This window comes from Actinomycetospora termitidis (assembly GCF_030286555.1).
GTDB lineage: Bacteria > Actinomycetota > Actinomycetes > Mycobacteriales > Pseudonocardiaceae > Actinomycetospora > Actinomycetospora termitidis.
Window position 1 is genome coordinate 56793 of record NZ_JASVWF010000002.1, and the last position, 115343, is coordinate 172135.

Below are 115343 nucleotides of genomic sequence, written 5' to 3' on the forward strand. Positions count from 1 at the left end.
CCAGCGGGGCGCCGTCGGGGTCGACCAGTCCCAGGTGACACACCAGTGCCTCGTCGAGGATCGCGTGCAGGCTCGTCGGGTCGGTCTGCTGCCGGTCGCGCTTGCGCCGCAGCTCTGTCCGCGGGGTCGGGGAGAGCATGCGCCCAGCATCGCCGCCCGCAGTGGCATCCTGCGAGGGCCACTTCTCGGCCGTTCCAGGAGGCCACTCGTGTTCGTCGCGCTCGACCGGGCGTCGTCCACCCCGCTGGCGGTCCAGGTCGCGGCCGGGATGCGGGCGGCGGCCCTGGACGGTCGCCTCCGTGCCGGCGACCGGGTCCCCGCGACCCGGACGCTCGCCCGCGACCTGGGCGTGAGCCGGACCGTCGCCGCGGCCGCCTACGACCAGCTCGTCGCCGAGGGCTGGCTGGGCGCCCGCCACGGGTCGGGGACGTTCGTGCTGGCCGCACCCCCGTCCCCACCTGTCAGCACTGCGGCCATGCTGACGCCGGGCGGCACAGATGCCCCCACGACGACCGACCTGCGCCCCGGCGCGCCCTGCCTGGAGGTCCTCGATCCGGCCTCCTGGCGTCGGGCGTGGCGCCGGGTCGGCGACCTGGTGCCGTCGGAGCGCCCCGAGTACGCCGGGGTGCCGGCGTTCCGGGAGGCGATCGCCGAGCACCTGCTGCGCCACCGCGGGCTGGTCGGCGCGGACGTCCTCGCCACGGCGGGTACGACGACCGGGTTCGCCGAGATCGTCGCGGTCCTCACGCGGCGCCTCGGACGGCCGGTGCGCGCCGGGATCGAGGACCCGGGCTACCGGCGCGCCGCCGGCGTGCTGCGCGCGGCGGGCGCCGAGGTGACCGGCCTCGCGGTGGACGCGGACGGACTCGTCGTCGGGAACGCGCCGTCCGGCCTGGACCTGGTCTACGTGACGCCCGCGCACCAGTACCCCCTGGGCGGGCGGCTGCCGATGACGCGGCGGGCGGCGCTGGTCGAGCGGGCCCGGTCCGAGGGGTTCCTGGTGGTCGAGGACGACTACGACGGCGAGCTGCGCTACGACGTCGCGCCCCTGCCGGTGCTCGCCGCGCTGGCCCCCGACGTCGTCGTCCACCTCGGCACCGCGGGCAAGATCGCGACGCCGACCCTCGGCGTCGGCTGGCTCGTGGCCCCGCCCGCGCTCACCGCCGACCTGCTCGCCCTCCGCGCCGCCACGGGCACCCGCCCGGCCCCGGCGGGCCAGCTCGTGTTCGCCGCGTGGGTGCACGACGGCGGGTTGGGTCGGCACCTCACGCGGCTGCGCCGCGAGCTCGCCGTGCGGCGCTCGCTGGTGGTGGACGCAGTGCGCGCGGCGGGGCACGAGGTCCTCGGAGACCGGGCCGGCGCGCACCTGGTGGTGCCGCTGGGATCGGCGGCGGCCGAGCGGGCGGCGGTGGACGCGGCGGCCGAGGTGGGGGTGCGGGTCGACGGGCTGGCGCAGCACCGTCTCGACGATGTGGAGTCACTGCCACTGGATTTGACAGCAGATTCGACCGAGCACGCCGATAGGGCTTTGCTGTCACGACCACAGGTGCACGGGATCCTCGTCGGCTGGGCCGCCCCCACGCGCGCGGAGCTGGAGCACGCGCTGACCCGGCTCGGGGGCGTGCTGGCCGGGACGGGCGTCACCCCCGCGTAGGCTCCGGCCGCATGGGAACCGCACGCCCGACGTTGCTGGTCCTGTTCGGCGGGCGGTCGGGGGAGCACTCCGTGTCGTGCGTCTCCGCCGGCGGCATCCTGGACAACCTGGACCGCGAGCGCTTCGACGTCGTCGCGGTCGGGATCACCGAGGACGGCCAGTGGCTCGCCGTCGGCGACGACACCACACCCTGGCGCCTGCACGGCCGTGAGCTGCCCCGGGTGACGGAGGCCGCGGGCGACCCGGTCGCGCTGCTGCCCGACCCGACCCGGCGCGAGCTGATCAGTCTCGCCGACGGCCGTCGCGGCGAGACCCTCGCCCGGATCGACGCCGTCTTCCCGGTCCTGCACGGCCCGGCGGGCGAGGACGGCGAGATCCAGGGGCTGCTGGAGACGGCCGGGATCCCCTATGTCGGCGCCGGGGTGTGTGCGAGCGCGGCGTCCATGGACAAGGTCGTCACGAAGCGGATCCTGCGCGACGCCGGGCTCGCGACGGGCGACGCCGTCGCCCTCGACCGCAGCGCGACCGACCTCGAGCCCGCCGACCGCGAGCGCCTGGGCCTGCCGGTGTTCGTGAAGCCCTCACGCGCCGGGTCGTCGGTGGGAATCTCGCGGGTCACGGCGTGGGAGGACGTGCCGGCGGCGATCGCGTTCGCGCGGCGGAGCGACCCGAAGGTGCTGGTGGAGGCCGGCATCGCGGGGCGCGAGGTGGAGTGCGGGGTGCTCCAGTTCCCCGACGGCCGCGTCGAGGCGAGCGTGCCCGCCGAGATCCGGCTGACCGGCGACGCCGACTGGTACGACTTCGACACCAAGTACCTCGACGACGCCTGCGAGCTGGACGTCCCGGCCAAGCTCGACGACGCCGTGGCGGAGGCGGTCCGCGAGCAGGCGGTCCGGGTGTTCCGGACGATGGACTGCGCCGGGCTCGCCCGGGTGGACTTCTTCGTCACCGACGACGGCCGGGTGCTGGTCAACGAGCTCAACACCATGCCGGGCTTCACGGCGACGTCGCTCTACCCGCGGATGTGGGCGACGACGGGCGTCGACTACCCGGCGCTGCTCACCACGCTGGTCGAGACCGCGCTGGCCGGCGGCACCGGGGTCCGCTGATCAGCGGGTGGGGGTCGGGGCCGGCGTCGTGTCCCGGCTGACCAGCGTGATCTTGACGCCCCGGGACACGTCCTGGATCGCGCCGCTGCCGATGCCGTCGGGCAGCGTCAGTCCGACGAAGACCGCGCGGTCCGCCGTCACCCACGTCGTCGCGCCGGCGCCCGGGATGCGGAGCCAGTCGACGCCGTCCACGTCGAGCAGCGGCGCCGTCGGGCCCAGCTCGACCGGAGCCGCCAGGCCGCAGCGCAGCACGACCGCCTGGTCCTCCGCCCGCCCCGACGCGGCCTTCTCGCCGCCCCAGGCGACGGTGCCGGGCGGTGCCGGGTTCGCGAGCACCCGGCGCGGCAGCAGCCCGTCCCCGGTGTTGATCTCCTGCGGGAGTCCCGAGAGCAGCCGCGCGCAGTCCGCCGACGCGGCCGCCGGCACGGGGACGGCCGCGACGGCGAGCGGGCCGGTGTCCGGGTCGGGGTCGGTCTGCCGACCCAGGATCTGGGACGCGACCAGCACCCCGACCACGAGCAGCACCGGCAACGCCAGGGCGACGCCCAGCAGGATGCGGGGGAGACGGCGGTCGAGCTCCGGTGCTCGGGAGGGGGCCACCAGTGGGTCAGGCGGGCGAGCCGACGACCGGGCAGGTCAGCGTGCGGGTGATCCCGGGGACCTTCCGGACCGCGGTGACCGCGTCCGAGAGGTCGGCGTCGTCGTTGCGGTCCACGTGGACGATCACGTCGTAGGGCCCCGTCACGTCCTCCGCACGCGTGACGCCGTCGATCCCGGCCACGTCCGATGCGACCGCGGCGGCGCGGCCCACCTCGGTCTGGATCAGGATGTAGGCCTGGACCACGAACGGGCCTCCTCGGGGAGCGGGTGCACCCGCTCGGCGGACGAGGGGACGCACACGGGTGACACGACGGCTGGGAACGTACCGCAGGGAGCAGACGGGTGAGGCGGTCGGGAGACGCAGCGAACGGCGCCGCGACGCGCGGCCCGGCGGCCGGCGGACGGGTGTCCGACCTCGGCGAGTTCGGCGTCATCGACCGCATCACGTCCGGTCGGCCGCAGCCCGAGGGAACGCTGCTCGGCCCGGGTGACGACGCGGCCGTCCTCGCCGCCCCGGACGGCCGGGTCGTGGCGACGGTGGACACCCTCGTGCAGGGCGTGCACTTCCGCCTGGACTGGTCGGGCCCCGAACAGGTCGGCCGCAAGGCGGTCGCGGCGAACCTCGCGGACATCGCCGCGATGGGGGCGGTCCCGACGGGGCTGCTGCTCTCCCTGGCCTGCCCGGCCTCGACGCCGACCGACGTGGTCGACGGGCTCGCCGCCGGGATCTGGGACGCGGCGGCCGAGGCGGGCGTCGGCGTGGTGGGCGGCGACACGGTCTCGGCCGACCAGATCGTGGTCTCGATCACCGCGCTGGGCGACCTCGAGGGCCGCGACCCGGTCCGGCGCTCGGGGGCGAAGGTGGGGGACGTCGTCGCGGTGTGCGGGGTGCTCGGCTGGTCGGCCGCGGGCATGGAGGTCCTGCGGCGGGGCTTCCGCTCGCCGGTCGCGATGGTCGCCGCGCACCGGACCCCGCGGCCCCCGGTGGCGCAGGGACCGGTCGCGGCCCGCGCCGGCGCGACCGCGATGGTCGACACCTCCGACGGCCTGCTCGCCGACCTCGGCCACGTCGCCGAGGCCTCGCGGGTGCGCATCGACATCCGCTCGGCGCTGGTCCCGGTGGCCGACAAGTTGCGCGACGTGGCCTCCGCCCTCGGCGGCGACGCCCTGCGCTGGGCCCTCACCGGGGGCGAGGACCACTCCCTCGTCGCCTGCTTCCCCGACGAGTCCGTGGTCCCGGAGGGCTGGACGGTGTTCGCCGACTGCCGCCTGGGCACCGGGGTCAGCGTCGACGCCGACCGGTGGGGCGGCGCCGGCGATCCCGGCTGGCGGCACTGGGCCTCCGGCAGGTGAGCACCTGTTGTCGCCATGGCGACAACAGGTGCTCACCTGCCGACGGGCACACCCCGGATGGACGCGTCCAGCACCTGCACGGGGTGGAACATCGGCAGCTCGCCCTCCAGGTACTTGCGGATCTGGAGCAGGCATCCCGGATTCGCCGTGACCAGCAGGTCGGCGCCGGTGCCGCGGATGTTGTCGGCCTTGCGGCGCCCGAGATCGCCGGCGGCCTCGGGCTGGAGCATGTTGTAGATCCCGGCCGAGCCGCAGCAGATCTCCGCCTCCGGCAGCTCGGCGAGTTCGAGGCCCGGGATCGACCGCAGCACGTCCCGCGGCTGCGCCCGGATCTTCTGGGCGTGCCCGAGGTGGCAGGCGTCGTGGTAGACGACCGTCGCGTCGATCCGGTGCCGCGGCGCCCGGGACTCCTCCAGCGCGTCCGCGAGCACCTCGGAGACGTCCCGGACCTTCGCGGAGAACGCCGCGGCCCGCTCGGACCACTGCGGGTCGTCCGCGAGGAGCTCGCCGTACTCCTTCATCGACGACCCGCACCCGGCGACGTTCACGGCGATCACGTCGACGTCGGCCCGCTCGAAGACGGCGATCAGCGCCTTCGCCCGCTCGGCCGACTCCTCCTCGCGCCCTGCGTGCAGCCCGAGCGCACCGCAGCACGCCTGTTCCCGCGGCGCGATCACGTCGTAGCCCTCGGCGGCGAGCACCCGCGTCGTCGCGAGGTTGACCTGGTGGAAGAAGACGTCCTGCACGCAGCCGGTGAGCATGCCGACGCGACCGCGCGGCGTCCCGGCGGCCGACGTGATCGCCGGCGTGCTCGCGAACGCGTCGCGGACGCTGACCGGCGGGAGCAGCGACTCCATCGCGACGAGGCGCTCGAGGCGCTTCGGGAGCCTGGCGAGCAGCCGGTCCATCGAGCGCGGGCGCAGCTTCTGGTAGAGCGCGCCGCCCAGCGAGGCCGCCCGCAGCCGTCGTCGGTACGGGAAGAGCGTGAAGACCGCCTCGCGGAACAGCCGGTCGGCCCGGCTGCGCGGGACGTGGCGCTCGATCTGCGGCCGGGTGGCCTCGAGCAGCCGGTCGTACTGCACGCCGGACGGGCAGGCCGTCACGCACGCCATGCACCCGAGGCAGCGGTCGATGTGCGTGGTGAAGGCGCCCTCGAGCGGGATCTCGCCCTTCTCGGCCATCTCCATGAGGTAGATGCGCCCGCGCGGGGAGTCCATCTCCTCGCCCCACAGCGCGTACGTGGGGCAGGTGGGCAGGCAGAAGCCGCAGTGCACGCAGTCGTCGAGCAGCTCGCGGGCGGGCGGGTGGTGGTCGTCGAAGCTGCCGTGGGCGGCGGCGGCCAGGGCGTCGGTCCGCTCCGGGGGAGCCTCCTCCCCGCGCTGCGAGGTGAAGTCGGGTCCGGGGCCGGTGGGGCCCGTGGTGGGCGTACTGGTCACGCGGGGACTCCTGTGGTGGTGGGCAGCCAGGGGGCGAGCCGTCCGCGCCCGAGGCGGTGGTCGGGGTCCAGGGAGGCGGCGACGGCCCGGAGCAGGACGGCGCTCGACGGGGTCGGGCCGAACGCGGGCAGCTCGACGCCGGCGGGACGCGCGCGCAGCGTCGACGTGCCGCCCGCCGCCGCGACCCGGGTGTGCGCGGTGTCGACCGCGGCGGGCTCGGCCGGGACGGTCAGGGTCGCGACGCCGGTGGCGGGCGCGGCCGTCACGCCCGTGGCGCCCACCTCGGCGGCGAGGTCGGCCAGCACCCCGCCCAGCCGGGTCGGTGCCACCCCGATCCGCAGGACCGCACGGTCGGTGGGCCGGGTGTCGACGGCGGCGCGGTGCGCGGCCCAGGCGGCCTGGGCGTCGTCGGGGGAGAGGACCGTGGCCCCGCGCCCGACCAGCTCGACCAGGCGGTCGGCGCGTCCGGCGACCCCCGCCTCGGTGCCCTCGAGCAGGGCCAGCAGCCGCCCGTCGTGCCACTCCAGCGCGGTCGCCTCCACCGGGGTGTCGGTCACCGCCCGCCCGGCCGTCTCCAGCTCTGCCGCGTCGGCCACCGGGACCGACACCGTCCGCGCGCCCGGCGGCACGGGGTGCAGCCGCAGCACGATCTCGGCGAGCACACCGAACGTGCCGTGGGCACCGTGCAGCAGCTTCGCGAGGTCGTAGCCCGCGACGTTCTTGATGACGTGGCCGCCGGCGCGCGCGACCGTGCCGTCGGCCAGCACCACCGTGACCCCGATGACGAGGTCGCGCAGCGAGCCGTACCCGAGCGCGAGCGGGCCCGCGTCCGCCGTCGCGAACAGGCCGCCGACGGTCGCGCCGCGCGACGCGCGGGCGGCGTCGAAGGCGACGCGCTGGCCGGTGGCGCCGACCGCGTCCTGCAGGTCCGTCAGGGGCGTCCCCGCCCCGACGGCGACGGTCATGTCGCCCGGGTTGTGGGTGATCACGCCGGAGAGTCCGGCCACCGAGACGGGCGTGGCGTCGGCGGCGACGGTCCCGGCCCAGTCGGCCGCGGTGCCGGCCCCGGTCGCGACGACGGGTCCGGGCAGGTCCCGGATTGCGTCGCGGAGCTCGACGAGGGTGGTGGGTGCGGTGTTCACGGACGCGGTGCTCACAGTCGGCTGATCACTCCGGCCTCCTCCAGGGGGTGCGGGCGGAAGGGGCCCGGCCGCTCGCCGCACAGCCGCGGCGTCGGGAAGACCTTGCCGGGGTTGCAGAGCCCGTCCGGGTCGAAGCCGGCGCGGACACGCTGCATCACCGCGAGGTCGTCGTCGGTGAACATGCGGCCCATCGAGCACGCCTTGTCCGCGCCGATGCCGTGCTCACCGGAGAGCGACCCGCCGAGCTCGACGCACAGCTCCGCGATCCGGCTCGAGAGGTCCTCCGCCTTCTCGTGCTCCCCGGCGGACTCCGAGTAGAGCACCAGCGGGTGCAGGTTCCCGTCGCCGGCGTGGAACACGTTCGCCACGCGCAGCCCGACCTCGGAGCCCATCGCCGCGATCTGCGAGAGGACCTCGGCGAGCCGGGTCCGCGGGACCACGCCGTCCTGGACGATGTAGTCCGGGCTGATCCGCCCGACGGCGGCGAAGGCGGCCTTGCGGCCCTTCCACACCCGGGCCCGCTCGTCGGTGCTGTCGGCGACGTGGATGCGGGTGGCCCCACGGTCCTCGCAGATCCGCGTGATCTCGGCGAACTGCTCGTCGCACTCCTCGGCGGGGCCGTCCAGCTCGATGATCAGGGCCGACGGGGACTCGACGGTGTAGCCCGCACCCACCGCGGCCTCCGCGGCCTCCATCGCCAGCGAGTCCATCATCTCGACGGCGGCCGGCACGATGGACGCCTCCACGATCGCGCCCACGGTCTCGCCGGCGGCCTCGATCGACGGGAAGTCGGCGAGCACGGTCCGCACGGCCTCCGGCTTGCGCAGCAGCCGCACCGTCACCTTCGTGCAGATGCCCAGCGTCCCCTCGGAGCCCAGGAACAGTCCGCGCAGGTCCGGCCCCGCCTGCTCCGTCGTCGGCCCGCCCAGGGTGACGACGCTGCCGTCGGCGAGCACGACCTCCATCTCCAGCACGTGGTTCGTGGTGAAGCCGTACTTCAGGCAGTGCGCGCCGCCGGAGTTCTCCGCGACGTTGCCGCCGATGGTGCACACCTGCTGGCTCGACGGGTCCGGCGCGTAGTAGAGCCCGTGCGGGCCGGCGGCCCGGGAGATGTCGAGGTTGAACACGCCGGGCTCGAGGACCGCGCGCCGGTTCTCGACGTCGATCTCCAGGATGCGCCGCAGCTTCTGCAGCGAGATGACGACGCCGTCGGCGACCGGGAGCGCGCCCCCGGACAGCCCGGTGCCGGCGCCGCGCGCGACGAACGGGACGCCGTGCCGGGCGCAGACCCGCACGCAGGCCGCGACCTCCTCGGAGTCCCGCGGCAGCACGACGACGGCGGGGACCTGGCGGAAGCCGGTCAGCCCGTCGCACTCGTAGCTGCGCAGGCCCACCTCGTCGGTGATCACGCAGTTCTCCGGCAGCACGGCGGTGAACTCCCGCGCCAGTCCGGGCGCGGCGGTGGTGGTGGCAGTGGTCATGGCGTCACTCGCTCCCTGGAGGTGGCGGCGGACGGATCCTCACCCGCCGCCCGCACGACCGCCACCAGAGCGGCCGGGTCGGACAGGTCGGCGACGACGTGGTCGGCGCCCGCGGCGGCGAGGTCGTCCACCGACGACGAGCCGGTGGCGACCCCGACGGCGACCGCCCCGGCGGCGTGTGCGGCCTCGACGTCCCGCGGGGTGTCCCCGACGACGACAAGGCCCACCTCGCGGCCGTGGCGGCGCTCGAGCGCGGTGCGGGCGGCGTGTACGAGCGTGGCCCGCGGGCCGGGGAGGCTCCCGTAGACGCCGTCGTCGAGATCGAACGCGCCGGGGTGCAGGCCCGCCGCGGTCAGCTTCAGCTCGGCGCCCTCGCGGACGTTGCCGGTGAGCACGATCTGGTCGACGCCGGGCTCCGCGGCGAGCAGGGACACCGCCTCGCGCACCCCGGGCAGCACGGTGAGCGTGGCGGCGAGGGCGTCGGCGCGGCCGCGCCACTGGTCCGCGATCGCCGCGACCATCGCCTCGGTGTACTCCGTGCCGCGGGCGAGGAGGGCCTCCGCCTCCGGGCCGGGCAGCCCGTCGCGGAACGCCTCGGCGACCAGGTGGTCGGTCATCCCGCCCATCGGGACCTGCGGCGGCTCGTGGCCCGCGACCGCGACGAACGCGTCGCGCAGCACGTCGCCGCCCACGCGTCCGCCCCGCAGCAGGGTGCCGTCGATGTCCCAGCACACCCCGACCGGCCGCCTCATGCCCGCCACCGTAGACGAGCGATGCCCGTGATCTTCCACATCGCGGAAGACGGGTTCCATTTGCTGGGGAAGGGGCCGGTCCTGGAGGGCGCCGGCCGCGCGGCTAGCGTGGCCCGGGTGCCGATCCCCGCCGCCGTCACCGCCGGGTCCCGCTGATGGCCCGCCCGCTGTCCGAGTCCGTCGAGGCGGGATGGGCCGAGGCGCTCGAGCCGGTCGCCGACACGATCGCCACGATGGGCGACTTCCTGCGCACCGAGGTCGCCGAGGGCCGCACGTACCTCCCGGCCGGGAAGAACGTGCTGCGGGCGTTCCAGCAGCCGTTCGAGCAGGTCCGGGTCCTCGTCGTCGGGCAGGACCCCTACCCGACGCCGGGACACGCGGTCGGCCTGTCGTTCTCGGTCGCCCCGGACGTCCGCCCGCTCCCGAAGAGCCTGCTGAACATCTTCCGCGAGTACGGCGAGGACCTCGGCCACCCGCCGCCCACCAGCGGCGACCTGACCCCGTGGGCCGACCAGGGCGTGCTGCTGCTCAACCGGGTCCTCACCGTGGCCCCGGGGGCGCCGGGCTCGCACCGCAACAAGGGCTGGGAGAAGGTCACCGAGCAGGCCATCACGGCCCTCGTCGAGCGGATCGACCAGCCGCTCGTGGCCCTGCTGTGGGGCCGCGACGCGCGGTCGCTGACGCCGCTGCTGGGCGAGGACGTCCCGACGGTCGAGTCGGCCCACCCCAGCCCGATGTCGGCCGCGGGCGGCTTCTTCGGCTCGCGGCCCTTCAGCCGCGTGAATGCCTACCTCGAGGAGCTCGGGGACGAGCCCGTCGACTGGCGCCTGCCCTGAGCGTCGGGACCGGTCGCGGCTGAACGAACGGGCCGTTCGCGCGCGTAGACGCTGCGAGAGTGCCGTTCGCTCCGATCCCGGTGGGCGGGGCAGGTCAGCGACGGCCGCCGAAGCGCCGCCGGGACCGGCGGTGCGGGGCGAACATGCTCCACCCCTGACTCGGGATGGTGTCGGGACGGTGCCGACCCGCCTCGGCGCGGCGCCGGCCGCGCACCAGGGCGAGCAGGCGCGCGAAGGGCCGCCGGGGGCGCCGGCGGTCGACCACCGGCAGTGGGCGCTCGGCCCGGGCGGGGAGGCCGACGACCTCGGGGGAGGGCAGCGGGGCGTCCTGGAGCACGGCGACCGCGCCCGTCGCGGGCCGGGCGGGCCGCGCTGGTCCGGCCGGCGTGGGGATCGGACCGGAGGCCGGGGACGCGGGGCGCGGCGGGGGGACCTCGGCGGCGACCTCGTCCGCGGAGAGCCGACGGGACACGACCCGGATGGCCACGGGGGCCGAGCGGCGGTGCACCGTGCGTGGTGTCCGCGGCAGTCGCGGCTCCCCGGCCGAGGGATCGGCGGCGTCGGTGGGGGCACCCGGTCGGCTCACCGTGACCCCCGCTCGTCGCACATCGCCGTCCGATGATTCCGTTCGATCTTCACCTACGTACGGTGCAGACGCAAGGACGGACGCATGTGCGTGAGGCGGATCGCTCGACCCGTCACCACCCCGAGAGGGGCTCTCCCATGATCGAATCGCACGACGGCGGGTGGACCGCGTCCGCGGCCGGCCTCGAGACGGCGCGGCATCCGGACGGCGGGCTCCTGGTGCGGGCCCTCGGTGACCGGGAGGGGCCGGTCCTGCACTACACGCGGGCCGAGATCGACGCGTTCGTGCGGGGCGTGCGGGACGGCGAGTTCGACGACCTCGCGAGCTGACGCCCGCACCCGCCGTCGGGAACGGGGCCGGGGAAAGCGACGGGCCCGGCACGCCGAGGGCGTACCGGGCCCGGAGACCTCGCGGGGGCGCGTCAGGCGCGGCTGACCTTGCCCGCCTTCAGGCAGGAGGTGCAGACGTTCAGGCGCTGCCGGTTGCCGCCGCCGATCCGGGCGTGCACGGTCTGCACGTTCGGGTTCCACCGGCGGTTGGTCCGGCGGTGGGAGTGCGAGACCGACTTCCCGAACCCGGGGCCCTTCGCGCACACGTCGCACACCGCAGCCACTTCAGACACCTCTCGACCTCGGGACACCAGAGCACGCGGGAATCGACTCACCGCGTGGCAGGAGTCCAGGGTAGCCGAGCCCGCAGGGCACTGTCGGACCCGGGTGGCAGGCTGAGGCCGTGGTGCACATGGACTCCCCCCTCGCCGAGGCCATCGGGGGGCGCTCGGCCGCCGTGCTGCGCAAGCACCTGGAGATGGAGACGGTCGGCGACCTGCTGCGTCACCTGCCCCGCCGCTACGAGACGGTGAACGACCTCGACAAGATGGATCCCCGCGACCTGTCGGTGGGCGACCAGGTCAACATGATCGCCGAGGTGCGCAGCGCCCGGGGCGAGCGCAAGTTCCGCCGCGGGGGCGGCAAGCAGATCCACATCACGACGATGTCGGTGGCTGCGGGGGACCTCGAGCTGTCGGTGACGTTCTTCAACCAGCCGTGGCGCGTGCGCACGATGCCCGTCGGGAGCCGCGCCTTCTTCGCGGGCAAGCTCGAGAAGTTCCGCGACCGCTGGCAGCTCGGCTCGCCGCGCGCCATGCGGATCAGCACCGGGGACGACGAGACCGACCCCGACGGCGACGACACGGAGTCGATCAAGCTCCCGCCGGTCACGCCGATCTACCCGGCCACCAAGGACGTGCAGACCTGGGAGCTGCTCGCCGCGGTCCGGCAGACCCTCGACGTGTTCGACGACCCGATCGACCCAGTGCCCGCGGAGGTCCGCGAGCGGCACGGCCTCATCGACCTCGGGCGGGCCCTGCGCGACATCCACCTCCCGGCCACGCTCGAGGCCGCCCGCCCGGCGATGCGCCGGTTGACCTGGGACGAGGCGCTCGGCCTCCAGCTGGCCCTGCAGGGGGAGCGGCTGAACGCGGTGACCCGGCCGGCGCCCGCCTGCCCCCGCACCGACGACGGGCTGGCGGCGGCCTTCGACGCCCGCCTGCCGTTCGAGCTCACCGCGGGGCAGCGCCGCGTCGGGGACGAGCTCGCCGACGCCCTGGCCACCACCACGCCGCTCAACCGGCTGCTGCAGGGCGACGTCGGGTCGGGCAAGACCGTCGTGGCGCTGCGGGCGATGCTGCAGGTCGTCGACGCCGGGCGGCAGGCCGTGCTGCTCGCGCCGACCGAGGTGCTCGCCGCGCAGCACGCACGGTCGCTGCGCGCGATGCTCGGCCCGCTCGGACGGGCGGGGGAGCCGGCCGGGCTGTTCGGAGACGACCCTGACGACGACGGCGACGAGCCCGTCGAGCTCGACACCAGCGAACAGGCGACGAAGGTCGTCCTGCTGACCGGGTCGCTGGGGGCGAAGGAGCGCAAGCAGGCGCTGCTCGCCGTGCAGTCCGGCGAGGCCGGGATCGTCGTCGGCACGCACGCCGTGATCCAGGAGAAGGTCGGCTTCGCCGACCTCGGGCTGCTCGTGGTCGACGAGCAGCACCGGTTCGGGGTCCGCCAGCGCGACGAGCTGCGCTCCCGCCCGGGCCCCACCGCGCCGCACCTGCTCGTCATGACGGCGACGCCGATCCCGCGGACGGTCGCGCTCACGGTGTACGGCGACCTCGAGAACTCCGTGCTCGACGAGCTGCCCGCCGGGCGGAAGCCGATCGAGACCCACGCGGTGCCCGGCAACCGGCCGAAGTGGCTCGCGCGCGTGTGGGAGCGGGTGCGCGAGGACGTGGACGCCGGGCACCAGGCCTACGTCGTCTGCCCCCGCATCGGCGACGACGGACCGCCCGACGACGAGGAGCCCGACGCCGGTCCCACCGGCGAGGAGCGCCGCCCGCCGCTCGCGGCGCTCGAGGTCGCCGAGCTGCTCGCGACGGGGCCGCTCGCCGGCCTGCGCCTCGAGGTGCTCCACGGACGGCTCCCCGCGGAGGAGAAGGACGACGTCATGCGGCGCTTCTCCGCGGGCGCGGTCGACGTGCTCGTGTCGACCACCGTGATCGAGGTCGGCGTGGACGTCCCGAACGCCACCGTCATCGTCGTGCTCGACGCCGAGCGCTTCGGGGTCTCGCAGCTGCACCAGCTGCGGGGGCGGGTCGGGCGCGGGGACACGGCCTCGTCCTGCTTCCTGGTCAGCGAGTACGAGGGCCCGCCGATGGAGCGGCTCCGGCGGATCGCCGAGATCCACGACGGCTTCGCGATGGCCGACCTCGACCTCGAGCTGCGCAGCGAGGGCGACGTCCTGGGCACCGAGCAGGCCGGACGCCGGAAGACGCTCCGCTTCCTCTCGGTGCGTCGGCACCTCGAGGAGATCACCGAGGCGCGCGAGGTGGCCCGCTCGGTGCTCGCCGGGGACCCGACGCTGCACCACCACCCGCGGCTGGCCGGACTGGTCCGGGCCGTGGTCGGGGACGAGGGTGCAGGTTTCCTGGACAAGCTCTGACGGCCGCTCGTCGTGGCCCACGGCTGGTGACCGGCCGGATACCGTGAGGTAACCGATCGGCGCGCGGTGTCGACCTCCGGGCGCGACACGCAGCTCCCGGGTGGCCGGGGACGGTCACGGTTCGGTTACGGTCTGGCGGTCGGTTCGCAACAGCGTCCCGATGCGCTCGGCCGCTTCGCCCGGTTCCCGTCCGGCGGCCTCCCCGGAGCGCACGACGTCCAGGACGGGACGGAGATCGTCGGTCCGTCGCACTCCCCAGCGGCAGGTCGACCAGGTGAGCGTCACGACGCTCCGGAGAAGATCACCGGCGGGCGTGGAGACGACGCATGACCGCAGTTCTCCCGCCGGTCAGGACCGTCGACGCTGTCCGGGACGGGCGCCACCGCGCCCCGCATGCGGCGACGACCGGCTCGCTCGGTCCGATCCCGCAGGACATGGCCGGCCGCGGCGCGCACGGCGCGCCCGAGCGCCGCCGTGCCACGGACCAGCACCACGGTCGTCGCGTCGCCCCGCAGGCCCCGCTCGGCCGTGCCGCCACGACGGCCGGCCTCTCGCTCGCCGCCCTCGGTGCCCTCGCCGGCGCCGGCGGTGCCGCGGCGCACGGGCTGCTCCCGTCGGCCGACGAGCCCGCCACCACCGGCGACGTCGCGATCCCGACGAACCTCGCCGCGAGCAACATGAGCCTGCCGGCCGTCCACCAGGCGACCGCGGCGATCACGCAGGTGATGCCGGTCGTCGCGCCCGCCGCCGCCCCGGCGCAGGCCCCGCAGTACAAGACGGTCGCCGCGAGCGCCCGCCAGGCCGCCGCCCCGGCGCCGGCGAAGCCGCAGCTCTCGGCCGGGCAGCAGATGGCGCAGGACGCCATCTCCGCCGCCAAGTCCCGGCTCGGCAAGCCCTACGTCTGGGGCGCGACCGGGCCGAACTCCTTCGACTGCTCCGGGCTCATGCAGTACGCGTTCGAGAAGGCCGGGAAGGACCTGCCGCGTACCTCGGCGGCGCAGTCCAAGGTCGGCGAGAAGGTCTCGATGGACGACCTGCAGCCCGGCGACCTGATCTTCCTCTACAGCCCGGTCAGCCACGTCGTCATGTACGTCGGCAACGGCAAGGTGATCGAGGCGCCGACCAGCGGCCAGGACGTCAAGTTCACGCCGCTGTCGAAGATCGAGAAGAACGCGGTCGGCGCGCGCCGGGTGGTCTGACCCCGGAAGACCCCGGAACGAGAAGTGGCCCGGGGTCCCCTCCCCGAAAGGGAACCCCGGGCCGTGTTCGGTGGACGGACGCTCCCCAGCTCCCGAGCACCGAAGGTCTGGCGCGACGCCTCGCGCCGCTGGTCCCAGGGTGTCCCGCCGGTCGGCTCCTCATTCGGGTCCTATCGAGTGATGTTCCGCGCATCACATGGTCACGGCACGCAGTCGTAGATCCGTCAACGGACGGCGGGCGTCGACCGGCGGTCGAGCGGACACCCCGGAGCCGTGGTCCTCGTCGCCCGCTGCGTCCTCGCGGTGGTGCTCGCGACCGTCCTGCTCCCGGTGCCGTCGGCGGCCTCGTCCCGCTGCGGTGCCGACGTGCCCGGACTCGAGCGCCGGTGGGTCGACGTCGGCGCGGTGCGCCTGCACGTCGCGACCGGCGGCCCGCCCGGGGCGCCCGCGGTGGTCCTGCTGCACGGCGTCCCGGAGACGTGGCGGACGTGGCGGACCGTGGCCCTCGACCTGGCCGCCGACCACCGCGTCGTCGTCCCCGACCTGCGGGGCGCCGGGTGTTCGGACCCCGGCGCGGTCCGCGATCCGGACGCCACCACCCTGGCGGCGGACCTCGCCGGCCTGACGACCGCACTCGGACTCCCGCCGGCGGTCGTCGTCGGGCACGACATGGGCGCGATGCCGGCGTACGCCTGGGCGCGGGACCGGCCGGACCAGGTGCGCCGGCTGGTGCTCTCCGGCGGCGGCGTGCCCGGGCGCGGCCTCGAGGAGCTCGCCCCGCCCCACGTCGCGGCCTTCGCCGCCGCCCCGCCCGGCGCGTTGGCCGCGGCCGTCGCCGGCCGGGAGCGCGAGGTGCTCCGGGCGTTCGTGGGCGACCCCGCCGTCGAGGCGTCGGGCTCCCTCGACGACGCCGTCCGGGCCTACTCCGCCCCGGGCCGCTACGACGCCGCCATAGGTCGGTACCGCGCGCTCGCCCGGGACGCCGCCCGCAACCGCGCCGACCCCCGTCCGCTCGCGGTCCCGGCCACCGCTCTCGAGGGCGGGGCACCGGGCATCAGCGCCGCGACCCTGCCGGGCGCCGACGTCGTCGTGGTCCCGGGAGCAGGGCACTACCTCCAGGAGGACCGGCCGCGCGCGACCGCGGCGGCGATCCGGGCGCTCGCGGCACTCAGGCCGATGAGGCTCAGGCCTTGAGCCGACCCCGCAGGTCGCGCATCCCGCGCGCGGCGGCCTGCTTCACCGCGTCCGCGACCGCGGCGTACTCGTCCGCGGGCGCGCCGCTGCGGGGCGCCCGGGTGGTGCCGGGGCCGGGCATCGGGCGCCCCGGCTCGACGGCCGGCTGCGGGCGCTCCCCGGCGAGCGCGTCGGCCTCGCGCCGCGCGTCGTCCCACGCCGCGACCGCGTGGTCCACCGCGGCCACGAACTCCTCGCGCCGGGGGCTGCCCGGCTCGGTCGGGGTGGCGAGGACCTGGGCGTCGCCGAGCGCCTCGACGAACCGCGCGGTGGCCGGCACCGACACGTCGGCGAGGGCGGGCCGCGCCGCCACCGCGCCGCGGTCGGACTCGAAGGCGGCGTAGTCGCGCTGCAGCGCGGCGAACCGGTCGCGCGCGAGGCTCCACCGCGCCGAGCGGTGCTCGTCGAGCCGGCCCGGCCGGCCGTCGGGATGACCGAGGACGACCGAGCGCACCCGACGCACGCCGCGCCGGGCGGCCAGCACGGTGGCGACGATCGCCGCGATCGCGGCGGCCACGAGGTCGGCGATCGCGAGCACCACGGCCTGCCCGAGGCCCTCGATCGTCCCGTCGCCGACCCAGGCGCCGAGGAGGACCAGCGGCGAGATCACCGTCAGCAGCACCGCGAGGGCGTAGAGCCAGGGCACGGCCGATCGGCGCAACGGCGAGCTGGTCCGTGCCATCCCGGGGCCTCCCGCCACGTCGAACGCCGAGTCTCTCTCCTCCTTGGTACCGGAGGGCGGGCCCGAGTTCCACGCGCGCCCATGATCGGCCGCGGTACCGTGCGCCGGCTCGTGCCCGACCTCCGGAGGTGTCGCCGGGGGCGTGCACCCGTCAGGCTGGCACGCCGGACGACCCCGGACGGAGGACGGTCGATGTTCCGCAAGGTGCTCGTGGCCAACCGCGGCGAGATCGCGATCCGGGGGTTCCGCGCCGCGTACGAGCTGGGGGCGGCGACGGTGGCGGTGTTCCCGGTGGAGGACCGCCAGTCCGAGCACCGGTTGAAGGCCGACGAGGCGTACCAGATCGGCGAGGAGGGCCATCCGGTCCGGGCGTACCTCTCGATCGAGGAGATGATCCGCGCGGCCCAGAAGGCGGGCGCCGACGCGATCTACCCCGGGTACGGCTTCCTCTCGGAGAACCCGAAGCTGGCGACGGCGTGCGCCGAGGCCGGGATCACCTTCATCGGCCCGCCCGCCCGCGTGCTGGCGATGGCGGGCAACAAGCACCGTGCGGTCGCGGCGGCGCGGGAGGCCGGGGTGCCGGTGCTGGACTCGTCGGACCCGTCCGACGACGTCGAGACGCTGCTCGCCGCGGCGGCGGAGATGACGTTCCCGCTGTTCGTCAAGGCAGTGGCGGGCGGCGGCGGGCGCGGGATGCGGCTGGTGCGCGAGGAGCGCGCGTTGCGGGACGCGCTGACCGCGGCGATGAACGAGGCGTCGTCGGCATTCGGGGACGCGACGGTGATCCTCGAGCAGGCGGTGATCGACCCGCGGCACATCGAGGTGCAGATTCTGGCGGACGCCGAGGGCCACGTCATGCACCTGTTCGAGCGCGACTGCTCCGTGCAGCGGCGGCACCAGAAGGTCGTCGAGATCGCGCCGGCGCCGAACCTGTCGCCGGAGCTGCGCGAGCGGATCTGCGCGGACGCCGTGAAGTTCGCGACCGCGATCGGCTACGTGAACGCCGGGACGGTCGAGTTCCTGCTCGACGCCGACGGCCACCACCACTTCATCGAGATGAACCCGCGGATCCAGGTGGAGCACACGGTCACCGAGGAGGTCGCCGACGTCGACCTCGTCGCGGCCCAGATGCGCATCGCCTCGGGGGAGACGCTGGCCGACCTCGGGCTCTCGCAGGACGCGGTCGCGCTGCACGGCTTCGCGCTGCAGTGCCGCATCACCACCGAGGACCCGGCGAACGAGTTCCGTCCCGACATCGGGATGATCTCGGCGTACCGCTCGGCGTCGGGGTCGGGCGTGCGTCTCGATGGCGGCACCGCCTTCGCCGGCGCGCAGATCAGCGCGCACTTCGACTCGCTGCTGGTCAAGGTGACCTGTCGCGGGCGGGACTTCACGACGGCGGTCCGGCGGTCCCGTCGGGCCCTGGCCGAGTTCCGGGTGCGCGGGGTCGCGACCAACATCCCGTTCCTCATGGCGCTGCTCGACGAGCCGGACTTCCGCGAGGGCCGCGTCACCACGAGCTTCATCGCCGAGCACCCGGAGCTGCTCGCGGCCCGCGCCCCGGCCGACCGTGGCACGCGCCTGATGACCTATCTCGCCGACGTCACCGTCAACAAGCCGCACGGGACCCCGCCCGACCTGGTCGACCCGCGCGAGAAGCTGCCGGCGGTCGACCTCGGGCAGGCGCCGCCGGACGGGTCGCGCCAGCGCCTCGGGGAGCTCGGGCCGGAGGGGTTCGCGGCGTGGCTGCGCGAGCAGACCACGGTGCCGGTCACCGACACCACCTTCCGCGACGCCCACCAGTCGCTGCTGGCCACCCGGGTGCGGACGCGGGACCTGCTGGAGATCGCGCCGCACGTGGCCCGGTCCACGCCGGAACTGCTGTCGCTGGAGTGCTGGGGCGGAGCCACCTACGACGTCGCGCTGCGCTTCCTGGCCGAGGATCCGTGGGAGCGGCTCGCCCGGCTGCGCGAGGCCGTGCCGAACCTGTGCCTGCAGATGCTGCTGCGCGGCCGGAACACCGTGGGCTACACGCCGTACCCGACCGAGGTGACCGACGCCTTCGTCGCCGAGGCCGCCCGCACCGGGATCGACATCTTCCGGATCTTCGACGCGCTCAACGACGTCTCGCAGATGCGGCCGGCGATCGAGGCGGTGCGCCAGTCCGGCGGAGCGGTCGCGGAGGTCGCGCTCTGCTACACGAGCGACCTGATGAACCCGGCCGAGGACCTCTACACCCTCGACTACTACCTGCGCCTGGCCGAGCAGATCGTCGACGCGGGCGCGCACGTGCTGGCGATCAAGGACATGGCGGGGCTGCTGCGCCCGCCCGCGGCGCGGACGCTCGTGACCGCGTTGCGGGAGCGGTTCGACCTGCCCGTCCACCTGCACACCCACGACACCGCGGGCGGGCAGCTCGCCACCCTGGTCGCGGCGATCGACGCCGGGGTGGACGCGGTGGACGCCGCGGTCGCCTCGATGGCCGGGACCACCTCGCAGCCCTCGCTGTCGGCCCTGGTCGCCGCGACGGATCACAGCGAGCGGGAGACCGGTCTGTCCCTCGACGCGGTGAACGCCCTGGAGCCGTACTGGGAGCTGGTCCGCAAGGTCTACGCGCCGTTCGAGTCCGGGCTGGCGTCGCCGACCGGCCGGGTCTACACCCACGAGATCCCGGGTGGTCAGCTGTCGAACCTGCGCACCCAGGCCGTCGCGCTCGGCCTCGGTGACCGGTTCGAGCAGGTCGAGGACGCCTACGCGGCGGCCGACCGGATGCTCGGGCACCTGGTGAAGGTCACCCCGAGTTCGAAGGTGGTCGGTGACCTCGCGCTGCACTTCGTCGGGGCCGGGGTGGACCCGGCCGACTTCGAGGCGGAGCCGTCCCGGTTCGACATCCCGGACTCGGTGATCGGCTTCCTGCGCGGCGAGCTCGGCGACCCGCCCGGCGGGTGGCCCGAGCCGCTGCGCACCCGCGCGCTGGAGGGCCGGTCCGAGCGGCCGGGGCTCGCCGAGCTCACCGACGACCAGCGCAAGGGCCTGGAGGCCGAGCGCGCGGGCACGCTGAACGAGCTGCTCTTCCCCGGCCCGACGACGGAGTTCCGCGAGCACCGGACCGCCTACGGCGACACCTCGGTGCTGCGCAGCCAGGAGTTCTTCTACGGCCTGCGCAGCGAGACCGAGTACGCCGTCGACCTCGAACCCGGCGTCCAGCTGCTCATCGAGCTGGAGGCGATCTCGGAGCCGGACGCGCGCGGGATGCGGACCGTGCTGATGTCCCTCAACGGGCAGCTGCGCCCGGTCCAGGTCCGCGACCGCGCCGTCGACACCGACGTGAAGGTCGCGGAGAAGGCCGACCGCTCCGACCCGTCGCACGTGGCCGCGCCGTTCGCCGGCGTCGTCACGCTGCAGGTCGGCGAGGGCGACTCCGTCTCCGCCGGCGACACCCTGGCCACCATCGAGGCGATGAAGATGGAGGCCGCCATCACCGCCCCGTCGTCGGGAACGGTGCAACGCCTCGCGATCGGGTCGGTCCAGCAGGTGGAGGGCGGCGACCTGGTCGTGGTGCTTGCGTAGGGCCACGGCGCTGGTCCTGACGGCGGGGGTGGTCGCGCTGGCGCTCACGGTCGGCGCCGCGGTCCTCGCTGGCCGCTGGGTGGCACGGGACGTGGAACTCGACCGCGGGGTCACCGCGGTGCCGACGGCCGCCGAGATCGCGTCCGCCGTCGCGTTCTGCGCGTTGCCCGGGGTGCCGCCCGGGGTCTCGGTGGGGCCGTTGCGACGCGAGCAGGGGATCGACGGGCTCGTGGTGTTCCGGGCGTCCGGCGGCGGTGCCGCCGTGGCGTGGCTCGCCGCCGGCGGGATGCCCGGCCCGACCCCGTCGTCGGGACCGGCCGGGCTCGAGTTCGGACCGGACCTGCCGTCGGGAACGCCGGTGGTGGAGCAGCAGCGGGTGGGGCGCCCGGGCGGCGGCATCGTGTTCCGGTCCGCGGTCCTCGGGCCCGACGCGGTCGAGGTGCGGTGCTTCGAGACCTAGAGTGATCCACCGATGAGTCGCATCGTGGCGGGAACGGCCGGCGGGCAGCGGATCGCGGTGCCGCCGAACGGCGTGCGGCCTACCTCGGACCGGGTGCGGGAGGCCCTGTTCTCGCTGCTCGAGGCGCGCGGGGTGCTCGAGGACGCGACGGTGCTCGACCTCTACGCCGGGTCGGGGGCGCTGGGCCTGGAGGCGCTCTCGCGCGGTGCGCTGACCGCGACGCTGGTCGAGCGCGACCCCCGGGCCTGCGGCTTCGTCCAGACGAACGCCCGCACGACGGGGCTGACGGGTGCCCTCGTCCGTCGCGCGTCGGTGACCACGTTCCTCAAGCGGCCCACCGACGTCGTCGACCTCGTGTTCGTCGACCCGCCCTACGCCGGCACCGAGGACGAGGTGGACGTCGTGCTGGGCCTGCTGGTGCCGTGGCTGTCGCCGGACGGGCTCGTCGTGCTGGAGCGGGACTCGCGGACCCGGGTCCCGGCGTGGCCCGAGGGACTCGTCGCCGAGGAGCCGCGTGTGTACGGGGAGACGACGCTGCACCTGGGTACGCCCACCGGGTGAGCCTGGAGGAGCGGTACCTGGAGCTGGTGCGCTCCGAGCTGCCCGCAGCGGCCCGGCGCGACGGCTGGGTGATCAGCAACGACCACTGCTTCGGCCGGGTCCTGCTCGACGACGCCGTGGGCGGGTGCTGGTACGACGTCCTGGGCCGCGGCCGGGGCGGGGCGTTCCGCAAGCTCGACCCCGACCAGCTCGCCCACGCCGTCGCCCAGGGGGAGCGGATGCTGCGTGAGGGCGGGGAGACGGTCCGCGCCCTCGACGCGCAGTCCCTGGCGTGGCGGGGGAAGGCGCCGAAGCACTGACGCATTGCTTGCACGGGAGCCCTGCACCGATGATCGGGACCGTGGACCTCGCCGACGCGACGCAGGGATGGGCCCCGGAGCCGGTCACGACGACGGGTGGCACGTCCGCCTGGACCGTGGCCGCCGTGAGCGGGATGTTCGACCTCGATCCGGTGGCCGGCGAGGGGGACCCGCTGCCGCCGATGTGGCACTGGTTCGGCTTCCTGGAGCACCCGCGCTCCGACGAGCTCGGCGACGACGGGCACCCGTTGCACGGCCACTTCCTCCCGCCGATCCCGGACCGGCGTCGCATGATCGCGGGCGGCCGGCTGCGGATCGGTGAGCCGATGCGGGTGGGGCAGACCTACACGCGGCGGTCGTCGCTGGCGAGCTCGCAGGTCAAGCACGGCCGGTCGGGCGACATGCTGCTGGTGACGGTGCGCTCGGAGTTCTTCGAGGGCGACGACCTGCTGGCCACGGAGGAGTCCGACGTCGTCTACCGGTCGCAGCCGCCCGGGCAGGCGCGGGGGATCCCGGCCGGCGACGCCGAGGACGGCCAGGCGCCGCCCCCGTCCGACGAGGCCGTCGAGCTCACCCCCGACGAGCGCCTGCTGTTCCGGTTCTCCGCGCTGACCTACAACACCCACCGCATCCACTACGACCAGCCCTACGTCACGGGGGTCGAGGGCTATCCCGGGCTCGTCGTGCACGGGCCGCTGCTCGCCCTGATGTGCCTGGAGGTCCCACGCCGGCACGGACAGCCGGTGCGGTCGGTGGACTACCGGCTCTCCCGGCCCGCGTTCGCCGGGACCCGGATCGTCGCCGACCGCACCGACGACCACGGCGGCGTCGCCGCGGGCGTCCCGGGCCGACCCCCGTCGATCACCGCGACGCTGGGCTGACCGCCGCCAGGAACGGCTCCACCCCCTCGACCACCACCCCGTCGAGCCGTCGCCGCCGCCACGCGCCCGGGGTGACGGCGAGGTGGATCTCCGGGGTGCCGTCGGCGTGCGGGGCCCGGTGCGTCTCGCGGTACCCGCAGCGGTGCGAGACCCGCAGCGACGCCGCGTTGTCCTCGGCGGCCGAGGTCACCGCGCGGGTCGCGTTGAGGTGGACGAAGGCGAGGTCGAGCAGCATCAGGCGGACCCGTCGTCCGAGCCCGCGGCCCTGCTCCGCCCGGGCGATCCACGACGAGGTCCACACCTCCCCGGGACTCCTGCTCCGCGCGAGCGTCGCGTGGCCCACCACCCGTCCGCCCTCGACCAGGGCGAACGGGACGAACCACGAGCCGCCGGGCGCGACCCGCAGCTGCCAGGACCGCTCGAGGAAGGCGCGGGCCGCGTCCGCGTCGCCGGAGCGCCACGTGACGTAGTGCGCCTCCTCCGGCGCGACGACGCCCCCGGGCTCGGCCACGATCGCGGCGAGCTCGAGTAGCTCGACGTCGGTGGGCGGTGCGAGCTCGAGGCCGGCGTGGGCGATCCGCAGGCCGAACTGCGGGTAGAGCGCGGCCAGGTCGTCCCGCACGTAGTCCACGCCCGGATCCTGCTATAACGGCTGATCATGAGGCAGGAGACGGAGCGAAGCGGAGCTCGACCATGAAGGCGGTCTGCCCCGGCTCGTTCGACCCCGTCACCCTCGGCCACGTGGACGTCGTGCGGCGCGCCGCGGCGATGTTCGACGAGGTGGTGGTCGCGGTCGCGATCAACCCGAACAAGCAGGGCCTGTTCTCGGTCGACGAGCGCCGGGAGCTGCTCGCGGAGTCGTTCGCCGACCTGCCGAACGTGACGACGGCGGCCTTCTCCGGGCTGCTCGTCGACTGGTGCGCGGAGCAGGGCGTCGGCGTCATCGCCAAGGGGCTGCGCTCGGACACCGACTACGCCTACGAGCTGCCGATGGCGCAGATGAACCGGCACCTCACCGGCGTCGACACCGTCTTCCTCACCGCCGACCCCGCCCACACCTTCGTCTCCAGCTCGCTGGTCAAGGAGGTCGCCCGTGGCGGCGGGGACGTCTCGGCCTTCCTGACGGCGGGTGTGCACCGGGCCCTGCTCGAGCGGCTCAGCTCTCGCTGAAGATCTCCTCGATCGGCAGGCCGAACGTCCGGGCGATCGCGAAGGCGAGCGGCAGGCTGGGGTCGTACTTCTCGTTCTCGATGGCGTTCACGGTCTGGCGCGAGACGCCGAGCTCGCCGGCGAGGTGCGCCTGGGACCAGCGCCGTTCCGCGCGCAGCACGCGCAGCCGGTTGTTCACCGGTACCGCCGACGCGCCACGGCCTGGCCCACGCCCCAGAGGGCGACCAGCATCGGCAGTACCCACACCAGCGGCATCGCGGGCGCTCCGGCGAGCTCGACGAAGCCCCAGGTGAAGGTGGCCAGGCCCGTCAGGAGGGCCGCGAAGGCCAGCGCCTCGAGCTGGATGCGGCGCTCGAGTTCGTCCAGGCGCCCGACGTGGCGCAGGACCACCACCGTCGCCAGCACCGCCGGGACCAGTGGCGTGACGGCCACGACGTAGCGCCACCCGGCGTCGGGATGGGCCCGGACCACCGCGCCGGAGATGACCACCACGACGACGTAGGCCGCCATGGCGGTGCCGAACTCGGTCAGGTACCGCCGTGTGCTCATGCGCTCCTCCGTCGTCGTGGTCATGGCGAGAGTGTCGTGCTTGCGCGACGAAATGACAAGTAAGCTTGACACAACCCATGCCGGACACGCCGCGACACGCCGCAATGCGCCGGGCGGCGCAGCGGGCGCCGCACACTGGCGGGCGGTCTTCGACGCGGGAGGTGGATCGGCGTGTACCGGGTGTTCGAGGCGCTCGACGAGCTCGTGACGATCTGCGAGGAGGCGCGCGGGCTCCCGATGACGACGAGCTGCGTCGTGCCGCGGGGCGACGTCCTCGAGCTCCTCGACGACATCCGCGAGGCCATCCCGGGTGAGCTCGACGACGCCCAGGACGTCCTCGACCACCGCGACAAGCTCGTCGACGACGCGACCGAGGAGGCCTCCCGGGCGACCGAGGAGGCGCGGACCGAGGCCGACCGCCTCCTCGCCGAGGCACGCGAGCAGGCCCAGCAGATGATCGCCGAGGCCGAGCACGAGGCCGAGCGGGTCGTCTCCCGGGGTCGCCGCGAGTACGCCGACCTCACCGACCGGGCCGCCGCCGAGGCCGACCGGATGGCCGAGGCGGGGCGCCAGAGCTACGACCGCGCGGTCGCCGACGGCCGGACCGAGCAGCAGCGCCTGGTCTCGGAACACGAGGTGACCCTCGCGGCCCGCGACGAGGCCGGTCGCATCCTCGACCGGGCCGCCGAGGACGCCCACGAGGCGCGCACCGACTGCGACCACTACGTCGACACCGCGCTCGCCGAGTTCACCGAGACCCTGGAGTCGGTGCTCGACACCGTCGGGCGGCACCGCCACCAGCTGCGCACCGGCCAGGTCGGCGCGGCGGCGCGCGAGGAGGCCGAACGGGCCAGCGCGTAGGGCCGCACGCCTTCGCCCCGCAGGGAACGACCGGCACTCTCGCGTGCATAGATGCTGCGAGGGTGCCGTTCGCTCGGCGGGGGGAGGGCCCGGGGACGGCCGACGCGTAGGCTGAACGGTCGGACCAGACCCGTCGTCGGGAACACGTCCCGACGCGCAGCACGTTGGTCCGGGTGAGATGACTGAGAAGCACACTGCCGCCCCCGACGCGACCAGTCCGTGGGTCGTCGACGTCCTGCGCGAGCTCTCGCGCCGGCCCGGCACCATGAAGCCCTGGGTCCGCGACGTGCCCGCCCCGGCCGACTTCGGCCTGGAGGTGATCGGCGTCCCCGCGGGCGATCCGATCCACCTCGACCTGCGCCTGGAGTCCGTGGTCGAGGGCGTCCTCGCCAGCGGCACGGTGAGCGCGCACGTCGTCGGCGAGTGCTCGCGCTGCCTGGGCGAGGTCACCGACGACGTCGAGGTCGACGTCACCGAGCTCTATGCCTACCCCGACTCGGTCACCGAGGAGACGACGGACGAGGAGGACGTCGCGCGGATCGTCGACGAGAAGATCGACCTCGAGCCCGCCGTCCGGGACGCCGTGCTGCTGGAGCTGCCGAACGCCCCGCTGTGCAGCGACGACTGCGCCGGCGTGCCCTCGCCCGACGAGGAGGCATGGGCCTTCGTGCCCGCCGGGAGTGCCCGTGAGAGGATTGACCCTCGCTGGGCCGCCCTGCAGGAACGCTTCGCCGGCGGCAGCAACACAGAGAACATGCAGTAGAGGGAGATCGAGTACCGTGGCCGTCCCGAAGCGCCGGATGTCGCGCGCCAACACCCACGCCCGCCGCTCGCAGTGGAAGGCGTCCGTGCCGACCCTCGTGGCGTGCCAGAACAAGGCCTGCGGCCAGCCCAAGCCGCCGCACGTCGCCTGCCCCACCTGCGGCCAGTACGCCGGCCGCCGGGCCGTCACCCCGGCCTGACCGGCGTGGCCGCCAGCGCGGCCGGCGCCACGGAGCAGGACGGGTCGCCGGCCGAGCGGCTCAGCCGACTGCTCGGGATCGAGGTCGATCCCGAGCTGCTGCGGCTCGCCCTGACGCACCGCTCGTACGCCTACGAGAAGGGCGGGCTGCCGACGAACGAGCGCCTGGAGTTCCTCGGGGACTCGGTGCTCGGGATCGCGGTGACCGAACGCCTGTACCGCGAGCACCCCGACCTGCCCGAGGGCCAGCTCGCGAAGCTGCGCGCGAGCGTGGTGAACATGCACGCGCTCGCGAGCGTCGCGCGTGCCCTCGGTCTCGGCGAGCTGATGTACCTCGGCCGCGGCGAGGAGATGACCGGCGGTCGCGACAAGGACTCGATCCTCGGCGACGCCGTGGAGGCGATCCTCGGCGCGGTGCACCTGGAGCACGGCATCGACGTCGCCCGCGAGCTCGTCGCGCGGCTCTTCGGCGACCTGCTCCACCAGGCCCCTCGCCTCGGCGCCGGCCTGGACTGGAAGACCAGCCTCCAGGAGCTCACGGCCGCCGCGGGTCGCGGTGTGCCGGAGTACCGGATCACCGAGGAGGGTCCGGACCACGCCAAGGAGTTCACCGCGACCGCCGTGGTCACCGGTGAGGGCCTCGGGACGGGCACCGGGCGGACCAAGAAGGACGCCGAGCAGAAGGCGGCGCAGGCGGCGTACGAGTCGCTGAACGGCCCCGTCGGGACCTCGTAGACCACGCACGTGCCCGAGCTGCCCGAGGTCGAGGTCGTCCGGCGCGGGATCGCCGACCACGCCGTGGGGCGCACCGTCACGTCGGTCGAGGTGCTGCACCCGCGGTCGGTGCGCCGTCAGCCCGGGGGAGGCACCGAGCTCGCGGCGCGGCTGGCCGGGCGCACGCTCGTCGCCGCCCGCCGGCGCGGCAAGTTCCTGTGGATCGACCTCGACGACGACACCGCGCTGCTCGCCCACCTCGGCATGAGCGGCCAGCTGCTCGTCCAGCCCGGCGACCGGCAGGACGAGAAGCACCTGCGCGTGCGTCTGCGCTTTTCCGAGGAAGGGGAGCACGCCGATAGGGGAGCCGAGCTGCGGTTCGTCGATCAGCGCACCTTCGGCGGGCTCACCGCCGTGGACACAGTGGAGTCCGACGGGGAGCGCGTCCCCGTGCCGGTCGCCCACATCGGCCGCGACCCGCTCGACCCGCGCTTCGACCTCGAGGCCGCGGTGGGCGCCTACCGCCGGCGGCGCACCGAGCTCAAGCGCGCGCTGCTCGACCAGACCGTCGTGTCCGGGATCGGCAACATCTACGCCGACGAGGCGCTGTGGCGGGCGCGGCTGCACTCGCTGCGCCCGACCGCCCGGTTGACCCGACCCGACGTCCGGAACGTGCTCGGGGCCGCGACCGAGGTGATGACGGAGGCGCTGGCGCAGGGCGGGACGTCGTTCGACGCGCTCTACGTCGACGTGCACGGGGAGTCGGGCTACTTCGAGCGGTCCCTCGCGGTCTACGGCCGGGAGGACGAGCCGTGCTACCGGTGCGGGACCGCGATCCGGCGCTCGGCGTTCATGAACCGGTCGTCGTACTGGTGCCCGCGCTGCCAACGGGTGCCCCGACACACGTGAGCCCGCCGGGGACCGGACGGTCCCGAGCGGGCTAGGCGTGTGTGGCGACCTCAGTGCGAGGGGGCCTCCATGAGGCGCTTGAACTCCTCGAGGGCCTTCTCGATCTTCTTCTGCGGGTCGGCGAAGAGCTTGGCGCCGAGGTCACCGACCGCGCCAGCAGGCGTCTCCACGTGCAGGCTCACCTCGACGCCGGTCGTGTCGCCGTGCGGGTCGAAGCGGACCGCGCCGCCGGTCTCGACGTGGTTGTTGCTCTCCTCGAGCGACTTCCACGCGATCTTGCGGTCGGTCTCCTCGTCGATGATCTTCGCGTCCCACTCGATCTGCTTGCCGAGCGGGCCGTCGACCTTCCAGTGCGTCACGTCGGCGTTGCCAGACTTCGGCTCGACCGAGGTGACGTCGTCCATGATCTCGGGCAGGTGGGTCAGCGGACGCCACCACTGGTAGCACTTCGCGGCGGGTGCGTTGACCTCGAGGTAGTGCGTTGCCGTAGCCATGGGGGCGGATGGGCGATTCTCCCGTCCCTCGAAACGGGAGAAGTGCGCCCGCTCACGGCGTCTCAGCGCGTCGGGGCGTGCCCGACGAAGGCACCGATGCCGGTGATCGAGCGGCCGACGACGAGCGTGTTGATCTCACGGGTGCCCTCGTAGGAGTAGAGCGCCTCGGCGTCGTTGAAGAACCGGGTCACCTTGTTCTCCAGCAGCACGCCGTTGCCGCCGAGCACCTCCCGCGCCCGGGCCACCGCCTCGCGCAGGGCGATCGTGGCCTCCCGCTTGGCCAGCGCCGCCTGGTCGTCGCGGAAGTGGTCGGCGTCCTGGAGCTGGGTCACCCGCACCGCCAGCGCGAGCGACGTCGAGAGCCGCCCGAGGATCGTCACCAGGTGGTCCTGGACCAGCTGGAAGGACGCGATCGGCTGCCCGAACTGCACCCGCTCCAGGGCGTAGTCCCGGGCCAACTCGTACACGCCCATCATGACGCCGACCGCGTTCCACGCGACGCCGCCGCGGGTCACGCGCAGGACCCGGTTGGTGTCCTTGAAGCTCCCCGCGCCGGGGAGCCGGTTCGCCTCCGGGACGCGGGCGCCCTCGAAGGTCAGGTCGGCGTTCTGGACGGTGCGCAGCGCGAGCTTGCCCTCCATCTTCGTCGCGGTGAACCCGGGCGTGCCCTTCTCGACGACGAAGCCCTTCACCTCGTCGTCCTCGGTGTCCCGCGCCCAGACGACGACGAGGTCGGCGAACGTGCCGTTGCCGATCCAGCGCTTGGCGCCGTCGAGGACCCACTCGTCGCCCTCCCGGCGGGCCGTCGTCTCGAGCCCGCCCGCGACGTCCGACCCGCCGTGCGGCTCGGAGAGCGCGAACGCCCCGATCTTCTCCATCCGCCGCATCGCCGGCAGCCAGCGCTCCTTCTGCTCGTCGGAGCCGCAGAGGTCGATGGAGGAGAGCGCGAGCCCGCCGTGCACGCCGAAGAAGGTGGCCATCGACGGGTCGATGCGCGAGAGCTCCATGCTGACCATCGAGGTGAGGAGCTTGGAGTGCGCGGGCCGGTCCGGCCACGCCCGGCCGAGCCCGACGACGTCGAGCTCGGCGAAGCCGGGGAGCAGGTCGAACGGGAACTCGGTGCTCGCCCACTGCCGGTCGGCGATCGGCGCGATGCGTTCCTCGGCGAAGCGGCGGACCCGCGCGAGGATCGCCTGGTCCTCCGCGGTGAGCAGGTCGGCGTAGCCGTAGAAGTCACCGGGCAGCGGGGGCAGGACGTCCTCGGGGGTCGCCGGGGTCGGCGCACCGGTGGTGATGTCGGTGGTGGTGCTCATCGGGACTCCTCGATCGGTCGGTCGGTCATGGCGGCGATCTGGTCCTCGGTCCGGCCCAGCTCGCGCAGCACGTCCGCGGTGTCGTCGCCCTGGCGCGGCGTCGGGGTGCGCATCCCGGCGGGGGTCTCCGAGAAACGCACGGGGAACCCGATCGAGCGGTAGCCGCCCTCGCTGGGGTGCTCCTGCTCGGTCAGGAGACCGCCGCCGACGACGTACGGGTCCTCGTGGGCGGTCTCGAGGTCGAGCACCGGGGCGAACGGGATCGAGTGCTCGGCGCACAGGTCCGCCCACTCCTCGGTGGTGCGGGTCGGCGCGATGGCGGCGATCTCGGCGTAGAGCTCCTCGTGGTGGCGGGAGAGCTGCGTGCGGTCGACGAAGCGCTCGTCGGCGGCGAGGTCGTCGCGGCCGGCGGCGGTGAAGAAGTCGGCGATGTTCCGCGGGCTGTACGGGAGGATGCACGCCCACCCGTCCCGCGTCCCGACGGCGGCGTGCCCGGCCGCCATCGAGCGGTGGAAGCCGGTCGAGGCCTCGTCGGGAACGAAGGTGTGGCCGGAGAGGTGCTCGACGAGGGTGAAGGCGAGCATCGTGTCCGCCATCGGCACCTCGATCTCCTGTCCGCGCCCGGTCGCGCGCTGGTGGACGAGCGCGGCGAGCACGGAGTAGGTGATCGTCAGCGCGCACACCTTGTCGGCGAGCACCGTCGGGACGTAGCTGGGGGTCCCGGTCGCGCGGCGCACGATGTCGGTCATGCCCGACGCGGCCTGCACGATCTCGTCGTAGGCGGCGCGGTCGGCGAGGTCGGAGTCGCTGCGGAAGCCCTGCGCGCGGCAGGTGATCAGGCGCGGGTTGAGCTCGGCGAGCTCGGCGTGCGAGACACCGAGCCGGTCCAGGGCGCCGGGGCGCATGTTCGTGATGAGGATGTCGGCGCCCGCGACCAGGTCGCGGAACGCGGCCTTCCCGTCGGCGGACTTCAGGTCCAGGGTCACCGAGCGCTTGTTGCGGTTCACGTTCAGGGCGAGGTGGCCCATCCCGGGGTGCCGGGCGGGCGGGGCCAGGCGGGCGCTGTCGCCGCCCGGGGCCTCGACCTTGATGACGTCGGCCCCGAGGTCACCGAGGATCTGGGCCGCGTACGGGCCCATCACCACGGTCGCGAGGTCGATCACCCGGACACCCTCGAGCGCGGTCGTCGTCATGCTCTTGACGTTAGGCGTGCTAAGTAATTCTCCGCAATGTGAGATATGGTTACGCATATGGGTAATCGGCACCACCGGACGGTCGACCGGGTGGCGGAGCTGCTCGAGGCCGCCGTGGCCCGGCCCGGGGCCTCCCTGACGGAGCTGGCGCGGGCGGTCGACGCGCCCGTGTCCTCGGTGCAGAAGCTCGTCGACGGGCTCGTCGCCGTCGGCTACCTCGACGAGGACGGTCGGCACTACAGCCTGGGGCCCGCCCCGTCGGTGCTCTCGGTGCGCGCCGGGCGGCCGGTGGTGCCGGTGCGGCACGGGGTGCTGGCCGGGCTCGCCGAGCGCCTCGGGCTGCCGGTGCAGCTGGCGGTGCGGGTGGGCGACGACGCGGTGTGGGTGGACTGGGCGGGCGCCGACGAGGCGTTCGACTACGCCCTGTCCTCCCGGATCCGACGCCCGCTGGTCGAGACGGCGGCGGGGCGCGTGCTCGTGGCGCACCTGTCGGCGGCCGCCCGGCAGGCGGTGGTGCGGGCCGCCCGACCGGATGACCCGGCGTCCGGACTGGCGCTGCTGGCGGACCTGGAGCGGGTCCGGGAGACGGGGCGCGAGACCGGGCGCAGCGGACGGCTGGTGCCCGACGCCGTCGCGGTGGCGGTGCCGGTGTGGTCCGAGGGGCAGGTGGTGGCCGCGGTGTCGGTGATCGGCCGCTCGGGCGCGCTCGGAGACGGCGCCGACGAGGTCGCGACGGTGCTGCGGGAGGCTGTCGGGGAGGTCGCGTAGCTTGCCGGGCAGGTCGAGGAGGGGGTCGGCGCGTGCACCTGAAGAGCCTGACGCTCAAGGGCTTCAAGTCCTTCGCGTCCTCGACCACCCTGCGATTCGAACCCGGCATCACGTGCGTGGTGGGGCCGAACGGCTCCGGCAAGTCCAACGTCGTCGACGCGATCAGCTGGGTCCTCGGCGAGCAGGGCGCGAAGGCGCTGCGCGGCGGGAAGATGGAGGACGTCATCTTCGCCGGCACGTCCGGGCGGGCGCCGCTGGGGCGCGCCGAGGTGACGCTCACGATCGACAACACCGACGGCGCCCTGCCGATCTCCTACACCGAGGTGTCGATCACGCGGCGGGTCTTCCGGTCGGGCGCCGGCGAGTACGAGATCAACGGCAGCTCCTGCCGCCTGCTCGACGTCCAGGAGCTGCTCTCCGACTCCGGGATCGGGCGCGAACTGCACGTGCTCGTCGGGCAGGGTCAGCTCGACACGATCCTGCAGTCGCGCCCCGAGGAGCGGCGCGCCTTCATCGAGGAGGCGGCCGGGGTCCTCAAGCACCGCAAGCGCAAGGAGAAGGCGCTGCGCAAGCTCGAGGCGATGGAGGCCAACCTGGCCCGCCTGGGCGACCTCACCTCCGAGCTGCGCCGCCAGCTCAAGCCCCTGGGCCGGCAGGCCGAGATCGCGCGGCGGGCCCAGACCATCCAGGCCGACCTGCGCGACGCCCGGTTGCGGCTCGCCGCGGACGACCTGGTGACGCTGCGCGGCACGATCGCCCGCGACGCCGCCGACGAGGACCAGGCCCGGCGGCGGCGTGACGAGACCGAGCGGGCGCTCGCGGCGGAGTCGGAGACCACCGCGGAGCTCGAGGCCGCGCTGGACGCCGACGCCCCCGCCTACGAGGGCGCGCGCGATGCGCACCACCGGCTGTCCTCGCTGGCCGAGCGCCTGCGCGGCACGGTCGCGCTCGCCGCCGAGCGGCACCGACACGTCACCGCCGCCGAGGAGCACGTCGCGGGGCCGGACCCGGACGAGCTGGAGCGCCAGGCGGACGCGGCCGCGGAGAACGAGGCCACGCTGACCGAGGAGGTCGCCCTCGCGCGGGAGACCCTGGAGGACGCCGCGGTCCGCCGGGAGGACGCCGAGGAGGCGCTGGAGTCGGCCGACCGCAGGGTCGCGGCGGCCTCCCGGGCGGCGGCCGACCGGCGCGAGGGGCTCGCCCGGCTCGCCGGCCAGGTGGAGACGCAGCGCGGGCGGGTCGCGGCGGCGGTGGAGGAGCTGGAGACCCTCGCCGGCTCCGTCGGGGAGACCACGGCGCGCGCCGCCGCCGCCCGGGCCGAGCTGGCGGAGGAGGAGGCGGCCGCCCCCGACCGGGAGCCGGCCGCGGAGGCCCCGGAGGGCCCGGACGGGGCGGTGCCCGAGGACGCCCCCGACCCGGAGGCCGCCTTCGACGCCGCGACCGAGCGCCACGAGCAGGTCCGGGCGGAGGTCGACCGCGCGGCGGCGGCCCACCGGGACGCCGAACGGGACCGCGCGCACTGGAAGGCCCGGGTGGAGGCCCTCGAGCTGACGCTCACGCGCCGCGACGGCGCCGGCGAGCTGCTGGCCGGGGGGCGCGACGGGGTGCTGGGGTCGGTCGCGGCGCTGCTGCGGGTCGGGGCGGGCGACGAGGCCGCGGTCACCGCGGCGTTGGGGCCGGCGGCGGACGCCGTCGTGGTTACAGGGATCGGGGCGGCGGCCGACGCGCTCGAGCACCTGCACGCGAGCGACGCGGGGCGGGCCGGGCTGGTGGTGGCCGGCTCCGGCGGCGACGCGCCCGCGGGGCCGGCGCCCGACGGCGCCGTGTGGGCCGCCGACCTGGTGCAGGCGCCCGACACGGTGGCCGCGGCGGTGGGGCGCCTGCTCGCCGGGGTCGTGGTGGTGGACGACCTCGCCGCGGCGCGGGCAGTGCTCGCGGCCCACCCGGAGCTGCAGGCGGCGACCCGGGGCGGCGACGTCCTCGGCGGCGCCTGGGCGGCCGGCGGGCCCTCGGGCAACCGCTCGATCCTGGAGATGCAGTCCGCGGCCGACGAGGCGGGGGACCGGCTGGCCGGGGCCGAGCGCGCCGAGCGCAGCACGGCAGCGGCCCACGACGCCGCGAAGCAGGCCGAGTCGGCCGCACGGGCCGAGGTCGGGGTCGCCCGGCAGGTCCGCGACGACGCCCGCCGGGCCGACTCCGAGCGCCGCAGGGACGCCGACGCCCGGCGCGCGCAGGACGAGGCCCGGCGCGCCGAGCACGCCCGTCGCCTCGGGCGGCTCGCCGAGACGGTGCGCGGCGCGGAGGCGGAGCTCACGCGGCTCACCGAGCGACGGGCGACCGTGGAGGCCGCGCGGGACGACCGTCGCGCGGAGCTGGACGACCTCACCGAGCGCCTGGCGATGGCGACCGACCAGGCCGAGTCGGACGCCACGGACGACTCCGACGGCGGGGACGCCGCCGCCCGCGACGCGGCCGCCGCGGCCCTGAACGCGGCGCGGGCCGCGGAGGTCGAGGGGCGGCTGACCCTGCGGACCGCCGAGGAGCGCGCCCGGGCGGTGACCGGCCGCGCCGACGCCCTGCGGCACCGGGCGCGGGCCGAACGCGAGCAGCGCGAACGCGCCGCCACCCGCCGTCGGGAACGGGAACGGCAGGCCGGGCTGCTGGTGGAGATCCTCGAGCACGGCCGGGACGGACTGGAGCGGATCGCCGCGTCCGTCGCGGCGGCGGCCGAGGCGCGGGACCGGCTCGCCGCGGCGCGGCAGGCGCGGTCGGCCGAGCTGGACGGTGCGCGGGAACGCATGCGCTCCCTGCAGCAGACCCTGGAGCGGCTCACCGACGCGGTGCACCGCGACGAGGTGCTGCGCGCCGAGCAGCGGACCCGGCTGGCGCAGCTCGAGGAGTCGATCGCGGAACGGTTCGGCATGGGCCTCGAGGACCTCGTGCGCGAGTACGGCCCCGAGGCGGGCATCCCCCCGAGCGAGGCCGAGGTCGCGGAGGTGACGGCGGCCCGGGAACGCGGCGAGCAGGTGTCGATGCCGCCGCCGATGCCCTACGACCGCGCCGAGCAGCAGCGGCGGGCCGCCCGGGCCGAGAAGGAGCTGGGCACGCTCGGGAAGGTCAACCCGCTCGCCCTCGAGGAGTACGCGGCCCTCGAGGAGCGCTACCGGTTCCTGTCGACCCAGCTCGAGGACGTGAAGGCGTCCAAGCGCGACCTGCTCTCCGTGGTCGCCGACGTCGACCAGCGGATCCTCGACGTGTTCGCCGAGGCGTTCGCCGACGTCGCGCGGGAGTTCGAGGTCGTCTTCCCGGTGCTCTTCCCGGGCGGCGACGGGCGCCTCGTGCTCACCGAGCCCGACGACCTGCTCAACACCGGGGTGGAGGTCGAGGCCCGCCCGCCCGGGAAGAAGGTGAAGCGGCTCTCGCTGCTCTCCGGCGGGGAGAAGTCGCTGACGGCGGTCGCCATGCTGGTGGCGATCTTCAGGGCCCGCCCGTCGCCGTTCTACGTCATGGACGAGGTCGAGGCGGCCCTCGACGACGCGAACCTCCGCCGGTTGATCTCGTTGCTCGACGACCTGCGGCGCTCCTCGCAGTTGGTGATCATCACCCACCAGAAGCCGACCATGGAGATCGCCGACGCGCTGTACGGCGTGAGCATGCGCGGGGACGGCATCACGGCGGTCGTCTCCCAGCGGCTCCGGGGCGCCGATGCGCCAGGTCCACTCGCCGGTGCGGACCCCTCGCCCGTGTCGTGACGCTGTGTCGCGATATGATCGCAGTGTGTGATCGTTTCGTCACACGTCGGTGACCGACGAACGACGCGCCCGGGGAATGCCGCGAAGCGATCACCGGGCTTACGGTCAGGTCGTCGGGCAGGGGACGTCGGTTCCCCGGGGGAGGGTGGATCATGACGGTGCTCCAGCCCGGGCGCTACGTGCACCTCGAGCGCTCGGCCCCCGCACGCTGCCCGCGACGGCCGTCCTCCGCGCCGGTTCCGGTCGTCGGCCACCTGGTCGTCGACGCCTCGCACAGCTCGCTCGCGCCGTACCTCGCGCAGAGCACGGTGCAGGTGCTCGTCGACGACCTGCCGCTCAGCCTGCCCTGGGGCCGCACCGACATCGCCCTGCCACCGGGCCGCCACCGCCTCGAGATCGCCGTCGACCGCGGGGACGGGTGGGGACGGGTCGTGGAGGCCGTGCCGGTGGCCGCCGGACACACCGTCGACGTGTACTACCGGGCCCCCGTCCTGCCCGGCCCCGGCACGCTCGGTCCGGTGCCGCAGGCGACGCGCGGGGTCGTCGCGCTCCTCGCGGGCCTGGTGCTGCTGCTGGCGCTGCTCGGTGTCGGGGTCGTCGCGCTCCTCGCGCTCCTGGGCTGACACCCGTCGTCCGCGCCCGGTGGCGCCTTCGGCCGGACCGCGTGGCTGACAGGATGGAGCCGTGAGTTCGCCGCTGACCTCCCTCGACTCCTCGACCCGGGACCTGCTCGCCCAGGCCCCCGCCGCCGGGCTCTCCCCGGGGGTGCTGACGGGGATCATCGTCGCGGTCGTCGTGGTGGTGCTCCTGCTCGTCCTGATCGTGGGGCTGCTGATCGCCCGACGACGCCGCATCTCGCTGCGCGAGGAGGCCGAGCAGGAGGCCGAGGCCCCGAAGCCGTCCAAGGGCACCTACGCCGCCGGTGGGGGGTTCTCGTTCTCCGCGGGCAGCGGTGCGGCGACGAAGGACCGGCCCGAGGTCGGGCCGACCTCGCCGACGATCGAGACTCGGTCCGCCGAGCCCGCCCCGGCCGAGCCGTCGACCACCGAGGCCCCGTCCGCATCCGCGCCGACGACCGAGCCGCCGGCCACGACCGCGCCGGCCACGGAGCGGCCGCCCGCCGAGCCGACGCCCACCACCGACCGCCCGTCGGCGCCGACGGCCGAGCCGTCCGTCGAGCCGTCCGTCGAGGCCCCCGCCGCCGAGCCGGCCCCCGCCGAGCCGTCGAGCACCGAGGCCCCGCCGGCGCCGACCACCCAGCCGACCGCCGAGCCGTCGACGACCGAGGCCCCGGCCGCATCGGCGCCGACCACCGAGCCGACCATCGAGCGGCCGCCGGCCGCGCCGGTGGAAGCCCCGGCCGCGGAGCCCGCCCCGGCCGAGCCGTCGACCGTCGACGCCGCGCCCGCCGCGACGGCCCCCGCCGGGCCGACCGAGCCGATCGCGCCGCCCGAGGGCCGGCTGGAGCGGCTGCGCGGGCGGCTCGGGCGCAGCCGGTCGACGCTCGGCACGGGACTCCTCGGCCTGCTCGGTGCGGGCGACCTCGACGAGGACTCGTGGGAGGAGGTCGAGGACCAGCTGCTCATGGCGGACCTGGGCTCGGCGACCACCCAGGAGGTCGTCGGGAAGCTGAGGGAGCGGATCGCGTCGCGGGGGGTGCGCACCTCGGAGCAGGTCCGCGAGCTGCTCCACGAGGTCCTCGTCGAGGCGCTGGGCCCGGACATGGAGCGCTCGGTGCGGGCGCTCTCCCACGACGGACGCCCGGCCGTCGTCCTCGTCGTCGGGGTCAACGGCACCGGCAAGACCACGACGACGGGCAAGCTCGCGCGCGTGCTGGTCGGCGGCGGGCACGACATCGTGCTGGGCGCCGCCGACACGTTCCGCGCGGCCGCCGCCGAGCAGCTGCAGACCTGGGGCGAGCGGGCGGGCGCGCGGGTCGTGCGCGGTCCGGAGGGTGCCGACCCGGCCAGCGTCGCCTTCGACGCGGTCAAGCGCGGCGCCGAGTCGGGGGTCGACGCGGTCCTGCTCGACACCGCCGGCCGCCTGCACACCAAGACCGGCCTGATGGACGAGCTCGGCAAGGTCAAGCGCGTCGTCGCCCGGCAGGCCGAGGTGGACGAGGTGCTGCTCGTCCTGGACGCGACGACCGGGCAGAACGGGCTGACGCAGGCCCGCGTGTTCGGCGAGGTCGTCGACGTGACGGGCGTCGTGCTGACGAAGCTCGACGGCACCGCGAAGGGCGGCATCGTGTTCCAGGTGCAGCGCGAGCTCGGGGTGCCGGTCAAGCTCGTCGGCCTCGGGGAGGGCCCGGACGACCTCGCGCCCTTCGAGCCCGGCGCGTTCGTGGACGCCCTGCTGCGCTGACACCGTCGCCGAGAGGTACGTGAGGCACCGTCCGCGGCCTGTCGAGGTGCCTGGTGTCCCTCTCGGCGGAGAGTCGACCCGCACGACCATCCGGGTGACACGCACCGTCACGAACGAGCGTCACCGTGTGGCCGAGAGTCACCACGAGAAGGTGATCGAGGCCACGCAGAGCGCCGATGTCCGGTTCGGCAACGTGATGGTCACATGATTCGGTGGGCTGTTAACTGCCGAGAAACACCGGCAGACGCTGCTTGAAACACGTTCTCAGCATCCTTCTCCCCCAGTGACCGCCTCGAAGACGGTGGACCGCAGGAGGGACGAACGACCGTGTTGAATGCCGGAAGTACCGCGTGGGTGCTCGTCAGCGCCGCGCTGGTGATGCTCATGACCCCAGGGCTCGCGTTCTTCTACGGCGGCATGGTCCGCTCGAAGAGCGTCCTGAACATGCTCATGATGAACTTCATGTGCCTGGCGATCGTGTCGGTGCTGTGGTGCCTGTACGGCTTCTCGCTGGCGTTCGGCAACGACCTCGGCGGCGGCCTGCTCGGCGGCTTCGAGTACGTGGGCCTGGGCGGCCTGCCGACCGACCCGATCGGCACCGACCCCGACAAGATCCCGATCCTCGCGTTCGCGATGTTCCAGCTGATGTTCGCGATCATCACGCCCGCCCTGATCTCGGGCGCCGTGCCGGAGCGGACCAAGTTCTGGAGCTGGGGCATCTTCGTCGTCCTCTGGTCGACGATCGTGTACTTCCCCGTCGCGCACTGGGTGTTCGCCTTTGACGGCACCACCGCCGAGACCGGTGGCTGGATCGCCAACACGCTCGGCGCCCTGGACTTCGCCGGTGGGACCGCGGTCCACATCAACGCCGGTGCGGCGGGCCTCGCCCTCGCGATCGTGCTCGGCAAGCGCCGCGGCTGGCCCCGTGACCCGGGCCGCCCGCACTCGCTGCCCTTCGTGCTCCTCGGCGCCAGCCTGCTGTGGTTCGGCTGGTACGGCTTCAACGCCGGCTCCGCGCTGGGCGCCAACCAGAACGCCGCGATCGCCTTCACGACGACGACGCTGGCGACCGCCGCCGCCGTCATCGGCTGGTTGGTCGTCGAGCAGCTCCGCGACGGCAAGCCGACCACGCTCGGTGCCGCCTCGGGTGCCGTCGCCGGCCTCGTCGCGATCACCCCGGCCTGTGCCTTCGTCAACCCGATCGGCGGTCTCGCGATCGGCGTCATCGCCGGTGCGGTCTGCGCGCTCTGCGTCTCGCTGAAGTTCCGCCTCGGCTTCGACGACTCGCTCGACGTCGTCGCGGTCCACCTCGTCGGTGGTCTGATCGGCACGATCCTGATCGGCTTCTTCGGCACCACCTCGCTGAACGAGGCCAGCGCGGACGGCCTGTTCTACGGCGGCGGGTTCGGGCAGCTGGGCATCCAGGTCGTCGCCGCCCTCGCCGTCCTCGTCTACTCCTTCGTCGTCACGGCCATCATCGCCCTGGTCATCAAGGTGACGATCGGGTTCCGTGTGAGCGACGAGGACGAATCGACGGGCATCGACGAGTCGCAGCACGCGGAGAGCAGCTACGACTACTCCGGGCTGCGCAGCAGCGGTGGCCACAGTTCGATTCTCGACGCCGCGACGTCGAAGGTGCCGGCCTCGGCCGGTCAGGAGGGCTGACCCGTGAAGATGGTGACGGCGATCATCAAGCCGTTCGTCCTGGAGGACGTGAAGGGCGCGCTCGAGCAGCTGGGCGTGCTGGGCATGACCGTCAGTGAGGTCCAGGGCTACGGCCGGCAGAAGGGCCACACCGAGGTCTACCGCGGCGCGGAGTACTCGGTGGACTTCGTCCCCAAGGTCCGCATCGAGGTCGTGACCGACGACTCGACCGCGGAGAAGGTCCTCGACGCGATCGCCGAGACCGCCCGTACCGGCAAGATCGGTGACGGCAAGGTCTGGGTGACCCCGATCGAGACCGTGGTGCGCGTGCGCACCGGCGAGCGCGGGGCCGACGCCCTCTAGCTCGCCGACCCGACGTCCGGCACCGGGTCCGCCTCGTCCCCTCCCGGGGACGGGCCGGGCCCGGTGTCGCCGCGTCGACGATCCGGGTGGCAGACGGCCACCGGACGACCGTTCACCGTGGGGTGGAGAGGACGGGCATGGTCGCAGTCGGGTCGGGCCGGACCGGGGACGGCGCCGAGGGCGCGGACCCGTCCCTCCGGGTCTCCGGGGAGTCCGACGAGGGCGCGGCGGTCGACCTGGTCCGCGCCCGGACCGCGCTGCTCTCGCCGCCGCCGGGCGCCCGCCGACTCGGACCGGCCGCCCTGCGCGAGGCGCTCGTCGAACTGCACGACTTCTGGCTCGCCTCCCGCGCCGCCGCGATCGGCATCGGGAACGGCACCGCGCTCGTGGCCGTCGGGGCGCTCGGGCGCCGCGAACTCGCCCCGTGGTCCGACCTCGACCTGGTCCTGGTCCACGACGGCACCGGCCGCGGCCGCGGTCAGACCCCCGCCGAGGTCGCCCGCCTCGCGGACGCCCTCTGGTACCCGCTCTGGGACGCCGGGATCGGGCTGGACCACTCCGTGCGGACCGTCGGCGAGGCCGTCGGCGTCGCGACCGAGGACCTGCGGGTCGCGCTCGGGCTGCTCGAGGTCCGGCTGATCGCCGGCGACGCCGAGCTCGCCGAACGGCTGTCGTCCTCGGCCCGCCAGGCCTGGCGGGCCGGCATCCGCGGTCGCTTCGACGAGCTCGTCGACACCACCCGGGCCCGGTGGCAGCGCTCCGGCGAGGTCGCCCACCGCGTCGAGCCCGACCTGAAGAACGGCCGTGGCGGGCTGCGTGACATCCAGCTCCTGGACGCCCTCGCCGCCGCCCAGCTGGTCGACCGTCCCGCGGTCGACGTCCGTGCGGCCCGCAGTCTCATGCTCGACCTGCGCACCGAGCTCCACCGTCGGGCCGGCCGGGCCCGCGACGTCCTCCAGGCCGAGGACGCCCACGAGCTCGCCGGGGTCCCCGACCTCGGCGTCACCGACCGCTACGACCTCGCCCGCTCGCTCTCCGGAGCCGCACGCACCGTCGTCTACGCGACCGACGTCGCGCTCCGCTCGGCGTGGGCGGCCCTCCCACGCCGCGGGCTCGCGGCCCTGCGGCGGACCCCTGCTCGCCGCCCGCTCGACGAGGGCGTCGTCGAGCAGGCCGGCGAGGTCGTGCTCGCCCGCGAGGCCCAGGTCAGCCGCGACCCGGCCCTGGTCCTGCGCCTGGCCGCCACCGCCGCCCGGACCGGCCTGCCGATCGCCGCGGGCACCCTGCGCCGCCTCGCCGACGCCGCGCCCGAGCTGCGCGAGCCCTGGCCCCGGACCGCCCGCGAGGAGCTGCTCGCCCTGCTCGGCGCCGGCGACGGCATGGTCGACGTCATCGAGGCGCTGGACCGCACCGGCCTGTGGGGACGGCTGTTCCCGGAGTGGGGCGCGGTCCGGGACCTCCCGCCGCGCGACCGCCAGCACGTCTGGACCGTCGACCGCCACCTCGTCGAAGTCACCCGCCGGGCCTCCGAGCTGACCACCCGCGTCTCGCGCCCGGACCTGCTGCTGATCGGCGCCCTGGTCCACGACATCGGCAAGGGCCGCGACGAGGACCACTCGGTGGTCGGGGCGGAGCTCGCTCGCCACCTCGGGCGCCGGCTGGGCCTCTGGCCCGCCGACGTCGAGCTCCTCGCGGCGATGGTCCGCCACCACCTGCTCCTGCCGCACACCGCACAGCGCCGCGACCCCGAGGACCCGGCCACCGTCCAGCGCGTGGTCGACACGCTCGACGGCGACCCCGTGCTGCTCGAGCTGCTCCACGCGCTGGCCGAGGCCGACGCGCTCGGCACCGGCCCCGGGGTCTGGACGTCCTGGCGCGCGACCCTGCTCGGCGACCTGGTCCGCCGCTGCCGCCAGGTGATGGCCGGCGGCGGGATGCCGGGGCCCGAGCCGCTGTCCGACGACCGCCTCGCGCTCGCCCGGTCGGTCGCCGCGAGCGGGCGGCCGGAGGTGTCGGTGGACGCGTCCGAGGAGCTCACGACCGTCACGATGACGGTGGCCGCACCCGACCGGCCGGGCCTGCTCAGCCGCGCGGCCGGCGTGCTGGCCCTGCACTCGCTGCAGGTCCACGCGGCGGTCCTGGTCGAGCACGACGGCGTGGCGGTCGACAGCTTCACCGTCTCGCCGCGGTTCGGCCGGTTGCCCGAGGCGTCGCTGCTGCGCGAGGACCTCGTGCGCGTCCTCAACGGCTCGCTCGACCTGCCCGGGCGCCTCGCGGCCAAGGAGCGCGACTACTCGCCGAGGTCCGGACCCGTCGGGGCCGCCGCCACGCGCGTGCTGTGGTTCGACGACGAGGCGACCGGGGCGGTCGTGCTCGAGCTCCGCACCGCGGACCGGATCGGCCTGCTGCACCGGGTCGCCGCGGCGCTCGAGGCCCAGGCGGTCGACGTGCGGTGGGCCCGGGTGTCGACGCTCGGCTCGTCCGTGATCGACGCGTTCTGCCTGGAGGCCTCGCCGGAGGGCGAGGAGGGCGAGCACGACAGCCCGGGCACCGGACAGGTCGTCCCGCTCGACCCGACCCGTCGTCGGGCCATCGAGGCAGTGGTCCTCGCGGCGACCGCCCCGGAGCCGTCCCCGGCCTGACGGCGCGTGCGCCGGACCGTGTTGTCGCGGGGAGCCGCGGTCGCTTGGTCGCCCTGTCGCGGGGATTCACAGCGACAAGTGGTGGGCGGGGGCGCGGGAGACCGCGACAAGGTGACGACCAGGGTCGAGACCTGGACTGCGGGCCCCCGTGCGTGTACACGTCGGTGTACGCTGGCGGTATGGAGCGAGCCGAGGTCCTGAGCGTGCGGGAGTTCCGGGCCGGCCTGGCGGAGGCCATCCGGGCCGCGCGCGAGGAGGGGCCGGTCTTCGTCGGCTCGCATCGTCGGGCGGAGGCGGTGCTGATGTCGATCGAGCAGTACGACGAGCTGCGGGGGGTCCCGCGCCGGCCGCAGGTCCCGCGATGGCTGGCGGTGGAGGAGGCGGTCGCCTCGGTGCGGGCGGAGGGCCTGGAGCCGAGCGAGGAGGGCATGCGGGTCCTGGAGGCGTTCGCCGCGGACGACATCTCCGAGGAGGAAGCCATCGCCGCACTCGTCCGCCGCCACCGTCGGTGAGTCACGACCCCTACGGCGACCCCACGAGCGGATTCCTGCGCAATCGTCCTGGCTTCACTGACGTCGACGAGCTCTCGCAGGTGGAGGCCGAGGTCACGACGCTGCGCCTGGCGCAGCTGCGCACGATGCTGGACGGCCTGCTCCACGTCGGCTGACCCGCGAGTGCGACGTCATGCAGCTCCGGCCGCCCCGGACCCTGCGCCATGTCGCACTCGACGGGGCCGGCGAAAACCGGTCGAACCGGGCGGCCCGGGCTGGCACGGTCGCTCGCCGTGCACATCGTCATGGTCGGGGCCGGCGCGCACGGCCACATCAACCCGAACCTGCCCGTCATCGCCGAACTCGTCGCACGCGGCCATCGCGTGCGGTACGCGGTGTCGGGGCCGTTTGCCGAGCTCGTCGCGTCCTCCGGGGCGACCCCCCTGCTGCACACGTCCGTGCTGCCCGACGAGACCCGCGACGAGGCCTGGCCGGAGGACCCCGTCGTCGGGATGCAGCTCTTCCTCGACGAGGGGCGGCACGTGACCCCGCAGCTGGAGGCCGCTCTCGAGAACGACCGGCCGGACGTGTTCCTGGCCGACATCGGCGGCTACGCCGCGCGGGTGCTGGGCCGGCGCTGGGGCGTGCCGTGCGTGCAGCTCTCGCCCGCGATGGTGGCGTGGGAGGGCTTCGAGCACGCCACCGGCATGGCCGGCCTCCTCGAGACCCCGGAGGGCGCGGCGTTCCGCGCGGACTTCGCGGACTGGCTCGCCGCGGAGGGCGTCGACCTCGCCCCGGAGACCTTCATGGGGATCCCGGACTCCTCGATCGTGCTGATCCCACGCCAGCTCCAACCGCACGCGGACAAGGTCGACCCGGACCGCTACACGTTCGTCGGACCGTGTCTGGACGCCCGCGAGCACCAGGGCGACTGGGACGACGACGTCGACGTGCTGGTGTCGCTCGGGTCGGCCTACACCGCCGATCCGGCCTTCTGGCGCACCGTCGCCGAGGCGTTCGCGGGCCGGCGGACCGTGCTCGCGATCGGCCGGCGCATCGACCCGGCGGACCTGGGGGAGCTGCCCGACGGCGTGACCGCGCACGCGTGGATCCCGCAGCTGGCGGTGTTGCGGCGCACGTCGCTGTTCGTCACGCACGCCGGCATGGGCGGCTGCTCGGAGGGCCTCGCGACGGCCACGCCGATGATCGCGATCCCGCAGGCGGTCGACCAGTTCGGGAACGCGGAGATGCTGGAGGCCGCCGGGATCGGGGTCACGGTCGACCGGGCGGCGGTGACGGTGGAGGCGCTGCGCGGGGCCGCCGCGACGCTCGACACCGACGCCGTCCGCACGCGGAGCCGGGCTGCGGCGGACGAGCTGGCCGCAGCCGGCGGGGCGCGGCGCGCGGCCGACCTCGTCGAGCAGGTCCGTTCCTGAGCGTCGGTCGGCTCCCGGTTAGGCTGGAGGTTCGTCGGGGGCCGTCCGAGCACGTCCGTCGGGCCGGTCCGACCAGCCAGACCCCGGGAGTACGCCCGCCGTGTTCGACAGCCTCTCCGATCGCCTGACAACGGTCCTGCAGGACCTCCGCGGCAAGGGCCGGCTCTCCGAGACCGACATCGACACCACGTGCCGCGAGATCCGCATCGCGCTGCTCGAGGCCGATGTCGCGCTCCCGGTGGTCCGCGGCTTCGTCAAGCAGGTCAAGGAGCGCGCCAAGGGCGCGGAGGTCTCCGAGGCGCTCAACCCGGCCCAGCAGGTCGTCAAGATCGTCAACGAGGAGCTCGTCGGCATCCTCGGCGGCGAGACGCGACGCCTGCGCCTGGCGAAGAACCCGCCGACGGTCATCATGCTCGCCGGCCTGCAGGGGTCCGGGAAGACGACCCTCGCGGGCAAGCTCGCCCGCTGGCTCAAGGGGCAGGGCCACACCCCGCTGCTCGCGGCCTGCGACCTGCAGCGTCCGAACGCGGTGAACCAGCTGCAGATCGTCGGTGGGCGCGCCGGCGTCGAGGTCTTCGCCCCGGAGCCCGGCAACGGCGTCGGCGACCCGGTCGACGTGGCCCGCCGCGCCGTCGCCGACGCGAAGGCCCGCCAGTACGACGTCCTCGTCGTCGACACCGCCGGCCGGCTCGGCGTCGACGAGGAGCTGATGCGTCAGGCCGCGGACATCCGCGACGCGGTCACGCCCGACGAGACCCTCTTCGTGCTCGACGCGATGGTCGGCCAGGACGCCGTGAACACCGCCGAGGCCTTCCGCGACGGGGTCGGGTTCTCCGGGGTGGTCCTGACGAAGCTCGACGGCGACGCCCGCGGTGGTGCCGCGCTGTCGGTCCGCGAGGTCACCGGCCAGCCGATCCTCTTCGCCTCCAACGGCGAGGGGCTCGACGAGTTCGACGTCTTCCACCCCGACCGGATGGCCTCGCGCATCCTCGGCATGGGCGACGTCCTCTCGCTCATCGAGCAGGCGGAGTCGGCGTTCGAGGCGGGGCAGGCCGAGAAGGCCGCCCAGAAGATGTCCGAGGGCGAGTTCACCCTCGAGGACTTCCTGGAGCAGATGCAGGCCGTCCGCAAGATGGGCCCGATCGCCAACATCCTCGGCATGCTGCCGGGCGCGGCGAACATGAAGGAGCAGCTCGGACAGGTCGACGAGAAGCAGCTCGACCGCATCCAGGCGATCATCCGCGGCATGACCCCCGCGGAGCGGGCCGACCCGAAGATGATCAACGGGTCGCGCCGGCTGCGGATCGCGAACGGCTCCGGGGTGGGCGTCACCGACGTCAACCAGCTGGTCGACCGCTTCTTCGACGCCAAGAAGATGATGACGAAGATGGCGGGCCAGTTCGGGCTGCCCGGCTCGGCGGGTCGGGGTGCCACCCGCAAGGCGCGCCGCGGCGGCGGAGGCAAGCCCCAGCGCGGTCCGAAGCAGATGCCGGCGATCGCGGGCATCGCGGCCGAGAGCGGCGGCCAGCGGGCGGTCGGCTCCTACGAGACCCCGGGGCTCAACCAGCTCCCGCCCGGTCTCGCCGGGATGAGCGACCTGCCGGCCGACTTCGACCCCTCGGCCCTCACCTTCCCGGGCACCAAGTCCGGCGGGGGCGGCGGGCCGAAGGGCAACAAGAAGAAGCGCCGCAAGTAGGGCGTCAGGCCCCGTCCTGCTCGGCCAGCCACCGTTCCCGACGCCGGGTGGAGGCGCGGGCGAGCCACGCGTCCTGGACGATCTCGGTGAGCTCGTCCAGCCCGACCTCGCCGAGGCGACTGCCCCGCAGCAGCACGCTGGGGTGCCCGTCGAAGCGGGGCGTGGTGAAGAACGGTTCCGTGGCCAGCAGCGCGAGCTTGTCCTCCTCCGAGGGCACCCAGAACATGATCACGTCGTCGAACCGGGCGTCCGGCTGCGGTGTGCGGAAGAAGACGAACGACTTCCCGCCGACCTGGTAGATCGTGTTGCCCTTCGGGCCGGTCAGCGCGGTCACGTGCGGCATCGCGCGAGCGAGCCGGTGGACGTCGTCGGGGGTGCTCATCGCGACGTCACGTCGACCGTCAACCGGAACGGGGCGTGCGCGATGACGTGCGCGGAGGCCGCGACCTGCTGGTGGACGCCGTCGCGGAGCGCGAACACCCGGATCGTCGGCGGCTCCGCGGTGACGCGCCAGACGTGCGGGACGCCGTGCCGGCCGTAGACCGCGGGGGAGCTCGCGCGGTCGTCGGCGGTCGGTTCGACCTCGACGGCGAGGAGGACGTCGCCCGGTGCGTAGGACTCCCGGGCTGCCCGGGCGACCAGCACGTCGGGCGTGCGGACGAAGCCGCCCGGGAAGTGGACCGGCACCGCCCGCGCGACGGCGAGGTCGGGCGGCGCCTGCGCCTCGAGCGCCGTCGCGATCACCCCGGCCACCGGATGCACCGCGCGACGGTAGCGCGCATCCCGGTGTTCGAGGGTGGCGTCTCCTAGGCTCGCGCGCGTGCCCCTCCACCTCCACGGACCGGTCCTCGACGGCAGCGGCGACGACGAGCCGCGCGACCTGTACGTCACCGCGGACGGCCTGGTCAGCACCGAGCCGGTCGCGGACGCCGACCGCGTCGACGGCTGGATCCTGCCCGGACTGGTCGACGCGCACTGCCACGTCGGGATCGGCCCGGACGGCCCGGTGGAGCTCGAGGAGGCGCGGACCCAGGGCCACACCGACGCGGCCTCCGGCGCGCTGCTCCTGCGCGACTGCGGGGCGCCGATCGACACCCGGCCGCTCGACGACGACCCGGCGATGCCCGAGATCGTCCGCGCCGGCCGTCACCTCGCCCGGCCGAAGCGCTACATCCGCGGGCTGCCGATCGACGCCGACGAGCCCGAGGACCTGCCCCGCCTGGTCGCCGAGCAGGCCGCGCGGAACCCGTGGGTGAAGCTCGTCGGGGACTGGATCGACCGGGACGCGGGCGACCTGACGCCGCTGTGGCCCGACGACGTGCTGCGCGCGGCGATGGACGCCGCGCACGCGCACGGCGCCCGGGTCACCGCCCACGTCTTCGGTGAGCACGCCCTGCCCGGCCTCATCGGTGCGGGCATCGACTGCATCGAGCACGGCACCGGGCTGACCGACGACACCATCGCGCTGATGGTCGAGCACGGCACCGCGCTCGTGCCGACGCTGATCAACGTGGAGAACTTCCCGTCGTTCGCCGACGCGGCGGGCGAGAAGTTCCCGGCCTACGGAGCCCACATGCGGGAGCTGTACGCGCGGTCGCGGCAGACGGTCGCGGCGGCGATCGACGCGGGCATCCCGGTCTACGCGGGGACCGACGCCGGCGGCGGCATCCGGCACGGGCGCATCGTCGACGAGATCGCGGCCCTCGGCGAGGTGGGGCTGGGGACGGAGCGGGCGCTGGCCGCCGCGTCGAGTGCCGCCCGGGCGTGGCTGGGGCGACCGGGCCTCGAGGCCGGGGCACCCGCCGACGTCGTCGTCGTGCCGGAGGACCCGCGCACCGACACGAGCGCGCTGCGCCGGCCCGTCGCGGTGCTGCGCCGGGGGAGGGCCCTCTAGTGCTGGACCTCAACGCCGACCTGGCCGAGGGCTTCGGCCAGTGGCCGCTCACCGACGACGACGCGCTGCTGGAGGTCGTGACCTCGGCGAACGTCGCCTGCGGGTTCCACGCGGGCGACGCACCGACGATGCGGCGGGTGTGCGCGCGGGCGACCGAGCGCGGGGTGCGGATCGGCGCGCAGGTCTCGTACCGGGACCTCGCCGGCTTCGGGCGACGGTTCCTCGACGTCGACCCGGAGACCCTGACGGCGGAGATCCTCTACCAGATCGGTGCGCTGCGGGCGTTCGGGACCGTCGAGTACGTGAAGCCGCACGGCGCGCTCTACAACACCGTCGTCCACCACGAGACGCAGGCGCGGGCGGTCGTCGACGCCGCCCGGGCGGCCGGCGACCTGCCGGTCATGGCGCTGCCGGGCGGGAAGCTGCTCGAGTTCGCGGCCGACGCCGGGCTGGCGACCATCGCGGAGGCCTTCGCCGACCGCGGCTACACCCCCGAGGGCACCCTGGTCCCGCGGTCCGAGCCCGGCGCGCTGCTGCCGGACACCGACGCCGTCGTCGAGCGGGCGCTCCGCCTCGCCCGCGACGGCGTGATCGTCGCCGTCGACGGGACCGAGCTCGACGTCCGGGCGGACTCGCTGTGTCTGCACGGGGACACCCCGGAGGCGGTGGAGAACGCCCGGGCGGTGCGCGCGGCGCTGGACGCCTGAGGTCTCCCGAGGCCGCCGAGCCCACCGACCCGCCGTCATGAAGGGGTCTGGCACAATCGGGGAGTTGCGTCACGGCCACCCTCTCCCTGGGCCGTGACCGTCGGACCTCCGGCGCACGCGCGGCACCCCACGCCGCGCGGGGACGTCGAGCACTCGAGCAGTACCGCGAACGAGGAGTACACCGGACCCGTGGCCGTCAAGATCAAGCTCGCCCGCATGGGCAAGATCCGCGAGCCCCACTACCGCGTGGTCATCGCCGACGCCCGTAACCGTCGTGACGGGCGTGTCATCGAGACGATCGGCGAGTACCACCCGAAGGACAACCCGAGCACGATCAAGATCGACTCGGAGCGCGCGCAGTACTGGCTGGGTGTCGGCGCGCAGCCGACCGAGCCGGTGCACACGCTGCTGAAGGTGACCGGCGACTGGCAGAAGTTCAAGGGGCTCCCGCACACCGAGAGCCGCCTGAAGACGCGGCCGGAGAAGGTCGACAAGCAGGCCCGCTTCAACGAGGAGCTGGCCAAGGTCAGCAACAACGCGGCCGAGTGAGTGCCCGGTGAGTGATCTCGCCGAGGCTCTCGAGCACCTGGTGCGGGGCATCGTCACGCACCCCGACGAGGTCTCGGTCGACCTCGTCACCAACCGCCGCGGCCGCACTCTCGAGGTGCGCGTACACCCCGACGACCTGGGCAAGGTCATCGGCCGTGGCGGCCGTACGGCCACCTCTCTGCGCACCGTCATCAGCGGGGTCGGCGGACGCGGCGTCCGCGTCGACGTCGTCGACACCGACCGCTGACGTGAGCCCGGGGCCCGACCCGTCCGACCTGCGCGTGGTCGGACGGGTCGTCAAGGTGCACGGCCTGCGCGGCGAGCTCGTCGTCGAGCCCTCCACCGACGAGGTCGAGGCGCGGTTCGCAGCCGGGTCGGTCCTGCGTCTTCCCGACGGCGGGTCGCTCACGATCCGGGCCGCGCGCTGGCACTCCGGACGGCTGCTGGTGGCGGCCGAGGAGGTCGGCGACCGGGACGCCGCCGAGGCGCTGCGGCGGGCCACGCTGTCCGCCCCGCCGTCCGAGGCCGCCCCGGACGACCCCGACGAGTTCCACGACCACCAGCTCGAGGGCCTGCGCGTCGAGCTGGCGGACGGCACCGTCGTCGGGACCGTGACCGCCGTCGACCACGGCGCCGGGGGCGACCTGCTCGTGGTCGACCGTCCTGGGTCCGAGCTGCTGGTCCCCTTCGTCCGCGCGATCGTCCCGACGGTGGACGTCGCCGGCGGCCGGGTCGTCCTCGACCCGCCGGAGGGCCTGCTCGACCCGGAGTGATCCTCGGGCCTCGCCCTCCGCGATCCGCCGGATCAGTCCGCGGGTTCCTCCTCCTCGGGGAGCCGGACGCCGCGGACCCCGGGGATCTCCGCGAGCTCGCTGGTCAGCGGGTGCAGCGGGATGCGCCCGAGGAGGGAGAGGGTCACCGCGGCGGTCCCGTCGTCCGTGCCCTCGCGATCCACCGTCATGCCCGCGACCGCGAAGCCGCGCTCCGTGGCGCTGGTCAGGACCTGGCGCAGGACGCCCTGCTTGTCGGCGTAGATGACGTGCACGGGGCGGGGCGCGGACGACGAGCGGGCCAGGACCCGGGCCAGCGGCCGGAACCCCCGGGTGACGAGGTAGTGGGCGGCCACGCCCGCGAGGCCGAGCAGGGGGAGGCCGGCGCCGCACGCCATCCCGACGGCCGCCACGCCCCACACCGTCGCCGCCGTGGTCAGCCCGCGCACCGCGTCGCGGCGCACGAAGATCAGGCCGCCGCCGATGAACCCGATGCCGGAGACGATCTGTGCCGCCACGCGCGAGGGGTCCAGGGAGATGTGCTCCAGGCCGAGCAGGTCGTCGAACCCGTACTTCGAGACGAGCATGAAGGCCGCGGAGCCGACGCCGACCAGGGCGTGCGTGCGCAGGCCGGCGCTCTTGGCGGCCAGCTCCCGCTCGATCCCGACGGCCGTGGAGAGCACGAGCGCGATCGCCAGGGGCACCACCACCCCGAGCTGCCCGGCCAGACCCGTCGTCCAGAACACCGCCGTCCACCCCCTCGCGCACCGACCGGCAGGATCGGCGTCCGTGCGCATCGACGTCGTCACGATCTTCCCGGACTATCTCGCGCCGCTCGACGACGCGATCGTGGGGCGGGCCCGGCGCGCGGGGCTGATCGACCTGCGCGTGCACGACCTGCGGGCCTGGGCCACCGGGGTGCACCAGGCCGTGGACGACTCCCCGTACGGCGGCGGGCCGGGGATGGTCATGACGCCGACGGTGTGGGGGGAGGCGCTCGACGCGGTGCGGGCCGAGGTCCCCGACGAGCCCGGGGTGCTGCTGGTCCCGACGCCCGCCGGGGCCCCGCTGACCCAGCGTCGGGTCGCCGACTGGGCGGGTCGGGCCCGCCTCACGATCGCCTGCGGCCGCTACGAGGGCATCGACGGGCGGGTGGCGGTGGACGCGGCGCGTCACGGCCCCGTCGAGGAGTTCTCGCTCGGCGACTACGTGCTGGCGGGGGGCGAGGTCGCTGCGCTGGTGGCCGTGGAGGCGGTGTCGCGGCTCGTCCCCGGGGTGCTGGGCAACCCGGCGTCGGCCGAGCTCGACTCGTTCTCCGACGGGCTGCTCGAGGCGCCCGCCTACACGCGGCCGGAGTCGTGGCGGGACCTGGACGTGCCGGCCGTGCTGCGCTCGGGGGACCACGGGGCGGTCGCGCGGTGGCGGCGGGACCGTTCGCTGGAGCGCACCGCCGCGGTGCGGCCGGACCTGCTGGACCGCCTGGGCGCGGACGCCTTCGACCGCCGCGACCGCGAGGTGCTGGCGGCCGCCGGGTACGAGGTCCCCGGGACGTAGGCCCGGCTCCCGGTCGTCGGGGGAGCATCTGGCAGACTGGGGGAGTTGCCACGGGCCGCGGGCCGCTCCCCGGAGCGGTCCCCCGTGACAGGGACGACACCCATCCGGTCGCCCCGGGCCGCCCGCCGTTCTCCGTGACGGTGGCGCGCGTGCCCGGAGCCGGCCCGAGACAGGCGAGGACGACCTACCATGAACGCCCTGGACGAGCTCGACGCGCGCTCGCTGCGCTCCGACATCCCGGACTTCCGCCCGGGTGACACCGTCAAGGTGCACGTCAAGGTCATCGAGGGTTCACGCTCTCGTGTACAGGTCTTCCAGGGCGTCGTGATCCGGCGGCACGGTGGTGGTCTCCGCGAGACGTTCACCGTCCGTAAGGTTTCCTTCGGCGTCGGGGTCGAGCGCACCTTCCCGGTGCACACCCCGAACATCGACCACATCGAGGTCGTCACCCGCGGTGACGTCCGCCGCGCGAAGCTCTACTACCTCCGGGAGCTGCGCGGGAAGGCCGCCAAGATCCGCGAGAAGCGCGAGACGACGTCGGCGTCCTGAGCCGGGCCGCCGTCTCCTAACCTGACGTCGTGCCTCCTTCCGACGAGCCCGGTCGCCGCTACCGCGCACCCCGCCACGGCGGGGTCGATCCGCGGTGGGGCGGTCCGTCCGAGGCCGACCCCGGGGACGATCCGTACGGCGAGGTGACCGGCGAGCGGGTCCGCTCCGGCGGGCGGCACGGCGCCGGGTCGGACCGGGACGGCGACGGCCGCCACTCGGGTCCCTCGGAGGGTCGGCGTCCGACCGCCGAGTGGCCACCGCCGACCGCCCTGCCGTCGGGTCCCTCGCGGGACCACCAGCCGGGTCCGTACGGGCAGGCGCCGGCCTCGCCGCCCTACGGGCAGAGCCGGCCGCCCCACCCGCCGTCGCCGCCGTACGGGCAGTACCCGCCGTCGTACGGGCAGGCGTCGTCGTGGCGCCAGGCCCCGCCGTCGCCGCCCGGCGGGCAGGCCCGGCCGAACGGCCACGGTCCCGCCGACGGTCACGCTGCGGGTAACGGCCACGCCCCGGGCAACGGCCACGCCCCGTCCACCGGATACGGCCCGGGCCACGGGCAGGCCCCCGCGAACGGGTACGGCCCCACCGACGCCCACCCGCGTCCCGCCGGACCGGGCACGGACGGGCACGGCACCCCGTCGTCGGGCACCGGTCAGGGCCGGCCGACGCCGACCGCGGTGCAGCCGCCGGTCCCGGCCGACGAGCCCTCCGCCGCCGCGCCGCTGCTCGCCGGCGGCATCCCGCCGCCCGGGCGGACCGGGGACACCCCCACCACGGACGCCTCCGACGACGGAGCGGCCGTCACCGAGACCACCGGGCTCGGACCCAACACCGGCAAGCACCGGCGCGGGGGCGTGACGGCCGCGTCGGGTCCCGGCCGGGACGAGGACGCGGCGGACCGGTCGGGTCCGGGCCGTCGGTCGCGCGGCAAGGACGGCGACGAGAAGGGCTCGGGGAAGAAGAAGCGCAAGGGCTCCTTCTGGCGCGAGCTGCCGCTGCTCGTCGTGGTCGCGATCGTGCTGACGTTCGTGATCCAGACCTTCATCGCCCGGATCTACGTGATCCCGTCGGCGTCGATGGAGCAGACGCTGCACGGGTGCACCGGCTGCGCGAACGACCGCGTGGCCGTCGACAAGGTGAGCTACCGGTTCACCGACCCGGCGCCCGGCGACGTCGTCGTGTTCCGCGGACCGCCCGCGTGGCTGGACAACGACGAGGTCGGCGAGACCGAGCCGTCGGGGAACCCGATCGTCCGCGGGTTCCAGTCGGCACTCTCGCTCGTCGGGCTCGCGGCGCCGAACGAGAAGGACTTCGTCAAGCGCGTGATCGCCGTCGGCGGCCAGACCGTGGCGTGCTGCGATCCGCAGAACCGCGTCCTGGTCGACGGGAAGCCGCTGACCGAGCCGTACCTGTACTACCAGGACGGGCTCGGCTCCCAGCAGGCCACGTTCGACCCGGTGCAGGTGCCGCAGGGCCAGCTCTGGGTGATGGGGGACAACCGCAACAACTCCGCGGACGCCCGGTTCCACGGCCCCGTGCCGGAGAGCGACATCATCGGCAAGGCCCGCGTCGTGGTGCTGCCGATCACCCGCTGGCGCACGGTGCCCGCGATCGACCCGCAGACGACGACCACGGCCCTCGGTCCGTCGACCGGCCTGCCCGAGGGCGGGGCCGCCGTGGCCGGCGCGCTGCTGGCCGTGCCGCTGGCCCGCAGCGGGCGACGGCTGCGCCGGGCCGCTGCCGGGACCACGACGGCGGCTCCGCCGCGACCGGACCCGGATCACCGTCCGCGGAACGGGGCGACACCGCAGTGACGACCGCCCGTCCCCGTCAGGGCGGGGACGGGCGCTCCCGGAGCACGGGTCAGCCCTCCGGGGGACGTCCGCCCCGTCGTGCCCGCAAGCCCCTCCCGCCGCGCACCGGAATCCAGCCGCCGCGGGCGATCGTGCGCCGGTCCAGCGAGGCCTGGGCGCTGCAGTCCGCGCTCGAGCGACACGGGCTCGGACCCGTCGTCGGGGTCGACGAGGCCGGCCGCGGGGCGTGCGCCGGGCCGCTCGCGGTGGCGGCGTGCATCCTGCGGCCGAACGACGCCAAGCGGTTCGAGGGCCTCACGGACTCCAAGCTGCTCCCGCCGGCCGAGCGCGAGCGGCTCGCCGCGGTCATCCGGCGGCGCGCGGTGGACTTCCACGTCGTGCTCGTCGACCCGGTCGAGGTCGACCGGCGCGGGGTGCACGCGGCGAACATCGACGGGATGCGCCGCGCGGTGGCCCACCTCGGGGTCCGGCCCGGCTACGTCCTCACCGACGGCTTCCCGGTGACCGGCTTCGGCGTCCCGAGCCTCGCGGTGCCCAAGGGGGACCTCGCCGCAGCGTGCGTGGCGGCCGCGTCGATCCTCGCGAAGACGACCCGGGACCGGTTGATGGCCGAGCTGCACGAGCGACGTCCGGAGTACGGGTTCGACGTCCACAAGGGCTACTGCACGCCGACGCACACCGCCGCCCTGTGCGAGCACGGCCCGAGCCCCGATCACCGCTACAGCTTCGTGAACGTCGCCGGGGCGGCTCGCCTCGCGGGCGTGCCGGACGGCAGACTCAGCGCCGCAGCGACGGTGGGCCACAATGAGGTGCTCGAGGAGTACCCGGAGGCGGAGGGGGGAGAGGCACCGTGAGCGCGGAGGATCTCGAGAAGTACGAGACCGACATGGAGCTGTCGCTCTACCGCGAGTACCGCGACATCGTGAGCCAGTTCTCCTACGTCGTGGAGACCGAGCGCCGCTTCTACCTGGCGAACTCGGTCGACGTCGCCGTCCGCAACGCCGACGGCGAGGTCTACTTCGAGGTGCGGATGTCCGACGCGTGGGTCTGGGACATGTACCGGCCCGCGCGGTTCGTGAAGAACGTCCGCGTCGTGACGTTCAAGGACGTCAACGTCGAGGAGCTCGACAAGCCCGACCTGCGCCTCGAGGACGGTCCGTTCGGAGGCTGATGCTCCGCCACCCGTCCCGTTCCTGACGGCGGGTGGCGTAGCCGGTTGTCCCCAGCCCCCGAGTTGTCCCCAGAGCACCGCTCGCCGTTCGCGCGGATCCACCCGTCGTCGCCACCGTGGTCGCAGGCAGGCGGCGCGGCGGGAGGACGGACGTGGTGGCGGCGAAGGACGAGCTCGGGCGGGCGGGGGAGGACCTCGCGGTCGAGCACCTGACGGCCCGGGGGCTGGTGGTGCTCGCGCGGAACTGGCGGCGGCGCGAGGGTGAGATCGACGTCGTCGCGACCGACGGCGAGCGGTTGGTCGTCTGCGAGGTGAAGACCCGGTCGGGCACCGGGTTCGGGCGGCCGGTCGAGGCGGTCACGCGGGCGAAGGCGGCCCGGATCCGGCGCCTGGCCCACCAGTGGCTGGCCGAGTCGCGTGCCCGGTGGTGCGAGGTGCGCTTCGACGTGGTGTCGGTGCTGCTCGTCGGGGACGACGAGCCGTGCATCGAGCACTACGAGGGAGCCTTCTGATGGGGCTGGCCCGGGCGTGGTCGATCGGCCTGCACGGCATCGACGGCGACCTCGTGGAGATCGAGGCGGACCTGGGGCCGGGCCTGCCGGGTCTGTCGCTGGTCGGCCTGCCCGACGCCGCGCTGGCCGAGGCGCGGGACCGGGTGCGGGCCGCGGTGGTGAACAGCGGCGAGCAGTGGCCCGCCCGCAAGATCACCCTGGCGCTGTCGCCGGCCACCCTGCCCAAGCAGGGCTCCAGCTACGACGTCGCCCTGGCCTGCGGCGTCCTCGCGGCCGACGGCCGGCTGCGGCCCACCGCGCTCGAGGACGTGGTGCTGCTCGGCGAGCTCGCCCTGGACGGGCGCATCCGGGACGTGCGCGGGGTGCTGCCCTGCGTCCTGGCCGCCCGGCGGGCCGGGGTGGCGCGGGCGGTGGTCCCGGAGGACTGCCTGGACGAGGCGTCGCTGGTGGAGGGCATCGAGCTGTTCGGCGCCGCCCACCTCGCCGAGGTGCTCGCGTGGCTGCGGGGCGAGCGGATGCTCCGCAGCCCCTCGGGGCGGCCCACGCTGCAGCGTCCGCGCGCCCACGAGGACCTCGGGGACGTGGTCGGGCAGGCCGGCGCGCGGTGGGCCGCCGAGGTCGCCGCGGCCGGCGGGCACCACCTGCTGTTCGTCGGCCCGCCGGGATCGGGCAAGACGATGCTCGCGCGGCGGCTGATCGGGCTGCTGCCCGACCTCTCGGTGCCCGAGGCGATGGAGGTGGCGGCGGTCCGCTCGCTGGCCGGGGCGTTGCCGCCGGACGGCGAGCTCGCCGTGCTCCCACCGTTCGTCGCGCCGCACCACGGGGTGTCGGCGGCGGCGCTGGTGGGCGGTGGTTCGGGCCTGGCGCGGCCCGGGGCGGTGTCGCTGGCCCACCGTGGCGTGCTCTTCCTGGACGAGGTGCTCGAGTTCGGCCCGCACCTGCTCGACGGTCTGCGCACGCCGCTCGAGGAGGGCGAGGTGCGGCTGGCCCGCAAGGACGGCGTGGTCCGCTACCCCTCCCGGTTCCAGCTGGTGATGGCGAGCAACCCGTGTCCGTGCGCGCCGCCCCGCTCCGAGCAGTGCACGTGCCCGTCCACGGTGGTCAACCGCTACAAGTCCCGGCTCTCCGGCCCGATGCTCGACCGGACGGATCTGCAGATCACCCTCGAGCCGGTGTCCTCCCTGCACCGGGACGACGACGAGCGGCCCGAGGACACCGCGACCGTGCGGGCCCGGGTGCTGGCGGCACGGGAGCGGGCCCGGGCCCGGTGGGCGGGCACGGGGTGGCGGAGCAACGCCGAGGTCCCCGGGCCGGCCCTGCGCCGGATCGCGCCCCTGCCGGTCGGGGCGACCCTGGAGCTGGACAACCTCCTGCGCATCGGGCGGCTCACCGCGCGTGGCCTCGACCGGGCGCTGCGCGTGGCGTGGACGCTGTGCGACCTGCGTGGGGGCGAGCGGCCCGACGACGCCGACGTGCACGCCGCGATCGAGCTCAAGCACCTGGGGGCGGCGGCATGACGGTCCCCGAGGAGGTGTTGCACGCCCGCGCGTACCTGCTGCGGGTGGCGGAGCCGCCGGCACCCGCCGTCGCGCACCTGGCCGAGCTGCTCGGACCGGTCGAGGCCGCCGCGCGCATCCGCGGCGGCGCCGACCTGGGGCCGCACGTCGGGGCCGAGGTCGCCGCCCGGCGCGACGACGACCGCGCCGCCGAGGACCTCGCGGCCGCCGCGGCCCTCGGCGGGCGGCTGCTCGTCCCGGAGGACGAGGCCTGGCCCGCGGCGGCGATGGCCGGGTTCGCCGCGCAGCCCGGCCACGCGGAGTGGGCCGTACCGCTGGCCCTGTGGGTGCGCGGACCCGCGGCGGTGGACGAGCTCGTGGGCCCCGGCCGGCGCAGCGTCGCCGTCGTGGGCTCCCGGGCGGCGAGCGGGTACGGCAAGTGGATCGCGCGGGACTGGGCCGCGTCGTTCGCCGACGCCGGGCTCCCGGTCGTCTCCGGAGCCGCCCTCGGCATCGACGGCGAGGCCCACCGGGGCGCGCTCGCGGCGAACGGCACCACGGTCGCCGTGCTGGCCTGCGGGATCGAGCGGGCCTACCCGGCCGCGCACGCCCGGCTGCTCGAGGCGATCGCGGAACGCGGACTCGTGGTCAGCGAGTACCCGGTCGGTGCGGTCCCGGCCCGGCACCGCTTCCTCGTGCGCAACCGCCTCATCGCAGCTCTCGCCACGGGCACGCTGCTCGTGGAGTCCGGGGTGCGCAGCGGGGCCTCCCGCACCGCGTGGGCCGCCCGCGAGCTGGGGCGGCCGGTGTTGGTGGTGCCCGGACCGGTCACGTCGGCCCTGTCGGTGGGCAACCACACGCTGGCCCGCGACGGCTACTCCACGCTGGTCGGCTCGGTGGGCCACGCGCTGGCCGACCTGGGGCCGATCGACCCGGAGGCGGACCGTCCGGCGGCGGAACCCCCGCGGCGGCGTAGTCCGGTCGACGGCCTCTCGGGGGCCGCGGTCCGGGTGCACGGAGCGCTGCGCGGCCACGCCCCGTCGAGCACCGCGGCCCTGGTGCGCGAATCCGGGGTCACGCCGCGGACGGTCCCGGCGGCGCTGGACGAGCTGCTCGCCGCGGGTCTCGTCGTGCGGGACGGGGATCGGGGGTGGAGCCGGTCCGTCTGACGCTGCGAAGTGTGCGACGAACGGTTGCACAGCGCGACGAGTGTGACCGTTGCCCGCTCGGCCCGCGCGGTCACCGACAGGGGCGCGGCGGTGCTTGACGGTCCCCCTGTCACAGCGGAGTCTCGACGCGATGACCGGCAGATTCTCGTCCCAGGGCGCGGGCCAGGGGACCGGTGGGGCGCAGGCCGACGAGGCCGTCGACGCCCTCGCCGCGCCGGGTCGGGCGACGGAAAACCCGTCACGCAGCGCGACGAATCCTGAGATCTCCGCTGGTGGCGGCACGGACGAGCTGCCCGCCGCGCTCGCTCGGGCCGTCGAGGAGTTCACCGCCCACCTGCGCTACGAGCGGGGGCTTTCCGAGCACACCGTGCGGGCCTACACCGGCGACGTGACCGCGGCCCTGCGGCACTTGGTCACGCGGACCGCCGCCCGCCGCCCGGCCGCGGACGACCGGCGGGCGGTCACGCTCGTCGACCTGGATCTGTCCGCGCTGCGGTCGTGGCTCGCCACGGGCGGCTCGGCGGGCGGGGCCGCAGGTGGTCGGTCAAGCGGAGTCGCGGGTGGCCGGTCGGGCTCGGGGACCGGTGCCGAGGACGCCGGCCGGGGCGACGCGGGCCGTCGACCGGCACGGCGCACCACGGTCGCGCGGCGAGCCGCGTCGGTCCGCGCCTTCACCGCCTGGGCCGCGCGCACCGGGCACGCGCCCACCGACGCCGGGGCCCGGCTCGCCTCGCCGCGGGCCCACCGCACGCTGCCCGCGGTGCTCCGGGCCGACCAGGCCGCGGCCGCCCTCGACAACGCGGCGCGGGGCGCGGCCGAGCGGGATCCGATCGCGCTGCGCGACCACGTCCTGCTCGAGCTGCTCTACGCCACCGGCATCCGGGTCTCCGAGCTGTGCGGCCTCGACGTGGACGACGTCGACGACGCGCGCCGGACGCTGCGCGTGCTCGGCAAGGGCGCCAAGGAGCGGACCGTCGTCTACGGGGCCCCCGCGGCCGCCGCGCTCGACGCGTGGCGCACGGACGGGCGGCCCCACCTTGCCGTCGCGGGCTCGCCGCCCGCCCTGCTGCTCGGTGCCCGAGGGGGGCGCCTCGACCCGCGCATCGCGCGCGCCGTCGTCCACGACGCGGCCGGCTCGGTGCCGGGTGCGCCCGACATCGCACCGCACGGGTTGCGCCACTCGGCGGCGACCCACCTGCTCGAAGGGGGAGCGGACCTGAGAAGCGTCCAGGAACTGCTGGGCCACGCCTCACCGGCCACCACGCAGCTGTACACCCACGTGACCGCCGACCGTCTGAGGGCCGTTCATGACGCCGCGCATCCCCGAGCCTGAGCCGGTGCGGCCGGCCGCCGCCACCGTCGGCGCCGCCGCACGGGCCGTCCCGGCGACCTCGCCCGGGACCGTGTTCTCCGCTCCCCGCCCCACCCGTGACGTGGCCGTGCGCGCGCGCCCGACCACGATCCACCCCGGCGCGGCCCCCGACGGGACGGTCCGCGACGAGGAGGCGCTGGTCGAGGCCGGCATCGCCGAGATGTGGGCTGACTACGCCGCCACCCCGGACGACCGCGAGGTCCGCGACCGGCTGCTGCTGCACTACGCGCCGCTGGTGAAGTACGTGGCCGGCCGGGTCGGCACCGGGCTCCCCAGCCACGTCGACGTCGCCGACCTGGTGCAGTGCGGCATCTTCGGGCTCGTCGACGCCATCGAGCGTTTCGAGCCCGACCGCGGCCGCAAGTTCGAGGTCTACGCGATGCAGCGCATCCGCGGCGCGATCCTCGACGAGCTGCGCTCCCAGGACTGGGTGCCCCGCTCGGTCCGCTCCCGGGCCCGGGAGATCGAGCGTGCCATCGAGCGCCGCGAGACCCGGGAGCAGCGCAGCTGCAGCGACTCCGAGATCGCCGACGAGCTCGGGATGGAGACCACCGAGCTGCGGGCCACCTACGGCCAGATCGCGATGACCAGCGTCGCCGCGCTCGACGAGCTCGTCGCGGCGGGGCGCTCGCACGCGTCGGGTGCGGGGTCGGGGGCGGGCGCGCCGTCGTTGGCGGACTCCCTGCCCGACGCCGGCGCCGAGGACCCGGTCGCGGCCATGGAGTCGCGGGAGACCCGCCGGCTGCTCGCCGACGCCATCGGCGGCCTCGGCGAGCGCGACCGGAAGATCGTCGCGCTCTACTACTTCGAGAACCTGACGCTGAACGAGATCGGCAAGGTCCTCGGGGTCACCGAGTCGAGGGTGTGCCAGCTCCACACCCGCGCGGTCCTGCGGCTGCGGGGTCGTCTGGCGGAGGCACACGCCGAGTAGGCGGGCCGGGTGCGCCCTGTCGCGGTGATCCGCCACGACAGGGCGCCGGCAGTGCCTCGAGTGCGACGTGGCGCAGGTTCCGGGACGGCCGTTCCTGCGTGGTGTCGCACTCGCCCCGCCGCGCGGCGCCCGCATGCAGCTTGTCGCGGGTTCTCACTCGTTCCGACGCACCTTGTCGCGGTGATTCACAGCGACAAGGTGCGCGGTCGGCGTCGGGAGACCGCGACAAGGTGGCCAGCGGCGCCCGGCGCCTGGCGAGGATGAGCCGCCGCTGGTCCTCTCGCGAGTGCGACGTGGCGCAGGTTCCGGGGCGGCCGTTCCTGCGTGGTGTCGCACTCGCCCCGCCGCACAGCCCCCGCGATCACCCCGCCGGCCACAGGCGCGTGCGGCCGAGGCCCACGAGGAGCAGGGGGTCGAGGTACTGCTCCCGCGGAGCCCCGGGCGGGTGCGCCCACCGCAGACCCCAGTGCAGGCACGCCGACGCGGGACAGCCCGGGTGGCCCGGGTCGAGCGTGCCCACGACCGTCCCCCGCGCCACGGACGCTCCGACCACCACGGAGGCCGCCACCGGCTCGTAGGTCGTCCGCAACCCGCCCGCGTGCTGCACCGACACCACACCCCGCCCGGCGAGCAGGCCCGCGTACACCACCGTGCCCGGGCCGGCGGCGACCACCGGCGTGCCCGGAGCAGCGGCCAGGTCGACCCCGCGGTGACCCCGCCCGTAGGGCGTCGGCGGCGCGAGGAACCGTCGGGCCACCCCGCCCGCCACCGGGGCGCCGGCCGACAACCCCGCGACGGGCCACCCGTAGGCCCCCACCGGGATGGCCGGCAGCTCGGGCGGCTCGGCACGGGCGACGGCCGGGACCGTCAGCAGGAGCAGGGCCGCCGTCAGGAAGAGGACTCTCACACGGGAACCGACGCACGGCGGGTCCGATCGGCTCCCGTCGACTCCGTACCGGGCGCGATTGTGACGTCCAGTGTCAGCATGGCCGCAGTGCTGACACCCGGGGGTGGCGCCCCGCGACACCGGTGAACAGCGGATCCGGGGCTCGGCGTAGACTCGCCCCCAGCGGCCCGTCGACGACGGGTCGACTTCGCGTGCCCCGACGAGCCCGCCCTCGAGCGAGCCATCACCCCGTGCACCGAGCGGTCCCCTCCGGGGGAATCGGTCGCCGGCCGGGGCACCAGGGCACCGATCCACCCCGGACCGGTGCGGCAACCGCAACGAGGACAGAGGTAGTACCGCCACCATGGCCGTCGTCACCATGCGACAGCTGCTGGACTCCGGCGTCCACTTCGGACACCAGACCCGGCGCTGGAACCCCAAGATGCGTCGCTTCATCTTCACCGAGCGCAACGGCATCTACATCATCGACCTGCAGCAGACGCTGTCCTACGTGGACCGCGCCTACGACTTCGTGAAGCAGACGGTCGCCCACGGCGGCACCGTCCTCTTCGTCGGGACGAAGAAGCAGGCCCAGGAGGCCATCTCCGAGCAGGCCGACCGGGTCGGGATGCCGTACGTCAACCAGCGCTGGCTGGGCGGCATGCTCACGAACTTCCAGACGGTGCACAAGCGTCTGACCCGCCTCAAGGAGCTCGAGGCGATGGAGCAGAGCGGGGGGTTCGAGGGTCGCACCAAGAAGGAGATCCTCATGCTCACCCGTGAGCACGAGAAGCTCGAGAAGACCCTCGGCGGTATCCGCGACATGGCCCGCGTCCCGAGCGCGGTGTGGATCGTGGACACCAAGAAGGAGCACATCGCCGTCGGCGAGGCGCGGAAGCTGAACATCCCGGTCGTCGCGATCCTCGACACGAACTGCGACCCGGACGAGGTCGACTACCCGATCCCGGGCAACGACGACGCGATCCGCTCGGCCGCCCTGCTCACCAAGGTCGTCGCCGAGGCCTGCGCCGAGGGCTTCCGGGCCCGTGGCCAGCGCCAGAACGGCACCGAGGAGGAGCCGGCCGCGGACGCCGCGGTGGAGCGCGAGTTCACCGCCGTCGGCGGCGACGGTGCCTCGGCGCCGGAGAGCCTGCCGACCAACTCCGCCGCGGACGCTCCCGGCGACGCGCCGGTCGCCGGCCCGGCGGCCGAGGCGACCGCCGACGCCGCGCAGGACGAGGTCCAGCCGACCGGCGAGGCCGCCCGGCCGGAGCGCACCCGGGGCGTCGCCGAGACCCCCGGCGGCGAGGACGACAACGCGATCGACGCCGCCCCGTCCGCCGGCACGCCCGAGAACGGCCAGGCGAGCCGCTGACTCCCTTCCCGACGGCAGGTGGGGCCACCCCACCCGCCGTCGGGAACCACCCACCCACGTCTGAGGAACAGGAACACGATGGCGAACTACACCGCCGCCGACGTGAAGAAGCTCCGAGAGGCCACCGGCTCCGGGATGATGGACTGCAAGAAGGCGCTCGAGGAGAACGAGGGCGACTTCGACAAGGCCATCGAGGCGCTGCGGATCAAGGGCGCCAAGGACGTCGGCAAGCGCGCCGGCCGCGCGACCGCCAACGGCATCGTCGCGGCCCGCGACGGCTCGATGATCGAGCTGAACTCCGAGACCGACTTCGTCGCCAAGAACGCGGACTTCGTCCAGCTCGGTGACGACGTCCTCGCGGTCGCGATCGACGGCAAGATCAACGACATCGACGCCCTCAAGGCGGCGAAGCTCGGCGACGGCACCGTCGAGGACGCCGTGCAGGCGCTCTCGGCGCGGATCGGCGAGAAGCTCGAGCTCCGCCGCGTGGTCACCCTCGAGGGCCCGACCGCGACCTACCTGCACCGCCGCAGCTCCGACCTGCCGCCGGCGATCGGCGTCGTGGTGGCCTACACCGGGTCCGACGAGGACGCGGCCCGCGGCGCGGCCATGCAGGTCGCGGCCGCCCGTCCGCTCTACACCACGCGCGAGGAGGTGCCGGCGGACGTCCTCGACGGGGAGCGTCGCGTCGCCGAGGCCACCGCGCGCGAGGAGGGCAAGCCGGAGAAGATCATCGACAAGATCGTCGAGGGTCGCCTCAACAGCTACTACAAGGACACCGTCCTGCTCGAGCAGGACTCGGTGTCGGTCGACAAGAAGTCGGTCGGCGCGGTGCTGAAGGACGCGGGCGTCGAGGTCCGCACCTTCGCCCGCTTCGAGGTCGGCCAGCCCTAGGGAGTTCCCGACGACGGGTCGGTGCGGGTGCGCGGCGGGGTCGCCCGCCGCGCCCCCGCCCACCCGGCGTCGGGCCCGGTCCACCGCCGTTGCACGAGGGGAGCTCCGCCGTGACCGACACCGTCGAGGCCGACACCGGGACCGAGAGCGAGGCCGAGCGCGCCGACCGGACCGCCGTGCCCACGCGCCGCGTCCTGCTCAAGCTCGGCGGTGAGATGTTCGGCGGCGGGGGCGTCGGGGTCGACCCGACCGTCGTCCGCACGGTCGCCCGGCAGATCGCCGAGGTCGTCCGCAGCGGCGTCGAGATCGCGGTCGTGATCGGCGGCGGCAACTTCTTCCGCGGCGAGGAGCTCTCCCAGGCCGGGATGCAGCGCCAGCGCAGCGACTACATGGGCATGCTCGGCACCGTCATGAACTGCCTCGCGCTGCAGGACTTCCTCGAGCGCGAGCACCACATCGACACCCGCGTGCAGACCGCCATCACGATGGGCCAGGTCGCCGAGGCGTACATCCCGCGGCGCGCGATGCGCCACCTCGAGAAGGGCCGTGTCGTCATCTTCGGCGCCGGCGTCGGGATGCCGTACTTCTCCACCGACACGACCGCCGCGCAGCGCGCCCTCGAGATCGAGTGCGAGATGGTGCTGCTGGCCAAGGGCGTCGACGGGGTCTTCACCGCCGACCCCAAGATCGACCCGACGGCGACGATGTACACCGAGATCACCCACCGCGAGGTCCTGGAGAAGGGCCTCAAGGTCGCCGACGCGACGGCGTTCAGCCTGTGCATGGACAACCAGATGCCGATCATGGTGTTCAACCTGCTGGTCGAGGGGAACATCGCGCGGGCGGTCCGGGGTGAGAGGATCGGCACGCTGGTCCACACGCCCGCCTGATCTCCCCCGACGCAGCAGAGGAGCCCGGAGATGATCGACGAGACCCTCCTCGACGCCGAGGAGAAGATGGAGAAGTCCGTCCACGCGGCGCGCGAGGACCTGCAGGGCGTCCGCACCGGGCGGGCCAGCCCGGCGATGTTCAACCGCATCCAGGTCGAGTACTACGGCGCCTACACCCCGCTGCCGCAGCTCGCGTCGGTCGCCGTGCCGGAGGCCCGCATGGCCGTCATCAAGCCCTACGACGCCAGTTCGCTCGGCGTCATGGAGCGCGCGATCCGCGACTCCGACCTCGGGGTCAACCCGTCGAACGACGGCACGATCATCCGCGTGGTGTTCCCGGAGCTCTCCGAGGAGCGCCGCCGCGAGATGGTGAAGGTGGCCCGCGGCAAGGGCGAGGACGCCCGCGTCTCCATCCGCAGCATCCGACGCACCGCGATGACCGAGCTGCAGCGCATCGCGAAGGACGGCGAGGCGGGCGAGGACGAGGTGTCCCGGGCCGAGAAGGAGCTCGAGAGCACGACCGCGACCTACGTCGCGAAGATCGAGGACATGGTCAAGGCCAAGGAAGCCGAGCTGCTCGAGGTCTGAGCACCCGGCACCCGAGGAGGCGGACGACGATGGCGGAGGACGTGGCGGTGCCGTCGTCCGGATCGTCGTCGGGCGCCTCCGGGAAGACCTCACGGGCGGGGCGCAACCTCCCGCTGGCCATCGGGGTCGGCCTCGCGATGGGCGCGGTCATCCTGCTGGCGCTGCTGACGGTCCGGCAGACCTGGATCGTCATCGTCGCGGTGTGCGCGGCGGTCGGGATCTGGGAGGTGTTCGGCGCGCTCAACCGCGCGGCCGGGATCCGGTTCTCCCGCGTGCCGGTGCTGGTCGGCGGCCTGGCGATGATCGGGCTGTCGTGGCCGTTCGGCACCGAGGGCATCCTCGGCGCGCTCGTCGTGACGGTGCTCGGGTGCTTCGTCTGGCGGATGCGTCTGGGCGCGGCCGGCTTCGTGCGCGACGTCGGCGCCTCGATGCTGGTGCTGGTCTGGATCCCGATGTGCATGGCGTTCGGCGCGATGCTCGTCGTGCCCGAGGACGGCACGGCGCGGGTGCTGACCTTCCTGATCATCGTCATCTGCTCGGACACCGGCGGCTACGCGGCCGGGGTGCTGTTCGGCCGGCACCCGATGGCGCCCAAGGTCAGCCCGAAGAAGTCCTGGGAGGGCCTCGCCGGCTCGATGGTCGCGGGCTCGACGGGCGCCTGCCTGTGCGTGGCGTTCCTCCTGGGCGCCACCTGGTGGTACGGCCTGGTCCTCGGTCCGCTGCTGGTGTGCACCGCGGTGATCGGTGACCTCGTCGAATCGCTGGTCAAGCGCGACCTCGGCATCAAGGACATGGGGCAGACGATCCCCGGGCACGGCGGTCTGATGGAGCGCCTGGACTCGTTGGTGACGTCGGCCCCGGTCGCCTGGCTGCTGCTGTTCGTGTTCCTGCCCTACCCCACATGACGTTCCCCGGGGTCGCGGAGAGCCCGAACATCTGGCGCTGGCCCGACGTCTACGAGGCGGAGAACGCCGCGCAGGACGCGACCGGCGCGCTGTGGGAGGCCCTGGAGGAGCTGGTCGACCTCTCCGGGGACGTTCTCGACGTCGGGTGCGGCGACGGTTACCACCTCCCGCGGTTCGCGACGACGGCCCGCTCGGTGACCGGGGTCGAACCCCACCCGCCGCTGGTGGCGCGCGCCCGGGCCCGGTGCGCCGACCTCCCGTCGGTGTCCGTGCTGCCGGGCAGTGCTGCGGCCCTGCCGCTGTCGGACGCCTCCGCGGACGTGGTGCACGCGCGCACCGCGTACTTCTTCGGGCCGGGCTGCGAGCCGGGCCTGGCCGAGGCCGAGCGGGTGCTGCGGCCGGGCGGCACTCTGGTGATCGTCGACCTGGACGCCACGCGCCACTCCTACGGCAGCTGGATGCGCGCGTCCGCCCCCGGCTACGACCCGCGCGCCGCCGAGCGGTTCTTCACCGCGCAGGGGTTCTCGACGCGCCGGGTCGACACGCTGTGGCGCTTCACCGACCGCGCGACGATGGGCGCCGTCCTGCGGATCGAGTTCACGCCGGCCGTCGCGGACAAGGCCGTCGACGGCACGCCGGGCCTGGCGCTGCCGGTCGCGTACCGGATCCACGTCCGTCGTCGTCCGGCCGGGCTGGTCGCCGGGCGCTGAGCGGTACCCCTCCCACGCCGACGACACACCGGGCGCGGCTACCGTGGAGGGCGTGTCGTACCCGAATCCCGGTTTCCGGCCCGGTGACCCGTACCGCGGCGGGGGCCCTTCCCGGCGCGGCCCCGCCGGCCCGTCCCGCGGGAGCTTCGGCCCGCCGCCGGGATCGTCGCGCGGCCGCCCGCCGTCGAGCGGCCGGGCCCCGGGCGGCCGGTCGGTCCGGCTGGACCCGGTGCTCGCGGAGAGCCTGATCGGGGTGGCGTGGCTGACCGTCGGCACCCTCGGGATCGGCGCGGACGGGGCCGGCACGCTCCTGCTCGCCGTCGGGATCGCGGTCGTCGTCGTGATCCTCGTGGAGAACCGCCGCCGCGGGTCGCACCCGTTCGACGGCGCCCGGTCGTCGGACCTGCTGCGCTTCGCCGGGATCGCCGTCGGCGCGATCATCGTGGAGTCGGTGCTGCTCGGCCTGATCTCGTGGTCGGAGGCGGCGCCGGGGGTCGCGGCCGTGATCACCGGCGCGGCGTTCCTCGCGCTGTCCCGGTCCACCGGGCAGCGGCCGACGCAGTGGCTCGGGGTGGCCCTCGCGGTCCTCGGGGTGCTCGCCGCGGTGATCGCGACGCAGGAGGCGTCCGGCTTCGTCTCGCAGGGCCTGCTCGGGCTGGTGTGCGGGGTGCTCGTGCTGCTCAGCGCCGCGGACCGGATCGGCCTGCTGGAGTCGCTGCGGGACCGGGTGCGATGAGTCGGGAACTGCCCGTCCTGTCCCTCTCCGGGACCGGGACCCGCCGGACGCGCCCGCCGCGGCACTTCGCCGACCTCGCGCCCGACGAGCGCAAGGCCGCCGTCACCGAGATCGGTCTGCCCGGGTTCCGGGCCGACCAGATCGCCCGCCAGTACTTCGCGCGCCTCGAGGCCGACCCGGCGGCGATGACCGACCTGCCCGCGGCGGCCCGGGAGAGCGCGGCGAGCCTGTTCCCGCCCCTGTTCGAGCCGGCCTCGGTGGTGGACTGCGACGGCGGGGCCACCCGCAAGACCCTGTGGCGGGCCGCGGACGGCGCCCTGGTCGAGAGCGTCCTCATGGGCTACTCCGACCGTGCCACGGTGTGCATCTCCAGCCAGGCCGGCTGCGGGATGGCGTGCCCGTTCTGCGCCACCGGGCAGGGCGGGCTGCAGCGGAACATGTCGACCGCGGAGATCGTCGAGCAGGTCCGCTCGGCCGCCGCCTCGGCCCGGGACGGTGCGCTGGGCGACGGCATCCCCGCCCGGCTCTCGAACGTCGTGTTCATGGGCATGGGCGAGCCGCTCGCGAACTACCGCCGTGTGGTGGACGCCGTGCACCGCATCTGCGACGCCCCGCCCGCGGGGCTCGGGATCAGCCAGCGCTCGGTGACCGTGTCGACGGTGGGGCTCGTCCCGGCGATCCACCGGCTCGCCGACGAGGGCCTCCAGGTGACGCTGGCGGTCAGCCTGCACACCCCCGACGACGAGCTGCGCGACACGCTCGTGCCGGTCAACACCCGGTGGCCGGTGCGCGAGGTGTTCGAGGCCGCGCGGCACTACGCGGACGTGACCGGGCGCCGCGTGTCCATCGAGTACGCGCTGATCCGCGACGTGAACGACCAGCCGTGGCGGGCGGACCTGCTGGCGAAGCTCGCTTCGAAGCACCTCGGCCGGCTCGTCCACGTCAACCTGATCCCGCTCAACCCGACGCCGGGCTCGAAGTGGGACGCGAGCCCCGCGCCGGTGCAGGCCGAGTTCGTCCGGCGGGTTCGTGACGGCGGAGTGGCGTGCACCGTGCGCGACACGCGCGGCCGCGAGATCGCCGCCGCGTGTGGGCAGTTGGCCGCGACCGGGGGATGATCGTCCGGTGGCGACACCGGAGGTGCGGACGTCCACCCCGCGGGTCACCGAGGGGTCGACCGATGCGGGCACCGTGGCGTGGACGCGGGCCCAGACGGCCGCGTTCCTCGGCCCGCGGCTCGAGCCCGAGCAGCTCGCCCGGGTCGGCGCCGCGTTCGAGGGCAACCGGCTGCGCGGGGCGTACGCCGACCCCGACCCCACCCCGGTCGCCACGCTGCGCTCCTGGGACGCGGAGCTGACCGTGCCGGGCGGCACGGTCACGGCCGACACGATCACCGGGATCGGGGTGCGCTCGACCCACCGCCGCCGGGGGCTCACCGACCGCCTGCTCACCGAGGACCTCGGGGCGGCCGCCCGCGCCGGGGCCGCGGCCGCCGTCCTCACCTCGACCCAGGGCGCGCTCTACGAGCGGTGGGGCTTCGGTCTGGCCACCCGCACCCGATCGCTGACCGTCGACACCGCCCGCGCCCGCTTCCGCGACCCGGTCGCCCGCGGCACCGTCGAGACCGTCGACCGTCCCGACGCGGCCCTCGCCCTCGCCCGCCCGGTGTTCGAGCGGGCCCGGCGCCGGCACCCCGGGGCGCTCGAGCGCCTGGCGTCGCAGTGGGACCAGATCCTGGTCGGCGCGGGGCCCTGGAACGGCTTCGAGCCCGACCGGACGCGCCAGGTCGTCGTGTGGCGCGACGACGACGGGCGGCCCGCGGGCTACGTCGTGCACCGGGTCGAGGAGGGCTGGTTCGCGAGCGGCGCGGCGACGCTCGGCGTGGTGGACCTGCAGGTGCTGACCCCGACCGCCTACGTCGAGCTGTGGCGGCACCTGTGCTCCCAGGACCTGGTCGGCACCGTGACCTGGTCCTCGGCGTCCGCGGACGAGGCGCTGCCCTGGCTGCTCACGGACCCCCGCGCGGCCGTGGTGGGGGAGGACCACGCCATGCTCTGGCTGCGGGTGCTCGACGTCCCGGGCCTGCTCTCGGCGCGTCGCTACCCGACCGAGGACGCGCTCGTCCTCGAGATCGACGACCCCCTGGGCCACGCCCGCGGGACGTGGCGCCTCGACACCCACGACCGGATCGCGCCCGCCGTGGCCCGGACGGGAGGCGACGCGGACGTCGCGCTGTCCGTGACGTCGCTCGGGGCGGTCGTCCTGGGCGGGGTGGACCCGCGGACGCTCGCGCGGGCGGACCGGCTCGCGGAGCGCTCGCCGGGGGCGGCGGGCCGGCTGGCGCGGATGCTGGCCGCGCCGTCGGTGCCGTGGAACGGCACCCGGTTCTGAGCCTGCTTGTCGTCTGCGATTCCGTCGCTGTCCGATTGTTGCCGGATCGTCATGTCACTCGTTTGTTGCACGCGACTTCGCCCGTTCGCGTCACCCACTCGGTTCGTCCCGTTCGCAACGGGATGCATGGTTAGGCCGATCGGGGATTAGCTCTGCGTCACGAAGCGACTGCGGGGAGTCGCAACGCCAGCGATCCAAGGAGTCGATTCCATGAACGCCGCACGCCGCGCAGTGGCGGCCGCCGCGATCGTCGTCACCGGCCTGGGCACCACGACCGGACTCGCCTCCGCCGATGCGCAGAACCGCATCTCGGCGAGCAACACGACCGTGGGCAACGGGCTGGGGGACACCACCGGCGGGGACATCACGATCAGGGCGACGAACACGTCCGACATCGGCAACGGTAACCGCATCCTGAGCGGGAACAACGTCGCTCTCGGCGGGACGATCGTCAACGGCGACACCACGACGATCACGAACACGTCGACCAGCACCTCGACCAGCACCTCGACGACCGACTCGGCGGTCGCGGAGGACCTCGCGAGCACCGTCACGATCCCGTCCTCGGGCTTCTCGGCGGCGGACTTCGCGGCCCAGGTGCAGGACGCGATCGACGAGGCCCGGGCCCGGGCCGCGGACCAGGCGGACGCCGCCCGGGTCTACGCCGACGCGCTCCGCGACTTCTACGCGAACGGCGGGGTCGGGGCCTTCCCGAGCTTCCCGGGGACCGGCTCCGGCTCCGGTGGCGGTGGCGGTTCCGACATCGGGGACGTCTTCGGTGACGACTTCCCGTTCGGGCCGGGTGGCTCGCCGTTCGGCGAGGACTTCCCGTTCGGGCCGGGCGGTTCCCCGTTCGGACCCGGCTTCCCCTTCGGTGACGGGGGCTTCCCGGGCACCGGCGGGGGCGGCACCGGCACCGGCACCGACGACGGGACCGGCACCGACGACGGGACCGGCACCGACGACGGGACCGGCACCGACGACGGCACCGACACCGGCACCGATGACGGGACCGGCACCGACGACGGCACCGACGGTGGCGGCATCGACCTGGGCGACGAACTCGGGGACGGCGCCGGCGACGGCGGCGTGACCGACGGCGACGGCGTGGACGTCGACCTGCCGATCGGCGGGGACTCCGACTCCGACACCGGCGGCGGGGACGACGGCGACCTGGTCGATGCCGACGTCCCGGTGCTGGGTGACGATGACGCCACCACGGGCGGGGGCGACGACGGCGACCTGGTCGACGCCGACGTCCCGGTGCTGGGTGACGACGACGCCACCACCGACGGCGGGGACGACAACGACGTCGCCGACGTCGACCTCCCGATCGGCGGCGACAACGACGCCACCAGTGGCGACGGGGACGACAACGACGTCGCCGACGTCGACCTGGACGCCCTGAACGGCGACGACGAGGACAGCACCTCGTCGTCCGGCGACGACAACGACCTCGTGGACGCCGACATCGACGCGCTGGACGGGGACGACTCCGACAGCTCGTCCGGGTCGGACGACGACCTGGTCGACGCCGACGTGGACGTCCTGAACGGCGACGACGAGGGCAGCGACTCGTCGTCCGACTCCGACCTGGTGGACGTGGACGCCGACGTGCTGAGCGGCGACTCGGACTCGGGTGACTCCGGGGACTCGGGCAGCGACAACGACCTCGTCGACGTGGGCGTCGGCCTGCTCTGACGCGATCGCACGACCCTCTCCACGGGCCTCGTCCCGCACCTCCACGGTGCGGGGCGGGGCCGTCGTGCGTCCGCAGTCCGAACCGAGGTTCCTCACTCGATCAGACCACGCGGGCGCGCGACCCGTACCAGCGCCGTGATCTCCCCGTTAGACGCTGCGTCATGCTCGGTTGCGCTACGTAGCCGGGATTTGTAGCGCAAGGGGGAAGAACCGCATGTCGATGATCCGCCGTGCCGTCGTCGGTGCCGCTGTCCTGGGTGCCGGCCTCGCGTCCACCGCCGGCGTCGCGTCCGCCGCGCCGTCCGTGCCCGGCGTGAACGGGGCGATCGCCGCCGCCGACGCCGCCGCGCAGGCCGGGACGCAGGCCGGGCTCGCCGGGGCCCAGGCCGGGCTGAGCGCCGCCAACGCCGCCGCGACCGTCGCCAAGAACGTCGCGGGCGTGGACATCCCGGGTCTCGACGCCGTCCCGCCGTTCACCAACGTCAGCGACATCCCGGGCCTCTCGCAGGGCCTCGGAGCGATCCCGTCGGCGAGCGACCTGACCGACCTGTCGTCGCTCACCGACCTGTCCGACCCCGAGGCGTTCTCCGGGCTCCTCACGGACGGCCTCCCGACCGCCGAGGACCTCACCGAGGGCCTCAGCCCCGAGGACCTCACCCCGGACCTCTCGGCCCTGGACGCGCTCTCCGGCAGCTGATCTCCCGTCCTGACGCCGGGTCCGGGCGCGCGCGGGGGGCGCGCCGGGACCCGTCGTCGGGACGGTCAGACCTCCGGAGCCTCGGGTTCGTCCGCCTCGTCGCGGTCGGCCCAGTCCAGCAGCGGCGCCAGGTCGAACACGGTGTCGTCGATGCCCGCGTGCAGGTCGCCGATCTCGGCGTAGCGCGCGGGCATCGTCGCGATCGTGAAGTCGGCCGGCTCGACCCGGTCGATCTCGTCCCACGTCACGGGCGCGGACACGATACCCAGCGGGGTGCCGCGCACCGAGTAGGCGCTGGCGATCGTGTGGTCGCGGGTGTTCTGGTTGTAGTCGACGAACACCGTGCCGGGCTCGCGGTCCTTGCGCCACCACGCCGTCGTCACCAGCTGCGGGGCGCGCCGCTCCACCTCGCGGGCGAACGCCCACGCGGCCCGCCGGACTTCGCCGAACGAGTGCTCGGGGCGGATGCGCACGTAGACGTGCAGGCCCTTGCCACCCGAGGTCTTCGGGTAGCCGACCGCGCCCAGCTCGTCGAGCACCTCGTGGACCACCGTCGCGACCCGCCGGACCGTGTCGAACCCGACGCCCTCCATCGGGTCCAGGTCGATGCGCCACTCGTCGGGCGACTCGACGTCGGCCGCCCGGGAGTTCCAGGGGTGGAACTCCACGGTGGACATCTGCACCGCCCAGACGACGTCGGCGAGCGAGGAGACGCACAGCTCGTCGGCGGTGCGGTTGTAGCGCGGGAAGCGCACCCGCACCGTCGGGACCCAGTCCGGCGCGCCCTTGGGCAGGCGCTTCTGGTGGACCTTGTCGCCGTCCACGCCGGTGGGGAAGCGGTGCATCATGCACGGCCGGTTCCGCAGCGCGGTGACGATGCCCTCGCCGACGGCCAGGTAGTAATGCGCGAGATCGAGTTTCGTCTCCCCGCGCGCCGAGAAATACACCCTGTCCGGGTTGGTGAGCCGCACCGTGCGGCCGGCGACCTCGAGCTCGGCAGCTTCTGCCACGAGAGCACGTTAGCGGAGGGGACGCACATGACGCGCCGGATCGTCGTGATCGGCGGCGACGCCACCGGGATGAGCGCGGCCAACACCGTGCTGCGGCACAGCGCCGCCGACGGCGTCGAGACCCCCGAGGTGGTCGTCCTCGAGCGGGGGCACTACACGTCCTACTCCGCCTGCGGCATCCCGTACTGGATCGCGGGGGACGTGCCCGAGCGCGACGACCTGATCGCCCGCACCCCCGAGCAGCACCGCGAGGCCGGCATCGACGTGCGGATGCGCACGGAGGCCACGTCGGTCGACGTGGAGAAGCAGGTCGTGCGGTTCCGCGCGCTGGACGGCGACGGGTCCGAGGGCGAGCTCGCGTACGACGACCTCGTCTTCGCCACCGGGGCCTCGCCGGTCCGCCCGCCGCTGGACGGGATCGACGCCGAGGGCATCCACGGCGTGCAGTCGCTCGAGCAGGGCGAGCAGATCGTCAAGGACCTGGACGCGTCGCAGGCCCGGCAGGCCGTCGTCGTCGGGGCGGGTTACATCGGCGTCGAGATGGCCGAGGCGATGCTGACGCGCGGCCTCGAGGTGACGATCGTCGACCAGGCACCCGAGCCGTTCACCCAGATCGACCCGGACATGGGCTCGATCGTGCGGACCGCCATGGAGGACATGGGCATCACGGTGCTCACCGGCACCGCGGTCGAGGGCTTCGACACGCGCGAGGACGGGCGGGTCGCCGCGGTGCGGACCGCCGACGGCGCGGTCGCCGCGGACATCGTCGTCATGGGTCTCGGGGTGGCGCCGAACGTGGCGCTCGCGCGGGAGGCCGGGCTGACGGTCGGGGAGTCCGGCGGGATCGCGGTCGACGTGCGGCAGCGCTGCGTCGGCCACGAGAACATCTGGGCGGGCGGGGACTGCTGCGAGGTGCACCACCGGCTCTCCGGGAAGGGTGTCGCGATCGCGCTCGGCACGCACGCGAACAAGCACGGCCGGATCATCGGCACCAACCTCGCCGGTGGCTACGGCGCGTTCCCGGGCGTGATCGGGACGGCGATCTCCAAGGTCTGCTCGCTGGAGATCGGCCGGACGGGGCTGGGGGAGAACGAGGCGACGGCGGCCGGCTTCGGGTTCGTGACGACGACGATCGAGTCCTCGAACGTCGCCGGCTACTTCCCGGGCGCCGAGATGATGACGGTGAAGGTGATCGCGGAGGAGCGCTCCGGGCGGCTGCTCGGCGCGCAGATCGTCGGGCGGGCGAACTCGGCGAAGCGCATCGACGTGTTCGCCACCGCGATCTGGAACGGGATGGGCGTCGAGGAGATGACGTTCATGGACCTCTCCTACGCCCCGCCGTTCTCCCCGACCTGGGACGCCGTCCTGGTGGCAGCCCGCAAGGGCGCGAAGGCGGTGCAGGCGGACATCCCGCGAGGTGCGGCGTAGCCGCAGGTGAGCAGACATTGTCGCCATAGCGACAATGTCTGCTCACCTGGGCGTCAGCCCACATGCACCGCCGGACGCCGCGCCGGGTCCGGCTCGGCCTCGCGGAGCACCTCGCGGGCGACCGGCGCCACCTCGCCGACGCCGAAGAGCAGGTAGCGCAGCAGGTTGAGCGCCGGGTTGCCCTCGGTCCACTCGAAGTAGACGTGCGGCACGCGCCCGGTCTCGTCGCGGAGTTCCAGCAGCAGCGCCGCGATCGCGTTCGGCACCGTCGCGGAGCGGGCGCGCAGGATCCGGTAGCCGTGCCGGTACTCGCCCTGCACGTCGAGCTCCTCCTCGAAGTCCGAGGGGTCGCCCACCGTGATCTCGACGAAGATCAGCGCGTCGCCGGACGGGATGTGGTGGTCGTAGCGCTCCTCGAGCTCCTTGTCGTGGTACTCGGCCCGGTCGCGGCGGTCCGGCTCGTTCGCGATCAGGCGGATCGTCGACTCCGGGTCCGCGGTGTGCGCCTCGCGCAGGATCTCCCGCGCCGTGTCGTCGAGGTGCACACCGGTGATGCGCAGCTCGAACGAGCGCGCCGCCCGGGACGCGAAGGACACCACGAAGATCGCGACGACGAAGATCAGGCCGATCTTGAGACCCTCGGGCCGCTCGATCATGTTGGCCACCGTCGTGTAGACGAACACGACGCTGACCACGGCGAACCCGACGAACGCGGCGCGCTGGCCGTGCTTGCGGGCCGAGAGCGTCACCGCCACCGACGCCGACGTGATCAGCACCAGCACGCCCGTGGCGTAGGCGCCGGACTGGGCGTCCACGGACGCGTCGAAGATGATCGTCACGAGGATCCCGACGAGCGTGAACACGATGACCATCGGGCGCACCGCCCGGGCCCACGCCGGGGCCATCCCGTAGCGCGGCAGGTAGCGCGGGACGAGGTTGAGCAGGCCGGCCATCGCCGAGGCGCCGGCGAACCACAGGATGACGATCGTGGAGACGTCGTAGACCGACCCGACGACGTCGCCGAACTGCTCGTGCGCGAGGTAGGCCAGCGCCCGCCCGTTGGCCGGTCCGCCCGGCGCGAACTCGGAGAGCGGGATCAGCACGGTGCAGGCGAAGCTCGACGTGATGAGGAAGCAGCTCATGATCACCGCGGCGGTGGTCAGGAGCTTGCGGGCACCGGCGATGCGCCCCTCGGGGTTCGCCTCGGTGTCGCCCTCGCCGCCCTTGATCAGCGGCATCACCGTCACGCCGGTCTCGAAGCCGGACAGCCCGAGCGCGAGCTTCGGGAAGACGATCAGCGCGATCCCGACGATCAGCAGCGGGTTCCCGTTCTGCTGGGTCAGGGCCGCGCCCCAGTCGACGACGACGTCCGGTGCCGTCGCGATCCGCCACAGCGCCCCGACGACGACGAGCAGGTTCATCGCGAGGAAGACCCCGACGATGACGACGGCGATCCCGATCGCCTCGTGGAACCCCGCGAGGAACACCGCGCCGAGCAGCAGGATCAGGCCGATCGTCAGCGGCACCTCCCACCCGTCGAGCGCGCCGCCGACGAATGGGTTCTCGATCGCGTGCGCGGAGGCGTCGGCCGCGGACAGGGTGATGGTGATGACGAAGTCGGTGGCCGCGAACCCGAGCAGGACCAGCACGAGCAGCTTGGACCACCAGTAGGACAGCAGCCGTTCGAGCATCGCGACCGAGCCCTCGCCGTGCGAGGACTCCCGCGCCACCCGCCGGTAGATGGGCAGCGCGCCGAGCAGGGTCAGCGCGACGAGCACCAGCGTCGCGAGCGGGGACACCAGCCCGGCGGCGGCGATCGCGACGGCGGGCTGGTAGCCCAGGGTGGAGAAGTAGTCGACGCCGGTGAGGCACATGACGCGCCACCATGGCTTGCCCTCGGTCGGCTCGTCGCCCCGGGCGCCGGGGCCGCTGTGCCGGGCGGACCGGTCGACGAGGCCCTCGAGCAGCCAGCGGCGGACCGGGCCCGTCGCACGCGTCGGTGTGAGCGTCACGCGCGCATGCTGGCAGGCGCGGGGGCCGCCCGCGCCGTGGACGTCAGCGGCGCCAGGAGGTTCGTGCCCGGATGATCGATCCGAGCGACAGTGCGAAGAACGCGACGGCGATGACGACCAGCCAGATGTTCTCCTGCTGGCCGACGTGGTTGCCCCAGATCATGACCAGGCAGATCGCGGCGACGAGGAAGCCCGCGAAGTTCGCGACCTTCGGGTAGTGGCCGTGCCAGCCCCACTCGACCGAGGGCTCGTCGTCGGAGGACACGCCGTTGACGACGACGGCCTGGTGCTCGTGGCCGTGGTGCGCCGCGTCGGACGCGGCCCGACGGGCGGGGCTCGTGCTGGCCACGGGGTCCTCCTGATCGACGAGCGTGCAGACCGGCCCAACCTATCGGTCGCGGTCGGTCGCGGCGATCCGTGGGGCGTGTGACCGCGCCGATGTGGGTGCAGCGGGCCAGGATGGGCGCCGATGAGCACCGCAGCCCGGCGCCGGGTGGTGCTGCTCGGTTCCACGGGATCGATCGGCACCCAGGCGCTCGACCTCGTCCGCGCCCACCCCGACCGCTTCGTCGTCACCGGGCTGGCCGCGGGTGGCGGGCGGGTCGAGGAGCTGGCCGCCCAGGTCGCCGAGTTCGGGGTCCCGACGGTGGCCGTGGCCGATCCGGCGGCCGCGACGCCGCTGACCGAGGCGCTGCGCGCGAAGGGCGTGTCCGCGGAGGTGCTCGCCGGACCACTCGCGATGACCGACCTCGCCGGCGACGGCGGGGCGGACCGGGTCGTGCTCAACGCGGTCGACGGCTCGCGGGGCCTGGCGCCGACGCTGGCCGCGCTGCGCTCCGGGGCGACGCTCGCGCTGGCCAACAAGGAGTCCCTGGTGGCGGGCGGGCCGCTGGTGACCCGCGCCGCGACGCCGGGCCAGATCCTCCCGGTCGACTCCGAGCACTCCGCGATCGCCCAATGCCTGCGCTCGGGGGCCGCCGGGGAGGTCGACCGCATCGTCCTGACGGCGAGCGGGGGCCCGTTCCGGGGCCGGACCCGGGAGGACCTCGCGTCGGTGTCGCTCGACGACGCGCTCGCGCACCCGACGTGGGCGATGGGCCCGGTGATCACGCTGAACTCGTCGACGCTGGTCAACAAGGGGCTCGAGCTGATCGAGGCGCACCTGCTGTTCGCGGTGCCCTACGAGCGCATCGACGTGGTGGTGCACCCGCAGTCGATGATCCACTCGATGGTCACCTTCTCCGACGGCGCCACCATCGCCCAGGCCAGCCCGCCGGACATGCACCTGCCGATCGGGCTCGCGCTCGCCTTCCCCGACCGCCTGCCCGGCGCCTCGCCGCGCGAGACCTTCGCGGCCGCGCAGGCCTGGACCTTCGAGCCGCTGGACGCCGCCGCCTTCCCCGCGGTCGACCTCGCCCGGGCCGCCGGCTCCGCGGGCGGGTGCCTGCCGGCGGTGTTCAACGCCGCCAACGAGGAGGCCGTGCGCGGCTTCCTCGCGGGGCGCGGGACCTGGCTGGGCATCGTGGACACCGTCGCCGAGGTGCTGTCGTCGGCGTCGGACTGGGCCGGCGACCCGCGCGACGTCGCGGACGTGTACGCCGCGGAGGAGTGGGCGCGGTCCCGGGCGGGGGAACTGCTCGCCCGAGCGTGACGCCCCACGCGGGGATCACCGGGGCGCCCGATACCGTGGCTCTCCGTGATGCTCGTCCTCGGGATCGTGCTCTTCGCGCTCGGGCTGATGCTCTCCATCGCCTGGCACGAGCTCGGCCACTTCCTCACCGCACGGCGCTTCGGCGTGCGCGTCCCGGAGTTCATGGTCGGTTTCGGTCCGACCGTGTTCGCCCGCCAGCGCGGCGAGACGTCGTTCGGGATCAAGGCGGTCCCGCTGGGCGGCTACATCCGCATGATCGGGATGATCCCGCCGGCGCCCGGCGAGCGGATCGGCCGCAGCCGCCGGTCCGGGCCGTTCCAGGGGCTGATCGACGACGTCCGCGCCGACTCGGTCAAGGACATCCGCCCCGGCGACGAGGACCGCCAGTTCTGGACGCGCAAGCCCTGGCAGCGCATCGTCGTGATGTTCGCCGGGCCGTTCATGAACCTGATCCTGGCCGCGGCCCTGTTCGTCGTCGTGCTGATGGGCTTCGGCATCCCGACCGCCCAACCGGTGGTGGCTGCCGTCAGCAAGTGCGTGGTCCCGGCCTCCCAGGCCACGACGACGAACGAGTGCCCGCCGGGTGCCCCGCTGACCCCGGCCGCGCAGGCGGGCTTCCAGGCCGGCGACCGCATCGTCAGCTTCGACGGCCGCACCTACGGCTCGTGGGAGGACATGCAGCAGGCGATCCGCGGCGCCTCGGGGACCGTCCCGGTCGTCGTCGAGCGCACCGGGCCGGACGGGTCCACGCAGACCCTGACGCTCTCCCCGCAGCTCATCCAGACCCAGCTGCTCGACCTGGACTCCGCCCGCTCCACGGGCGAGCCGCAGTACGTCACCGGGTCCTTCCTCGGGCTGAGCCCGATCCAGCCGACCACCCGGCAGACCCCCGCGCAGGTCGTCGACTACGTCGGGGACATGGGCGTCCGCGCCGTGAACAGCATCCTCGCGCTGCCCACCAAGGTCCCGGCGCTGTTCGGGGCGGTGTTCCTCGGCGAGCAGCGCGACGTGAACGGCCCGGTCAGCGTGGTCGGGGTGTCGGTGCTCGGCGGCGAGGTGCTGGCGTCGAACAACGCCGTCGCGGACGAGATCGCGATGATGCTGCAGCTGCTCGCCGCGGTGAACGTGTCGCTGTTCCTGCTGAACCTGCTGCCGATCCTGCCGCTCGACGGCGGGCACATCCTCCCGGCCCTGTGGGAGGCGGCGAAGAAGCGGATCGCGCGGCTGCGCGGCCGGCCCGACCCCGGGCCGGTGGACATGGCGCGGCTGATGCCGATCGCCTACGGGTTCGCGGTGGTGATCATGCTCTACGGCGGGCTGGTGATCCTGGCCGACATCGTGAACCCGATCAAACTCAACCTGTAGGTGAACAGATGCCGGGGTCACGTCGCTGACCCCGGCATCGTCGGGAACGCTCGGGCAGACTGGTGGCATGCAGATCGACCTGGGCATGCCCGAGGCGCCCCCGGTGCTCGCGCCGCGGCGCACGACCCGTCAGCTCGACGTCGGCGGCGTCGGCGTGGGCAGCGACCACCCGGTCTCGGTGCAGTCCATGACGACGACGCTCACCGCCGACATCAACGCGACCCTGCAGCAGATCGCCGAGCTCACGGCGGCGGGCTGCGACATCGTGCGCGTCGCCGTGCCCAGCGCCGACGACGCCGAGGCGCTCCCGGCCATCGCGAAGAAGTCCGGCATCCCGGTGATCGCCGACATCCACTTCCAGCCGAAGTACGTGTTCGCCGCGATCGACGCCGGGTGTGCCGCGGTGCGCGTGAATCCGGGCAACATCAAGAAGTTCGACGACAAGGTCGGCGAGATCGCGAAGGCCGCGAAGGACGCGGGCACGCCGATCCGCATCGGGGTCAACGCCGGGTCGCTCGAGCCCGGGATCATGGCCAAGCACGGCAAGGCGACGCCGGAGGCGCTCGTCGAGTCGGCCCTGTGGGAGGCCTCGCTCTTCGCCGAGCACGACTTCCACGACATCAAGATCTCGGTCAAGCACCACGACCCGGTGACGATGGTCCGGGCCTACGAGCTCCTGGCCGAGCAGTGCGACTACCCGCTGCACCTCGGAGTCACCGAGGCCGGCCCGACGTTCCAGGGGACGATCAAGTCCGCGACGGCGTTCGGCGCCCTGCTCTCGCGCGGCATCGGCGACACCATCCGCGTCTCGCTCTCGGCCCCGCCGATCGAGGAGGTCCGGGTGGGCCTGTCGATCCTGGAGTCGCTGAACCTGCGGCCGCGCAAGCTGGAGATCGTCTCCTGCCCGTCCTGCGGCCGCGCCCAGGTCGACGTCTACAAGCTCGCCGACGAGGTGACCGCCGGCCTCGAGGGCATGGAGGTCCCGCTGCGCGTCGCCGTCATGGGCTGCGTGGTGAACGGCCCGGGCGAGGCGCGCGACGCCGACCTCGGGGTGGCCTCTGGCAACGGCAAGGGCCAGATCTTCGTCAAGGGCGAGGTCATCAAGACGGTGCCCGAGGCGCAGATCGTCGAGACCCTGATCGAGGAGGCCCTGCGCCTCGCCGAGGAGGCCGGCGAGGACGAGCTGGCCGGCGGCACCGCCGGCGGGGCGCCGACGGTCACGGTCGGCTAGGCGGGAGACGGAGCGCAGCGGAGCTCGACCCGGACAAGGGCCCGCCGCCGTGGTGTGATCGGCGGCGATGAGCACCTTCGACGACCTCGACACCTTCGTCGCCACCCGCCGTCAGGCCGGGCTCGCGCTCTCCCCGGACGGGTCCCGGCTCGTCACCACGGTCGCGGAGCTCTCGTCGGACGCGACCCGCTACGTCACGTCGATCTGGCAGGTCGACCCGCGGGGCGAGGAGGCGGCACGGCGGCTGACGCGGTCGTCGAAGGGGGAGTCGTCGGCGGCGTTCGCGCCCGACGGCGACCTGTTCTTCACCTCCGGCCGTCCGGATCCGTCGACCGAGGCGGGCGACGACGAACCGGCGGCGCTGTGGGTCCTGCCCGCGCACGGCGGGGAGTCCCGGCAGGTCCTGACGGCGGGTGACGGCGTCGCCGGGTTCCAGGTCGCCCGGGACTCGGGCCACGTCGTCGTCGCGACCACCGTGCCGGTGGGCGACGTCCCACCGACCGACGAGGACGAGGACCCGGCCGCGGCGTTGCGGGCGGCGCGGAAGAAGGCCGGGGTGAGCGCCCGCCTGCACATCCGCTACCCGGTGCGGTTCTGGGACCACGACCTCGGTCCGGGCCGTCCGCAGATCCGCATCCACGAGCCGCTCGCGGCCGACCGACTCGCGCCGGCCGCCGTCGTGATCGATCCCCTGGAGCCCGGGCACCGGCTGCGGGAGCACGCGATCAGCCCGGACGGCCGGACGCTCGCGGTGGCGGTCGACGTCCGGGACCCGGAGGACCCGGCCGCGGTGCGCGTGCGGCTGGAGCTGCGGCGGGGCCCGGAGTCCGAGGTGGTCGCCGACGAGCCCGGCGTCGACCACGAGCAGCCGTCGATCACTCCCGACGGGCGCTGGCTGCTGTGGATCCGGGAGCGCCACGCACAGCCGGGCCGTGCGCCGGCACACACGCTGCTGGCCCGTCGTCTCGACGGCGGGGACACCACGACCGTGCTGCCCGAGGGCCGGCTGACTCTGCAGTCGGTCGTCGGCTCGGCCGACCCGGACGTCGTCCACGTGACGGCCGACGAGCAGGGGCACGCGCCGGTGTTCCGGGTCGCGATCACGACCGGCGAGATCACGCGGCTCACGCGCTCGGGGGCCTGCACCGACGTCGTCGTGACCCCCGAGGGCGGAGCCCTGTACGCGCTGCGCTCGGCGCCCGACGCCCCGCCGACCCCGGTGCGGCTCGACCCGTACGCGGCCGACCAGGACCCGACGTCCCTGCGGGGAGCGACCGAGATCGACCCGCTCCCGGGCACGTTGACCGAGGTCACGACCACGGGCGAGGACGGGGCACCGTTGCGCGCCTGGCTGGCCCTGCCGGAGGGGGACGGGCCGCACCCGCTGCTGGTCTGGATCCACGGCGGGCCGTTCGGGTCGTGGAACGCGTGGACCTGGCGGTGGAACCCGTGGACCGCGACCGCCCGGGGCTATGCCGTGCTGCTGCCCGATCCGCGGCTGTCGACGGGCTACGGGCAGGAGTTCATGGACGTCTCGACGGGGGCCTGGGGCGGGCTGCCGTACACGGACCTCATGGCGCTGACGGACGCCTGCGTCGCATTGCCGGAGATCGACGAGGGGCGGACCGCCGCGATGGGCGGCTCCTTCGGCGGGTACATGGCCAACTGGGTCGCCGGCCACACCGACCGCTTCGACGCGATCGTCACGCACGCCTCGATCTGGCACCTCGACGGCTTCGTCGGGACCACCGACGGCTCGTACCACTGGACCCGCCAGTGGGGCGACCCGATCGCCGACCGCGAGCGCTACGACGAGCACTCGCCCCACCGGTTCGCGTCGGCGATCACCACGCCGATGCTGGTGATCCACGGGGACAAGGACTACCGCGTGCCAATCGGGGAGGGGCTGCGGCTCTGGTACGACCTGCAGCGGCACGGGGTCGAGTCGCAGTTCCTCTACTTCCCGGACGAGAACCACTGGGTGCTCAGGCCCGGCGACGTCACGGTCTGGTACTCGACGGTGTTCGCGTTCCTGGCCCACCACGTGCTCGGCGAGGACTGGACGCGCCCGGATCTCGTCTAGAGATGCGAACGCCCGCCGCGTCGTTGCGGCGGGCGTGGAGGGGGAGCTTCCGGGGGCTAGCGACGGGTGCGTCGCGGGTTCGCGACGCTGCCCTGCTGCGCGAGGGCCTCGAGGGCGGCCGCGGCGTCGTGCTCGTCGGGGGTCGTGTCGTTCTCGTTCATGGGTCCAGGGTCCACGCCGGAGCTGTGCGGGTCATGTCCTGACGCTGTGGCGATCATGACGGTGCGGTGAAGCAACCTCTCGCGGGTGTACGCCCCGTGCACGGTTCGTGGCGCCCGCGGTGTGGCACTCTGGCGGTGTGCTCCGTACGGCCGGTGCGCGGCTCCTCGATGACCGTGACCGGTCGAGGGTGCGCGGTGTTCTCGACGCAGACCCGGTCGCGACCTGCATGGTCGCGTCGCGGGTCGAGACCGTGGGCGTGGAGCCCTGGCGCCTCGGCGGTGAGCTGTGGGGCGTCGGCGGCCGCCTCGACGGGCTGTGCTTCTCCGGCGCGAACCTCGTCCCGTTGCGCGGCGAGCGGGCCGCGGTGCGCGCCTTCGCCGAGCGTGCCCGCCGGGGCCGGCGCACGTGCTCCTCGCTCGTGGGCCGCCGCGAGCTGGTCCTGCCGCTGTGGGAGGAGCTCTCCGAGCACTGGGGCGCGGCCCGCGAGGTGCGGGCCGACCAGCCGCTCATGGCGACCGACTCGAACCCGGACGTCGTCCCCGACCGCGCCGTCCGCCAGGCCCGCCCCGACGACCTCGAGCGCTACCTGCCGGCCGCGATCGCGATGTTCCTCGAGGAGGTCGGGGTCGACCCGCGGGTCGGTGACGGCGGCGCGGGCTACCGGGCGCGCGTGTCGGAGCTGATCGCCTCGGGCCGGGCGTTCGTGCGCTTCGAGCAGGGCGAGGTCGTGTTCAAGGCCGAGGTCGGGGCGCTCTCCACGCGGGTCGGGCAGATCCAGGGCGTGTGGGTGCACCCGGACTGGCGCGGCCGCGGCCTGGGCCAGGCGGGCACCGCGGCCGTCGTCGACCACCTCGTGCGCGCCGGGCGGATCGCCTCGCTCTACGTCAACGCGTTCAACACCCCCGCCCGGGCGGCCTACACCCGCGTCGGGTTCCAGCAGGTGGCGAGCTTCGCGACGGTGCTGTTCTAGGGCCCCGGTGTGTCAGCAGTGCGGCCATGCTGACGCTGGACGTCACAGAAGCCCCCACCACGGCGCGCTCGACCCGGCCCGACCCGCCGTCGGGAACGAAGATCTCGACGAGCCGCGCGGACCGCTCGGTCCCCGCCCCACTTCGCGCGGCGGAACGAGATCTTGCGGGCCGCGCCTACCCTCGACGTCGTGAAGCACCGCGCGCTGGCCCTCGTCGACGCCCTGGCCGTGCTCGTGTTCGCCGCGATCGGCCGGCGATCGCACGACGAGAGCGGCGCCCTGCTCGGCGTGCTGACCACCGCGGCCCCGTTCCTCGTCGGCGCGCTCGTCGGTGCGCTCCTGTCGAGGTCCTGGCGCGACCCACTGTCGTGGCGTTCCGGGATCGCCGTCTGGCTCGGCGCCGTCGTCATCGGCCTGGCCCTGCGCGCCGTGCTGTTCGAGCGCCTCCCGCTGAGCTTCGCGGTCGTCGCCACGGTCTCGCTCGCCGTGCTGGTCCTGGGCTGGCGCGCGGCGGTGCGCGGGATCATGGCGCTGCGTGACAGGCGCGTCCGCCAGGAAGCCTAGGGTGGAGGGCATGCCGGTGCGTGCCCCTCTGCGCCCCGGGCAGCAGACGCCTCTGCGCCCGGTGCCGTCGTCCATCGTCAGGCCCGAGTACGTCGGGAAGCCTGCCCCCGCCCGCTCGACCGACCCGTGGGTCCAGGAGCCCGAGGTCATCGAGAAGATGCGCCACGCGAGCCGGATCGCGGCGCAGTCGCTGCAGGCCGGCGGCGAGGCCGTGAAGCCGGGCGTCACGACCGACGAGGTCGACCGGGTCGTCCACGAGTTCCTCGTCGAGCACGGCGCCTACCCGTCGACGCTGGGCTACCGGGGCTTCCCGAAGTCGTGCTGCACCTCGATCAACGAGGTCATCTGCCACGGCATCCCGGACTCGACGGTCATCGAGGACGGCGACATCGTCAACATCGACGTCACCGCCTACATCGACGGCGTGCACGGCGACACCAACGCGACCTTCCTCGCCGGGGACGTCTCCGAGGAGGACCGCCTCCTGGTCGAGCGCACCCACGAGGCGACGATGCGCGCGATCAAGGCCGTGAAGCCGGGTCGTGAGCTCAACGTCGTCGGGAGGGTCATCGAGTCCTACGCGAACCGGTTCGGCTACGGGGTCGTCCGCGACTTCACCGGCCACGGCATCGGGCGGACCTTCCACTCGGGCCTCGTCGTCGTGCACTACGACGACCCCTCCCGCCACGAGCCGCTCGAGCCCGGCATGACGTTCACGATCGAGCCGATGATCACCCTCGGCGCGATCGACTACGACGTCTGGGACGACGGGTGGACGGTGACGACGAAGGACAAGTCGCGCACCGCCCAGTTCGAGCACACGATCCTGGTCACCGACACGGGCAGCGAGATCCTGACGCTGCCGTGAGGCCGCACGTCCTCGCGAGCTGCGCGGTGTCGCTCGACGGGTTCCTCGACGACGCGACCCCGCAGCGCCGGATCCTCTCCGGCCCGGCCGACCTGGACCGGGTCGACGAGGAGCGCGCGAAGGTGGACGCGATCCTCGTCGGGGCGGGCACGGTCCGCGCCGACGACCCGCGGCTGCTGGTCCGCGCCCCCGAGCGCCGGGCCGCCCGCACCGCCCGCGGCCTGCCGGAGAGCCCGCTGCGGGTCGTCCTGACGACGAGGGCCCTGCCCGACGGCGCCCGGATCCGGTCCGGTCCGGCCGAGACGATCACGCTCGCCGGGACGCCCGGCGAGGTCCTGGACGAGCTCGGGTGCCGGGGCGTCGTCCGGTTGATGGTCGAGGGCGGCGCGTCCGTGCTCCGTGAGTTCCTGTCGGCGGGTGCGGTCGACGAGCTGCAGCTGGTCCTGGCGCCCCAGCTGGTCGGCGAGGGGCCCCGCTTCACCGGCGGCGGGCGGGCGCCGCACCTGGTCGGGACCCGCACGATCGGCGAGGACGTCCTGCTCCGGTACCGCTTCGGGGACGCCGACGACCGGCACCTCGCGGAGGCCTGCGTGCTCGCCGAGAACTGCCCGCCCTCCGCGACGGCGTTCAGCGTCGGCTGCGTGGTGGTGGCCGACGACGGGACCGTGCTCGGCTCCGGGTGGTCACGCCGCGACCACCCGCTCGACCACGCCGAGGAGGGGGTGCTGCGCGCCCTCGGCAACGACCCGCGCCTGCGCCGCGCGACCCTCTACAGCTCGCTCGAACCGTGCGGCGCCCGGGCGTCGCGCCCCGACCCGTGCGCGGCGCTCATCGCCCGCGCCGGCATCCCGCGCGTGGTCCACGCCTGGCGCGAGCCGCCGGAGTTCGTCGCGGCCCCGAGCGGCACGGAGCAGCTGGAAGCCGCGGGCACCGAGGTCCGCCACGTGCCCCGGTGGGAGCCGCTGGCCCGTATGTGCGCTGCGCGCAGGTGAGCACTTGTTGTCGCCATGGCGACAACAAGTGCTCACCTGCGCGAAGCGCACACCTCGAAGTGCACCGTCGAGTACGGGTCCGGGCGGGCGTCGAACACCTCGACGAGGCCCGGGAACGCCCGCCAGAACGCCAGGGCGCCCGGGACCGAGGCGTTCGTGTGCAGGCAGACGACGTCGAAGCGCGACCGTGCCCACGTGACCGCCGCCCGCGCCAGCCCCTGACCGACCCCGCGACGACGGGCCGTCGGTGCCACCCACACCCGGCAGACCTGGCCGACCGACCGGGCGGCGTAGCGCTCCGTCAGCCACGCCGGCACGTACGCCGGGTTCGGCCCGCCCGGGCGCACCGACGCCGTCCCGAGCACCGTGCCGTCGGGGTCGGTGGAGACCAGGAGCACCCGGTCGGGCCGCGCGAGATAGGTCCCGACGACGTCGTCGACGTCCGCGTGCAGCCGCGGGTCGTAGCCCCCGACCTCGGGCAGCATCGCGCGCATGTGGGCCTCGACGGGGCCCAGGTCCGCCACCGTGAACTCCCGGACCGGAGGGGCCGTGGTCGGACGCTCGAGGGCTACCGTCATGCCCGGCACTCTTGCACACCCGAGGCATCAAGCGAACCTGTGCGACTGGCAGGGATCTGCTGCGGGCAGGATCACCCGGAAAGGACAACGACGATCATTGTCACCTAGGGTCCCGCCGATGCCAGCCCTGGAACTCCTCGACCTGCGCGTCGTCGTCGACGGCCACCCCGCCGTCGACGGGGTCGACATGGTCGTCGGCGCGGGGGAGCGCTGGGGCCTGATCGGCGCCTCGGGCGCGGGCAAGTCCCTGACGGCGGCCGCGGTCGCCGGGCTCCTCCCACCCGCCGCGCACGCCACCGGCAGCGTCCGGGTCGGTGACACGGAGCTCGTCGGCGCCGCCGGGAGCACGCTGCAGCGCACGAGGGGACGCGCCGTCACCCTCGTCGCCCAGGACTCCGCGACCGCGCTCCACCCGCTGGTCCCGGTCGGTCGCCAGGTCGCGGCGCCGCTGCGCCACCTCCACGGCCTGACCCGCCGCGCCGCGGCGACGAGGGCCGACGACCTGCTCGCCGAGGTCGGCCTCCCCGACGGCACCGCCCGCGCGCGCCCGGCCCAGCTCTCCGGCGGACAGCGCCAGCGCGTCGCCCTCGCCGCCGCCCTGGCCTGCGACGCCGACCTGCTCGTCGCCGACGAACCCACCGCCGCCCTGGACCCGACCGTCGCCCGCGACCTCCTCGCCCAGCTCGACCGCTCCATCCACAGCGCCCTCCTCCTCGTCACCCACGACCTCACCGCCCTCACGGCCGTCTGCGAGCACGTCGCGGTCCTCGACCACGGCCGCATCGTCGAGCGCGGCCCCGTCGCGACCGTGCTCACCGACCCGCAGCACGAACGCACCCGCGCCCTGGTCGACGCCGCCCGCTCCCTCGTCCCGCGGACCCGTCCCGCATGACGCCGGTTCTCGAGGCGGCCGGACTCCGCCGCACCTACCCCGTCCCCGGCCCGCGTCCCTGGCGCCGCAGCACGCGCGAGGCCGTCGTCGACGTCGACCTCGCGCTGGAACCTGAACGCTCGCTCGCCCTCGTCGGCGAGTCCGGGGCCGGCAAGTCCACGCTGCTGCGGCTGCTCCTCGCCCTCGAGGTTCCCGACGGCGGGTCGGTGCGGTTCCGCGGCGCGGCCGTCACCCCGCGGGACCCGGGGCGCCTGCGCCACGACGTCGGGGTCGTCGTCCAGGACGCCGGCAGCTCCCTCGACCCGCGCGCCACGGTCCGGACGAGCCTGCGTGAACCGCTGGAGTGCCTGGACGGCTGGGCCGACGTCGACCACGACGCCCGCGTCGACGAGCTGCTCGCCGCCGTCGGCCTGGACCCGGAGCAGGCCGACCGGCGCCCGCACCAGTTCTCCGGCGGCCAGCGCCAGCGCATCGCCCTCGCCCGCGCCCTGATCGCGAACCCGTCCGTCCTCGTCGTCGACGAGCCGTTCTCCGCCGTCGACCCCGCGACCCGCGCCCACCTGGTGGACCTGCTCGGCACCCTCGCGCGCCGGTCGCGGCTCCAGCTGCTGCTCGTCACGCACGACCTCGGCGTCGCGGACCGGCTCTGCGACGACGTCGTCGTCCTCGCGCACGGCCGCGTGGCCGAGGCCGGGCCGATCGCGGACGTGTTCGCGCGGCCCCGCTCGACCGCCGCGCAGGACCTGCTCGGCGCCGTCGGCCGGCTCCCCGAGGTGCGCGCATGACCACCACGGAGAAAGGCGTCCTGCGCCGCTGGTCGATCGTGTCCCGGCTCGGCGAGCTCCCCGCCCCGATGCGCCTGATCGTGCTGGGCCAGCTCGCGTTCAACCTCGGCTTCTACCTCGTCCTGCCGTTCTTCGCGGTGCACCTGGGGCGCGACCTGGGCCTGTCCGGAGCCGCGATCGGGCTCCTGCTCGGGCTGCGGACGTTCAGCCAGCAGGGGCTGTTCGCCGTCGGCGGCGCGCTCGCCGACCGGTACGGCACCAAGCAGGTCGCGGTCATCGGCTTCGTCATCCGGATCGCCGGGTTCGTGCTGCTCGCGCTCGCGGACGGCCTGCCGCTGCTGGTCCTGGGCACGGTCGCGGTCGGGTTCGCCGCGGCCCTGTTCTCCCCGGCCGTCGAGGCGGAGCTCGCCCGGCAGGCCGCCGACTCGACGATCCCGCGCGCCGACGTCTTCGCGATGTTCGCGGTGTGCGGGCAGATCGGGATCGTGGTCGGCCCGGTGCTCGGGTCGGCCCTGCTCGCGGTGGACTTCGCGGTCACCACCCTGACGGCGGCGGCCGTGTTCGTCGTCGTGCTGATCACCTTCGTCGTCGTCATGCCGCGCGAGCCCGGCGCGCACGCGGCCGACCCGGTGTTCGCGGGCTGGCGCGAGGTCGTGCGCGATCGGACCTTCCTCGCGTTCGCCGCCGCGTACTCGACGTGGTTGCTGTCCTACAACCAGCTCTACCTGCTGCTCCCGGTCGAGCTCGGCCGCGTCGACGCCGTCGGCGCGCTGGGTGCGATGTTCGTGCTCTCCGCCGTGCTCGTGATCCTCGCGCAGCTCCCGTTCGCCGCCCTGGCCCGGCGCCTCGGTCCGCGCCGCGCGCTCCCCGGCGGCTTCGCGGTGCTCGCGATGGCCTTCGGGCTCACGGCCGTCCTCACGGCGTTCCCCGGGATAACACAGCACGCCGATAGGGGCTGGTGGCGGCTGCTCCCGGCCGCGCTGTTCGTCGTGCTGCTGACGCTCGGCCAGATGACCGTCGTCCCGCTCGCCCAGGACGCCGTCGGCCGGCTCGCGGGGGAGCGCCGGCTCGGGAGCTACTTCGGCGTGCTCGCGACCGCGGGCGGGGTCGTCGTGCTGCTCGGCGGGATCGCCCTGGGCGCCCTGGTCGACCCGGCGCTGCCCCCGGCCCTCCCGTGGGCGGCGACCGCCGTGCTCCCCGCCCTGAGCGCCCTCGCGCTGTTCGTCCTCACCCGACGCACTCCCGCCCTCACCACCGAAGGGACATCCGCGTGAAGCGCCTGGTACCCGTCCTCCTCGCCGCGGCCCTGCTGCTCGCCGGCTGCTTCAGCGGCGGCGGGGGTGGCGACGACGGCTCCGGGCGCCTGCGCGTCGGGCTGTCGTTCCCCCCGACGGCGGGCCTGTCGCCCTACGGCAACGAGGCCACGCTCGCGACCCGGCTCGGCGTCACCGAGTCGCTGACCACCCTGGTCGCGGGGGAGCCGCAGCCGGTCCTCGCGACCGCGTGGACGCAGACCGCGCCCACCACGTGGCGGTTCACGATCCGGCCCGGCGTGACGTTCCACGACGGCTCCCCGGTGACCCCGGCCGCCGTCGCGAACTCCCTCACCCGGGCCGCCGCCGCGACGCCGGTGCCGCGTGCCCTGTCCGCGCTGAAGAAGGCGGGGACGCCGCTGACGGTGGCGCCCGACCAGGACGCCGTCGTCGTCACCACCCCCGTCCCGGACCCGGTGCTGCCCGCCCGGCTCGCCTCGCCGGAGCTGGTCGTCCTCGCCGGCGGCGCCTACGCGGACCCGACCCGGCCGAGCCCCGTCCGGGCCGGCACCGGCCCGTTCGTGCTGACCGCGGTGCAGGGCTCCACCGGCGCGACGCTCGACCGCAACCCGAGCTACTGGCGCAGCCCGGTCACCGCACCCGGCATCGACGCCCGCTTCCTCGCCGACGGCGCCGCCCGCGCCAACGGCATCCGGGCGGGCGAGCTGGACGTCGCCGAGGCGATCCCGGTGTCCCAGGCGGCGTCGATCGCCGCGCCCGCGCAGGTCGTGGGCGTGCCGCTGCCGCGCAGCGTGTCGCTCTACCTCGACCAGCAGGCGCCCGTGTTCGCCGACCCGGGCGTGCGGGCCGCGGTGCGTCAGGCGGTGCGGCCGCTCGACGTCGCCGGCACGATCTTCGAGGGCCGCGCCGACCCGGCGTCCGGACTCTTCGGCCCCGCGTCGCCGTGGGCCGCGTCCCGGCCACCGCGGACCGAGACCCCGGCCGGCGCCGTCCCGCCCGGCACCCGCATCCGGCTTGCGACCTACTCCGACCGCGCCGAGCTCCCCGAGGTGGCGACCGCCGACGCGGACGCGCTGCGTCGCGCCGGGTTCACCGTCGACGTCACCGTGCTGGACAGCTCCGCCCTGGAGGCCCAGCTGGGGACCGGCGCGTACGACGCGGTGATCATCAGCCGGTCGCAACAGCTCGACACCGGCGACCCGGTCAGCTACCTGGCCAGCGACTTCGGGTGCGCCGGCAGCTACAACTGGGCCCGGTACTGCGATCCCGCCACCGACGCGCTCCTCGCGCAGGGCGGCGCGATGACCGACGTGAACGCCCGCCGGCAGGCCGCGCTGCAGGCGGAGGCGCGGGTGCTCGCCGCCGACGCCGTGGTCCCGCAGGTCACCGAGCGCGCCCGGATCGGCGTCGCGGGCGGCGTCACCGGCGTCGCCGAGGACCCGAACGAGCAGGCGCTGATCACGGCGACGACCGCCCGGTCGTGACGCGGACACTCCTCCGGCCCGTTGCCGGAGCGGTGGGGACCGTCGTGGTCCTCGCCGTGCTGGTGGCGGCCCTGCCGTGGCTGTGGGACGCCGACCCGGCGGCGACCGTGCTGCGGGCTCGCTACCCGGAACGCGGCACCGACCCGGCCACCCTGGACGCGCTGCGCGCCGAGCTGGACCTGCCGTCGAACCCCGTCGTCGGGGCCGCGGAGTGGCTGGGCGGGCTCGTGCGCGGGGACCTCGGCACGTCGTGGGTCACCCGCGCCCCGGTCGCGCCGGAGGTGCTCGGCGGCCTCGGGATCTCGCTGACCCTCGCCGTCGCCGCCACCGTGGTCGCCGCGGTCGTGGCGGCGCTGCTGCTCCTGCCCGGCCTGCTCGCCGGGGTGCGCGGGCAGGACCCGGGCCGCGGGGCCGCGGTCGTGGCGGCGGTGCTCGCCGCGCTGCCGGAGATCGTGCTGGGCAGCGTCCTGGTGCTCCTCGTCGCCGTGACGTGGCGGCTGCTGCCCAGCTCCGGGTTCAGCGGCCCGCAGAACCTGGTGCTGCCGGCGCTGGCCCTCGGCGCGCCGGCCGGGGGCCTGCTCGCCCGGATGCTCGCGGCGTCGGTCGAGGCCACGCTCGGGGAGGGGTGGGTGCGGACCTGGCGCTCGCTCGGCGTGCCCCCGTCCTCTCTCGCGCTCGGGATCGCGCGGCGGGCGGTGGCCGTCGCCGTCCCGCAGATCGCGCTGCTCGTCGTCGGTCTGCTCGGGTCGGCGGTGGCGGTGGAACAGCTGTTCACCATCCCGGGCATCGGGTCGGTCGCGCGGAGCGCCGTGCTCGCCCAGGACCTCCCGACCGTCCAGGCCGCGGTCACCGTGCTCGTGCTGCTCGGCCTCGCCCTCGGCGGGCTCGGGGTGCTGCTGCACCGGGCGCTGCTCGGGCCGGCGCTGAGCGGCCGGGAGCTGACCGGGACCGCGGCCGACGACCGTCGCGCGACCCGCACCTCCGTCGTCGTCGCCGCCCTCCTGCTCGTCGCCGTCGCCGTCGGGCTGCCCCGCGACCCGGCCTCGGGCGACGAGAGCCGGAGACTCGCCCCGCCGTCGTGGACCCTCCCGTTCGGCGCGGACGCCAACGGCCGCGACCTCTACGCCCGGTTCGCCCACGGGGCCCTCCTCACGGTGGGCAGCGCGGTGGCGATCGTGGCGGTGTGCCTGGTCGTTGGGCTCGCCATCGGGGTCGGCGCCCGGTCCCCGCGGGCCGGGGCGGCCGACGTCCTGAACGCGCTCCCGCCGGTGTTCCTCGGCCTGCTGGTCGCCGCGGTCGCCGGGCCCGGGCTGGTCGGCGCCGCGGTCGCGGTCGCGCTCGTCGGGTGGGTGCCGCTCGCCGTGCACGCGCGGACCCTGGCTGCCGAGGCCCGCGCGTCCGGGTACGTGCGGGCCGCGGAGCTGGTCAACGCGTCGCGGTGGCGGGTCGCGCGCCGGCACGTGCTCCCCGCCGTCGTCGGCCCCGTGACCCGCCACGCGCTCGCCCGCGTCCCGCACGCCGCGCTCGCCCTGGCCGCACTCTCCTTCCTCGGGCTCGGCGCCGCGCCCGACTCCCCGGAGTGGGGCGCGATGCTCGCCGCCGCCCAAGGCTACCTCGAACGCGCGCCCTGGACCGTCCTCGCCCCCGTCGCCGGGCTGGTGGCGCTCGCCGTCGTGCTCGCGTCCGCCCGCGAGAGGTAGGCCGGCCGCACCCCGCGGTACAGCACCCCGAGGCGCTGCGTGGCGCGGGTGAGCGCGACGTAGAGGTCGGCCGGGCTCTCGGCGAGCACGCGGTCCGGGTCGACGACGAGCACGGCGTCGAACTCGAGCCCCTTGGTCTCCGACGCCGGGACCGTCCCCGGCACCCCCGGCGGGCCGATCACGACGCTCGTGCCCTCGCGGTCGGCCTCGTCGGTGCGGAACGCGGCGACCTGCTCCGCGAGGTCCCCGATCGGCCGCGCCCACGGCTCGACCCCGGATGCGCGCACCGACTCCGGCGGCACCACCTCCGGCGCGAACCCCGCCAGCACCTCGGCCGCGACCGCCATGATCTCGGCGGGGGTGCGGTAGTTGACCGTCAGCGCCCGGTAGACCCAGCGGCCGGGCACGTAGGGGTCCAGCATCGCCCCCCACGACCGTGCTCCCGCCGGCGCACGGCGCTGCGCCAGGTCCCCGACCACCGTGAACGACCGGCTCGGGCACCGCCGCATCAGCACCCGCCAGTCCATCGCCGAGAGCTCCTGCGCCTCGTCGACCACGACGTGCCGGTAGGTCCAGTCCCGGTCCGCGGCCGCGCGCTCCGCGAGCTCCCGGGTGTCCCGCTCGACGAACCGGTCGGCCAGCGCGTCCGCGTGGATGAGGTCCTGCACCGTCACGCCGAGGTCCTCGTCGAGCTCCTCGCGGTCGAGCGTCATCACCTCCATCACCCCCGCCGCGTACTCGGCCTGCTCCTGATCTTCCCGACGGCGGGTCGTGGCGGCGGCCGCCTCGGCCTCCGGGTCGCGGCCGAGCAGGTCGACGAGCTCGTCGAGCAGCGGGACGTCGGCGACGGTCCAGGCCCCGCCGTCGGCCCGGTGCAGCGTCGGGTCGTCCGTCGTCTCGTAGAACCCCGCCAGGAGCTGCTGCGGGGTGAGCACCGGCCACAGGTCGTCGATCACCCGTGCCAGTTCCTCGTGCGACGCGACCTCGTCGGCGACGTCGACCCGCAGCGGCTCCCGGTCCGCCGCCGTGAGCGTGCCGCGCCCGATCCGGCTGACCGCCCGCTCGGTGAGGGCCCACCGCACGACGTCGACGAACACCGCCCGTGCCTCGTTGTGCGGCAGCCCGCTCGCGCGGGCCTCGTCGCGCGCCCACCCGGCGACGTCCGCGCCGAGGTGCACGGTGGCGTCGGTGAGCTCGATCGGGAGCGGCTCCTCCGGCAGCCGCTGGCGGTCCGCGATCGCGGCGGTGAGCACGGCCAGGATCGACAGCGACCCCTTCGCGACGGCGGCCGCGGCCGGGTCCTCGCGGGTGACGTGCAGCCCCGGGACGAGATCGCCCGGCGTCATGAACACGACGTCGGTCTCGCCGAGCGAGGGCAGGACGGTCTCGACGTGGCGCACGAAGGCCCGGTTCGGGCCGACGACGAGCACGCCGTGCCGCGCGATGCGCTCGCGGTGGGTGTAGAGCAGGTACGCGACGCGGTGCAGGGCGACCACGGTTTTGCCCGTCCCCGGACCGCCCTCGATCACGACGACGCCGCCGTGGTCGAGCCGGATGATCTCGTCCTGCTCGCCCTGGATCGTCGCGACGATGTCCCGCATCCCCTCGCCGCGCGGGGCGTTGACCGCCGCGAGCAGGGCCGCGTCCGAGCCGGGCTCGCCGGCCCCGTCGAGGACCTCGTCGGTGAAGCCCTCGAGCCGCCGCCCGCGGGTGTGGAACTGCCGCCGCCGGTGCACGCCCTCCGGGTGCGCGCCGGTCGCGACGTAGAACGGGCGGGCGGCGGGCGCACGCCAGTCGATCAGGACCGGCTCGTCGGTGTCCCGGTCACGCAGCCCGATCCGCCCGACGTAGGACCGCCCGCCGTCGGTGTCGTCGAGGCGCCCGAAGCACAGCCCGTGGTCGGCGACGTCGAGCCGACGCTTGCGCGCGGCCGTCTCGCGGACCCGCACGTCGCGGTCCATCGGGGCCTCGCCGTCCTCGCCGCGCAGCGCGGCCGCGTACTCGTCGTGGACCCTCCCGCGTTCGGTGTCGAGCCGGTCGTACAAGCCGGCCAGGTGCTCCCGCTCGGCGTGCAGCTCGTGCTCTCTGCTCACGGTCCCCCTCGTCGTTCCCGCTGGTCAGCGGAGGTGCGAGACGAGAGTGTGGAGGTGGTGACGGGGCTTGTGGCAAGCCCCGGGGTGCGCTATACGTTGGATACGGCGGAGGACGCGGAGCGTCACGCTCGCCCCCGCCCCCTCCTGAACGAACGGCACCCTCGCAGCTTCTATGCGCGCGAGAGTGCCGTTCGCTCGCTACGGCTGGGCCCACTGTCGGTCGTGCGCAATGTGACCGGGCACAGCCGAAAACTGCTGGTCAGAACGACGCAACGTCACCGGAAAGCGCTTTCCAGCGCCGGCCAGACCCGCTAGCGTTCCTCCGCGGAGGTGGCGCCGTGGGCAACCAGTCGCGCGGACCCACGCTGAGTGACGTCGCCCGCGCCGCCCAGGTCTCGCTCGCCACGGCCTCGCGCGCCCTCAACGGCGGGCAGCGGGTGGTCGGTCCCGAACTCCGCGGACGGATCGAGGAGGCGGCCCGCCGCCTGGGTTACGTCCCGAACGCCCACGCGCAGGCCCTCGCCGGCGGGACCACGTCCACGGTGGGCCTCGTCCTGCACGACATCACCGACCCCTACTTCGCGGCGATCGCCCGCGGCGCCATCGCGGCGGCGTCCGACCAGGGCTCCCTGGTCATGGTGGGGAGCACCTTCCGCTCGACGGCCCGTGAACTCGACTTCGTGCGGACGTTCCGCGCCCAGCGCGTCGACGCGATCGTCCTGGCGGGCAGCGGGTTCGACGACGACGGGTACCGCGCGGCGATGACTGAGGAACTCGACGGCCAGCGACGCGCGGGCGGCGGGTACGCCTTCGTGAGCGAGCACCACATCCCCGGACACGTCGTGCTGCCGGACAACCACGGCGGCGCCGCGGCCCTCGGGCGGGCGCTGGCCGATCTGGGCCACCGGCGTCTGGCGGTGGCCGGCGGCCCCTCGCACCTGACCACGGTGCAGCACCGGATCGACGGGTTCGTCCGCGGCGCCGAGGCGGGCGGGGTCCCGGCCTCGTGCATCGATCGGATCGACCACCCGTTCAGCGAGGACGGCGGGCGTGCCGCGGCCCGCGAGCTGCTCGACGGCGGGTGCCGGGCCACCGCCCTGTTCTGTGTCAGCGACGTCATGGCCATGGGGGCGCTCGACGAGCTCACCGCGGCGGGGGTCGCGGTCCCCAAAGACCTCTCCCTGGTCGGGTTCAACGACGTCCCGACGATGCGGCGGCTCACGCCGCCCGTGTCCACCGTCCGGCTCGACCTGGAGACCATGGGTCGGACCGCGATGGAGCTCGCGCTGGATCGGAGCGCGAGCGGGTTCCGCACGGTGCACGTGCCGGCAGAGCTCGTCCTGCGGTCCAGCACGGCGCCCGTAGGCGTCGACGTGCCTTCCCGGGAGAACGCGTGAACGCACCGAGCCCTCATCCGGGCGACCTGCCCGGCCGGTCCGACGAGCTGGCGGTCCTGACCGAGCTGGTCACCGACGTCGGCGCCGGACCCGCCGGAGCGCGGGCCGCGGCCGGTTCCGTGCTCGTCGTGGTCGGCGACGTCGGTGTCGGCAAGACGGCTCTGCTCGACACCACGGCCCGCCTCGCCGAGCGCTCCGGTGTCCGGGTGCTGCGCGCCGACGGCTGCAGCGGCGAGTCGGACATCCCGTGGGCCGCGCTGTCGCAGCTCCTCGCGCCCCTGCTCGACGAGGGGCCCGACGACGCGACCACGGACGTCGAGCGCCAGGTCCTCGCCGCCGTCCACGACCCGGACACCGCCGCGTCCGTGCGCCCGTCCGCGTTCTCGTTCGGCGTCCTGCGGCTCCTGGTCCGGGTCGCCCGGGAGCGTCCGACGCTCCTCGTGGTCGACGACACCGACCGTCTGGACCGGGAGTCGCTGCGGGTCCTCGTGTTCGCCGCCCGTCGGGTCCGACGCCGCGACCGGCTCGCGATCGTGCTCGCCGGTCGCGGCGCGCGGCGGGCGCTGCCGGCCGACACCGCGCTGCCGACCCTCGAGCTGCGGGCCCTCGACGCCGAGGCGTCCGCGACGCTCGTCGACACCGTGAGCCCGGGCCTCGATCCCGGGGTACGCCGGGACATCGTGGCGGCGGCCGAGGGCAACCCGCTCGCGGTGCGGGAGCTCGCCGCCGCGGGATCGGCGCGGCCCACCACGCTGTCCGCGCAGGTCCTCGGGACGTTCGGGGCGTCGCCGTACGACCTGGGGGAGGCGACCGCCCGGCTCCTGCTCCTCGCCGCCGTCGCGGACGGCGAGAGCCCGGCCGTGATCGCCCGCGCCGCCCTCGGATCCGTCGCGCTCGCGCCGTGGACTCCCGCCGAGCAGGCCGGGCTGGTCGTCGTCGACGCGGCGGGCGTGCGGTTCCGGCACCCGCTCGCCCGCGCCGCGGTGCACGCCTCGGCCACTGCGGACGAACGGCGGCGTGCCCATCTCGCCCTCGCCGCCGAGGGGACCGATCCCGACCGGGCGGCCTGGCACCGCGCGCACGCCTCCTCGGGGAACGACGAGGCCGTGGCGAGCGCTCTTGCGGCCACCGCGACCCGCGCCGAGGCCGCCGGCGAGTTCGGTGCGGCCGAGCGGGCCTGGGAGCGGGCGTCCGAGTGCTCCCCGGACGACACCCGACGCATCACCCGTCGTCATCGGGCCCTGCAGGCGGCGTACGCGGGCGGCGACGTCGACGCGGTCGCCGAGCAGCACCGCAAGCTCGTCGAGCTCACGGCGGACCCGACCGTCCGCACGGAGGCGACCCTGCTGCACGCCGCGGCCGCCATGCTGCGGGGGCGCCAGCGCCAGGCCATGCGGGCCCTGCTCGACGTGGTCCCGCTCGTGGGGGTCGTCGACGACGCGGGCGCCGTCCTCCTGGCCGCCTTCCTGGGGGTCACCGCGGACTTCTCGGGGCTGCCGGAGCACCACGACGAGGCGGCACGGATCCTGCGTCATCCCGCCCTGCCCACCGCCCTGCGTCGGGTGCAGGACGAGGCGGACGCACCGGCGGACCTGATGTGGGCGCGCGCGTCGACCGGCGCCGACCGCAGCCGCGCGGCGTCGGCCCTGCGCCGCGCACTGGAATCGGGCCGCGCCGGCCCGGGCGCGCCCGCGAACGACCTGCAGAACCTCGGCCTGATCGCCGACCGTGCCGACGACGTCCGGCAGGCCGTCGAGCTGCTCTCCCGCGCCCACGCGCAGTGGCACCACGAGGGTCCGGGTGCCTTCGGGGCGGCCGTGCTGGCGAACCTGCTGGTCGACCACGGCCGCTGGACCGAGGCCGACGGGGTGATCGCCCGCTGGGGCGCGCTGGCCGACGCCCGGGGCCTGCACCGGGTCGCGGTCGAGCTGGCGTCGCCCCGGGCGATCCTGCTGGCCCTGCGCGGTGACGGCGACGGCGCCCGCGAGGTGCTCGACGCCGCCCGGTCCCGCGTGGACCTGGCGGACAACCTGGTCCTCGACCTCCGACTGCGCCTCGCCGGGGCGGTCACCGCCTCCTCCGGGGGCGACCCGTCGCGCGCGTACCGGCTGCTGCGCGGTTCCTTCACCGCGGACGGCGAGCCCCGGCACCCCGTCCTGTCGGCGCGCGTCGTCGCCCTGCTCGCGGGCGTCGCGACCGACGCGGACGAACGGGCCGGCGCGACGCTCATCGTCGGGAAGGTCCGGGCCCTGGTGGAGGGGCGGAGCTCGGCCCGGATGCGCATGCTGCTCCACCACGCGGACGCGCTGCTCGGCCCCGAGCACGAGAGTGAACGCCACTTCCGGCTCGCGCTCGCCGACCCCACCGGGGAGGACTGGCCCGTCGAGCGGGCGATGGCGAGGCTGCACTACGGGGAGTGGCTGCGGCGACGACGGCGGGGGCTCGAGGCGCGCGAGATGCTCGCCGCGGCGTCGGAGTCGTTCGAGGTGCTCGGCGCCCGCGCCCTCGTCGCCCGGGTCCGGACCGAGCTGCGCGCCGCCGGCGGTGCCGACCACCGTGACGTTCCGTCCACCCAGGACCTCCTCGCCGAGCTCACCCCGCAGCAGCGCGAGGTGGTGCTGCTCGCGGCCGAGGGCCTGCGCAACCGCGAGATCGGGCAGCGGCTGTTCCTCTCGCCGCGCACCGTGGGGTCGCACCTGCACCACGCCTACCCGAAGCTGGGGGTCTCCGGCCGCCACCAGCTCGCGGCACTGTTCAGAGCCGTGTGAGGCGGCCATCGGTCGTTCGACCGTTCCACCGCCCGAACCCTTGAGCCGGCACCGCGGCCGGGGGATAGCGTGACCCGTGTGCGTCGGGAGCCGTCGGCGCTCGTCGGGAAGCTCGGAGGAGTGGTGTGACCTCGTCGGGAGGGTCTGCGGCAGGCGGGGAGTCCGCGCCGCTGCTCGACCCTGCCTGCGCGCGGCTGGTGCACGCCCTCCAGGGCCCACCGCGGCTGCACGAGCTGGGCGCGCAGGACGGGCGCGAGGCGCTCCGGGAGCTCCAGGACGACCTGGTCTCCGGGCCGGGGGTGACGGTCGACTTCCACACCGCCCCGGTCGGACCGCACGGCCTGGTGGGGTTCCTCGTGGTGCGCCCCGACGACCTCGACGGGCCGGCCCCGGCCGTGGTCCACCTGCACGGCGGCCGCTGGGTCACCGGCGACGCGGACACCCACGGCCGCCTGATCCGTGCCCTGGCCGTCGGGGCGCGGAGCGCGATCGTGGTCCCCGAGTTCACCCGGGTCCCCGAGGCCCGGTACCCGGTGGCGGTGGAGGAGGTGTACGCGACCCTGCTGTGGGTCGTCGAGCACGCCGCGGACCTGGACCTCGACGCGGACCGGGTGGCGGTCTCCGGGGACTGCACCGGGGCGACCCTGGCCGCGGTCGTCGCGATGCTCGCCGGACGCCGGGCCGGCCCGCGGATCGCGGCCCAGCTGCTGCTCTACCCGTGGCTCGAGCCCCGGTGCGACACGGCGTCGCACCACCAGTTCGCCGACATCTCGGTGCTGCCCACCCGCGCCGCGCGCTGGTACTGGGACCAGTACGCCGACCGGCCCCAGGACCGGGAGGACCCGGCCTTCGCCCCGGCCCGGGCCGGGCGCTCCGACCTGGTCGGGCTCCCGCCGACGCTCGTGATCACCGCCGAGGCCGACGTGGTGCGCGACGAGGGTGAGGCCTACGCCCGGGCGCTCGGCGCCGCGGGGGTGCTGGTGACGTGCACGCGCTATCTCGGCGTGGTGCACGACTTCGTGACGCTGCGCCCGCTCGAGGGGATTCCGGCCGCCCGGCTCGCCGTGCGTCAGGCGGTCGCGTTCCTCGCGGACGCCCTGGGAACGTGACGGTGCCCCGCGGCCGGACCGGCCGCGGGGCACCGTGACGGGTCGGGTCAGCGCTCGGTCGCCCGGGCCGCCTCGCGGATGACGTCCGCGCTCTCCTTGGGGTGCGAGAGCATGACCAGGTGGGACGAGTCGATCTCGACCACCGTCGCGCCGGCGCGCTGGTAGCCGAAGCGCTCGACGTCGGGGTTGATGGTCCGGTCGGAGGACGAGACCACACCCCAGGAGGGCTTCGACGTCCACGCCGCGGCCTCGGCGGGCTCCCCGAACGCCGCGGCGGCCAGTGGGCGCTGGCTGACCGCGAGGATCCGCGTGATCTCGGGGTCGACGTCCTGGGCGAACACGTCGTGCACCTTCGCCGGGTCCACGGCGACATCGGTGCCCTGCGTGCCGTCGGGCTGCGGGTAGGTCGTCTGGACCAGCGCCGTCGCGAGGTCCGAGTCGGGGAAGCCGCCCTGCAGCTCGCCGAGGCTCTCGCCCTGCTGGAGGGCGTATCCGGCGAGGTAGACCAGGGCGCGGACGTTCTCCTCGACCCCGGCGACGGTGATCACCGCGCCCCCGTAGGAGTGCCCGACGAGGACCACGTCGCCCTCGATCTGGCGGACGACCGAGGCGATGTAGGCGGCGTCGCCGTTCAGCGAGCGGTTCGGGACGGCGGGTGCGACCACCGGGAAGCCGCTGTCGAGCAGCTCGGGGATCAGCGCCCGGAAGCTCGACGCGTCGGCGAAGGCGCCGTGGACGAGGACGACGGTGGGGTTGGCGGCCATGGTCAGTTCTCCTCGGTGGTCAGTGCGTCGAACAGGAACTCCCCGCCCATGCGGACCGCGCCGCGGGCGGCGTGGGTGTCGCGCATCGCGTCGACCATCACGAAGTCGTGGATGATCCCGCCGAAGCGCACGGCGGTGGTCGGGACGCCGGCGGCGCGCAGCTTCGCGGCGTACGCCTCGCCCTCGTCCCGCAGCACGTCCGCCTCGGCGACGATCACCAGCGCCTGCGGTAGTCCCGCGAGGTCGTCGAGCGTGGCCCGCAGGGGTGAGGCGGTGATCTCGGCGCGCTGCGCCGGGTCGGTCGTGTACTGGTCCCAGAACCAGTGCATGCCCTCGCGGGAGAGGAAGTAGCCGGTGGCGAACTGCTCGTAGGAGGCGGTGTCGAAGCCGGCGTCGGTGACGGGGTAGTAGAGCAGCTGGGCGGCGATCCGCGGGCCGCCGCGCTGCTTGGCCAGCAGCGTGATCGCCGCGGTCATGTTGCCGCCGACCGAGTCGCCGGCCACCGCGATGCGGCTGCCGTCGATGCCCTGCTCGGAGCCGCTCGCGGCGATCCACTGCAGCGCGACGTAGACCTGCTCGATCGCGGTCGGGTACCGGGCCTCGGGGGAGAGGTCGTAGTTCGTGAAGACCACGGCGGCGTTCGCCCGGACGGCGAGCTCGCGAACCAGGCGGTCGTGGGTGTGGGCGTTGCCGAAGACCCAGCCCGCCCCGTGGGTGTAGAGCAGGGCGGGCAGGGTGCCGGTGACGCCTGCGGGCCGGACGATGCGGATCGAGACCTCGCCGGTGGGGCCGCCGGGGATCGTCAGGTCGGTGATGTCGGCGTCCGGGCGCTCGACGCCCTGGCCGTTCTGGACGTCGTCGACGGCCTTGCGGCCCTCGACCGGACCGAGGTCGTAGAGGAAGGGCGGCTTCGCGGTGGCGTCCGCGAAGTCCTGGGCAGCCTGTTCGAGGACGGGCGTGGGCTGGTCGGCCATGGGGAGGTCTCCGGGAGGGGGTTGCTGACGGGGCGCGTCCAGCCTGCGGCGGTCCCCGGGGTGACCGGTATCGGTCGGTTGACCGTTGCATCGGGTCGTCGGGCCCGACGACGCTGTGCCCATGACCGAGCTGTTCCCCGAGCTCCGCTACGCCGACTGGCGTCCGACCCGCGACACCCTGCACCGCTTCCTGCAGGTCGTCGGGAAGATCCGCCTCGCCGCCAGCCCGCGGCGCAACCACTGGTGGAACGTGCCGCTGCACCTGTCCGGGCGAGGGTTGACGACGCGGCCGATGAGCCTGGACGGGGTGCGGTCGTTCTGCATCGACCTCGACCTGCTCGACCACCGGCTGGACCTGACGACGGCCGACGGCGGGCGCTGGTCGTTCCCGCTCACCGGCCGGTCGGTGGCGGCCTTCCACGCCGACCTGACGGCGGGTCTGGTCGCGCTGGACCTGCCCGTCGTCATCGCCGACCCCCGGCCGTTCGACCTGCCCGACCGCACGCGCCCGTTCGCGCAGGACACCGAGCACGCCTCGTACGACCCGGACGCCGTGACCCGCTACTGGCGCATCCTCGGGCAGGTCAACCTGCTGCTCGAGGAGTTCGCCGGGCGCTACAGCGGCAAGACCAGCCCGGTGCACCACTTCTGGCACACCTTCGACATCGCGCTCACCCGGTTCTCCGACCGCGTGATCCCGCACGGCGAGGACACCGACCCCGTCACGCGGGAGGCGTACTCGCGGGAGGTGGTCAGCTCCGGCTTCTGGTTCGGTGACCCGGCGATGCCGGAGCCGGCGTTCTACTCCTACACCGCGCCGGAGCCCGCCGGGCTGGCCGACGAGCCGCTGCACCCGTCGGCGGCGCGCTGGGTGGAGCAGCGCGGGTCGCACCTGGCGGTGCTGACCTACGAGGCGGCCCGGGCGACGGTGGATCCGCGGGCGACGGTCCTCCGCTTCTACGAGAGCGCCTACCGGGCGGGCGCGTCCCGGGCGGGCTGGTCGACCGACGACCTGACCTGCCACGGCGGGGTCACCGACCCGGTCCTCGCCGCCACGCGGGCGCACGCCGAGCACGACCGGGTCGCCCGGGCCGAGCACGACCTGGGTGTCGCCTCGGACTGGATCGCCCGCGACCGGGCATGACGGTCCTGGTCACCGGGGCGGCGGGCCTCGTCGGGCACGCGGTGCGGCAGCGGCTCGAGGGCGCGGGGACGACGGTCGTGCCGCTCGACGTCGTGGCCCGCAGCGAGGACGGCGTCGAGCAGCTCGCCTGCGACCTGCTCGACGAGCGGCGCCTCGACGAGGTGTTCGCGACGACCCGCCCGGACGTGGTCGTGCACGCCGGCGGGGTGTCCGGGCCGATGGTGCGCACCGACGACCCGGTCGGGATCGTGCGCGTCAACGTGGACGGCACCGCGAACCTCCTGGACGCGGCGCGCCGCCACGGCGCCGGACGGGTCGTGTACTGCTCCTCCATCGCCGCCTACGGGGCCACCGCGATCGCCGGGCGCGTCGGCGAGGAGACCCCGCTGCACCCCACCCAGGTGTACGGGGCGACCAAGGCGGCGGGCGAGCAGCTGCTCGAGGCCTATCGGCACCAGTTCGGGCTCTCGACGGCGGCCCTGCGCCTGGTCGCGGTATTCGGCCCACGACGGCGCACGGACTGCCTGATCCGTCGATTGCTGGTCGACGCCCGGGCCGGCCGCACCACCCGGATCGAGATGCCCGCGGACGCCCCGCAGGAGTACGTCTACGTCGACGACGCGGCCGACGCCGTCGTCGCCGCCGTCGGTCGGCCCGACGCGGTCGGCGCCTACAACGTCACCGGCGACGGCGCGCGGACCGTCGAGGAGATCGTGGCCGCGGTGCGCGCCGTCGAGCCCGGCGTCCGCGCCGAACCCGACCCGCCGGATCCCGCGACGGCCGAGTGGCGCGGTCCGCTCGACCCGACGGCCGCCACCCGCGACCTCGGCTGGACCGCCCGCTGGGTCTTCGACGACGCCGTCCGGGCCTACCGGGACAGGCTCGCGGCCCGTCGCGATGGCGGTTGAGCGAGCACCGTCAACGCCGCCCGCACCTTCGACCCCACCAACGGGCTCAGCTGACTCATTAACCCGGCGAACAAGGTCCACGTCTGCTGCGATGGCTGACCATCTGCATCCGTGCTGCACAGCGCCGGGATCTGTCCGTGCGATCTTGTCCTACGAGCGGCTGTGTAAGAGCATTATAAGAGATAAGCGGTACCCAACGCGGTCGCTGCAGGCACGCCGGCATCGGGCTCTCGCGGTGCGCGGCTGACCCGCCAGTGATCTTCTGGCGACCAGCTCGACCTCGACTGTGCTGATGTGGCCCAGCGACGCGACGCGAACCTGCTCGGTGGCCGCCCGACGACGAGGACAGGGAAAGTCGCAGCTCGCGCCAGACGCAGTCGGCGGAGCCTGCAGCAGCGCGACCGTCCTCAGTAAATCGATCAAACGTGTGCGACGAATGTGCTGCTGTCAGCGAACGGTATGCTTCTCTGCCGTCGGGGCACCCGGTGGACAACTTTTCTGGCTTGTCTCTCACGAGTCACAAAGGTTCCAACAGGCACCAGGCCTCCAGTGTAAGGTCCTTTACTCGACCACCGTTTAGAGCAGTCGTCCCGCGCCGAGCAAGTCTTGACCGTGGGTCAAGGTCCCTGCGAGCTGTCCGGCGCCTCGCCCACTTGATCCGCCCCTCAGGGCTCATCCCTCGTCCAGTGGCTAGCAGGGCATTGGCTGGACCGTCCACTCCGTCCGCGAGACGTGTCCCAACCGTAGGAGTCAGCGCCGATCGGGAGCAGGGACGAGGGGCTTCGTCCTCGACAAGCACCACAGAGTTACTACTACTATGACCTGTGTCACAATCGCGGCCCCCTGTGCGGCGGACAGCCCACGGTACGTCGGGTTAGGTTCGTAGTTCGTCTTGTCTGGAGGTCCGCAGGATGCCCGTTAGCTCGCCAGCGATCGAGGCGGCTTCGATCGTCCTTGCAGGGTCTCTAAACCCAGGCATATTTCACCCGCAATGGTTTGCACGCCATGATCTAATTCGTTCTGCGGAAGCAGAGGAAGCACAGGAAGTACTCGTCACGGCAGAGTACTCTCGCTTCGAGACTGAGTGGTTTTCGATTGAAGTCTTGCCTGATCGGATGAGCTTGCTCACTCAATTGTCGCCCTACTACCCACTATTGCGGGACCTTGCGCTATCAATAATTCAGATCCTTCCACACACTCCTATTCAGGCTGTTGGTCTCAATCGATCTGCTCATTACGAACTGGACAATGAAGAGTTGTGGCATTCAGTTGGGCACCGACTCGCACCTAAAGATGTTTGGAACGATATACTGAAAAGTCCCGGTACCAGACGTTTGACAGTGCAAGGTGAAAGGCCCGACACGCACAAAGGCATGATACTGGTGACAGTCGAGCCGTCCCTTCGACTTGGACACGGTCTGTTCGTAGACATCAACGACCACTTTGCAGAGCGGGCAAAGGACGACGAAGTTGATGAAGGCAGGTACGAGGTAAACTGGGCCGAGCACGTCCTGAACGACCATTGGGAACCTCACGATGACCTTGTCTCTGCTGTCCAGAGGCGCCTTCTCGATTATGCGCAAGAAGGGACCGGTGACTAATGATTCAGCAGACTGGGACAAGTCAGCGCTCGATTGAGAACGATGCAGTCGACGAGCCAGAGTCCGGGAGTCGCCGAGTAACTAGAGATGGTTCGCTAGTAGTTACTCCAAATCGCGCGTACCCTCGTGATCATTTCGATGTACAAGATGATCCGTATAGTGCAACAGCAGCAATTGGACGTGAGGAGAGCAAGCAAGGACGGCTTGTCACCCAGACCGGAATCTCCAGACGTCGTATCCAAAAGCCCCATGTTTATAAGCGCATAGCGGAACGCTCGGGTCGCTTCATAGTATTGCAGATGTGGGAAGGCTCGGTGGAAGAGGTCTCCCGCGAAACCTTTACTGGCCGAGTAATTGTCTCGGGTTCCAGAGAAGAAGAGTACGTGGAGATGCCCTTGGATGAGGTCTCCGTACCCGACCTGAAACTCGTTCGGCCTGGCGCAGCCTTCTACTGGGCGATCGGATACTCTATTACGCTGGGCGGGCAACGCACCCGTGCGTCTCTCTTGCGGTTTCGTCGAACGCCCACAATGACGGCACGCGATGACGCGTCCAGGTTGGAGTGGATCACGCAGGTTAAGTCTGCATGGCTCGGCTAGCGCGGAAGCCTCCAGCGAACGATGAGTTCGAGATAACGCTTCTTGGTCCTGGCTACGGCGAAAGCATCGTGATTCATCTGGGCGCTGACGAATGGCTAGTAAACGACTCCTGTCTTGACAGAGAGAGTGGTGTGCCGGCGCCGCTCTCCTACCTCGAATCAATTAATGTTGACCCGAAGATGGTGCGGCTGGTAATCGCCTCTCACTGGCACGACGATCACATTAGGGGCCTTGCACGTGTTGTTAAAGAGTGTGTGCAAGCTAAATTTGTATGCTCAGCTGCTTTGCGCAGTAACGAGTTTCTCGCTCTTGCATCTACAGACGGTCACAACAAAATGCGGCCGACCTCGGGCATTTCGGAATTGAGGAGCATTGTCGACGTTACCTCATCGCGGCAGCCTCCTCTCCGCACGCCCGTGTTCGCCGTTGCGGACACTGTTCTTCACCGTACTGTCTTGGGCGATGGTAGAGCGGTTGCAGTCGCAGCTTTGTCTCCCTCGCCCGAGCAGGTCGCGAATGGGCTTCAGCAGATAGCAAGACTCATACCTGAGGTGACTGCACGAAGAGGCCGTGTACCTGACCTCCTGCCGAACGCAACGTCTGTTGCTGTATGGGTTGACGTTGGGGACGATGCCGCCCTGCTGGGGGCGGACCTTGAGACGAGCGGTAGCGCTGCTTCGGGGTGGCTTCCAGTCGGGGATAGCAACGTAATTTCTGGTATGCGCGCTAGCGCGTACAAGGTCGCTCATCACGGCTCGGTCACGGGCCACAGCGACGTCATCTACGACCGCCTGCTTACTCCTAGCCCACTTTGCGTGCTCACCCCATTTCGCAGGGGACGAGTCACGCTTCCTGCTGATCAAGATATCGCTCGATTGTGCGAACGAAGCACTTCAGTATATTCGACCGTGAAACATGTGCCGAAGAGGCAAGCGCTAGATTCGGCGGTTGAACGTACTCTGCGGGAGATGCGGGCACGACTGCAGGCAATCGATCCCACTATGGGCGCAGTACGCTTGCGTAAAAAGTTTGGTGCGGCTGACTGGTCCGTCGAGTTGAGTTCGAACGCTGGCTCCATGTGCGGGGAACTGTAAGAGCTCGGAGAGACCCCTCGCTGGTCTTCACGGCGATTCTCGCCCAGCGACACTTCCGGACTCAGAGTGCGAGGGCTCCGCAGCAGAGTAGAGATTTGATCAGGTTGCAGAAGCCGAGGGCGTTGCCTCGGAGGGGCTTCGAGGCGGGCCGTTGGTCACTTTGGTGGGTCGGTTGGAGGCGCGGCGGTCGAGTGGGCCAGGACGTCGGCTGGGCGCCAGTGCAGAGTGCGGCCGAGGGTCGCCAGTTCCTCGAGCCCGTCGGGTAGCCCGGAACGCAGCAGGTCGATCACGCCGGTCAGCAGCGTCTTCCGCGGGAGCGGTCGGTGTTCTCGTATGCGGCGATGATCTGCTGGTAGGCCCACCAGGTCACCTCGACGGCGATGTGCTCCTCGTAGCCGAATACCGTCTCCAGCCGGGTGTGTTGGCGGCCAGTAAGCAGCTGCAGGCGGGAGCGCACGATGCGACGGACGCGGTAGAGCGGTCGCCGGTGCGGCCGCGGTGGCCCCTTGTGTCTTGCTGCCGAATACTGCAGGTTGTGTTGCTATCTAACAGTTCAACGATGCGAAGCGTCAGCGCCCTCGTGTACGTCGTCGCTAACGGATGCAAGTCCGTGAATGTAGTCGAACATCTCCTGCTCGACCCAGTACTCGCCGTGCGCCCGAACGGACGCGTCAACGGTCTCTCCACTGTAAGTCTTGATCAAGCGTGGAATTCCATCTAGAACTTCTACGTCCTCGATAGATTTGTGAAGTCGGCGTAGGGAGGTCCCGATGTAGTCAGTTTTCCGCCACAGGTTCAGCCAAGAATTCGAACCATTCTTAGCGTCGTGGAAGAATGCCTTGTCGAAGTAAGACGGAAAGAAGGTTGCATATAGGCTTTGGAGGGGCGATCCACATGTGACCAGATGAAGCTTTGGCGAAGCGGTCGAAGTGCGGGCGGCTGCGAGCCATGCAGCAACAACTGAACCTTGGCTGTGTCCGACCAGCGCTACCTCCTCCGCACGTGTTTCCTGGAGGATCTTTTCGATGCCGTCCACCACCCGATCTCGATAATGCACGCCAGCGAACGGTGTCCAAATAGGCGGCCAAAATCCAGCGACGTCTGCCAAGGTGCTGAAGATGGATTTGGACGTGTGTAGCCGTCCCCGCGTGATCAACAGGATCAAGGCGAGACCAGCCGAGATATTTACTATGAAGAGGACGATACTGGCGAGGAAAGGTTGGCGATAGATTGCGCTGTATAGCCAGACGATGACTGCCGCCGCGACTGGGGTTGCAAGGATCACGGAGAGTGCGGCGACGAGCGGTAGGCGAAGAACTGTAGCGTGAATCGCTTCCGCCGCTCGATATTTCAGGGTCCTTCTAATCGCTGATGTGTCGTCGGGGGTTACTGCTTCGGATCGGTGTAAGAGCGCGCTCAAGATGGCGAGCCAGAAGAGAAAGATCGCAAGGGCGACAATCGCGACCACAGGAACGAGGTCGATCAGGAAGTACTCCGACTCGGGAGAATCGTACGTCATCAAGGCTCGGTCGTTTGCACCAAGGCCGAGGTCTGCATTTATAAAGGGGAAAGTCCTTGATCCGTCGAAGAGGTTTGCGGCCCAATTGATAGCCGAATGGAGTGCGGATGCGAACGCATTCAGCATGATCACCGAACCGAGAGCGAGTAAAGCTGATCCTACGAACCCCGCTGCACCCGCTTCTTCTCGAGAGTCTTGACTGACTACCTTACTCACTAAGGCAAGTAGGAGAAGACATACGGCGACTGCCAGTGCAACAGCAACGGATGCGGCAACTGCAGCACCGGCGCCGTCCAGCGTTCTTTGTGAAAACTCACAACGCCCATCCCGCCCTAGATTGGCGAAACAACTGTCTAGTAGTCCTTGGTACGGTTGCTGACTCGGAGGATAAGTCAGCAACAGCGCAAGTATGGCTAGGAGCACGATGGCGTGAAGGCTAGACGCTGCTCGTAACGTCTTCCAGCGTATCGACCGGAACGTAACGACACCTAACAGTCCAGCGGTGACTACAGCCATGAGGACGGGCGACGCAACGGTGCTTCCCCGTAATCCAGATGCGTACCGTAAGACAGTCTCGCCTATGACAACAAGCCATACTTGGCTCAGCATGGTGAGACATAACGCAAGGATGAGGATCAAGAGCTGATGTGTCGCTCTCAGAACGCGGCTGATACGGGGCTGCCCAACAGTTAGCGGCTTCATGTGGCCCGCGACATTCACCATTGTGAACGGAAAGGCGAGATACCACAAAGGCCCCGCCAAGGTCCTCGAGAAGCGGGACCAGTTCAGAAGTAGAGTGTGGTGGCTTGGAAGCTCCGGCGCCTCGTAGGCTTCGACGTCTCGGTACGCAGGCACCCTCAACAGAGTTCCCGACCCAATAGCGCTCAGGGGTCCATGCTTACCGATACCGTGAATCCGCATCTCGACGAATCTCGTTTGGCGTCGAGGTGGCGATGTCACGAATTCCCCTTTCAATGCTGGAATGAGTCTCTCGGCGTGAGGACGGAGTGAGCTGTAGTGGCTGGCGCTCAGACTTATAACAGCTTGCGGTAGCGAAATTTATGAGACGTGCTGTCCCCTGGATGTCATAGGTCCAAGCTCTGATTCCGCTGGTTCGGTGGATCTACATATGGCTACATGGCACAAATCATTGTCTTCCTTTGACCCTTGGTGACACACTGAGCCTGTCTCATCACTCGAATGGCCTGACCTATTCACCCTCTCGCACGATCACGGGTAGGGGCTCCTAGTCGCTTAGTGTCATCGAATGTGTGCGTACCGTGCCTGCAAGACCTTGTAAGGGACGTTTGTGGCGCCTCCTTCAGAATCGCGGTAGCTGCCGGCGAGCCCAGACCTGAGGAGGCAGCAGGCCGACTCCGTGCGCCGGTGGCGCCGGCAGCAAGCTCGGCTCGTCGTCCAGCACGACAAGGGACACGTCGGGGAGCAGGGATTCGTCCAGCGGGTCGACCAAGGGAGGAACCGTCAGACCCGGAGTTGGTGGTTCACCTCTTGGCTGCGGGGAGCCGACCTCCACCTACCAGTGCCGCCTTACCGGTGACGTCCCGCGCTCAGGAATATGCGCGGCGCGATCAAGATCCCAACCCGATAGCGCCCCGCAACAACCGCGGTGGCTGCCGCTGCTGCCTGCTGACCCCGCCGTGCTCCGGTCACGGCACTGGCGGGAGGCCGATACGTCGCCGCCGAGGCGAGCGTCTCGCGCCAGCGCAAGAGGATTGCCACTGACGTCAGATGGCTGGCCGAAGTCAAGAACCGACTACGCGAGCGCTACTCCCCGATCTCCACTCCCACGAGCGCTCGTCCCGGCTCGTCGTCGGCGTCATGACGATCCTCACGCACTCCCACTGACACCTCCCGGCCGGCGGCTGACCGCCCACCACGGTTCCCCGGCGACTCGTCCACGAGTGCCGACCTCCACCCGAAAGACATCCGCCGTGCCCACGGACCTCGACCCTGAACCCCGGACCCGCTCGCCGCGCCGGGACTACACGATCTGTATCCCGCTCGCAGGGACGGTCCGCATCCCCGCAACGACGTCCTCTACACCGCCGGAATCTTGGGGCTGTCCGTGGTGGGGCTCCTCGAGTGGCCCGTTGGTGTCGTCATGGCGCCAGGCACCTGCTCGCCAAGCACTCGCGCGACGACGAGAAGGTGCCCGGACCCGTCGTCGCGGAGCCGCGCGGGGCCTGACTGGAACCGGCCGTCCTCGTTCCCGGCGCGGGTGGCACGGTGTCGGTCTCGCGGCGTATCGGGCGGCACCGCACACTCCTGCTCGCGCTGCCGGGACGGAGGTGGACGTCGCCACCGCCGTCGACCGGGGCCCCGTCGACGGTCTCGAACGTCACCGCGCCGGCGCGTGAGGTTGGGGTCGTGAGTGAGCGAGCCCCCTCGGGGAGGTCAGGGCTCGTCGAGGACGAAGCGCGAGCCTGCACGTCCCATGACCGCACCGTCCCGGCGTCGTGCTTCCGCGAGGAGGTCCAGGCGGGGTGGCCCACGACGGCGAGCCCTGGTGTCGGTGCTTCCGGACGCCGGGTGGGGAGCATCACGTCTCCCTTCGACGTCGCGCCGGTCCGGCCGGCGCGAGGGCCCGTCGGGTGCCGGGCGGCGATCAGGCGGTCGCCGGCGAGGGTGTGAATCGGATGGGCAGGGAGTTGATCCCTCGTACCTGACTGTGGTGCAGCACGGCGGGGCGGTCCGGATCGGGTTCGTAGTTGCCGAGCCGCCGGTGGATCTCCGCGATCGTGACCCCTAGCTCGATTCGTGCCAGGTGGGAATCGACGCAGCGATGCGGGCCCGGAGCCGAACGTCAGGTGCCGGTTCGGTGACCGGTCGATGCGGAGGGCATCCGGCTCGTGGAACTCATGCGGATCCCGACCCGCCGAGGCCTGCATCGCGAGGACCATGTCGCCTTTGCAGCTGGACCCTCCGAGCTCGACGTCGCGCGTGTAGATGCGTCCCGACGCGACCGGGGACTCGATGCGCAGCAACTCCTCGGCCGCGGAGGCGAGCAACGTCGGGTCCCCGGCGAGCCGCCGGCGCTCGTCCGGGTGCCCGGTGAAGTGGATGAGACCCATCCCCAGGACTCCGCGCACGCTGTGCAGGCCACCAGCATCAGCAGCCAGAACATCCGCAGCAGTTCGTCGTCGCGCAACGGGAGCTCGCAGGCGACGGCGGACCTGGGCGGGGACGCACCACGAGGGGCGTGATCGTCCTCGCCGCCGAGCTCGCATCTCACGTGGTCCCGGTGCGCAACGGCGGCGCCACCCCTGCCGCGGCCGGGCGCGTCCGCAGCAGGGCGAACGCCGCCGCACCGAGCAGAGCCAGGGCTCCGGCGACGACGAGCGGGGCGACGAAGGTGCCCGTGGTGGTGGCGAGGACGCCGGTGACGATCGGACCGAGGATGCCGCCGACGTTGCCCCAGAAGTTGACGAAGCCGGAGGCAGAGCCGGTCATCCCGAGGTCGTGCACGACGTCCTGGGTCGCGGCCCAGACGGCGCCGTTGGCGACGATGATCCCGGACGTCGAGATCGCGAGGAACACGATCGCGCCGACCGCGGAGTCGACCAGGGCCGCCCCGACGATGGCGAGCGCGACGACCATGCCACCGACCAGGACCACCTTGCGGGCCGCCAGCGGGGCCCGGCCGCGGCGCAGCGCGGCGTCGGAGAGCCGCCCGCCGAGCAGACCGGCGACGAAGGCGACCGCCCACGGGATCGACGTCGAGACCCCGGATCCGAGCAGGGTGAAGCCGCGGTCGGCGACGAGGTAGCCGGGCACCCAGGAGACGAACGTGTAGAGGATGTAGAGCAGGCAGAAGTAGCCCGCGATGAGGAACCACAGGTTCCGCGAGTGCAGCAGGGCGCGCCACGGCAGGGCGGTCGGCCGCTCCTCCGGCGGCGGGGAGTGGTCCTCGGACGGGTGCGGGTCGCGGTAGGCGACGGCCCAGACGACCGCGATCAGGAGCGAGACGACGCCGGTCGCGACGAAGCAGCTCTGCCACCCGTGGTTCGCGACCAGCCACGCGAGACCCGGGGGCCCGACCGCGGACCCGAGGGCCACGCCGGAGATGAACATGCTCGACCCGAGGCCGCGCTCACGTTGGGGCAGCCACATGTTGAGCGTGCGGATCGACGCGGGCGCGAACGGCGCCTCACTGACCCCGAGCAGGAGCCGGGGCGCCACCAACCCGCCGACCGAGCGCACACCCGCCGTCAGGAAGCTCGCGACCGCCCACATCCCGAGGATCACCGGGAAGACCACGCGGGTGCGGACGCGGTCGACGACGAGGCCGGCCGGGATCGCGAACGCGGTGTAGGTCCACGTGAACGACGAGAGGATCACGCCGAGCACGGCCTTCGACGCGTCGAACTCCCGGGCCAGCACCGGCTCGGCGACCGACAGGTTGACGCGGTCGACGTAGGCGACCGCGGTGATGACCAGGACGCCCGTCGCCACGAGCCACCGGCGGTTCATCGTCGCCCGATCTCGTCGGCCCGCGCGAGGAGCTCCTCGGCGAGCTTGACGTGCGCGGCGTCGACCAGCTTGCCGTCCATCCCGGTGGCGCCGAGCCCGTTCCGCTCGGCGTCCCGGTAGGCCTCGAGGGTGCGGCGCGCGTGCTCCACCTCGTCGGGAGTGGGGGAGAAGACCTCGTTCGCGATGTCGACCTGTGACGGGTGGATCGCCCACTTGCCGGAGAAGCCCAGCGCCGAGGCGCGGGTGGCCTCGCGGCGGTAGCCCTCGGGGTCGCGGTAGTCGGGGTAGGGCGCGTCGATCGCGAGGACGCCGGCGATCCGGGCGGCCACCGCGACCGTCGAGCGGGCGTGGTGCCAGAAGTCGCCGGGGTACTCGACGGTGGGCACGAAGTTCGTGTCCACCCGTGCGCCGAGCGAGACGCTGAAGTCCCCGGCGCCGAAGATCAGTGCGTCCAGGCGGTCGGACACCGTCGCGATCTCCTCGGCGTGCGCGAGGCCGGCGACGTCCTCGATGAGGACCTCCAGCCGGATGCGTCGCTCGAGCCCGAGCTTGGTCTCGAGCTGGGTGAGCAGGGTGTCGACGAACCAGACGTCGCGGGCCGACGTTGCCTTCGGCACGACGATCGTGTCGAGGTTCGGTCCGGCCTGCTCGACGAGGTCGATGACGTCGTCGTGGCACCAGTGGGTGTCCACGCCGTTGATGCGGACCGCGCGGACCGTGGTGCCCCAGTCGATCTCGTTGAGCGCGGTGATCGCTTTCGCGCGGGCGACCTCGCGCTGTGCGGGGGCGACGGCGTCCTCGAGGTCGAGGAAGACCATGTCGGCGCCGGAGCCCGCGGCCTTGGCGAACATCCGGTCGTTGCTGGCCGGGGTGGCGAGCTCGGAGCGGCGGACGGGAACGGGTCGGACCGGCATCAGATCACTCCTCGCGACGACAGGTCGTCGATCTCGAGGTCGGACAGGCCGGCCTCGGTGAGCACCTCACGGGTGTGGGCGCCGAGCTCGGGACCGAGGTGGTCGATGCGGGCGTCGACGCCGGAGACCCGCGGGACCGGCCCCTGCACGAGCAGGCTGCCGAGCTGGTCGTCGGGAATCCGCCGGAACACCTCGCGGGCGATCATCTGGTCGTCGGCGACGAGGTCGGTCACGTCGTAGACGGGGGCGGCGGCGATCTCGGCGGCCTCGAAGACCGCCATGGCCTCGTCGAGGGTCTGGCGCACCACCCAGTCCGCGACGACCGCGTCGACCTCCCCGGCGCGGGCGAGGCGGCGCTGCGCGTCGGAGAAGTCGGGGTCCTCGGCCAGGTCGGGACGCCCGATCGCGCGGAACACCCGCAGCGCCACCGTGGGGGCGCTGCCGGACATCGCGATCCACCGGTCGTCCGCGGTGCGGTAGGTGTTGCGGGGTGCCGAGATGTCCCACTTGTTGCCC

Annotated in this window: 108 protein-coding genes and 1 pseudogene (2 of these 109 cut by a window edge); 77 read left to right on the forward strand and 32 right to left on the reverse strand. The window is 73.7% G+C overall.

Annotation, left to right across the window (positions count from 1 at the left end):
* Nucleotides 1–139: the 5' portion of a pyridoxamine 5'-phosphate oxidase family protein gene (locus QRT03_RS08155; RefSeq protein ID WP_286052154.1), read on the reverse strand. It extends 506 nt beyond the left edge of the window; the window shows 139 of its 645 coding nt (coding positions 1–139); the start codon lies at nt 137–139; its stop codon lies beyond the left edge, outside the window.
* A gap of 129 nt (nt 140–268) precedes the next feature.
* Between QRT03_RS08155 and QRT03_RS08160 the strand changes: the two genes are divergently transcribed.
* Nucleotides 269–1654 (forward strand): aminotransferase-like domain-containing protein, encoded by a 1386-nt coding sequence (locus QRT03_RS08160; RefSeq protein ID WP_425604829.1) that lies wholly within the window; start codon nt 269–271, stop codon nt 1652–1654.
* Nucleotides 1655–1665: 11 nt separating this feature from the next.
* Nucleotides 1666–2763 (forward strand): D-alanine--D-alanine ligase family protein, encoded by a 1098-nt coding sequence (locus tag QRT03_RS08165; protein ID WP_286052157.1) that lies wholly within the window; start codon nt 1666–1668, stop codon nt 2761–2763.
* On the opposite strand, the gene QRT03_RS08170 is transcribed toward QRT03_RS08165, so the two are convergent.
* Together QRT03_RS08170 and QRT03_RS08175 are read right to left on the reverse strand one after the other, a co-directional pair.
* Nucleotides 2764–3363, reverse strand: a complete 600-nt coding sequence (locus tag QRT03_RS08170) for a DUF3515 domain-containing protein (RefSeq protein ID WP_286052158.1) — start codon at nt 3361–3363, stop codon at nt 2764–2766. It lies immediately after the preceding gene.
* 7 nt (nt 3364–3370) lie between these two features.
* Nucleotides 3371–3607 (reverse strand): Lrp/AsnC ligand binding domain-containing protein, encoded by a 237-nt coding sequence (locus QRT03_RS08175; protein ID WP_286052159.1) that lies wholly within the window; start codon nt 3605–3607, stop codon nt 3371–3373.
* A gap of 161 nt (nt 3608–3768) precedes the next feature.
* On the opposite strand from QRT03_RS08175, the gene QRT03_RS08180 reads away from it, so the two are divergent.
* Nucleotides 3769–4716, forward strand: coding sequence for a thiamine-phosphate kinase (locus tag QRT03_RS08180; protein ID WP_286053330.1), 948 nt, complete (start codon nt 3769–3771; stop codon nt 4714–4716).
* Nucleotides 4717–4748: 32 nt separating this feature from the next.
* On the opposite strand, the gene QRT03_RS08185 is transcribed toward QRT03_RS08180, so the two are convergent.
* From QRT03_RS08185 to QRT03_RS08200, 4 genes are all read right to left on the reverse strand, one after another.
* Nucleotides 4749–6059 (reverse strand): (Fe-S)-binding protein, encoded by a 1311-nt coding sequence (locus QRT03_RS08185; protein ID WP_286053331.1) that lies wholly within the window; start codon nt 6057–6059, stop codon nt 4749–4751.
* An 89-nt stretch (nt 6060–6148) separates the two neighbouring features.
* Nucleotides 6149–7294 carry an FAD-binding oxidoreductase gene (locus QRT03_RS08190; RefSeq protein WP_286052160.1) on the reverse strand — a complete coding sequence of 382 codons (1146 nt, stop codon included), beginning with the start codon at nt 7292–7294 and terminating at the stop codon, nt 6149–6151.
* A gap of 11 nt (nt 7295–7305) precedes the next feature.
* Entirely contained in the window at nt 7306–8775 is a 1470-nt protein-coding gene (locus QRT03_RS08195; RefSeq protein ID WP_286052161.1) for an FAD-binding oxidoreductase, read from the reverse strand.
* Complete coding sequence (locus QRT03_RS08200; protein WP_286052162.1) at nt 8772–9527, reverse strand: HAD family hydrolase; 756 nt, start codon at nt 9525–9527, stop codon at nt 8772–8774. The genes QRT03_RS08195 and QRT03_RS08200 overlap by 4 nt, the downstream gene beginning before the upstream one ends.
* A 152-nt stretch (nt 9528–9679) precedes the next feature.
* On the opposite strand from QRT03_RS08200, the gene QRT03_RS08205 reads away from it, so the two are divergent.
* Nucleotides 9680–10363, forward strand: coding sequence for a uracil-DNA glycosylase (locus QRT03_RS08205; RefSeq protein ID WP_286053332.1), 684 nt, complete (start codon nt 9680–9682; stop codon nt 10361–10363).
* A gap of 94 nt (nt 10364–10457) precedes the next feature.
* On the opposite strand, the gene QRT03_RS08210 is transcribed toward QRT03_RS08205, so the two are convergent.
* Nucleotides 10458–10949 (reverse strand): hypothetical protein, encoded by a 492-nt coding sequence (locus QRT03_RS08210; RefSeq protein WP_286052163.1) that lies wholly within the window; start codon nt 10947–10949, stop codon nt 10458–10460.
* A 137-nt stretch (nt 10950–11086) separates the two neighbouring features.
* Between QRT03_RS08210 and QRT03_RS08215 the strand changes: the two genes are divergently transcribed.
* Complete coding sequence (locus QRT03_RS08215) at nt 11087–11278, forward strand: DUF397 domain-containing protein (protein ID WP_286052164.1); 192 nt, start codon at nt 11087–11089, stop codon at nt 11276–11278.
* 92 nt (nt 11279–11370) lie between these two features.
* On the opposite strand, the gene rpmB is transcribed toward QRT03_RS08215, so the two are convergent.
* Complete coding sequence (gene rpmB / locus QRT03_RS08220; protein ID WP_286053333.1) at nt 11371–11562, reverse strand: 50S ribosomal protein L28; 192 nt, start codon at nt 11560–11562, stop codon at nt 11371–11373.
* Between the two features lie 128 nt (nt 11563–11690).
* On the opposite strand from rpmB, the gene QRT03_RS08225 reads away from it, so the two are divergent.
* The 3 genes from QRT03_RS08225 to QRT03_RS08235 all read left to right on the forward strand — a co-directional run bounded on the left by QRT03_RS08225 (nt 11691) and on the right by QRT03_RS08235 (nt 16333).
* Entirely contained in the window at nt 11691–13940 is a 2250-nt protein-coding gene (locus tag QRT03_RS08225; protein WP_286052165.1) for an ATP-dependent DNA helicase RecG, read from the forward strand.
* A gap of 326 nt (nt 13941–14266) precedes the next feature.
* A complete protein-coding gene (locus QRT03_RS08230; protein WP_286052167.1) occupies nt 14267–15139 on the forward strand; it encodes a C40 family peptidase in 873 nt (290 codons plus the stop codon).
* 273 nt (nt 15140–15412) lie between these two features.
* Nucleotides 15413–16333, forward strand: coding sequence for an alpha/beta fold hydrolase (locus QRT03_RS08235; RefSeq protein ID WP_286052168.1), 921 nt, complete (start codon nt 15413–15415; stop codon nt 16331–16333).
* Here the strand turns inward: QRT03_RS08235 and QRT03_RS08240 are convergent.
* Nucleotides 16323–17054, reverse strand: coding sequence for a hypothetical protein (locus QRT03_RS08240; RefSeq protein WP_286052170.1), 732 nt, complete (start codon nt 17052–17054; stop codon nt 16323–16325). The two genes, QRT03_RS08235 and QRT03_RS08240, sit on opposite strands and share 11 nt — an antisense overlap.
* A 192-nt stretch (nt 17055–17246) precedes the next feature.
* On the opposite strand from QRT03_RS08240, the gene QRT03_RS08245 reads away from it, so the two are divergent.
* The 5 genes from QRT03_RS08245 to QRT03_RS08265 are packed head-to-tail and all read left to right on the forward strand — an operon-like array spanning nt 17247 to nt 22825.
* Nucleotides 17247–20624 carry a pyruvate carboxylase gene (locus tag QRT03_RS08245; protein ID WP_286052171.1) on the forward strand — a complete coding sequence of 1126 codons (3378 nt, stop codon included), beginning with the start codon at nt 17247–17249 and terminating at the stop codon, nt 20622–20624.
* Complete coding sequence (locus QRT03_RS08250; RefSeq protein WP_286052172.1) at nt 20617–21084, forward strand: hypothetical protein; 468 nt, start codon at nt 20617–20619, stop codon at nt 21082–21084. The genes QRT03_RS08245 and QRT03_RS08250 overlap by 8 nt, the downstream gene beginning before the upstream one ends.
* 12 nt (nt 21085–21096) lie before the next feature.
* Complete coding sequence (gene rsmD, locus QRT03_RS08255) at nt 21097–21645, forward strand: 16S rRNA (guanine(966)-N(2))-methyltransferase RsmD (RefSeq protein ID WP_286052173.1); 549 nt, start codon at nt 21097–21099, stop codon at nt 21643–21645.
* Entirely contained in the window at nt 21642–21944 is a 303-nt protein-coding gene (locus QRT03_RS08260) for a hypothetical protein (RefSeq protein WP_286052174.1), read from the forward strand. The genes rsmD and QRT03_RS08260 overlap by 4 nt, the downstream gene beginning before the upstream one ends.
* 29 nt (nt 21945–21973) lie before the next feature.
* Entirely contained in the window at nt 21974–22825 is an 852-nt protein-coding gene (locus QRT03_RS08265; protein ID WP_286052175.1) for an HTD2 family dehydratase, read from the forward strand.
* Here QRT03_RS08265 and QRT03_RS08270 read toward each other — a convergent pair.
* Entirely contained in the window at nt 22806–23456 is a 651-nt protein-coding gene (locus QRT03_RS08270; protein ID WP_286052176.1) for a GNAT family N-acetyltransferase, read from the reverse strand. The two genes, QRT03_RS08265 and QRT03_RS08270, sit on opposite strands and share 20 nt — an antisense overlap.
* Nucleotides 23457–23518: 62 nt before the next feature.
* Here QRT03_RS08270 and coaD point away from each other — a divergent pair, with 62 nt between their 5' ends.
* The gene (gene coaD / locus QRT03_RS08275; RefSeq protein ID WP_286052177.1) at nt 23519–23995 is read left to right on the forward strand and encodes a pantetheine-phosphate adenylyltransferase; all 477 of its coding nucleotides are present in this window, start codon (nt 23519–23521) and stop codon (nt 23993–23995) included.
* Here the strand turns inward: coaD and QRT03_RS08280 are convergent.
* A complete protein-coding gene (locus tag QRT03_RS08280) occupies nt 23982–24173 on the reverse strand; it encodes a helix-turn-helix transcriptional regulator (RefSeq protein WP_286052178.1) in 192 nt (63 codons plus the stop codon). The two genes, coaD and QRT03_RS08280, sit on opposite strands and share 14 nt — an antisense overlap.
* The gene (locus tag QRT03_RS08285; protein WP_286052180.1) at nt 24170–24568 is read right to left on the reverse strand and encodes a hypothetical protein; all 399 of its coding nucleotides are present in this window, start codon (nt 24566–24568) and stop codon (nt 24170–24172) included. The genes QRT03_RS08280 and QRT03_RS08285 overlap by 4 nt, the downstream gene beginning before the upstream one ends.
* Nucleotides 24569–24715: 147 nt before the next feature.
* On the opposite strand from QRT03_RS08285, the gene QRT03_RS08290 reads away from it, so the two are divergent.
* The 5 genes from QRT03_RS08290 (at nt 24716) to mutM (ending at nt 27989) form a co-directional block, all read left to right on the forward strand.
* Nucleotides 24716–25405, forward strand: coding sequence for a F0F1 ATP synthase subunit B (locus QRT03_RS08290; protein WP_286052181.1), 690 nt, complete (start codon nt 24716–24718; stop codon nt 25403–25405).
* A 178-nt stretch (nt 25406–25583) separates the two neighbouring features.
* On the forward strand, nt 25584–26168 hold the full coding sequence (locus tag QRT03_RS08295) for a YceD family protein (RefSeq protein WP_286052182.1): 585 nt from the start codon (nt 25584–25586) through the stop codon (nt 26166–26168).
* A gap of 16 nt (nt 26169–26184) precedes the next feature.
* Nucleotides 26185–26367, forward strand: coding sequence for a 50S ribosomal protein L32 (rpmF, locus tag QRT03_RS08300; protein WP_179794247.1), 183 nt, complete (start codon nt 26185–26187; stop codon nt 26365–26367).
* A gap of 5 nt (nt 26368–26372) precedes the next feature.
* Nucleotides 26373–27101, forward strand: coding sequence for a ribonuclease III (gene rnc, locus QRT03_RS08305; protein ID WP_425604802.1), 729 nt, complete (start codon nt 26373–26375; stop codon nt 27099–27101).
* Nucleotides 27102–27110: 9 nt separating this feature from the next.
* On the forward strand, nt 27111–27989 hold the full coding sequence (gene mutM, locus QRT03_RS08310) for a bifunctional DNA-formamidopyrimidine glycosylase/DNA-(apurinic or apyrimidinic site) lyase (protein WP_286052184.1): 879 nt from the start codon (nt 27111–27113) through the stop codon (nt 27987–27989).
* Between the two features lie 50 nt (nt 27990–28039).
* Here mutM and QRT03_RS08315 read toward each other — a convergent pair whose 3' ends face one another.
* From QRT03_RS08315 to QRT03_RS08325, 3 genes are all read right to left on the reverse strand, one after another.
* Nucleotides 28040–28483 (reverse strand): SRPBCC family protein, encoded by a 444-nt coding sequence (locus QRT03_RS08315; RefSeq protein WP_286052185.1) that lies wholly within the window; start codon nt 28481–28483, stop codon nt 28040–28042.
* 62 nt (nt 28484–28545) lie between these two features.
* Nucleotides 28546–29727, reverse strand: coding sequence for an acyl-CoA dehydrogenase family protein (locus QRT03_RS08320; protein WP_486598983.1), 1182 nt, complete (start codon nt 29725–29727; stop codon nt 28546–28548).
* A 65-nt stretch (nt 29728–29792) separates the two neighbouring features.
* Nucleotides 29793–30989, reverse strand: a complete 1197-nt coding sequence (locus tag QRT03_RS08325; protein ID WP_286052188.1) for a CaiB/BaiF CoA transferase family protein — start codon at nt 30987–30989, stop codon at nt 29793–29795.
* A 57-nt stretch (nt 30990–31046) separates the two neighbouring features.
* Here QRT03_RS08325 and QRT03_RS08330 point away from each other — a divergent pair, with 57 nt between their 5' ends.
* The 11 genes from QRT03_RS08330 to ffh all read left to right on the forward strand — a co-directional run bounded on the left by QRT03_RS08330 (nt 31047) and on the right by ffh (nt 46145).
* Nucleotides 31047–31757, forward strand: coding sequence for an IclR family transcriptional regulator (locus QRT03_RS08330; RefSeq protein ID WP_286052189.1), 711 nt, complete (start codon nt 31047–31049; stop codon nt 31755–31757).
* A gap of 32 nt (nt 31758–31789) precedes the next feature.
* Nucleotides 31790–35509, forward strand: a complete 3720-nt coding sequence (gene smc / locus QRT03_RS08335; RefSeq protein WP_286052190.1) for a chromosome segregation protein SMC — start codon at nt 31790–31792, stop codon at nt 35507–35509.
* A gap of 152 nt (nt 35510–35661) precedes the next feature.
* Entirely contained in the window at nt 35662–36132 is a 471-nt protein-coding gene (locus tag QRT03_RS08340; protein ID WP_286052191.1) for a hypothetical protein, read from the forward strand.
* 61 nt (nt 36133–36193) lie between these two features.
* The gene (ftsY, locus tag QRT03_RS08345) at nt 36194–37873 is read left to right on the forward strand and encodes a signal recognition particle-docking protein FtsY (protein ID WP_425604803.1); all 1680 of its coding nucleotides are present in this window, start codon (nt 36194–36196) and stop codon (nt 37871–37873) included.
* A 327-nt stretch (nt 37874–38200) separates the two neighbouring features.
* Complete coding sequence (locus QRT03_RS08350; protein ID WP_286052192.1) at nt 38201–39538, forward strand: ammonium transporter; 1338 nt, start codon at nt 38201–38203, stop codon at nt 39536–39538.
* Between the two features lie 3 nt (nt 39539–39541).
* Entirely contained in the window at nt 39542–39880 is a 339-nt protein-coding gene (locus QRT03_RS08355) for a P-II family nitrogen regulator (protein ID WP_179794233.1), read from the forward strand.
* 137 nt (nt 39881–40017) lie between these two features.
* Nucleotides 40018–42522 carry a [protein-PII] uridylyltransferase gene (locus QRT03_RS08360; RefSeq protein ID WP_286052194.1) on the forward strand — a complete coding sequence of 835 codons (2505 nt, stop codon included), beginning with the start codon at nt 40018–40020 and terminating at the stop codon, nt 42520–42522.
* A 179-nt stretch (nt 42523–42701) separates the two neighbouring features.
* Nucleotides 42702–43034: a type II toxin-antitoxin system prevent-host-death family antitoxin gene (locus QRT03_RS08365; RefSeq protein WP_286052195.1), complete on the forward strand. Its 333-nt coding sequence runs from the start codon at nt 42702–42704 to the stop codon at nt 43032–43034.
* Nucleotides 43031–43189: a hypothetical protein gene (locus tag QRT03_RS08370; RefSeq protein ID WP_286052196.1), complete on the forward strand. Its 159-nt coding sequence runs from the start codon at nt 43031–43033 to the stop codon at nt 43187–43189. Before QRT03_RS08365 ends, QRT03_RS08370 begins: the two co-directional genes overlap by 4 nt.
* A 48-nt stretch (nt 43190–43237) precedes the next feature.
* Nucleotides 43238–44449: a macrolide family glycosyltransferase gene (locus QRT03_RS08375; RefSeq protein WP_425604804.1), complete on the forward strand. Its 1212-nt coding sequence runs from the start codon at nt 43238–43240 to the stop codon at nt 44447–44449.
* Nucleotides 44450–44549: 100 nt separating this feature from the next.
* A complete protein-coding gene (ffh, locus tag QRT03_RS08380; RefSeq protein ID WP_286052198.1) occupies nt 44550–46145 on the forward strand; it encodes a signal recognition particle protein in 1596 nt (531 codons plus the stop codon).
* A gap of 4 nt (nt 46146–46149) precedes the next feature.
* Here the strand turns inward: ffh and QRT03_RS08385 are convergent, their stop codons facing one another.
* Both QRT03_RS08385 and QRT03_RS08390 read right to left on the reverse strand, forming a co-directional pair.
* Entirely contained in the window at nt 46150–46527 is a 378-nt protein-coding gene (locus QRT03_RS08385; protein WP_286052199.1) for an MmcQ/YjbR family DNA-binding protein, read from the reverse strand.
* Nucleotides 46524–46907, reverse strand: a complete 384-nt coding sequence (locus QRT03_RS08390) for a Uma2 family endonuclease (protein ID WP_286052200.1) — start codon at nt 46905–46907, stop codon at nt 46524–46526. Before QRT03_RS08390 ends, QRT03_RS08385 begins: the two co-directional genes overlap by 4 nt.
* A 58-nt stretch (nt 46908–46965) precedes the next feature.
* Here QRT03_RS08390 and QRT03_RS08395 point away from each other — a divergent pair, with 58 nt between their 5' ends.
* The 5 genes and pseudogenes from QRT03_RS08395 (at nt 46966) to rimM (ending at nt 50068) form a co-directional block, all read left to right on the forward strand.
* Nucleotides 46966–48039 carry an amidohydrolase family protein gene (locus QRT03_RS08395; RefSeq protein WP_286052201.1) on the forward strand — a complete coding sequence of 358 codons (1074 nt, stop codon included), beginning with the start codon at nt 46966–46968 and terminating at the stop codon, nt 48037–48039.
* Nucleotides 48039–48746, forward strand: coding sequence for a 5-oxoprolinase subunit PxpA (locus tag QRT03_RS08400; protein WP_286052202.1), 708 nt, complete (start codon nt 48039–48041; stop codon nt 48744–48746). The genes QRT03_RS08395 and QRT03_RS08400 overlap by 1 nt, the downstream gene beginning before the upstream one ends.
* 189 nt (nt 48747–48935) lie before the next feature.
* Nucleotides 48936–49280 (forward strand): annotated as a pseudogene (rpsP, locus tag QRT03_RS08405) (30S ribosomal protein S16); the annotation flags it as partial.
* Between the two features lie 22 nt (nt 49281–49302).
* Nucleotides 49303–49542: an RNA-binding protein gene (locus QRT03_RS08410; protein ID WP_286052203.1), complete on the forward strand. Its 240-nt coding sequence runs from the start codon at nt 49303–49305 to the stop codon at nt 49540–49542.
* A gap of 1 nt (nt 49543) precedes the next feature.
* A complete protein-coding gene (gene rimM, locus QRT03_RS08415) occupies nt 49544–50068 on the forward strand; it encodes a ribosome maturation factor RimM (RefSeq protein WP_286052204.1) in 525 nt (174 codons plus the stop codon).
* A gap of 32 nt (nt 50069–50100) precedes the next feature.
* Here the strand turns inward: rimM and QRT03_RS08420 are convergent, their stop codons facing one another.
* Nucleotides 50101–50811, reverse strand: a complete 711-nt coding sequence (locus tag QRT03_RS08420) for an MgtC/SapB family protein (RefSeq protein ID WP_286052206.1) — start codon at nt 50809–50811, stop codon at nt 50101–50103.
* A 43-nt stretch (nt 50812–50854) separates the two neighbouring features.
* Between QRT03_RS08420 and trmD the strand changes: the two genes are divergently transcribed.
* From trmD to QRT03_RS08470, 10 genes are all read left to right on the forward strand, one after another.
* Complete coding sequence (gene trmD, locus QRT03_RS08425) at nt 50855–51619, forward strand: tRNA (guanosine(37)-N1)-methyltransferase TrmD (protein WP_286052207.1); 765 nt, start codon at nt 50855–50857, stop codon at nt 51617–51619.
* Between the two features lie 189 nt (nt 51620–51808).
* Nucleotides 51809–52168 (forward strand): 50S ribosomal protein L19, encoded by a 360-nt coding sequence (rplS, locus tag QRT03_RS08430; RefSeq protein ID WP_018334825.1) that lies wholly within the window; start codon nt 51809–51811, stop codon nt 52166–52168.
* A 29-nt stretch (nt 52169–52197) separates the two neighbouring features.
* Nucleotides 52198–53979 carry a signal peptidase I gene (lepB, locus tag QRT03_RS32150; protein ID WP_425604805.1) on the forward strand — a complete coding sequence of 594 codons (1782 nt, stop codon included), beginning with the start codon at nt 52198–52200 and terminating at the stop codon, nt 53977–53979.
* Nucleotides 53980–54089: 110 nt separating this feature from the next.
* Nucleotides 54090–54833, forward strand: coding sequence for a ribonuclease HII (locus QRT03_RS08440; protein ID WP_286053336.1), 744 nt, complete (start codon nt 54090–54092; stop codon nt 54831–54833).
* Nucleotides 54830–55150 carry a DUF2469 domain-containing protein gene (locus QRT03_RS08445; RefSeq protein WP_230756111.1) on the forward strand — a complete coding sequence of 107 codons (321 nt, stop codon included), beginning with the start codon at nt 54830–54832 and terminating at the stop codon, nt 55148–55150. Before QRT03_RS08440 ends, QRT03_RS08445 begins: the two co-directional genes overlap by 4 nt.
* Nucleotides 55151–55302: 152 nt before the next feature.
* Nucleotides 55303–55662, forward strand: a complete 360-nt coding sequence (locus tag QRT03_RS08450) for a YraN family protein (RefSeq protein ID WP_286052208.1) — start codon at nt 55303–55305, stop codon at nt 55660–55662.
* A complete protein-coding gene (locus QRT03_RS08455; RefSeq protein WP_286052209.1) occupies nt 55662–57179 on the forward strand; it encodes a YifB family Mg chelatase-like AAA ATPase in 1518 nt (505 codons plus the stop codon). Before QRT03_RS08450 ends, QRT03_RS08455 begins: the two co-directional genes overlap by 1 nt.
* Entirely contained in the window at nt 57176–58327 is a 1152-nt protein-coding gene (locus QRT03_RS08460) for a DNA-processing protein DprA (protein ID WP_286052210.1), read from the forward strand. Before QRT03_RS08455 ends, QRT03_RS08460 begins: the two co-directional genes overlap by 4 nt.
* A 130-nt stretch (nt 58328–58457) precedes the next feature.
* Nucleotides 58458–59660 carry a tyrosine-type recombinase/integrase gene (locus QRT03_RS08465; protein WP_286052211.1) on the forward strand — a complete coding sequence of 401 codons (1203 nt, stop codon included), beginning with the start codon at nt 58458–58460 and terminating at the stop codon, nt 59658–59660.
* Complete coding sequence (locus QRT03_RS08470; protein WP_286052212.1) at nt 59635–60630, forward strand: FliA/WhiG family RNA polymerase sigma factor; 996 nt, start codon at nt 59635–59637, stop codon at nt 60628–60630. The genes QRT03_RS08465 and QRT03_RS08470 overlap by 26 nt, the downstream gene beginning before the upstream one ends.
* Nucleotides 60631–60991: 361 nt before the next feature.
* On the opposite strand, the gene QRT03_RS08475 is transcribed toward QRT03_RS08470, so the two are convergent.
* The gene (locus QRT03_RS08475) at nt 60992–61537 is read right to left on the reverse strand and encodes a murein hydrolase activator EnvC family protein (protein ID WP_286052214.1); all 546 of its coding nucleotides are present in this window, start codon (nt 61535–61537) and stop codon (nt 60992–60994) included.
* A 343-nt stretch (nt 61538–61880) separates the two neighbouring features.
* Between QRT03_RS08475 and rpsB the strand changes: the two genes are divergently transcribed.
* The 11 genes from rpsB (at nt 61881) to QRT03_RS08530 (ending at nt 72403) form a co-directional block, all read left to right on the forward strand.
* Nucleotides 61881–62891, forward strand: coding sequence for a 30S ribosomal protein S2 (rpsB, locus tag QRT03_RS08480; RefSeq protein ID WP_286052216.1), 1011 nt, complete (start codon nt 61881–61883; stop codon nt 62889–62891).
* Between the two features lie 78 nt (nt 62892–62969).
* Nucleotides 62970–63785, forward strand: coding sequence for a translation elongation factor Ts (tsf, locus tag QRT03_RS08485; protein WP_286052218.1), 816 nt, complete (start codon nt 62970–62972; stop codon nt 63783–63785).
* 176 nt (nt 63786–63961) lie between these two features.
* Nucleotides 63962–64675 (forward strand): UMP kinase, encoded by a 714-nt coding sequence (pyrH, locus tag QRT03_RS08490; RefSeq protein WP_286053337.1) that lies wholly within the window; start codon nt 63962–63964, stop codon nt 64673–64675.
* A gap of 30 nt (nt 64676–64705) precedes the next feature.
* Nucleotides 64706–65263: a ribosome recycling factor gene (gene frr, locus QRT03_RS08495; RefSeq protein WP_286052219.1), complete on the forward strand. Its 558-nt coding sequence runs from the start codon at nt 64706–64708 to the stop codon at nt 65261–65263.
* A gap of 29 nt (nt 65264–65292) precedes the next feature.
* Complete coding sequence (locus tag QRT03_RS08500) at nt 65293–66168, forward strand: phosphatidate cytidylyltransferase (RefSeq protein WP_286052220.1); 876 nt, start codon at nt 65293–65295, stop codon at nt 66166–66168.
* Nucleotides 66165–66878 (forward strand): class I SAM-dependent methyltransferase, encoded by a 714-nt coding sequence (locus tag QRT03_RS08505; protein ID WP_286052221.1) that lies wholly within the window; start codon nt 66165–66167, stop codon nt 66876–66878. The genes QRT03_RS08500 and QRT03_RS08505 overlap by 4 nt, the downstream gene beginning before the upstream one ends.
* A 52-nt stretch (nt 66879–66930) precedes the next feature.
* The gene (locus QRT03_RS08510; RefSeq protein WP_286052222.1) at nt 66931–67614 is read left to right on the forward strand and encodes a hypothetical protein; all 684 of its coding nucleotides are present in this window, start codon (nt 66931–66933) and stop codon (nt 67612–67614) included.
* A complete protein-coding gene (gene rlmN / locus QRT03_RS08515; protein ID WP_286052224.1) occupies nt 67611–68732 on the forward strand; it encodes a dual-specificity RNA methyltransferase RlmN in 1122 nt (373 codons plus the stop codon). Before QRT03_RS08510 ends, rlmN begins: the two co-directional genes overlap by 4 nt.
* Before the next feature lie 7 nt (nt 68733–68739).
* On the forward strand, nt 68740–70005 hold the full coding sequence (locus QRT03_RS08520) for a GNAT family N-acetyltransferase (RefSeq protein WP_286052225.1): 1266 nt from the start codon (nt 68740–68742) through the stop codon (nt 70003–70005).
* A gap of 210 nt (nt 70006–70215) precedes the next feature.
* A complete protein-coding gene (locus tag QRT03_RS08525) occupies nt 70216–71706 on the forward strand; it encodes a hypothetical protein (RefSeq protein WP_286052226.1) in 1491 nt (496 codons plus the stop codon).
* Between the two features lie 214 nt (nt 71707–71920).
* The gene (locus QRT03_RS08530; protein WP_286052227.1) at nt 71921–72403 is read left to right on the forward strand and encodes a hypothetical protein; all 483 of its coding nucleotides are present in this window, start codon (nt 71921–71923) and stop codon (nt 72401–72403) included.
* Nucleotides 72404–72468: 65 nt separating this feature from the next.
* Here the strand turns inward: QRT03_RS08530 and ligD are convergent, their stop codons facing one another.
* Nucleotides 72469–73413, reverse strand: coding sequence for a non-homologous end-joining DNA ligase (gene ligD, locus QRT03_RS08535; RefSeq protein WP_286052229.1), 945 nt, complete (start codon nt 73411–73413; stop codon nt 72469–72471).
* Between the two features lie 27 nt (nt 73414–73440).
* On the opposite strand from ligD, the gene QRT03_RS08540 reads away from it, so the two are divergent.
* Nucleotides 73441–74841 (forward strand): FAD-dependent oxidoreductase, encoded by a 1401-nt coding sequence (locus QRT03_RS08540; protein WP_286052230.1) that lies wholly within the window; start codon nt 73441–73443, stop codon nt 74839–74841.
* A gap of 53 nt (nt 74842–74894) precedes the next feature.
* Here QRT03_RS08540 and QRT03_RS08545 read toward each other — a convergent pair whose 3' ends face one another.
* Nucleotides 74895–76853 (reverse strand): APC family permease, encoded by a 1959-nt coding sequence (locus QRT03_RS08545; RefSeq protein WP_286052231.1) that lies wholly within the window; start codon nt 76851–76853, stop codon nt 74895–74897.
* Nucleotides 76854–76896: 43 nt separating this feature from the next.
* A complete protein-coding gene (locus QRT03_RS08550) occupies nt 76897–77202 on the reverse strand; it encodes a DUF2631 domain-containing protein (protein ID WP_286052232.1) in 306 nt (101 codons plus the stop codon).
* A gap of 120 nt (nt 77203–77322) precedes the next feature.
* Between QRT03_RS08550 and dxr the strand changes: the two genes are divergently transcribed.
* The 8 genes from dxr to QRT03_RS08590 all read left to right on the forward strand — a co-directional run bounded on the left by dxr (nt 77323) and on the right by QRT03_RS08590 (nt 86739).
* Entirely contained in the window at nt 77323–78504 is a 1182-nt protein-coding gene (gene dxr / locus QRT03_RS08555; RefSeq protein WP_286052233.1) for a 1-deoxy-D-xylulose-5-phosphate reductoisomerase, read from the forward strand.
* Nucleotides 78505–78552: 48 nt separating this feature from the next.
* Nucleotides 78553–79869: a M50 family metallopeptidase gene (locus QRT03_RS08560; protein WP_286053338.1), complete on the forward strand. Its 1317-nt coding sequence runs from the start codon at nt 78553–78555 to the stop codon at nt 79867–79869.
* A gap of 67 nt (nt 79870–79936) precedes the next feature.
* The gene (ispG, locus tag QRT03_RS08565) at nt 79937–81100 is read left to right on the forward strand and encodes a flavodoxin-dependent (E)-4-hydroxy-3-methylbut-2-enyl-diphosphate synthase (RefSeq protein WP_286052234.1); all 1164 of its coding nucleotides are present in this window, start codon (nt 79937–79939) and stop codon (nt 81098–81100) included.
* A 67-nt stretch (nt 81101–81167) separates the two neighbouring features.
* A complete protein-coding gene (locus QRT03_RS08570) occupies nt 81168–83183 on the forward strand; it encodes a S9 family peptidase (RefSeq protein ID WP_286052235.1) in 2016 nt (671 codons plus the stop codon).
* A 298-nt stretch (nt 83184–83481) separates the two neighbouring features.
* Nucleotides 83482–84315 carry a GNAT family N-acetyltransferase gene (locus QRT03_RS08575; protein WP_286052236.1) on the forward strand — a complete coding sequence of 278 codons (834 nt, stop codon included), beginning with the start codon at nt 83482–83484 and terminating at the stop codon, nt 84313–84315.
* Nucleotides 84316–84504: 189 nt separating this feature from the next.
* The gene (locus QRT03_RS08580; protein WP_286052237.1) at nt 84505–84879 is read left to right on the forward strand and encodes a DUF3054 domain-containing protein; all 375 of its coding nucleotides are present in this window, start codon (nt 84505–84507) and stop codon (nt 84877–84879) included.
* Between the two features lie 10 nt (nt 84880–84889).
* Nucleotides 84890–85747 carry a type I methionyl aminopeptidase gene (map, locus tag QRT03_RS08585; RefSeq protein ID WP_286052238.1) on the forward strand — a complete coding sequence of 286 codons (858 nt, stop codon included), beginning with the start codon at nt 84890–84892 and terminating at the stop codon, nt 85745–85747.
* Complete coding sequence (locus QRT03_RS08590) at nt 85744–86739, forward strand: dihydrofolate reductase family protein (protein ID WP_286052240.1); 996 nt, start codon at nt 85744–85746, stop codon at nt 86737–86739. Before map ends, QRT03_RS08590 begins: the two co-directional genes overlap by 4 nt.
* Before the next feature lie 32 nt (nt 86740–86771).
* On the opposite strand, the gene QRT03_RS08595 is transcribed toward QRT03_RS08590, so the two are convergent.
* Entirely contained in the window at nt 86772–87317 is a 546-nt protein-coding gene (locus QRT03_RS08595; RefSeq protein WP_286052241.1) for a GNAT family N-acetyltransferase, read from the reverse strand.
* Between the two features lie 118 nt (nt 87318–87435).
* On the opposite strand from QRT03_RS08595, the gene QRT03_RS08600 reads away from it, so the two are divergent.
* From QRT03_RS08600 to QRT03_RS08620, 5 genes are read left to right on the forward strand one after another with little or no spacing between them, the layout of a single operon-like run.
* Entirely contained in the window at nt 87436–88209 is a 774-nt protein-coding gene (locus QRT03_RS08600; protein WP_286052242.1) for an ATP-binding cassette domain-containing protein, read from the forward strand.
* A complete protein-coding gene (locus QRT03_RS08605) occupies nt 88206–88994 on the forward strand; it encodes an ABC transporter ATP-binding protein (protein ID WP_286052243.1) in 789 nt (262 codons plus the stop codon). The genes QRT03_RS08600 and QRT03_RS08605 overlap by 4 nt, the downstream gene beginning before the upstream one ends.
* Nucleotides 88991–90268 (forward strand): MFS transporter, encoded by a 1278-nt coding sequence (locus tag QRT03_RS08610; protein WP_286052244.1) that lies wholly within the window; start codon nt 88991–88993, stop codon nt 90266–90268. The genes QRT03_RS08605 and QRT03_RS08610 overlap by 4 nt, the downstream gene beginning before the upstream one ends.
* A complete protein-coding gene (locus tag QRT03_RS08615; RefSeq protein ID WP_286052245.1) occupies nt 90265–91752 on the forward strand; it encodes an ABC transporter substrate-binding protein in 1488 nt (495 codons plus the stop codon). Before QRT03_RS08610 ends, QRT03_RS08615 begins: the two co-directional genes overlap by 4 nt.
* A gap of 32 nt (nt 91753–91784) precedes the next feature.
* Nucleotides 91785–93452, forward strand: a complete 1668-nt coding sequence (locus QRT03_RS08620) for an ABC transporter permease subunit (RefSeq protein ID WP_286052246.1) — start codon at nt 91785–91787, stop codon at nt 93450–93452.
* On the opposite strand, the gene helR is transcribed toward QRT03_RS08620, so the two are convergent.
* A complete protein-coding gene (gene helR / locus QRT03_RS08625) occupies nt 93362–95545 on the reverse strand; it encodes an RNA polymerase recycling motor ATPase HelR (protein WP_286052247.1) in 2184 nt (727 codons plus the stop codon). The two genes, QRT03_RS08620 and helR, sit on opposite strands and share 91 nt — an antisense overlap.
* Nucleotides 95546–95883: 338 nt before the next feature.
* Between helR and QRT03_RS08630 the strand changes: the two genes are divergently transcribed.
* The 3 genes from QRT03_RS08630 (at nt 95884) to QRT03_RS08640 (ending at nt 100819) form a co-directional block, all read left to right on the forward strand.
* Nucleotides 95884–96942: a LacI family DNA-binding transcriptional regulator gene (locus QRT03_RS08630; protein WP_286052248.1), complete on the forward strand. Its 1059-nt coding sequence runs from the start codon at nt 95884–95886 to the stop codon at nt 96940–96942.
* Complete coding sequence (locus tag QRT03_RS08635) at nt 96939–99710, forward strand: helix-turn-helix transcriptional regulator (protein WP_286052250.1); 2772 nt, start codon at nt 96939–96941, stop codon at nt 99708–99710. Before QRT03_RS08630 ends, QRT03_RS08635 begins: the two co-directional genes overlap by 4 nt.
* Before the next feature lie 125 nt (nt 99711–99835).
* Nucleotides 99836–100819, forward strand: coding sequence for an alpha/beta hydrolase (locus tag QRT03_RS08640; RefSeq protein WP_286052252.1), 984 nt, complete (start codon nt 99836–99838; stop codon nt 100817–100819).
* A 47-nt stretch (nt 100820–100866) separates the two neighbouring features.
* Here the strand turns inward: QRT03_RS08640 and QRT03_RS08645 are convergent, their stop codons facing one another.
* Nucleotides 100867–101583: an alpha/beta fold hydrolase gene (locus QRT03_RS08645; RefSeq protein ID WP_286052254.1), complete on the reverse strand. Its 717-nt coding sequence runs from the start codon at nt 101581–101583 to the stop codon at nt 100867–100869.
* A gap of 2 nt (nt 101584–101585) precedes the next feature.
* The gene (locus QRT03_RS08650) at nt 101586–102557 is read right to left on the reverse strand and encodes an alpha/beta hydrolase (protein ID WP_286052256.1); all 972 of its coding nucleotides are present in this window, start codon (nt 102555–102557) and stop codon (nt 101586–101588) included.
* 121 nt (nt 102558–102678) lie between these two features.
* Here QRT03_RS08650 and QRT03_RS08655 point away from each other — a divergent pair, with 121 nt between their 5' ends.
* The 4 genes from QRT03_RS08655 (at nt 102679) to QRT03_RS32155 (ending at nt 107903) form a co-directional block, all read left to right on the forward strand.
* Nucleotides 102679–103701: a DUF5996 family protein gene (locus QRT03_RS08655; RefSeq protein WP_286052257.1), complete on the forward strand. Its 1023-nt coding sequence runs from the start codon at nt 102679–102681 to the stop codon at nt 103699–103701.
* Nucleotides 103698–104609, forward strand: coding sequence for an NAD-dependent epimerase/dehydratase family protein (locus QRT03_RS08660; RefSeq protein ID WP_286052258.1), 912 nt, complete (start codon nt 103698–103700; stop codon nt 104607–104609). Before QRT03_RS08655 ends, QRT03_RS08660 begins: the two co-directional genes overlap by 4 nt.
* Nucleotides 104610–105520: 911 nt before the next feature.
* Complete coding sequence (locus QRT03_RS08665; protein WP_286052259.1) at nt 105521–106210, forward strand: hypothetical protein; 690 nt, start codon at nt 105521–105523, stop codon at nt 106208–106210.
* A 586-nt stretch (nt 106211–106796) separates the two neighbouring features.
* Entirely contained in the window at nt 106797–107903 is a 1107-nt protein-coding gene (locus QRT03_RS32155) for an MBL fold metallo-hydrolase (RefSeq protein ID WP_425604807.1), read from the forward strand.
* Nucleotides 107904–108198: 295 nt separating this feature from the next.
* Here QRT03_RS32155 and QRT03_RS08670 read toward each other — a convergent pair whose 3' ends face one another.
* The 5 genes from QRT03_RS08670 to QRT03_RS08690 all read right to left on the reverse strand — a co-directional run.
* The gene (locus tag QRT03_RS08670) at nt 108199–108360 is read right to left on the reverse strand and encodes a hypothetical protein (RefSeq protein WP_286052260.1); all 162 of its coding nucleotides are present in this window, start codon (nt 108358–108360) and stop codon (nt 108199–108201) included.
* Nucleotides 108361–108456: 96 nt separating this feature from the next.
* Nucleotides 108457–109554, reverse strand: coding sequence for an alpha/beta fold hydrolase (locus QRT03_RS08675; protein ID WP_286052261.1), 1098 nt, complete (start codon nt 109552–109554; stop codon nt 108457–108459).
* Nucleotides 109555–112671: 3117 nt separating this feature from the next.
* Nucleotides 112672–113913: an MFS transporter gene (locus tag QRT03_RS08680; RefSeq protein ID WP_286052262.1), complete on the reverse strand. Its 1242-nt coding sequence runs from the start codon at nt 113911–113913 to the stop codon at nt 112672–112674.
* Entirely contained in the window at nt 113910–114827 is a 918-nt protein-coding gene (locus QRT03_RS08685; protein WP_286052263.1) for an HpcH/HpaI aldolase/citrate lyase family protein, read from the reverse strand. Before QRT03_RS08685 ends, QRT03_RS08680 begins: the two co-directional genes overlap by 4 nt.
* On the reverse strand, nt 114827–115343 hold the final stretch of the coding sequence (locus QRT03_RS08690) for a CaiB/BaiF CoA transferase family protein (protein WP_286052264.1). The gene runs 677 nt beyond the window's last position; the window shows 517 of its 1194 coding nt (coding positions 678–1194); its start codon lies off the right edge, out of view; the stop codon is at nt 114827–114829. Before QRT03_RS08690 ends, QRT03_RS08685 begins: the two co-directional genes overlap by 1 nt.

Coding starts and splice junctions, on each gene's coding strand:
- QRT03_RS08160 (WP_425604829.1), top strand. CDS start 269: ATGCGGGCGGCGGCCCTGGACGGTCGCCTCCGTGCCGGCGACCGGGTC.
- QRT03_RS08655 (WP_286052257.1), top strand. CDS start 102,679: ATGACCGAGCTGTTCCCCGAGCTCCGCTACGCCGACTGGCGTCCGACC.
- QRT03_RS08455 (WP_286052209.1), top strand. CDS start 55,662: ATGGGGCTGGCCCGGGCGTGGTCGATCGGCCTGCACGGCATCGACGGC.
- QRT03_RS08340 (WP_286052191.1), top strand. CDS start 35,662: ATGACGGTGCTCCAGCCCGGGCGCTACGTGCACCTCGAGCGCTCGGCC.
- rlmN (WP_286052224.1), top strand. CDS start 67,611: ATGAGTCGGGAACTGCCCGTCCTGTCCCTCTCCGGGACCGGGACCCGC.
- QRT03_RS08595 (WP_286052241.1), bottom strand. CDS start 87,317: ATGACGGTAGCCCTCGAGCGTCCGACCACGGCCCCTCCGGTCCGGGAG.
- QRT03_RS08165 (WP_286052157.1), top strand. CDS start 1,666: ATGGGAACCGCACGCCCGACGTTGCTGGTCCTGTTCGGCGGGCGGTCG.
- QRT03_RS08245 (WP_286052171.1), top strand. CDS start 17,247: ATGTTCCGCAAGGTGCTCGTGGCCAACCGCGGCGAGATCGCGATCCGG.
- rplS (WP_018334825.1), top strand. CDS start 51,809: ATGAACGCCCTGGACGAGCTCGACGCGCGCTCGCTGCGCTCCGACATC.
- QRT03_RS08645 (WP_286052254.1), bottom strand. CDS start 101,583: ATGGCCGCCAACCCCACCGTCGTCCTCGTCCACGGCGCCTTCGCCGAC.
- QRT03_RS08660 (WP_286052258.1), top strand. CDS start 103,698: ATGACGGTCCTGGTCACCGGGGCGGCGGGCCTCGTCGGGCACGCGGTG.
- QRT03_RS08605 (WP_286052243.1), top strand. CDS start 88,206: ATGACGCCGGTTCTCGAGGCGGCCGGACTCCGCCGCACCTACCCCGTC.
- QRT03_RS08525 (WP_286052226.1), top strand. CDS start 70,216: ATGAACGCCGCACGCCGCGCAGTGGCGGCCGCCGCGATCGTCGTCACC.
- QRT03_RS08540 (WP_286052230.1), top strand. CDS start 73,441: ATGACGCGCCGGATCGTCGTGATCGGCGGCGACGCCACCGGGATGAGC.
- QRT03_RS32155 (WP_425604807.1), top strand. CDS start 106,797: ATGGCTCGGCTAGCGCGGAAGCCTCCAGCGAACGATGAGTTCGAGATA.
- QRT03_RS08285 (WP_286052180.1), bottom strand. CDS start 24,568: ATGACCACGACGACGGAGGAGCGCATGAGCACACGGCGGTACCTGACC.
- QRT03_RS08560 (WP_286053338.1), top strand. CDS start 78,553: ATGCTCGTCCTCGGGATCGTGCTCTTCGCGCTCGGGCTGATGCTCTCC.
- tsf (WP_286052218.1), top strand. CDS start 62,970: ATGGCGAACTACACCGCCGCCGACGTGAAGAAGCTCCGAGAGGCCACC.
- QRT03_RS08360 (WP_286052194.1), top strand. CDS start 40,018: ATGGTCGCAGTCGGGTCGGGCCGGACCGGGGACGGCGCCGAGGGCGCG.
- rpsB (WP_286052216.1), top strand. CDS start 61,881: ATGGCCGTCGTCACCATGCGACAGCTGCTGGACTCCGGCGTCCACTTC.
- dxr (WP_286052233.1), top strand. CDS start 77,323: ATGAGCACCGCAGCCCGGCGCCGGGTGGTGCTGCTCGGTTCCACGGGA.
- QRT03_RS08200 (WP_286052162.1), bottom strand. CDS start 9,527: ATGAGGCGGCCGGTCGGGGTGTGCTGGGACATCGACGGCACCCTGCTG.
- QRT03_RS08325 (WP_286052188.1), bottom strand. CDS start 30,989: ATGACGACGACCGCGCTCGAGGGTGTCCGGGTGATCGACCTCGCGACC.
- QRT03_RS08375 (WP_425604804.1), top strand. CDS start 43,238: ATGTCGCACTCGACGGGGCCGGCGAAAACCGGTCGAACCGGGCGGCCC.
- frr (WP_286052219.1), top strand. CDS start 64,706: ATGATCGACGAGACCCTCCTCGACGCCGAGGAGAAGATGGAGAAGTCC.
- QRT03_RS08610 (WP_286052244.1), top strand. CDS start 88,991: ATGACCACCACGGAGAAAGGCGTCCTGCGCCGCTGGTCGATCGTGTCC.
- QRT03_RS08365 (WP_286052195.1), top strand. CDS start 42,702: ATGGAGCGAGCCGAGGTCCTGAGCGTGCGGGAGTTCCGGGCCGGCCTG.
- map (WP_286052238.1), top strand. CDS start 84,890: ATGCCGGTGCGTGCCCCTCTGCGCCCCGGGCAGCAGACGCCTCTGCGC.
- QRT03_RS08530 (WP_286052227.1), top strand. CDS start 71,921: ATGTCGATGATCCGCCGTGCCGTCGTCGGTGCCGCTGTCCTGGGTGCC.
- QRT03_RS08225 (WP_286052165.1), top strand. CDS start 11,691: ATGGACTCCCCCCTCGCCGAGGCCATCGGGGGGCGCTCGGCCGCCGTG.
- QRT03_RS08500 (WP_286052220.1), top strand. CDS start 65,293: ATGGCGGAGGACGTGGCGGTGCCGTCGTCCGGATCGTCGTCGGGCGCC.
- QRT03_RS08650 (WP_286052256.1), bottom strand. CDS start 102,557: ATGGCCGACCAGCCCACGCCCGTCCTCGAACAGGCTGCCCAGGACTTC.
- QRT03_RS08295 (WP_286052182.1), top strand. CDS start 25,584: ATGACTGAGAAGCACACTGCCGCCCCCGACGCGACCAGTCCGTGGGTC.
- QRT03_RS08195 (WP_286052161.1), bottom strand. CDS start 8,775: ATGACCACTGCCACCACCACCGCCGCGCCCGGACTGGCGCGGGAGTTC.
- QRT03_RS08505 (WP_286052221.1), top strand. CDS start 66,165: ATGACGTTCCCCGGGGTCGCGGAGAGCCCGAACATCTGGCGCTGGCCC.
- QRT03_RS08265 (WP_286052175.1), top strand. CDS start 21,974: ATGATCGGGACCGTGGACCTCGCCGACGCGACGCAGGGATGGGCCCCG.
- QRT03_RS08330 (WP_286052189.1), top strand. CDS start 31,047: ATGGGTAATCGGCACCACCGGACGGTCGACCGGGTGGCGGAGCTGCTC.
- rsmD (WP_286052173.1), top strand. CDS start 21,097: ATGAGTCGCATCGTGGCGGGAACGGCCGGCGGGCAGCGGATCGCGGTG.
- coaD (WP_286052177.1), top strand. CDS start 23,519: ATGAAGGCGGTCTGCCCCGGCTCGTTCGACCCCGTCACCCTCGGCCAC.
- QRT03_RS08470 (WP_286052212.1), top strand. CDS start 59,635: ATGACGCCGCGCATCCCCGAGCCTGAGCCGGTGCGGCCGGCCGCCGCC.
- QRT03_RS08230 (WP_286052167.1), top strand. CDS start 14,267: ATGACCGCAGTTCTCCCGCCGGTCAGGACCGTCGACGCTGTCCGGGAC.
- QRT03_RS08600 (WP_286052242.1), top strand. CDS start 87,436: ATGCCAGCCCTGGAACTCCTCGACCTGCGCGTCGTCGTCGACGGCCAC.
- QRT03_RS08665 (WP_286052259.1), top strand. CDS start 105,521: ATGCCCGTTAGCTCGCCAGCGATCGAGGCGGCTTCGATCGTCCTTGCA.
- QRT03_RS08465 (WP_286052211.1), top strand. CDS start 58,458: ATGACCGGCAGATTCTCGTCCCAGGGCGCGGGCCAGGGGACCGGTGGG.
- QRT03_RS08685 (WP_286052263.1), bottom strand. CDS start 114,827: ATGCCGGTCCGACCCGTTCCCGTCCGCCGCTCCGAGCTCGCCACCCCG.
- QRT03_RS08315 (WP_286052185.1), bottom strand. CDS start 28,483: ATGGCTACGGCAACGCACTACCTCGAGGTCAACGCACCCGCCGCGAAG.
- QRT03_RS08570 (WP_286052235.1), top strand. CDS start 81,168: ATGAGCACCTTCGACGACCTCGACACCTTCGTCGCCACCCGCCGTCAG.
- QRT03_RS08680 (WP_286052262.1), bottom strand. CDS start 113,913: ATGAACCGCCGGTGGCTCGTGGCGACGGGCGTCCTGGTCATCACCGCG.
- QRT03_RS08385 (WP_286052199.1), bottom strand. CDS start 46,527: ATGAGCACCCCCGACGACGTCCACCGGCTCGCTCGCGCGATGCCGCAC.
- QRT03_RS08460 (WP_286052210.1), top strand. CDS start 57,176: ATGACGGTCCCCGAGGAGGTGTTGCACGCCCGCGCGTACCTGCTGCGG.
- QRT03_RS08215 (WP_286052164.1), top strand. CDS start 11,087: ATGATCGAATCGCACGACGGCGGGTGGACCGCGTCCGCGGCCGGCCTC.
- QRT03_RS08240 (WP_286052170.1), bottom strand. CDS start 17,054: ATGGCACGGACCAGCTCGCCGTTGCGCCGATCGGCCGTGCCCTGGCTC.
- ispG (WP_286052234.1), top strand. CDS start 79,937: ATGCAGATCGACCTGGGCATGCCCGAGGCGCCCCCGGTGCTCGCGCCG.